We start from the raw sequence: 114,995 nt of genomic DNA on the forward strand, positions 1-114,995 counted from the left end.
CCGGTTCCCTACGCACCACCTGAGGATCTTGGCTTGATCTCGACGCCAAGGTTCCGCTTCCGGGCCCTTTTGCCTTTAGGGGCGCGAGGAACTGCGCGACCAGCCACAACGGACCCGCACCCGCAAAACAACGCAGAACCCTACGGCGCCTTCGCGGTCAACGCGTCCACCAAAGCCGGCGTCACCTGCTCAACCTGCCAGGCCCGAGCCCCGTACCCGGCAAGCGCAGCCCCCACGGACTCCGCATCCACGTTCTTCGGAGGCTCCCAACAAACCCGCCGAACCGTGTCCGGAGTAATGAGGTTCTCCTGAGGCATGTTCAGCCCCTCAGCCACCGCAGAAACCGCAGCGCGCGCCGCAGACAACCGAGCCGCAGCCTCAGGATCCTTGTCGGCCCAAGCGCGAGGCGGCGGCGGCCCGGTAACCGGCTGACCGGGCTGCGGCAGCGCGGAGTCGGGAAGGGCCTTGGCCCGATCGACGGCCGCCTGCCACTGCTCCAGCTGCCGCCGCCCCATCCGATGCCCGAACCCGTTCAACGCGGCAAGCGCCTGCACATCCAGCGGCAGCGCCAGCGCGGCCTCGACGATCGCCGCATCCGACAACACCTTCCCCGGCGACACATCCCGCCGCTGCGCGATCCGGTCCCGCGTCTGCCACAGCTCCCGCACGACACCGAGCTGCCGACGCCGCCGTACCTTGTGCATCCCGGACGTACGACGCCACGGATCCTTGCGGGGCTCGGCCGGCGGTGCCGCCGCGATCGCGTCGAACTCCTGGCGGGCCCAGTCCAGCTTGCCCTGCCGGTCCAGCTCCTTCTCCAGGGCGTCCCGCAGGTCGACGAGGAGTTCCACGTCCAGGGCCGCGTACCGCAGCCAGGGTTCGGGGAGCGGCCGGGTGGACCAGTCGACGGCGGAGTGTCCCTTCTCCAGGACGAAACCGAGGACGTTCTCGACCATCGCGCCCAGACCGACCCGCGGGAATCCGGCGAGCCGCCCGGCCAGCTCGGTGTCGAACAGCCGCGTCGGCACCATGCCTATCTCGCGCAGACAGGGCAGGTCCTGAGTGGCGGCGTGCAGCACCCACTCGACGCCGGAGATGGCCTCACCCAGGCCCGAGAGGTCGGGGCAGGCGACGGGATCGATCAGTGCGGAGCCCGCGCCCTCACGGCGCAGCTGCACCAGATAGGCCCGCTGGCCGTAGCGGTAGCCGGACGCGCGCTCGGCGTCGACGGCGACGGGGCCCGTGCCCGCGGCGAAGGCGGCGATCACTTCGGCGAGGGCGTCCTCGTCGGCGATAACGGGCGGAATGCCCTCGCGGGGTTCGAGCAAAGGGATCGGCGCCGGTTCGACGTCGTCCGGAGGGGCGCCTCCGGTGGTTCGCAGTGAGCTGTCTGCTGCGGTTTCTTGGGCGTCGGTCACCTGTCAAGGGTATCCGTGTATGGACAACGCCCGCCGACGGAACGTTCCGTCGACGGGCGTCTGGGGGTCGTAAACCAGTCAGGTAAGTGAAAGATCCGGTTCACGGCTCGGAGGGGAGGCGGGGAGGGGGAGTGGGGACGTGGTTCCGGGACGGGTCAGTGGATGATTCCGGTGCGCAGGGCCACCGCGACCATGCCGGCGCGGTCGCCCGTGCCGAGTTTGCGGGCGATGCGGGCGAGGTGGCTCTTGACGGTCAGTGCGGACAGGCCCATGGAGACGCCGATCGCCTTGTTCGACTGGCCCTCCGCGACCAGGCGCAGGACCTCGACCTCACGGCCGGACAGTTCGCGGTAGCCACCCGGGTGGCTCGGGGAACCCGGGGGGCGGCGGTGCATACGGGCGGCGGCGGAGCCGATGGGGGCGGCGCCGGGTCGGGTGGGGAGCCCGACGTTGGTGCGGGTGCCGGTGACGACGTAGCCCTTGACGCCGCCCGCGAGGGCGTTGCGCACGGCACCGATGTCGTCGGCGGCGGACAGGGCCAGTCCGTTGGGCCAGCCTGCGGCTCTGGTCTCGGAGAGCAGGGTGAGTCCGGAGCCGTCGGGAAGGTGGACGTCTGCCACACAGATGTCGCGGGGGTTGCCGATGCGGGGACGAGCCTCCGCGACGGACGAGGCCTCGATGACGTCGCGCACACCGAGCGCCCACAGGTGGCGGGTGACGGTGGAGCGGACGCGCGGGTCGGCCACGACCACCATGGCGGTCGGCTTGTTCGGGCGGTAGGCGACCAGGCTTGCGGGCTGCTCGAGGAGAACGGACACCAGGCCTCCTGGGGTGTGGGACGACTTTCAAGGTCACAGTCGTCTTCGGCAGCAAACCCGCGGTCCTTTAGAGAAAGATCACGATTTAGTGAGTAGCAATCAGTGCAATTCGGACACGCTGTCGATCGTTCGGTGAACGAAACGGCTCGTTCGAGGGGCCACTCCTGATTGAAAGTGGCCGTATCGACAAAGACACCGCAAGCGACGGGTAAGACCTCGGTGTGCCTCGGGTAAGGCTCAGCGTGACTGCGGTCCCCGGCGCTGCGGCAGCGTGACGATGGACGCGTCGCCCGGACCCGCCGGCGGCAGGCCCGCGACCTGGGCCAGCAGATCGCACCAGGAGGCCAGATGCGCCGCCGTGTCCGGGACACCGCCGAGCCCCTCGCGCGGCGTCCACGAGGCACGGATCTCGATCTGGGAGGCGGACGGGCGCTCGGACAGCCCGCCGAAGTAGTGGGAGCTGGCCCGCGTCACGGTGCCGCTCGGCTCGCCGTACGTCAGTCCGCGCGCCTGGAGCGCGCCGGTCAGCCATGACCAGCACACGTCGGGCAGCAGCGGGTCCGCCGCCATCTCCGGCTCCAGCTCGGCGCGCACCAGCGTCACCAGCCGGAACGTGCCGTGCCAGGCGTCGTGCCCGGCCGGGTCGTGCAGCAGTACCAGGCGGCCGTCGGCCAGATCCTGGTCGCCGTCGACGACCGCGGCCTCCAGCGCGTACGCGTACGGGGCGAGCCGCTGTGGCGCGGGCGTCGGATCGATCTCGATCTGCGGCCGCAGCCGACTGTTCCGCAGGGCCTGGACCGCGGCCTGGAAAGCCGGCGGAGCCGTACCGCCCCCATCCCGGTCCCCCTCCTTGGAGTCGTCCATTCCGTCAGCGCCGTCCGACAGTCGTCCCTGAGCCGCAGCCATGCGGGAAGATTAAGGGGAACGGAGGCATCGTGCGGGACTAGACACCCGCTCTTCCGTTCAGCACACCGTGTAATCGCCTTCTGCCGCCGTGCGAGACTTGCCCCGTGAGTGCCAACCAGAGCCCCGTGGGCCAGCAGCAGACCGCCACTTACGACTCCGCCTTCATGAAGGCGGCCAGGCGCGAGCCCGTACCGCACACACCGGTGTGGTTCATGCGGCAGGCCGGGCGCTCGCTGCCGGAGTACCACAAGGCGCGTGAGGGCATCGGGATGCTGGACTCCTGCACGCGCCCCGAGCTGGTCGCCGAGATCACCCTCCAGCCGGTGCGCAGGCACGGCGTGGACGCGGCGGTCTACTTCAGCGACATCGTCGTCCCGCTCAAGGCCATCGGCATCGACCTCGACATCAAGCCCGGCGTCGGCCCGGTCGTCGAGAAGCCGATCCGCACCCGCGCCGACCTGGACCGGCTCCGCGACCTCACCCCCGAGGACGTCTCCTACGTCACGGAGGCCATCGGCCTGCTGACCGCCGAGCTCGGCTCCACCCCCCTCATCGGCTTCGCCGGCGCCCCGTTCACCCTCGCGAGCTACCTCATCGAGGGCGGCCCGTCCCGCACGTACGAGAACGCCAAGGCGATCATGTACGGCGACCCCGAGCTGTGGGCCGACATCCTCGACCGCCTCGCCGACATCACGGCCGTCTTCCTCAAGGTCCAGATCGAGGCGGGCGCCAGCGCCGTCCAGCTCTTCGACTCCTGGGCAGGGGCTCTCGCCCCCGCCGACTACCGCCGCTCGGTGCTCCCCGCCTCCGCGAAGGTCCTCAAGGCGGTCGAGGGCTACGGCGTCCCCCGCATCCACTTCGGCGTCGGCACCGGCGAACTGCTGCAGCTCATGGGCGAGGCCGGCGCGGACGTCGTCGGCGTCGACTACCGCGTCGCGCTGGACGAGGCCGCCCGCCGGGTCGGCCCCGGCAAGGCGCTCCAGGGCAACCTCGACCCGACCGTCCTGTTCGCCCCCACGGAGGCCGTCGAGGCGAAGACCGACGAGGTCCTCGAAGCGGCGAAGGGCCTTGAGGGCCACATCTTCAACCTCGGGCACGGCGTGATGCCGTCCACCGACCCGGACTCGCTCACCCGGCTCGTCGAGTACGTCCACACCCGGACGGCCCGCTGACAGCGCTCACCACGTGTGCCGGGGCCGTGCCCGCCTGCCGAACAGCAGGCCGCGCGGTTCCGGCGGCGGGGGCGTGCCCGCCTTGAGCGGCCAGGCCAGCAGCATGCCCGCGATGAAGCCGACGACGTGTGCCGCGTACGCCACGGTGCCCGCGTCGGAGACGCCCTCGCCGGACGAGTAGAACGCCTGGAGCACGAACCAGAAGCCCAGCACCAGCCACGCCGGCAGGCGCAGCGGCAGGAAGAACAGGAACGGCACCAGGACCCACACCCGTGCCTTCGTGTACAGCACCAGATAGGCGCCCAGTACACCGGCGATCGCCCCGGAGGCACCGATCAACGGGTCGGTCGAGTCCGCGTTGACCAGCGCGAAGCCGTAGCCCGCCGCGTAACCGCACACTACGTAGAAGAGCGTGTAGCGGATGTGGCCCATGCGGTCCTCGACGTTGTTGCCGAAGATCATCAGGAACAGCATGTTGCCCAGCAGGTGGATCCAGCTGCCGTGCAGGAACATCGCGGTGAAGACGCTCAGTGGGGCCGACTTGTCGTAGGCCGGCGGGGCGACGGCGCAGCCCGCGCCGCCGGGGCCCGCCTGGACGGCGCCGGTCGGTACGAGGTGGGGCATCTGGTGGTGGATCAACTCCCGCGGCACGGCCGCGTAGTGGTCCAGGAACGCCTGCAGATGGCACAGCTGCGCGAGGTCGCTGCCGCCTGCCACGGAACCCGCCATTCCGGGGGTGAACAGGAAGACGAGCACGTTCGCGGCGATGAGCGCATACGTCACCCAAGGGGTGCGGCGCACCGGGTTCACGTCATGGACGGGGATGACCACAAGGGATTAGTGCCCGCGATACGCGCGGCGAACCGGTGAACACCGCCGTCCGCCTGTGCGTATGACTCCTCAACCGCCCGCGGTGCGGGGAAGGCGTGTCGCGGGGACGACGTGAGGAACAGGCGATGAACGACCGAATTACTCCTCAGATGACCGCCACGCCGGACGGCGAGGCCGAGATCTCCCTGGTGGTGCGCCTCCCCTGGGAGGACGTCGCCAGGCTCGGTCAGGAGGCGGGCCGACTTGCCGCGCAGATGCAGCGGCCGGTGACCCTGGACGAGGCGGTGAGCAACAGGCTGCGGTCCAACGCGTTGGGCGCCCACGCGAAGCCTGCGGCCGCGCAGCCCGCTGCGATGATGCCGCCGAGCGCGTCGGTCTCCTCGCTGCCCGCCAGGCCGCCGGCCGAGCAGGCACGGCAGGCCATAGACCGCATCAACGGCACGGCGTAGGAATCGTTCAACGAAGTCCGGCCTGGACCTTGGCGGTCGCCTTGCGTGCCGCCACCAGGACCGGGTCCCACACCGGAGAGAACGGCGGGGCGTAGCCCAGGTCCAGGGCCGTCATCTGTTCCACCGTCATACGGGCCGTGAGGGCGACCGCCGCGATGTCGACACGCTTCGCGGCGCCCTCACGACCGACGATCTGCACGCCCAGGAGACGGCCGGTACGGCGTTCGGCGAGCATCTTCACCGTCATCAGGGACGCCGCCGGGTAGTAGCCCGCGCGGCTGGTCGACTCGATGGTGACCGTCTCGAACCGCAGCCCCGCGCGGTGGGCGTCCTTCTCGCGCAGCCCGGTACGGGCGATCTCCAGGTCGCACACCTTGCTCACGGCCGTACCGACCACCCCCGGGAAGGTGGCGTAACCACCGCCCGCATTGGTGCCGATGACCTGCCCGTGCTTGTTGGCGTGCGTCCCCAGGGCGATGTGCCGCTCCTGCCCGGAGACCAGGTCGAGCACCTCGACGCAGTCGCCCCCGGCCCAGATGTTCTCGTGCCCGCGCACCCGCATCGCCAGGTCGGTGAGCAGTCCGTCGTGTTGCCCGAGCGGCAGCCCGGCAGTTTTCGCGAGGGACGTCTCGGGCCGCACCCCGATCCCCAGGACCACCACGTCCGCCGGATACTCCGCGTCCTCGGTGACCACGGCCCGCACCCGCCCGTCGTCCCCGGTGAGCAGCTCGGTCACCCGGGCGTCGTTGACCATGGTGATGCCCAGGCCCTCCATCGCCTTGTGCACCAGGCGCCCCATGTCCGGGTCGAGCGTGGACATCGGCTCCTTGCCCCGGTTGACGACGGTGACCTCATACCCGCGGTTGACGAACGCCTCCGCCATCTCCACCCCGATGTACCCGGCCCCGACCACCACAGCACGACGCCCACGCGTGCGTGCCAGCGAGTCGAGCAACGCCTGCCCGTCGTCGAGCGTCTGCACCCCGTGCACCCCGGGGGCGTCCACACCGGGCATGTCCGGAGTGATCGGCCGCGCCCCGGTCCCGATCACGAGCTTGTCGTACGACGTCCAGGACTCGGCCCCCGAATCGACGTCACGCGCGCGTACCCGACCGCCCGCGACGTCGAGCTCCACGACCTCGGTCCGCATCCGCAGGTCGATGTCACGCGCCCGGTGTTCCTCGGGAGTGCGGGCGATCAACTCCTCCGGCGCGGAGACGTCACCGCCCACCCAGTACGGGATGCCGCACGCCGAGTACGAGGTGAAGTGGCCGCGTTCGAAGGCCACGATCTCCAGCTCGTCCGGCCCCTTGAGGCGGCGTGCCTGCGACGCCGCGGACATGCCCGCGGCGTCGCCTCCGATGACGACCAGTCGTTCCCGGGTACCCCTCGCACGGCTCATGTCCATGCGAACACGCTACGGGGGCCGATCATTTCAGTCCTGTCCGCCCTGTTCCTCCTCGCGCACCGGCGGGGCCGCCGGCAGCGGGCCCACCGCGGCGGCAGCGGGCACGGTCGCAGCCCGACGCGGCCGTACGAGACGCAGCCACAGGACGACCAGCAGCGCCGCCACCGCCGCGAACGGCAGCACCGCGCCGAGCGCCAGGGCGATCCAGCGCAGCATCGTCACGAAGACGTGCCAGCCGCCCGCCACGGCGTCGACGAAGCCGGGGGTGTCGTCCTTCGCGGCGGGCTTCGCCACCGGGGTCTGCGACAGGGACAGGGTGATGGTGGCCAGGCTGGTGCGGTCCTTCAGGGAGGCCTGTTGGGCGAGCAGCGCCTCCAGGTCGGACTCGCGGGTGCTCAACTCGCCCTCCAGCTCCACCACATCGCTGAGCTTGGTGGCCCGGTCCATCAGCTCACGCACGCGTGCCACGCTGGCCCGCTGCGAGGTGATGCGGCTCTCCACGTCCACGACCTGGTCGGTGACGTCCTGCGCCTTCGCGGTGCGGTCGAGCAGCTTGCCCGCGCCCTCCAGGTCGGCGAGGACCTCGTCGTACTTGTCGGTGGGCACCCGCAGGACGACCCGGGTGCGCTCGTGGCCCTGTCCGTCGCGGGTGGTCGTCTCGTTGCCGACGAACCCGCCCGCGTTCTCGGTGGTGGTGCGGGCCTCGTCCAGGGCCTTCGGTACGTCCTTGACCCGCACGGACAGCGAGGCCGTACGGATGATGCTGCTCGCGGTGAGCTTGGGCACGGACTTGGTGTTCCTGGTGTTGCCGCTGCCGGACGCGCCCTCCTGCTGGGCGGTGTCCGGAGCGACCGCTTTGGCGCCTGCGCCGGAGTCGCTGGCGCTCTTCTCGCTCGCGCCGCCGCTGCAGCCGGCCAGCGCGAGCGCCGAGGCGAGCAGAAGGCCGGCCAGGGCCTGGACAGGGCGTATGGAGTGGTGTGCGCGCATGTCGCGGTACCCCCGATGATCGTCGTGACGACTGACGCAACTCCGACGCCGGGGCCGGGCGGGACGTTGGCGGGAAACGGTTCCGATGCGGTCACGGTCGGGACTCGCACCGGACAACGAGCCGGACACCGGGCCGGAGTCGGAGTGTCAGTGCGGTCTGAGAGGCTGGTGACATGCGCGAAGTGGAGACTCGTACGGGCACAGGGCATGTCGTGGTCATCGGCGCCGGGATCGCGGGGCTGGCCGCCGCACACCGGCTGTTGGACAGAGGCGTGCGGGTGACGGTCGTCGAGGCGTCGGACCGGGTCGGCGGCAAGCTGCTGCCCGGCGAGATCGCGGGCGCCCGCGTGGACCTCGGCGCCGAGTCGATGCTGGCCCGCCGTCCCGAGGCCGTCGCGCTGGCCCGCGAGGTGGGCCTCACCGACCGACTCCAGCCGCCCGCCACGGCCACCGCGTCGATCTGGACCCGGGGTGCCCTGCGCCCCATGCCCAAGGGCCACGTCATGGGCGTCCCCGGCACGGCGTCCGCGCTGTCCGGGGTGCTCTCGCACGAAGGCCTGGCCCGCATCGAGCGCGACGCCGACCTGCCCCGCACGGAGGTCGGCGACGACGTGGCCGTCGGCGAGTACGTGGCGGCACGCCTCGGCCGCGAGGTCGTCGACCGCCTCGTCGAACCCCTTCTGGGCGGGGTCTACGCGGGCGACGCGTACCGCATCTCGATGCGCTCCGCCGTCCCCCAGCTCTTCCAGGCCGCGAGGACCCATGACTCCCTCACCGAGGCCGTCCGGGGCATCCAGGAGCGCGCCGCCGCCGCACAGCAGACCGGCCCGGTCTTCATGGGCATCGAGGGCGGAGTGGGCCAACTCCCGCTCGCCGTCGCGGAGTCGGTGCGCGCGCGGGGCGGCGAGATCCTCACCGGGACACCGGTGACGGAGCTGCGCCGGAGCGGGGCGTCGGGCTGGCGGATCGTCGCCGGAGACCGCGTGCTCGACGCCGACGGGGTGATCGTCGCCGTACCCGCACCGGTTGCCGCCGAGCTGCTACGCCCCGAAGCGCCCGGCGCCGCAGCCGAGTTGACCGCCGTCGAGTACGCGTCGATGGCCCTGGTCACCCTCGCCTACCGCCGAGCCGACATCGAACTCCCCGAAGGCAGCGGCTTCTTGGTGCCCCCCGTCGACGGCCGTACCATCAAGGCGTCCACCTTCGCCTCCCAGAAATGGGGCTGGGTCGCCGACGAGAACCCGGACCTGCTGGTCCTGCGCACATCCGTCGGCCGGTACGGCGAGACGACGATCCTGGAGCGCGAGGACACCGGCCTGGTCGACGTCTCCCGACACGACCTGCGCGAGGCCACCGGCCTCGACGCCACACCTCTTGAGACCCGCGTCACCCGCTGGACCGACGGCCTGCCCCAGTACCCGGTCGGCCACCACGCGCGCGTGGCCCGCGTCCGCGAACACGTCGGCAAGCTGCCAGGACTCGCCGTGTGCGGTGCGGCCTACGATGGCGTCGGCATCCCGGCGACCATCGCGAGCGCCTACGCGGCCGTCGACCGCCTGACCGGCGACCCGGTGCCGAGCGCGTCCGGCGGAGCGGGAGAATAGCCCCATGAGCGACGACGCCCCCACCACCGAGCCCGGCCGTATCCCGAACAAGGGCAAGCTGGCCAAGGACCTCAACGAGGTCATCCGCTACACCCTGTGGTCCGTCTTCAAGCTGAAGGATGTGCTGCCCGAGGACCGCGCCGGATACGCCGACGAGGTCCAGGAGCTGTTCGACCAGCTCGCCGCGAAGGACGTGACCGTCCGCGGCACGTACGACGTGTCCGGCCTGCGTGCCGACGCCGACCTCATGATCTGGTGGCACGCCGAGACCGCCGACCAGCTCCAGGAGGCGTACAACCTCTTCCGCCGCACGAAGCTGGGCCGCGCCCTGGAGCCGGTCTGGTCGAACATGGCGCTTCACCGCCCCGCCGAGTTCAACCGCTCGCACATCCCGGCCTTCCTGGCCGACGAGACCCCGCGCAACTACATCAGCGTGTACCCGTTCGTGCGCTCCTACGACTGGTACCTGCTCCCGGACGAGGACCGCCGCCGCATGCTCGCCGACCACGGCAAGATGGCCCGCGGCTACGCGGACGTCCGCGCCAACACGGTCGCCTCCTTCTCCCTCGGCGACTACGAATGGCTCCTGGCCTTCGAGGCCGACGAGCTGTACCGCATCGTCGACCTCATGCGCCACCTCCGAGCCTCCGAGGCCCGCATGCACGTCCGAGAAGAGGTCCCCTTCTATACGGGCCGCCGCAAGGACATCGGCGACTTGGTAGCAGGCCTGGCGTAAGCGCCCCAAAGGGGCGCGGGGAACTGCGCGACCAGCCCCCACCGGCTCGCAGATTACTTACTACCTGACCGCGCAGGACTCGGCTTCGGCTCCTGGTGCGGCGCGCAAGCCGCGCGCCGCTCAGGCAACCGCCCTTCCAACAAGTAGTCGTCCAGGTACCCGTTGACGCACTTGTTGGATCCACCGGCGATCCCATGAGTCCCGGCATCCCGCTCAGTCACCAACACCGAGTCCGACAACCGCCGTTGCAACTCAAGCGCCCCGTCATACGGTGTAGCCGCATCCCGCTCGGCGGCAAGGATGAGCACCGGCGGCAACTCACCCGGCCCGGTCCGCACATCGAGGGGCTGCTGACGCGGCTCGGGCCAATACGCGCACGGCAGATTCATCCACACGTTGTCCCACGTCTCGAACGGCGCCACCCGCGCCAGCCGCGTGTTGTCCCGGTCCCACACACTCCACTCGGTAGGCCAGGGCGCGTCATTGCACTCGACGGCCGTGTAGACCGCATTGCCGTTCTCCGCCTCGGCAGCCGCCTCCGGCGTCGACGCGGCCTGCAAGATCAGCGGCTTCGGGTCGCCCTTCAGATACGACGACAGCGCGGCGGCACGGTGCGGCCAGTAGTCGTCGTAGTACCCGGCCGACAGGAACGCGCCCTGCAACTGCGCCGGCCCCACCTTGCCGCCCGCGGGCTTCTCGGCGAGCCGCGCCTCGGCCTTCCGGTAGCTGAGCAGCACCTTCTCGGCCGTGTCTCCGAGCCCGTACACGTCGTCGTGCTTGGCGACCCACTCCCGGAAGTCCGCCCAGCGGCTCTCGAACGCGGCCGACTGGTCGAGGTTGTTGCGGTACCAGATCTGCTCGGGGTCCGGGTTCACCGCCGAGTCGAACACCATCCGCCGTACGTGCGAGGGGAACAGCGTCGCGTACAGCGCCCCGAAGTACGTCCCGTAGGACGCGCCCATGAACGTCAGTTTGTCCTCGCCGAGTGCCGCGCGCAGGACGTCCAGGTCGCGGGCGTTGTTGAGGGAGGTGTAGTACCGGAGCTTGCTGCCGGAGCGCTTGGCGCAGCCGCGCGCGTAGGCCTTGGCCTGCGCGACGCGCTCCTTCTTGTACGACTCCGAGGGGTACGTCGGCGACTGCGAGGGCCCCTTGAAGAAGCGCTTGGGGTCGACGCAGGACAGCGGTGCCGACTTGTCGACCCCGCGCGGGGCGTAGCCGACGAGGTCGTACGCCGACGCGATGCGCTTCCACTCGGGGAGCATGCCGATCAGCGGGAAGTAGAGGCCGGAGGCGCCCGGGCCGCCCGGGTTGTAGACCAGGGAGCCCTGGCGGGGGACTCTGCGCTTGCTGTTGTGCGGGTCCTTGTGGGTGGCGCGGGCGCGGCTGACGGTCAGTTTGATCTGCTTGCCGTCGGCGTGCGCGTAGTCGAGCGGGACGGAGACCGTGCCGCACTCCATGGTGCCGGGCAGGTCCTGCGCGTCGGGGCACGTCCCGAAGTCGATGCCCCGCGCGCGGGCATGCGCCGCGGCCAGCGCGGTGCCGGTCGACTCGACGGCGCCCGAGGCACCGGTGGCAGGCGCGGCGGCGAGGGTGGTCAGGAGCAAGGACCCGGCGGCCGAGTACAGGGCGGCGGCTCGCATGGTGGGGTATCCCTTCGGAGCACGGCAGCAACAAAAGGGATGTTTCGTTCGGTCGTTGGCGAAGGCAAGCACCATCGGGCCGGTGTCGGCCCCAATGACCCCTGTGCGCCCCCTGGAGCGCTTTCACGCTGTGGTCAGCGGCGCCACACGTCGAACTGCTCCCGGTGCGCGAAGGCCGCCCGCAGATCGGGTTCGCCGACCGCGCGGATACCGCGCACGGCGACGGAGGTGAGATACGTCCGGTCGTCGGCGCCGCCGCCCGCGTGCCGGGCCAAGGCGCCGAGCAGCTGCTGTCCGGCCGGGGAGGCCCAGCGCGAGTACGGGTGCACCTCGACCCGGGCGATCGCCAGACAGCTCAGCGTGACGGCGAGCGGCAGCGCGAACCACAGCGCGACCAGCCCGCGCGGCATTTCCGCCCCCGGCGTCAACAGCGCGGTCGCGCCCAGTACGAGCACGACGAGCGCGGCGGCCCGCACCTGTCGGACGCCGGCCGCAACCGTCGTACTGCTTCCGTCCGGTACGGCGAGACCCGCGTCGACGAGCCGGTCCGCGACGTCGCGGACCGCGTCCGTGGCGGCCGCGGTGGCCCGCACCGGGGCGATCCGGGACTGCCCCTCGGGCCCGATGGCCCCTATCACCGACCGCTCGATGGCGTCCCGGCCGCGCGGGTCGACGACGGTCGCCCAGCCGGTGTGGGCGAGCAGCAGCCGGTGCTGCCGCGCCATGGAGACGAGGGTGAGATCGGCGACCCGCGCGGGACCGCCGGACAGGAACGCCGCCTCGTAGAGCGTCAGATCGTGTCCTTTGCCCGCGTCGTCCGCGTCGACGGCCGCCGCTCTGACGGCGGCCAGGCACAGCCGTGTGCAGGCCGTGCCCGCGACGGCCCAGGCCAGGAGCAGGAGAAGGACCCAGAACATGCCAAATTTCTATGCCAAAGGCCCAGTGCGACGCCATGCCTTGTTCACAATCCGGACGGAGCGTTGTCTGTATGTGACGTTCCGGTTGTCCGGAAACCAACCACGGCCGAAACCCGCTCTACGGCTGCGTCGACGGCGGTGGACTGGAGGCGGCCGGCGGGAGCCCGAAGGTGGGGGAGACCGACGGGGCCAGCGGGACCACCTGGCCGGGATCGACGCCGGGGACCGGGGAGTTGGTGGCAGCGGGTGCGCTCGTCGCGGCCATGTCCCGGGCCAGCTCGGCGAAATCGACGTACCCGGTGGCCTCCAGGACCTTGATGTGGTCCAGGACCGTCGTGTTCGCGTCGTCGGCGAGGGCGCGGACCAGGGAGTTCTGAGTGGTCGCGCGGACCTGGGCGACCACCGTGAACACCTTGCCGTGCGCGAGGCGCAGGATGTTGGCGAACTTGCGGTCGAAGTCCACGCCCTGCGCCGCGTTCAGGGTGGCGAGCCACTGCTGTTGCTGCGCGTTGGGCTGGTTCGGCAGCGGCAGCCCGAGCTTGGCGGCGACGTCGCGCACCCGCTCGTCCAGGAACGTGTGGCCGTCGATGAGATGCTGCCCCGCCGTCCGTACGGCCGCGGTGGTGCCCTTCTCCTCGGCCTGTTGACCGGCCGGCAGCTCCCACAGCCCCGCCAGCCGGACCCTGGTGACGAAGTCCCGGTCCAGGGCGGACAACGGCCCGTACTGCGTCGCCACGGTCTGGTCGCTGAGCACGCTCGCGCCGGTCGTCCCGGACCGGTCGGCGTAGGACCAGACCGGGAAGATCATGGCGGCCAGGGTCGCGGTCAGGCCCATGACGATGACGCCGGTGCCACTGAAAATGCCTCGGCCCTTTACGGGGGGTCGCGGTCGCATGGGATGCCTCCTGTTACGGCACCGCACGTGAGTGCGCTTCTCGTGCGGAACCGCAATATTACTGTGGAGTCACTGTCAGCTTCCAAGGCCCCTCGTCAGCCATACCGCACCCCGTCAACGGCGCAGCAACACCCGCCTCGTGGCGCGGGCGAGCCGGACCGCGGGTCGCGTCGACCGGGGGATCGGCCCGGAACGCTCCAGCCACCACTCCCGCAACTCCCGCCGCACCTCGGCGTCCTCGGGCCCGCCCGCGAGCAGCAACTGCCCGGCGAAGTCCAGCGCGTCACGCCGGTAGCCGCCGGTCATCGGGTGCGTGTGGGCGTAGGCGAGGAATGCCGACCGGTACCCGTCCCCGAGAATCTCCGGCAGCTCGGGAGCCACCTTCGCCACGACGTCGGCCCGTTTCACGCCGAGCGCCCGCGCCTGCACCCCGAGCCGTACGCGGTCGAACCCGTCGGGGACGGGAGTGCCGGCGACCAGGGCGGAGAGCAGGGCGGTCTGCGCGAGGGCGAGGCGCTGGCGGGCAGGGTCGGAGGCCTGCGGCGCGGCGGCCGGGGCCGTGACGCGTGCCGGCTGCTCACCGCCCGTGGCTCGCACCCGCCCCTTCACCAGCGCCCCGCGGATCGCCCTCAACTCCCGCTCCAGCTCGGCCGGTTCGGGGAAGTTGTCGTCGCGCTCCAGCAGTACACCGGGCGGGGAGACGCGGGACGCCAGGTCGGTCAGGATGGCGAGGACCGGGGCCGGGACGGGGTGGGCGTGGGTGTCGTGCCAGACGCCGTCGCGTTCGACGCCGCCCGCGACATGGACGTACGCGATGGCCTCGACGGGGAGTTCGGCGAGGGCCTTGGCCGGGTCCTCGCCGCGGTTGACGTGGTTGGTGTGCAGGTTGGCGACGTCGATGAGGAGGCGTACGCCGGTGCGGTCGGCCAGTTCGTACAGGAACTGGCCCTCGGTCATCTCCTCGCCCGGCCAGGCCAGCAGCGCCGCGATGTTCTCGACGGCGAGGGGTACGGGCAGCGCGTCTTGGGCGATGCGGATGTTCTCGCAGAGCACGTCGAGGGCGTCCCGGGTGCGCGGTACGGGCAGCAGGTGGCCGGCTTCGAGGAGCGGGGAGGCGGTCAGCGGGCCGCCCGCGCGGACGAACGCGATGTGCTCGGTGACCAGGGGCGAGCCCAGCGCCTCGGCCCGTTCGGCGAGTGCCGTGAGCCTGCCCTCGTCCGGGCGGTCCGCGCCGCCGAGGCCGAGGGAGACGCCGTGCGGGATCACGGTCACGCCGCGCTCGCGCAGCCGTAGCAGCGAGTCGGGGAGGTGGCCGGGGCAGACGTTCTCGGCCACGGCCTCGACCCAGTCGATGCCCGGCATGCGTTCCACGGCGTCCGCGATCTCCGGCCGCCATCCGATGCCCGTCCCCAGTCGCTCCATCGTCCGTCCCCGTCCTCCAGTGAATCCATCAACTCCACAAGGCCGCTGTTCCGGCGTGACGGGGGTATCGCCCCCGCGCCGTGCCCCGAACCGCGTCCGGGGCACCTTCAGAGCAATATTTGAGGTTCGGGGGCGGGGCCCGGTCGGCTACCCCAGCACGCCATTCGAGTCGACCGGATCCGGTCGGCCGGTGTTGACCGTGCCGGGCGCCGCCGGGGACGGCCGCGAGGTGGCGCCGATGTTTCCGCTCGCCTCGGCGGCCGGTGCCGAGGGCGCCACCTGGCCGGGCACCGGAGCGGCGGGACCGGTCGGGCTGGCGGTCGAGGCGTTCGCGATCCCGTTGGCGATGGCGTCGAAGTCGACCCGGCCGGTCTTCTCCAGCACCGTGATGTGGTCGAGCACGGTCTGGTTGGCGTCCGAGGCCAGCTGCCGTACGAGCGTGTTGCGGGTGGTGTTCCGTACGGCGCCGATGGCCGGGAAGATCTTGCCGTGCGCGGCTCGCAGCAGGTTGGCGAACTTGTACTCGTACTCCGCGCCGGTCGCCGCGCTCATCTCCCGCAGCCAGCCCTGCTGTTGCTCGTTCGGCACGTTCGGCAGCGCGACGTTGAGCTGGGCCGCGATGATCCGCACCCGCTTGTCCAGGTCGGTGTGGCCGACGATGAGGTGGTCGCCGGCCTCCTTGATCGCCTGGCTGGGTGCCCGCTCGATCGCCTGCTGGCCCGCCGGCAGCTCCCACAGCCCGGCCAGCCGCACCCGCACGATCAGATCCCGGTCGGCGGCCGTCAGCGGCCCCCACTGGGTGTTGACGGTGCCCGCCGCCACGTTCGCCTGACCGGTGCCCGCGCGGTCGCCGTACGACCACACGGGAAAGGCGAGCGCGCCGGTGGTGGCGACGATGGCGGCGATGAGCACAGCCGTACCGTTGATACGACGCAAGGGAGCCTCCCGGGGAAACCAACTGGTCGTTGGAGAAGTTGACGCTTGGCCAGTGCCAGGAGGTACGCGCGGGCAGGTCGCCTTGTTCAAAGGGAGGGCAGCTTTGCTCAAAGGGCAGGCAAAGGAGGCGAGTTCAGTGGCTCTTCGTGGGCCAGTGCTCCGGCGTCCGGCCGAGCAGCCGTAGCGTCTCGTCGAGCGGGTCGGCTCCCGGCGGTATGTCGAGCGGCGGGGCGAAGGCGAATCCCGGTCCGCGGCCGGCCGGGTCGGTGGGCACCAACTGGGCCACCACCAGAGCGATGTCCAGGACGTCCTTCGGTAGGTCGAGCTTCACGCCGAGTGTGGCGCCGACGTCCCAGGCGTGGACGACGTAGTCGATGAAGTGGAAGCCGATCGCCGTCCGGCCCGGGAAGCTCGCGCCCAGCTCCGGCAGGGCGAACTCCCGCTCGGTGGCGCCGGGTTCGGCGAACGCGGCGAGGACGGCCGTGGCCGCCGCGCGGTGCGTCCGGGCCGGGTCGCTCAAGTCCTCCGGCTCCTGCCAGTACGCCCTGTCCTGACCCGCGCCGCGTGCGGCGGCCGCGAACCCGTGGTGCTGCGCGGCCATGTGCGCGACGAGCCGCCGCAGGTCCCATCCCGCGCAGGGGGTGTCCCGCTCCCAGTCCTCGTCCTGCGCCGACTCCACTACACGCAAGGCCTCGTACACGGCGATCCGGTCGAGTTCGACGATGTCCGTTCCGGTGGCTGTCATGTGCTTGAGCCTAAAAGTGTGCGAACGGTCGTGCTACTTGTTTTTCGGCCGAAGTGGTGGGGAGGTGGAAGTGCGGTGCGGATCAGTGGAGTTGAGGGACTTGGGGGACTGTCGAAGGGTCCGTGGCCGCATCCCGCAGCCGTGCCGCGATGCCGATCCGGGCCCGTCGGTACGCGCTCTCCTCGTCGTGCAGTACGGCGATCGCGTTGGACGTCTCCATCAACGCGACGAGTTCGAAGGCGAGTTGGGGTATGTCGGTGTCGGTGCGCAGCTCGCCCGCGTCCCGGGCATCGGCGATCGTCCGCTCCACCAGGGCCGTCCAGTCCCGCTGCGCGCCGACCATCGCGTCGTGCACCGGCCCGGACCGGGCGTCGAACTCGGCGATGACCCCGTAGAAGAAACAGCCGCCCGGGAAGACCCGCCCCCGCGAGTACTCCAGCCACAGATCGCACAGCCGCCACAACCGGCCCACCCCGGCCGGGACTTCGGCGGCCGGCCTGATCACCCGCTCGGTGTAGATGCGGGCGGCCTCGCGCACGGTGGCCAGTTGCAGCTCCTGCTTGGAGCCGAAGAGCGCGAACACTCCGCTCTTGCTGAGCTGCAGTTCCGTGGCCAGGCGGCCGACGGAGAGTGCCTCAAGGCCCTCGACGGAGGCGATGTCGACGGTGCGGCGCAGGATCAGCCGGCGGGTGCGGTTGCCCCGCTCGACCCGGCCGTCGAGTCGTGTCATCGGTGGTTCCTCGTCGCTGCGCTGGATCTCATGGTGGTCCAGCCTAAGCAACATGGGGGAAACGGGCCTTTCCTAGGATGCGGCGGGTGCACCTGACCGTCCTGGACGCCCCCACCGAGTGGAGCCGCTTCGCCGAGGGTTCCATCGAGCGCCGCATGCTGCTCGCGCTCGGCGACCGACTCGGCACGCCGCTGCGCCCGAAGCCGCTCATGCTGCCCGACGGCAGCCGTGTCGAGGTCGAGGGGATCGACGCGGAGTGCCGGGTGCTCGTCCAGCTGGTCGGCAACCAGGGTGCGTACAAGCCCGCCTACCGGAACAAGGTCATGGCGGACATGTTCAAACTGCTCTGGCTGCGGGAGTCCGTGCCGACCGCCGAGCGCGCGGTACTGCTGGTCACCGAGCTGATCGTGCAGGCCCTCGGCGGCTGGGTGGCGCGCGCCGCGGCCGACCTCGGGATCGAGATCCACGTGTTCGACGGCACTGCGGTCGCTCCGCTGCCCCCTCCGTCGCGGCCAGACGTAAAACGCGCGTAACAGACAACTGCGGTGTCCCGAAACACAATCTTCCTACGGTCGGGGGCACCTAAGCGGATTTCCGCGTGGCAGTCAGTCGCACTCGCTACGCACGCTCTCCGACTTCCAGGATCGGGCACTTGTGCCCGCGACATGGATGGGAGCGTGAAGGTGACTGGTACGCCAGCACTCGAACTGCGGTCGGTACGACGGGTCTACGGGTTCGGATCGGCCGCGACCACGGCCCTCGACGACGTCCACCTGACGGTGCCGTCGGGCCGTTTCGTCAGTCTCATCGGCCCCAGCGGCTGCGGGAAGTCGACGCTGCTGCGTCTTGTCGCGGGGCTCGAACAGCCTGACCTCGGTGAGGTCTTGGTGCACGGGGTGACACCGGCGGACGCCTGCGCGGCCAAGATGATCGGGCTCGTGCCGCAGAGCCCCGCGCTGCTGCCCTGGCTGTCCGTCCTACGGAACGTCACGCTGCCGCAGAAGATCAACCGGGGGGCGGGGAAGCGTCGTGAACGCATCGCCGACTTCGCCGAGCGGCAGGCCGCGGCCGTCCCCGACATGAAGGAACTTCTCGTCAAGGCCGGTCTCGGCGACGCCCTGCACAAGCTGCCGGCCCAGTTGTCCGGCGGCATGCGCCAACGCGCCGCGATCGTGCGGGCGTTCGGCCTGCAACCCGACGTGCTGGTCATGGACGAACCCTTCTCGGCGCTCGACGAGTTCACCCGCGAGAGCCTTCAGGACCAACTCCTCGACCTGTGGGAGGAGTTGCGGACGACGGTCCTGTTCGTCACCCACTCCGTGTCCGAGGCCGTACGGCTCTCCGACACCGTCGTCGTCATGGCGCCGAACCCCGGCCGGATCGTCGAGAGCATCGACGTCGACCTGCCCCGGCCGCGCGGTGAACGGCTCTTCGGGGAACGGCGGTTCCACGAGTACGAGGACCTGGTGAGAGAGCGGCTGCGGCGCGCCTGGCACAGCGAAGCCGCGTGAGTGGGGGCGTGAGGGACATGACCGTAGCCGACGAACGCGCTGCTGCTCCGGCGGCCGAGACGATGCAACCGCCTGCCGAACCGTCCCGCTTCAGCCTGAAGCACCCCAGGTCCCGGATCGCGTGGGTCCGGCCGGCCGTATGGTCGCCCCTTGTCGTGATGCTGGCGCTTCTCGCCGGGCTCTGGCACTGGGGGGCCGAACAACTTCCCTATCTGCTACCGCCGTTGTCCGACGTCGGCAGTTCGCTCTCCGGTAATTTCGGCTACTACGTTCACAACGCCCTTGTCACTCTTGGTGAGGCCACGGCTGGGCTGGGGATGGGGTTCGTCGGGGCGTTCGTCCTCGCGGTGCTGACCAGTGAACTTCCGTTGGTTCGGCGGGCGGTGATGCCGATCGCGGTTGTCCTCAATGTCACCCCGTTGGTTGCTATTGCGCCGGCCCTTGTTGTGGCCTTCGGGTTCGGGCCCATGCCCAAGCTGATCATCACTGGGCTGATCTGTTTCTTTCCGATTCTCATCAATACGGCCACGGGGTTGCGGTCGGTGCCGCAGCAGGTGTTGCAGGTGTACCGGACGATGGATGCGAGCCGGGTCGAGTTGTTGTGGCATGTGCGTGTTCCCAATGCCCTGCCGTATCTCTTTGCTGCGCTGCGCATCGTCTTTCCGCTGTCGATCATCGGGGCGGTGGTTGCAGAGATGTCGGCGTCCGGGTCTACGGGGGGACTGGGGACCGCGATCAGTGTGGCCTCCTCGATGAATCAACTTCCCGTTGTGTACGCCTCGATATTCGTCCTTGCGGTGATGGGCGTGCTGTTGTTGCTCGCGGTGACCGTGGTCGAGCGTCGCGTGCTGCATTGGCATGACAGCACGCACGACTGACTGACAGCAGAGTGGTGAACTGCGGGCCGGTGGGGGCTGGTCGCGCAGTTCCCCGCGCCCCTATAGGGGCGCGGCACGTACCGGATACACACCAACTCGCCGGCGACATCGCCAGTTTGGAGTCACCCATGCCTCACTCTCGCCTCACCAGATCCGCCCTCGTCGCCGCCGTGTTGGTGCTCGGAGTCGCCGGATGTGGGTCCGGGGCGGACGACAGCACGTCCGCCGGTTCGGCCGGGTCCGCGATATCCGCGAAGCGTTGTGCCGAGAACAAGGCCGCCGGGAAGATCACGTATCTCTCCGGGTACCAGTTCCAGTCCTCCGTCTCGATCCTTGAATACATCGCCGCTGCCAAGTTGGGGTATTTCAAGGACCTTTGCCTCACCGTCGATCTCAAGCCCGGTTCCGGTGACACCGCGCAGAACACCAAGCTGCTCGCCGGTGGGCAGGCGACCGTGTCCGCGATATCCGAGCAGGACCTCATCCAGGCGCAGGCCAACGGGATCGACATCAAGGGCATTTCCTCGTACTCGAACGCCGGGCTCGACATCCTGATGACCAACAAGGACATCACCGACCTGACCCAGCTCGACGGCAAGGTCGTGGGCCACAAGGGCTACGTTCCCGCCGCCGTCGAGGCGATGCTGGTCAAGGCCGGCGTCAAGTGGGACTCGCTCAAGCTGGTCAAGGAGGGCTACGACCCCTCCGTACTGCCGCGCAAGCAGGGCGGCCTCGAAGCGCTCACCGGGTTCATCTCGAACGAGCCCAACCAGCTCAAGGCGGCAGGCAAGGACGTCACCGTGTGGAAGCCGGTCGACTACAAGATCCCGAGCTCGATCGGTGCGATGGCGGTCAACCCGGCGTTCGCCAAGGCGCATCCGCACGCTGTCGAGGACATCCTGCGGGCTGCCCTGCACGCGTACGAGTACTGCTCCGCCAGCGAGGCGCACATCACCGAATGCGTGGGCTACGCGGGCAAGTTGTCCGGCCCGACCTACGACAAGAAGCTCAACGCGACCATCTGGAAGACCGAGACGCAGGTCGTCAAGGACAACCCGACGCCCGGACAGCCGCTGGGTGGTATCGACGTCGACAACGTCACCCAACTCGTCGCCATGCTGCACCAGTTCAAGATCGTGCCGAGCACCGTGACCGCCGCCAAGGCCGAGAGTTGGTTCGACACCTCGTTCGTCAAGGACATCTACAGCGGCGACAAGCTCGTCTGGCCCGCGCCGTAGCGATCGTAGAGCCGCGAAAAGCCCCTGAAAGAGCCGCAGAAAGGTCCGTGACGTGTCCGCGAAAGAGTACGGAATCTTCCTTCCCATCGGGAACGGCGGCTGGATGCTGTCGACCACCGCGCCGCATCCCGAGGCGACCTACGCGTACAACAAGCGTGCCGCCCTGCACGCGGAGAGCATCGGTCTCGACTTCGTGATGTCGATGGCCAAGTGGCGTGGTTTCGGCGGGAGTACGGACCACTGGGGCCGCTCGCTCGAGTCCATGACGATGATGTCGGCGCTCGCCGAGGCGACCAGCACGGTCAAGATCTGGGCGACCCTGCACGCCAACATCCACAACCCCGCCGTCGCGGCGAAGATGCTCACCACCCTGCAGGACATCTCCGGAGGGCGCGCGGGGATGAACATCGTGAACGGCTCCTACGCGGGGGAGTTCGAGCAATTCGGGGACTGGGACCCGGAGTTGAGCCACGAGGACCGTTACCGGATGACGGAGCTGTGGACGGAGGCGGTCACCCGGCTGTGGACCGAGGACTCGGTCACCATGCGCACCCCGTACTTCGATCTCGTCGACTGCGAGTCCCGCCCGCATCCGGCGACCCGGCCGACCGTCATCAGCGCGGGGCGGTCCGAGGACGCGCGCCGGTTCCAGGCCCGGTACGCCGACGGGGCCTTCCTCGCCGCCGACAGCCTCGACGACATGCGGTCCCTCTCCGCCGACGTCCACTCCCGGGCGAAGGCCAACGGGCGTGTGTGCAAGACGTATTCGATGCTCACCGTCGTCCAGGACGACACCGACGAGCTGGCCGTCAAGAAGGTGAAGGAGTGGGGCGTGGGCGTCGACCGCGAGGCGCTCGCCCATATGCGGCACACCTGGGGAGTGCCCGAGGACCAGGCCCGCGCGTGGGCCGCCGGCGCCGACGGGGAGGCGGCCTTCCAGACGCCGTACGTCGCCGGATCGGCCCGCACGGTTACCGAGCACATCGAGTACATCGTGCGGGAGGCCGACCTCGACGGACTCATGCTGATCTTCCCGGAGTACGACGAGGACATGCTGCTGTTCGGCGAGACCGTGCTGCCTGCGCTGCGCGCCCGCGACGAGGTGGCGGCCTGATGTCCGACCTGCGCGACAGACAACTCGCCCGGCTCGCACGGCCTGAGAGCAGGCCTGCGCTCGTCGTGGTCGACGTACAGCGGGACTTCGCCGATCCGGACCGGCTGGAGGGGTACGGACTGACGGAGGCCGCGCTCGCCGCACTCGACCGGACGGTCACCCGTATCGCCGACCTCGTCGATGCCGCCCGCGCCGCCGAAGTACCGGTCGTCTGGGTCGAGTTGTGCAGCGACCCGGCGCGACCGTGGCGGTCGAGCAACTGGCTGCGCGAGGGCGACTACGACGCGCCCATGAGCCCGGACGAGCCGTGCCGCATCGGGACGCCCGGTGCCGAGTGGTACCGAATGCAGCCCGCCGAAGGGGAGTTGCGGGTGGTCAAGCGCGGCTACAGCGGCTTCCTCGGCACCGATCTCGACGCGCGGCTGCGCGCCGCCGGCTGCGACTGGCTCACCGTCGTGGGCCTGACGAGTGAGTGCTGCGTGTACGCGACCGCCCAGGACGCCGTCCAACTCGACTGGCCCGTCGTCGTACCGCAGGACACGACGGCCGCCTATGAGCACCACGTCAACGCCGCCGCCCTGTTCCAACTGGGCCTCAACGTCGCCGTGTTGAGCGACGCCGACGAGGTCGTCGGGCTCTGGAAGAAGGTCGCGCCATGACCGGCATGCACATCGGCTACGACCTCTCCTTCACCCACACCGAAGGCGCCTGGGCCCGCCAAGGCTCTTGGATCGGGCGGGACTTCCCGGACGTCCGCATGTTCATGGAACTGGCGCAGACCGCCGAACGCGCGGGCGTCGGCCTGCTGTTCTTCGGCGACGGCAGCGGCATCCCCAGCACCTGGCGGGGCAGCATCGCACCGGCCGTCGAGTGGGGCATCCAGTGGCCGCGCCACGACATGTCACCGGTGATCGCCGCGATGTCCACGGTCACGGAGAAGGTCGGGTTCGGGCTGACGTACTCCTCGACGTTCATGCATCCCTTCTACGTCGCCCGGCTGTTGAACTCGCTCGACCATGTGACCGGCGGCCGTATCGCTTTCAACGTGGTCGCCTCGACGCGGGGCGCGGACGCGGCCAACTACGGGTTCGCCGCGTTGATGGACCATGATCTCCGCTACGAGCGGATGGAGGAGTTCATCGACGTCTGCCGGGCGTTGTGGGACTCCGTCGCGCCGGACGCCATCGTCCGCGACCGGAGCACGGGCCGGTTCGCCGACCCCGCGAAGGTGCACGCCATCGACCACGAGGGACGCTTCTTCACCGTCAAGGGTCCGCTCGCGTCCGTACCCGGTCCGCAGTACCACCCGCCCATCATCCAGGCGGGCAACTCGCCCCGGGGCATCGCCGCTTCGGCCCGGTTCGCCGATCTCGTCTTCGGCTTCGGCGGCAACCTCGCCGGCCAGCAGCGCCACCGCAAACTGCTCGACGAGGCGCTCCTCGCCGAGGGGCGGGACCCGGAGCACGTGGGCATCCTCTGGGCGACCCAAGTGATCGTCGGCCGTACGAAGGCCGAGGCGCTCGCGCGCTGCGACGCGGTGCACGAGTTCTGGAACGAGGAGGCCGTCGCCACCTACCTCTCGCACAACGCCGGTTACGACTTCTCGACGCTTCCCGCCTCCTTCCGACTGGGCGAACTGCGCGACGAGTTGGCGGCGGCCAACGCGAGTCCCGCGGGTCTTGTCGGCTCGCTCGTCACGGAGTTCGGCGCGGACCACACCATGAGCCGCAGCGAGTTCTTCGCGCACGGGCGGGGGCGGGCGACGGGCCTGGACCACAGCCTCGTCGGCGAACCGGCCGCCGTGGCCGACGCGTTGGAGGAGAACTTCGCCGCGACCGGATCACGCGGCGGCTTCATGTTCTCCAGCCCACTGGCCATGCCCTCGGGCTTCGCCGCGATCAGCGAACTGCTCCTGCCCGAACTGCGCCGCCGGGGTGCGCTCGCACCCCCGTACGCGGGCTCAACTCTGCGCGAGAACCTGGCAGTCTGAGATGACTGCAGCGGGTGCGGGTGTACGGCGCGACTGGCTCGCCCTCTGCAGTCTGTGCACGGGGTTCTTCATGCTGCTGCTCGACAGCACGATCACCTCGGTCGCGCTGCCCTCGCTGATCAGCGGACTGCACGCAGACGAGACTGCCGCGATGTGGGTCAACAGCGGTTATCTCATCGCGTATGCGGTGCCGTTGGTCGTCGCGGGACGGCTCGGGGATCGGTACGGTCATCGGCGCGTGCACCTCGTAGGGCTGGCGGCCTTCACGCTCGGGTCGCTGCTCTGCGCAACTGCCCCCAGCATCACGGCACTTGTCGGGTGGCGGGTCGTGCAGGGCATCGGTGCCGCGCTGATGACCCCGCAGTGCCTGACCCTCATCAAGGCACTGTTCCGGCCGCCGCGTCTCGCCGTCGCGCTCGGGGTCTGGGGCGCGGTCGGGGGAGCGGCGGTGGCCGTCGGTCCGTTGCTCGGCGGGTTTCTCGTCGCTGCCGGAGGCTGGCCCGCCGTGTTCTGGGTCAACGTTCCGGTCGGTGTCGCCGCGATGGTGGCCGTGGCCGTGTTCGTACCGGTGCTGCCTCGGCAGGAGGCGCGTATCCCGGTGTGGGCGATCTGCGCGAACGCGAGCGGGGTCGGTGCGCTGGTGATCGGCATCCAGGGGACGGACGGCACGCGGGCGGAAGTGCTGGGCGTGCCACGGTGGTTGCTCGTCGGTGTGGGTGTGCTGGTCGTGGTGGCTGTGGTGTGGCTTCAGCGCCGGGACGGTCAACGCGCCCTTGTGCCGGTCGAGTTGTTGCGCAGCCGGGGGTTCGTCGTCGCGGCCTGGGCCGGTGCCGCCGCGGCCTTCTGCTCGGGGTCGGCGATGATTCCGCTGATGCTGTACCTCCAGCGGGAGCGCGGGCTCGACGCGGGGGCGGCTGCCCTCACCCTCGTACCGATGGGCGTGGTCTGCCTGTTGGGGGCGCCGGTGTCGGCCCGGCTCAACAACGGGATCGGGTCCCGCGCGGTCGCCGTCATCGGTTCCGGCGCGCTCGTCCTGTCCATCGGGGCGTCGGCGGTGCTCGTCGCGACGGACGCCCCGATCGCCGCGCTGACCGTCACTTTCGCGGTGTATGGGGTCGCCAACTCCTTTGTCTGGTCGCCTCTTTCCATCGCTGCGGTGACCTCGGTCGGCCCGGACGAGGTCGGGGCGGCGTCCGGAACCTTCAACGCCATGAAGCAACTCGGCGCCGTGCTGGGCAGCGCGGTGTGCGCCGTTCTGCTGGCGGGCCACGGCTACGCGGTCACGCTCGGCGGGCTCGCGGCGGTCGGGGTGCTCTGCCTTCTCGCGTGCGCGCTTCTCCGAACCGAGCCTTCCGGAAGCGGACGCCCTGTCGTGTCCGCCGCGCCACAACTACCCACAGGAGTCACCTGATGAAGCCCGAGGAGGCCTCATGAGGCCCTATGCGGACGGGGGTTGCACGACGATGACGGCAATGGAAGGCCTGGAGGATCTGGCGGGCATCATCTCGGATCCCGGGGAGATCACGAGGGCGTTCTCCGGGTTCCCGGCGGGGGTCGCGGCCCTCTCCGCGCGCGTCCACGGCGAGCCGACCGTGATGATCGTCTCGTCGTTCGCGGTCGGGGTCTCCCACGACCCGCCCATGGTCTCCTTCGCCGTACAGCACACCTCGACGACCTGGCCGGTGCTGTCCCGCGCGGCGACCATCGGCATCTCCGTCCTCGGCGAGGCCCACGGCGACAAGGCCCGTCAACTCGCCTCCCGCAGCAAGGCGGGCCGGTTCGCCGACCTTCGTACGGTGGAGGCGGAGTCCGGCGCGATCTTCCTCGAGGGCGCACCGGTGTGGCTAGAGTGCACCGTCGAGCACAGTTATCCGGCCGGCGACCACGACATCATCGTGCTGCGAGTGCTGGCCATGAGGTCGGACGACGAGCGGAGTCCGCTGGTGTGGCATCGGCGGACGCTCAAGATGCTGGAGAGCTGAGCGCTCGGCCGGTGGAGCGGCGGTTCTGCCGGAGCCGTTCGGGAAGCGGTCTGCGGTAGTCGGGGAGAAGGCGCTGGGCGAGGAACGCGGACTTCAGGAAGACGCGGACGGCGCGTTCACGGCGAGGGCCGATCCAGCCGATCCGGTGGAGTCGGCAGACCCGCTCGCCGGCGAGATACCGGGTCAGGTCCCGGCCGAACGACCGTAAGGGGGCCGGGAACCAGCGCTCCGCGAAGTACTCCATCATCGCGGTCGCCACACGATGCCCGGACTCCGTCTCCTCATACGGTCGCGAGTCAAACTTCAGGGCGAACTCGGTCATCGCGTCCCAGTCCTCGGGGAACGCCTCGTCGGCCAGCGGACCGGACTCGCGCTCCAGGAGACGGAAGAGGGTCCGCGCCCAGTGATGCCAGGCGGTCTTCATGTGCTCACCGGTACCGGGCAGACCCAGCGAGGTCTGCAGCCGGTCGGCGGACGTGGCCAGCAGGACCAGGGGATAGACGAAGTCGTCGACGTCGTCGAAGTTGCCGGGCAGGTCGGGAGTTCTGCGGGCGATGGCCAAGTGGATGCGGTTCAGCCGCTCCGCCGCCGCGCGGCCCGCCTCGCTCGACAGTCCGTCCACCATCCAGGCCGTCAGGAACGCGTTGCCGTCCTCGAAACGCCGCTGTGGCCTTGTCTCCAGCTTCCCGGTGTGGGCCAGGGTGGCGGATCCGAAGCTCGGCTGCATCATGCGCATGGTGCCCGGATAGACCATCATCGCCAGCGCGAACTCGGGGACACGGTGGCCGACGTAGAGCGAGATCATCCGCTCCCAGTCGGTGTCCGGGTCCATCCGGGCCAGTTCGCGGTCGACCCACTTGTACCCACGGCGCACTGTCGGTTCCCCCTCGCATCCCCCTCGCGGACTTTCAGAGGGGGGACGCTCTGGCGGGGGCCGCCCGATGCCGTGAACCGTCGTGATCTGCGTCACGCGACCTGTATCGGTGCGTGATCAGTGTCGCTCTGCGATTGATGACGGTCCGCGATCTGTGTCGGTCCGGCCGTGGGGCCTGGATCTCCACCCGGGGGTGGAGCTTTTGAATCAGCCCGTGGGTGGTGGTGATCCGCTCCGGTCAGGGCGCAGCCTTGTGCCATGGGCTCACTTCATTCCGCACTCGTCGCTCTCACCGGCGGCTGTGTACTGGTCTTCGTCGTGGCCTGGATCGCGGGCGCCGTCTACTTCGGCGTGAAGAGCGAGGCCGGGCTGCGCGGCTGGGTGCACGGCCTGCGCCGCACTCTGCCCCGCCGGGTTCTGCTGATCGCGGGCGCCTACGCGTTCTCCCTGCTGATCAGACACACTCCGGACTCCTTCTGGCACCACCTCCAGTACTGGCAGCCCGAGCTCGCGCTCCTGGGCGCCCTGCTCGCCTTGGCCTCCACCGCTCTGCTGCTCTGGGCGCGGTGGGTCCTGGGCGTCATGTGGGCCAGCATCCCGATGGTCCACGACCACCACGAACTGCGCACCGAGGGCCCCTACCGAATAGTGCGGCACCCCATCTACACCGGCCTCCTCGGCCTGGTCCTCGGCGGGATGCTGGCCTGCGGATTCGGCGTCTGGATCGTCCTCCTGGCCGTCGCCGTGCCCTGGCTGCTGCGCCGGGTCCACATAGAGGACGGCATGATGGCCGACCGGTTCGGTGCGTCCTACGAGGCGTACCGCGCCCGCGTCCCGGCGGTGATCCCATGGACCCGGCCGAGTCGGTCGTACGGTCATCGCCGACGTCAATCTCCGCTCCGGGGGCGGTAGTTGCTCGGGTCATCTGTCGGATTCCTGTCATCCCGCACGTCGCGTCGTGAGCGCCGCCGGAAAGGTGCGTGTGACGCACGCCACATAGTCGAAGTGCATAGCGGGGCAGGAGCCACTGTCTTTGTAGTAGGTGCGGGGGCGTGTCCGTGGCCGTGCGGGGCGTACCGGGGGCGATGACGCTGCGCCGCCCCGCGCGGTCGCGGTACACGCCGGTGTCGCCGGCTGGGAGGCAGGGGGTCGACTCTGATGGAGCAGTTGCGGGCCGATGAGTTCGACCGGTTCGTGGCGGCTCGGTGGTCGGCGTTGCTTCATCTGGCGAGGCTGCTCACCGGCGGAGACCGGCACCGGGCGGAGGATCTGCTGCAGGAGGCGCTGGTCAAGCTGTGGTTCGCGTGGCCGAAGGTGGCCGAGCAGGCGCCCGAGGCCTATGTGCGCAGGGTCCTGGTCCGTGCCGCGGCTCGCTCGGCACGGCGTCGCTGGTGGGGCGAGCACCCCGTCGACCAGCTGCCCGACCCGCCCAAGGTGGGAGACGAGACCGCGGCCGTGGACGAACGGACCCGGTTGGAGGCCATGTTGGCGCTGTTGCCGGCGCGGCAGCGGGCCGCGGTGGTGCTGCGCTACTACCAGGACCTGCCCGAGCAGGACGTCGCGAAGGTGCTGGGCTGCCCGGTGGGTACCGCCCGTTCGCTCACAACCCGGGGCGTCGCACGGTTGCGGCGGCTGCTGGCCGAGGCAGTCGAGTCGGTGGAGTGAAGAAGGAGCCATGGACCACTTCGAGCAGGGGCTGGCACGCATGATGCGAGACAGCCATGAATACGCACCCTACGAGGAGCGGCACCGAGTCCGCCTGCGAGCCGGTGTCCGTGCCCGGCAGCGGGTCCGGACGGTCTGGATGGCCACCGGATCCGTGCTGACCATCGCCGGACTCGCGGTCGGACTGACCCTCCTGGCGAGCCTGTTCGCTCAGGGTGGGCCCAACGGTCCTCAGCCTCGCCCCGTCACCTCCGCCGAGAAGGTCACGGGGCCGTCGACGGCCCGCCCCGCCTCCACTGTCAAGGGGGCGCCGATGCCGACACTGACCTCAACCGCCACCCAGGCAGCGACCACTTGGCCAGGTTCAACGGGTTCCGGTCAGTGACGGCTGACTGAGCCGGCGTGACCACCACCGCCCGCCCGTCGGCTGACCCCCGCGTGTCCTGCTCTCCACGAATGGAAAGCCCACCACGTGATTCATGAGAACACGCCCGCGTTGACCGACGACCCCCAGCAGGAGGCGAAGTCCCAGACGGTCTCCTGGGAGCGGCGGCTGCGTCGCTTCGGGTACGTCGAGCCGCCGCGCACGTCCGTACGGGACCGCCTGGTCGTGCCGTTTCCCGAGCCCGACGCGCGGCTGTGGCGCATGCTCGGGCTGTCCCCGGTGACAGCGGGCCGGATGGCGCGCTGGTCGGGATGGGGCGGGCCGCTGCTGGTGACGCTCGTCGCCGGGCTGTCGCGCTTCTGGCGTCTGGGCAGCCCGCGGGCCGTCGTGTTCGACGAGACGTACTACGGCAAAGACGCCTGGGCCTTGCTGCGGCTCGGCTACGAGAGCACGTGGCCGGACAGCAAGATCGCCGACCCGCAGATCCTGGCCGACCCTCAGGTGATCCCGCTCTCCGACACCGGAGCCTTCGTCGCGCACCCGCCGACGGGAAAGTGGGTGATCGCCCTCGGCGAGTGGATGTTCGGCCTCACCCCCTTCGGCTGGCGCTTCATGACGGCCGTTCTCGGCACGCTGTCGGTGCTGATGCTGTGCCGCACAGGACGCCGCCTCTTCCGTTCCACCGCGCTGGGCTGCCTGGCCGGCGCGCTGATGGCGGTGGACGGTCTGCACTACGTGATGAGCCGCACCGCTCTGCTCGACCTCGTCGTCATGTTCTTCGTACTGGCGGCGTTCGGCTGCCTGCTCATCGACCGGGACAGTGCGCGGGCCCGGCTCGCGGCAGCCCTGCCGGTCCAGGGGGACGGCCGCATACGCCCGGACGGACACACCGGCGACCGGGCAGGGACGGGAGCGCGGCCCTGGCGGCTCGCCGCCGGCTTCTTCCTGGGCCTGGCGGCCTCCACCAAATGGAACGGCCTGTACTTCCTCGCCTTCTTCGTGATCCTGACCCTGCTGTGGGACGTCGGCTCCCGCCGCGTCGCCGGGGCGCGTCGCCCCTACCGGGCGGTGCTGCGCAAGGACCTCGGCTGGTCGGTGATGTCCCTCGTGCCGGTCGCCGCCGTGACGTACTTGGCGACCTGGACCGGCTGGTTCGTGTCCGACAACGGCTACGGACGGCACTGGGCGGACGGCCGCGGCGGCACCTGGTCGTGGATACCGGCCCCGCTGCGCAGCCTGTGGCACTACGAGTACGGCGTCTACCAGTTCAACGTGGGGCTGCACACTCCCCACAAGTACCAGTCGAATCCATGGAGTTGGCTGGTCCTGGGCCGTCCGGTGCTGTTCCGCTACGAGTCACCGAAACCCGGGACGCACGGCTGCCGCACGACGGCCGGCTGCTCGGAGACGATCCTGGCCCTGGGCACACCGCTCCTGTGGTGGACGGCATGTTGCGCCCTCGTGTATCTGCTCCACCGATGGGCGCTGCGCCGCGACTGGCGCGCCGGTGCCGTCCTGTGTGCGGTGGCCGCCGGTTATCTGCCCTGGTTCCTGTACCAGGACCGCACGATCTTCTCCTTCTACGCGGTTGTCTTCGTGCCGTACCTGTGCCTGGCAGTGGCGATGACGCTGGGAGCCCTGCTGGGTCCGCCGGGCGCGACTCGCCGGCGCCGCACACGAGGTGCGGTGGCCGCAGGTGTGCTGGTCCTGCTCATCGCCTGGAACTTCATCTACTTCTTCCCGGTCTACACCGGGCAGACGATCCCGTACGCCGACTGGCACGCCAGGATGTGGCTCGACACGTGGGTCTGAGACCGGGCACGACCGGGGTGCCGAAGCAGCATCCGGTCACGTACACCGTGGACGCGCGAGAGAGCTGACACGGTGGTGTCCCTCGACCGCGACGGTCAGTCCGGGCGCGATCTCCGTGAAGCCCGCGTCGCGGACCAACGGCCGGTCGGTGCTAGTGAGTTCGGCCCACTGGGCGGGGGCGGCGGTGCGGACGGAGAGCGGGAAGCCCGCCTGCCGCCAGGCGGTGCGGTCCTCGTCCGACAGTTCCCACCAGGCCAGTTGGGCGCCGTGGCCGGTCTGCGCCATCGTCTTGCCGGCGGACATGTCGAGGTCGGGGTTCAGCCAGAGCACCGGTGCCGTCGGGTCCGCGTCGGCCGGCGGTTCGGGGTCGTCGAGGTCGGTGCCGGAGACCTGGAGCCGGGCCAGATCCTTGGGCCAGCCGTCGAGCGGGACGGGCGGAAAGACCCGTACCTCCGCCGACTTCCCGGTCACCGTGATGCCCGGCAGCGCCTCGGCCCGCCGCCACTCGGCCCCGCGCGCCCGCCGGACCACCTTCCGGATCCGCGCGTCCTGCCAGTCCCGCATGGCCTGCGCCCACTCCCCGTCCCCGACGGCCCGCTCGTCGCTCAGGATCGTCAGCACGGCCCGGGCGGCCGTCTCCAGCGCGTCGGTACGGGCCGGGGGAGCGTCGCGCTCGATCCGGACGACCAGGGGCAGCACGAACTGCGGGGCCTCGTCGCGCGCGGTGCGCTCGTTGCGGAAGGGGTCGACATCGTCGCCGGGAACGGTGGAATCACTGGTCACGTCCTCCAGTCTGCCAGGCGCAAGATCGACCCTCCCGGCGTGGGGAGGACAGGACCGGGAGGACGGCGCGGGCAACGTGAACTACAGCTACGGCTACGGCTAGAGGTGTCGGCCGCCGCTCACCCCGAACAGGCGGTGCGCTGTGCCTCCTGCCACTCGCAGACGGGGCACAGCGTGATCCCCTTGTACGACTCCGGGTACTCCGTCGGCTCCCGGCACAGCACACACTCCGCGTACGCCGGCGCCGGCTCTTCGTCGCTCATGCGACCAGCGTACGAGGAGTGCGTGGACGTCAGCGGTGCCGGTCCTCAGCGGTGCCGGTCCGCCGCCCCGATCAGCTCGGAGACCTTCACGAACCGGTACCCCTTCTTCCGCAGCTCGGGCACGATCATGCGGACGGCCTTCTCGGTGGCCGGGGCGGCGCTGCGCGTGCAGTGCATGACGACGACCGAGCCGGGCCGCACACCCTCCAGTACCTGCTGCGCCACGGCGTCCGAGTCCGTCGCGAACGCGTCGCCGCTCACCACGTCCCACTGCACCGCCGTGACACCGACCGCGCTCAGCGTCTTCAGCGCCTGCCGGTCGTAACAGCCGCCGGGGAAGCGGAAGTACGGCATCGCGTTCGGCACGCCCGCCTTCTTGAACGCGGTGTACGCCCGCTCCACATCCGCCTTCATCCGGTCCGGGGCCACGGTCGGCAGGCCGTAGCAGTCGCCGGTGAAGGCGTAGTGGCTGTACGAGTGGTTGGCGATCTCAAACTGCGGGTCCCGTCCGATGGCGCGGGCCTCGGCCGGGTACTCGTCGGCCCACCGGCCCGTCATGAACACGGTCGCCGGCACCTTCAGCGCCCGCAGCGTGGCGATGAGCTGCGGATTGTCGAAGTGCTCGCCCGCCGCCGCGCGCGGCCCCTGATCGGCGGTCATATCGGCGTCGAAGGTCAGCGCGACGGTCTTGCCGTCGACCCGGGGACCGTTCTTGAAGACGGGGGTCAGTCCGGCCGGGCCGGGCGCGAGGGTGGGCGGCCGCGAGGGAGCGGCGGAGGGCGCGGTGGGCGCCGGACGGGTGGAGTGGGGCGCCGAGGGGGCCCCGCAGGCGGTGAGCGCGGCGCCGAGTGCACAGGCGGCGGCGACTCGTCGTACTCGATTGGTCACCGTAGGAACATAAGATAATAAAAGGTGCTCATCGGTCATCGACACGGGTGGGTGGCCGTGGCCGGTCAGCCCGAACTCAGCAGCCGCTCCCGGCACTCCTCCACATCGAAGTCCCCCTTCGGGTACTGCGGATCCAGCGCTGTCAGGTGTTCCAGGAGGAGGCGGCTGATGGCCCAGTTGCGGTACCACTTGCGGTCGGCGGGGACCAGGTACCAGGGGGCCCCCGGGGTGGAGCAGCGGGCGAGGGCGATCTCGTACGCCTCCTGGTACGCGGGCCACAGCGCGCGTTCCGCGATGTCGCCGGGGTTGAACTTCCAGTGCTTGTCGGGGTTGTCGAGGCGTTCGAGCAGGCGGCGGCGTTGTTGCTCGTAGGAGATGTGGAGGAAGCACTTGACGACGGTCACGCCGTCGTCGGTCAGGGACTTCTCGAAGCGGTTGATCTGGGTGTAGCGGTCGTTGATCTCGCGGTGCGGGGCGAGTTCGCGGACGCGGGCGATGAGGACGTCCTCGTAGTGGGAGCGGTCGAAGATGCCGATCTCGCCGGGGTGGGGGAGGGCACGTCTGATGCGCCAGAGGAAGTCGTGCTTGCGCTCTTCCGGCGTGGGTGCCTTGAAGGCGCTGATCCGGCAGCCGGAGGGGTTGAACAGGCCGATGACGTGCTTGACCGTGCCGCCCTTGCCGCTGGTGTCCATGCCCTGGAGGACCAGGAGCAGGCGGCGCCCGTCGCCCGCCGTGCTCGCCGCCCACAGGCGTTCCTGCAGATCGGCCAGGTGTTCGCCCATCCGGGCGGTGTCCTTGAGTCCTGCGGCCTTGTCGGCGGGGCCGCCGGGGGTGCCTGCGGCGTCGTAGGAGGAGAGGTCGACCGGCCGGTCGGCGGGGACGCGCAGCAGCTCGGTGAGGCTCTTCTTCCCGTTCTCGCGCTTCGCGCCCTTCTTGGCCATGGGACACCCCTTCGGTCGGCTCCCTCGATCCTGCGGCGCGGGGGCGGGCCCCGCCAGTCAGCGCCCGTAACGGCCGGTCAGCGTGCCCGAGGCGAGGGTGTGGCCGGTCAGGGCGCGTCGTACGTCGTCGGGTGAGGCGTCGCCGGCGAGGGTGAGCTTCCGGTCGCTGGCGTAGACCGAGAGGACGTAGCGGTGGGGCGCGGCTCCCTTGGGCGGGCACGGGCCGCCGTAGCCGCTCTTCTTGAAGCTGTTGCGGCCCTCGGTCGCGCCGAGTGGTGCCGTTCCGGCCGTCAGGCGGGTGTCCCGCGCGGGCACTCCCCACATCAGCCAGTGCGTGAACGTGCCGTGCGGAGCGTTCGGGTCCTCCAGGACTACGACCAGTTCGGCCGCGTCGGCCGGGACGCCGACGAAGGCCAGGGGCGGGGACACGTCCGAGCCGTCGCACGTGTATTGGCGCGGGATGGTGCCGTTCTCGGTGAACGCCGCACTCGTGACCGCGATCCGCTGCGAGGCGCTCGGCGTGGGCACGGACGGGCCGCCTCCGTCGCCTCCGCATCCGGCGACGCTCCCCAGCGCGGCGGCCACCGCGACGATCACGATCCTCGGGCGCATGCCGCCACGCTACTGCTCCACGGCGGGCGGCGGAGGGGGCTGGGGTGGCCCCGGCTGTGCCCGTTCCAGGAAGCGCAGCAACTCGACCGGGAAGGGGAGTACCAGTGTCGAGTTCTTCTCGGCTGCCACTGCAACTACCGTTTGCAGCAGGCGTAGTTGGAGAGCGGCCGGTTGTTCGGACATCTGCGCGGCGGCCTCGGCGAGTTTCTTGGAGGCCTGCAACTCGGCGTCCGCGTTGATGATCCGGGCCCGGCGTTCGCGGTCGGCCTCTGCCTGGCGGGCCATGGAGCGTTTCATCGTCTCGGGGAGGGAAACGTCCTTGATCTCGACACGGTCGATCTGCACGCCCCAGCCGATGGACGGACTGTCGATCATCAACTCCAGGCCCTGGTTGAGCTTTTCGCGGTTGGAGAGCAGGTCGTCCAGGTCGCTCTTGCCGATGATCGAGCGCAGCGAGGTCTGTGCCATCTGCGAGACGGCGAAGCGGTAGTCCTCGACCTTGATGATCGCGTCGGTCGCGTCGACGACCTTGAAGTAGACGACGGCGTCCACTCGGACGGTGACGTTGTCGCGGGTGATGCCCTCCTGCGCGGGAATGGGCATCGTCACGATCTGCATGTTGACCTTGCGGAGCTTGTCCACGAAGGGGACGACCATGGTGAAGCCGGGTGCCCGCACCTCGCCGGCCACCCGCCCGAGGCGGAAGACGACCCCGCGCTCGTACTGCTTGACGACCCTGGCCGCCGCCGCGATGTAGACCACGCACGCGGAACCCGTCGCCGCGCCCGCCACCAGCAGTTCCTGGAGCATCCTGACCCCCTAGCGGAGAGGTCTTTTGTCTGCTCCTGCAAGGGTATGCCCGGCGCCTGCCCCGGGGCCACGATCGCCCCGGAGCGGGCACCGGCCTTCTCTATGCGGCCGTGACCTTCACCGGCTCGGTACCGGCCGCGCTGTGCCGCTCGGCCCAGTTCTCCAGTGCCGTACGGCAGGCGTGGTCCAGGTGGTGCAGGCCGGAGAGGTGCAGTTCGACCGGCCGGTCCTGGGGGAGTGCCTCCAGGCTGTCGAGGATCTTCGGCAGCCGCAGGAAGGTCGCGTTGCCCGACAGATACGCCTGGACGGGGCCGGCGCCCTTGTCGACGACCTCCAGTTTGATGTGCGAGGCCTCCCACGCCGTCTTCGCGACGGCCAGCGCGAGGCCGATGAGGACGCCCTCGAACATGCTGACCGCGACGATCGACAGCGCAGTGACGACCAGGATCAGCGCCTCGCCCCGGTGCTCGCGCCACAGCGACACGATCTCCCGGACGGGGATCAGCTTGGCGCCGGCGTGCACGAGGATGCCCGCCAGGGCCGGGATCGGGATGTACGCGAGGACGTCCGGCAGCAGGGCCGCGAACAGCAGCAGCCATACGCCGTGCAGCACCCGGGACGCCTTCGTCCGCGCGCCCGCCTGCACGTTCGCCGCGCTGCGCACGATCACCGCGGTCATCGGCAGCGCGCCGAGCAGCCCGCACAGCGCGTTGCCCGCGCCCTGCGCCACCAGTTCCTTGTCGTACTCGGTGCGCGGCCCCTTGTGCAGCCGGTCCACGGCCGCCGCGCTGAACAGCGACTCCGCGGACGCGATCAGCGTGAACGCCACGATCGTGCCCAGCACGCCCACCTGCGCCAGCTCACCGAACGCGCTCAGCGGCGGCGGCTGGAGCGAGCCGAGCAGCCCCTGCACCTCGACGGTCGCGACCGGCAGCCCGAGGACGAGTGCGGCGAGGGTCGCGAGTCCTACGGCGGCGAGCGGACCCGGCACCGTGCGGACCTTGGCGGGCAGGCGCTTCCACAGGACCAGTACGGCGATGGTGGCGGCGCCGAGCGCGAGCGAGGCCAGCGCCTTCGTGTTCCCGGCGGCGTCGACGAGCGTGCCGGGCAGCTCGGCTATCTTGTCGAGCCCCGAGGCGGGGGCCTTCGCCCCCGCCACCGAGTACAACTGCCCCGCGATCAGCACCAGTCCGATACCGGCCAGCATGCCCTCGACGACCGAGACCGAGATGGCCCGGAAGTAGCGCCCCAACTTCAGGACGCCCATGAGGATTTGAAGCACTCCGGTCGTGAGCACGATGACGCCGAGGGCGGGCAGTCCGTACTCCCGCACCGCCTCGAAGACCAGCACGGTCAGACCGGCGGCGGGACCGGACACCTGGAGGCTGCTGCCCCGCATGAATCCGGTGACGATCCCGCCCACGATGCCGGTGACCAGGCCGAGTTCGGCCGGCACACCGGAGGCGACGGCCACGCCCACGCACAGCGGGAGCGCGACCAGGAAGACGACGAGCGAGGCGGCGAAGTCCTGCCGCAGGTGAGGGTATTTGGTCAACATCGGCGCGCTCACAGGGCCTTGAAGGCGTCGGTGGCCGGGTCGTGCACCTGGACGGCGCCGGTGTGGACCTCGTAGAACCAGGCGTGCAGGGACAGTTGACGGTCCTTCAGCTTCTTCTCGACGTACGGGTACGAGCGCAGCCTCAGCAGCTGCGTCAGGACGTGGCTCTGCACGCCTTCGGACACGGCCGGGTCGTCGACCGTCCCCTCCGGCTTCGGGGTCGCGTGCGTGAGCCAGTCGCGCACGGCCGGTACGGCGGTCAGGTCGTCGCCGCGCACCAGGGCGCCGACGGCGCCGCAGTGCGAGTGGCCGCAGACCACGATGTCGGAGACGCCGAGGACTTCGACGGCGTATTCGATGGTGCACGCCTCGCTGGTGGGGTGTTGGGAGGCGTACGGCGGGACGATGTTGCCCGCGGTGCGCAGTTCGAAGAGCTGGCCGGGGCGGGCGCCCGTGATCAGGGCCGGGACGACCCTGGAGTCGGAGCAGGTGATGAACAGGACCTGCGGGGACTGGCCTTCGGCGAGTTTGGCGAACTCCTCAGGGCGTTGTCCGAACGTACGGGCGTTGTCGATGAGGGGCTGCATGGCGTGTGGACTCCTCCTGGCGCGCCCTCTGGGCGCGTCGGGCTTGCATGACAGTGTGCGTGGGGGAACTGACTGCCTGCTTCGCTCTCAGCAGCGGAAGACCTGAAGTGCCGCCGGAGAGTGTGCTGTTGAGGATCTCGCTGTGCGGTGGTGCGCCGCGCCGGGTGCCACCGGTGTGTGCGCGCCCGCCGGGTCCTGCGTCAGCGGGGGGCGCTCGGGCGTCTCGGGCCCGCAGTCGGCGGTGCGGCAACGGTCGCGCAGGCGCAGCGGGACGGTGGGGGTTCCGGAGGCGCCGCAGTCGCGGAAGGTGATGGTCTCGGTGTGCGGGGCCTTGCCGCTGAGCTTGAGAACGGGCTGTGCTTTGGCCTCCGCATGACGGGCTGTGTGCGCGGATGCGAAGGATGCCGTGGGTGCGAAGAACTGGAGGGCGAGCAGGACGGCGGTGAGGAGCGTCACGACGGTCCGAGCCGTCTTACCTCGGAACATACGCCCCCCTTCAGCCAGTTCATGTTTCTCGTACAGACCAAGGCCAGGTCAACGGCTGGTCAAGAAGAACGGTAGCCCAGTGAAGTTGTTTGCAGGGTTAACGGAGCGTTTCCGATGGAAGAGAGCGTGAAAAGCGTGCTTGGGCTGGCGTGAACTATGCGGTTTCGACGAGGCCCTTGGCGTCCCGGGCCAGCGCGGTGAGGCGGGAGATCGCGCGGAAGTACTTCTTGCGGTAGCCGCCGTTCAGCATCTCCTCGCTGAACAGCTGGTCGAAGGGCAACCCCGAGGCCAGGACGGGCACTTCACGGTCGTAGAGCCGGTCCGCGAGGACGACGAGCCGCAGTGCGGTCGACTGGTCGGGTATCGGCTGGACGTCGGTGAGGCAGACGGCCTTGAGGTCGTCGGTCAGGGCGCCGTAGCGGCTGGGGTGGACCTTGGCGAGGTGGGCGAGGAGGTGCGGGAAGTCGTCGAGGGAGGCGCCGGCGGTGGCGTACGCCGCCTTCGTCACCTGCTCGTCGGAGAACGGGGCCGGGGCTTCCGGCAGCCCGCGGTGGCGGTAGTCGTCGCCGTCGATGCGCAGCGAGCGGAAGTGCGCGGACAGGCCCTGGATCTCGCGCAGGAAGTCGACGGACGCGAACCGGCCCTCGCCGAGCTTGCCCGGCAGCGTGTTGGAGGTGGCGGCGAGTGCCACGCCCGCGTCGACCAGCTTGCCGAGCAGGGTCGACACCAGGACGGTGTCGCCCGGGTCGTCCAGCTCGAACTCGTCTATGCACAGCAGGCGGTGGCCCGACAGCGTCTGGACCGTCTTCTGGAAGCCGAGCGCGCCGACCAGGTTCGTCAGCTCGACGAAGGTGCCGAAGGCCTTGAGCGCGGGCTCGGCAGGGGTCGCGTGCCAGAGAGAGGCCAGGAGGTGGGTCTTGCCGACGCCGTAGCCGCCGTCGAGGTAGACGCCTCGGGGGCCCGCCGGGGTCTTGGGTGCCCTGCCCTTGCCGAAGCCGAGGAAGCCGCGCTTGGCGGTGCCGGCGGCGTGCGCCCCGCCGAGTCCGGCGGCGAAGGTCTCCAGGACGCCGACCGCCTCGGTCTGGCTCGGCTGGTTCGGGTCCGGGATGTACGTGGCGAAGCGCACGGAATCGAAGCGCGGCGGCGGCACCATCTCGGCGACCAGCCGGTCCGCGGGGACGTACGGCTCACGGGCGCACAGGGACAGCGGGGCCGCGTCTGCTATCGGGCTGATCCCGGAGGCGGCGGAGGAGGATGACACGGTTCATCAGTCTAGAGGGCGTGCCAGACTGCACGACATGCGACGCCTGTTCCCTGTGACCGACGAAACAGCAGCCCAGGCCTCGAACGGGGTCCCCGATGCGCGTGTGACCGACTGGGAGTGGGGGCTTCCGGAGCTGGCGGAGGCATACGCCTACCCCGCCGCCGACGGCCCCTGGCTGCGCGCCAACATGGTGTCCACGCTCGACGGGGCCGGTCAGCACGAGGGTCGTTCGCAGCCCATCTCCGGGCCCACGGACATGCGGATCTTCGGCACCCTGCGCGCACTGGCCGATGTGGTGGTGGTCGGTGCGGAAACGGTACGCCAGGAGGGTTATCGGCCCGCACGCGCGCGTGAGGAGTTCGCTGCGGCGCGGGCGGCGGCGGGACAGGGGCCTGCCCCCGTGATTGCGGTCGTCACCGCGAGCCTCGACCTGGACTTCTCGCTTCCGTTGTTCGTCTCGCCCCTGGTGCCGACGCTGGTCCTGACGGGCGCGCAGGCGCCCGCGGACCGGATCGCGGCGGCCGAGAAGGCGGGCGCCCGGGTGGTGGTCGCCGGTGACGGCGCCGGAGTGGACCCCGCGCGGGCCGTACAGGCGCTCGCCGCACTGGGGCACACCCGATTGCTGACCGAGGGCGGGCCGCGGCTGCTCGGGCAGTTCGTGGCCGCCGGGGTGCTCGACGAGCTGTGCCTGACCGTCTCGCCGATGCTCGTGGCGGGGGACGCGCAGCGGATCGCGGGCGGGCCGTCGGTTAAGGTTCCTCAGCGCTTCGAACTGGTGTCCCTGCTGGAAGAGGCCGGGTTCCTGTTCGGTCGCTACCGTCGCTCCTGAGAACGGGCGGAATGATCCGTTCCGTTTGGCTTTCGACGGGCACACTAAATCCGGCAGTACCCGTGCGATCACGGGGCAGGATGGTTTCCGCAGGGCCTTGACGGCCCACGGAGGAGAGAGGGCCTGCGGGTCCTCGAAGGAGAAGGGGCGCCTGGTGTTCACAAGCGTACTGATGATCGAGAAGGCCCTTACGTCCGCCGACGTGGAGTTCGTCACCACCTTGCACGGTGACGAGACCGTCTCCTTCCACGTGTTGCTCCAGCCCCGCGGCGACCAGGCTGACCGCCTGCTGCGGGCCATCGACGACGTCGCCCTCGGCGAACTCGACGAGGCGGCACACGAGCGGGAGACCCCCGAGGGCAAGGACGCGGCGGCACTCGGCGCGCAGGCGCTGTCGGTGTCCCTGGACGCCCTGCACGCGGCGGGCAGCGAGGCGGAGGGCCGGCTGATCGAGGACCACCCGCTGGACGCGCTCAAGACCCTGGTCGACGAGATCGGCGCGGACGAGGTGATCGTGCTGACCGACCCCCACTACGTGGAGGAGTTCTTCCACCGGGACTGGGCGTCGCGGGCGCGTCACAAGGTCGGCGTACCGGTGCTGAAGCTGTTCTCGCACAGCAAGGAGTAGCGGGCGGGGAGCGGCGGGCGGGTGTCCGTGATTGTCGGTGGCACCGAATAGGCTGGCCGCCGAACGTCCGCCGTATCCGTACGGAACCAGCACGCACAGGGAGACACACATGGCACCCGGCCTTCCCACCGCCATGGACCGACCGCACTTCATCGGCATCGGCGGGGCCGGGATGTCGGGGATCGCCAAGATCCTCGCGCAGCGCGGGGCGAAGGTGGCGGGCAGCGACGCCAAGGACTCCGCGACCGCCGACGCCCTGCGCGCCCTGGGTGCCACCGTGCACATCGGGCACGCGGCGGAGCACCTCGCCGACGACGCCACCTGTGTGGTCGTGTCGTCGGCGATCCGCAAGGACAACCCCGAGCTGGCCCGCGCGGCCGAGCTGGGCATCCCGGTCGTCCACCGTTCGGACGCCCTGGCCCGACTGATGGACGGGCTGCGTCCGATCGCCGTCGCCGGCACGCACGGCAAGACGACCACGACGTCGATGCTCGCGGTGTCGCTCACCGAGCTGGGCCTGAAGCCCTCGTACGCGATCGGCGGCGACCTGGACGCCCCGGGTTCGAACGCGCTGCACGGCGACGGCGAGATCTTCGTCGCCGAGGCGGACGAATCCGACCGCAGCTTCCACAAGTACGCGCCCGAGGTCGCGATCGTCCTCAACGTGGAGCTCGACCACCACGCCAACTACGCGTCCATGGAAGAGATCTACGAGTCCTTCGAGGCCTTCGCGGACCGGATCGTGCCGGGCGGCACGCTGGTGATCTCGGCGGACCACGAGGGCGCGCGGGAGCTGACGCGCCGGGTGTCGTCCGGTTCGGGCTCGGTGAAGACGGTGACGTACGGAGAGGCGGAGGACGCCGACGTACGCATCCTGTCCGTCGTCGCGCAGGGTCTGAAGAGCGAGGTGACGGTGGTCCTGGGCGGTGCGGAACTCACCTTCACCGTCTCGGTCCCCGGCCGCCACTACGCGAGCAACGCGGTCGCGGCCCTCGCCGCCGGCGTCGCGCTCGGCATCCCGGCGGCGGAGCTCGCGCCCGCGCTGGCCGCGTACACCGGCGTGAAGCGGCGCCTCCAGCTCAAGGGCGAGGCGGCCGGCGTCCAGGTGATCGACTCCTACGCCCACCACCCCACGGAGATGACGGCGGACCTGGAGGCGATGCGCGCGGCGGCCTCCTCGTCGCGGCTGCTGGTGGTCTTCCAACCCCACCTGTTCTCCCGCACCCAGGAACTCGGCAAGGAGATGGGCCTGGCCCTGGCCCTCGCGGACGCCTCGCTGGTCCTGGACATCTACCCGGCCCGCGAGGACCCGATCCCCGGCGTCACCAGCGACCTGATCATCAAGGCCGCGCGCGCGGCGGGCGCCGACGTGACCCCCGTACACGACAAGGCGGACGTGCCCGAGGCCGTAGCGGGAATGGCGAAGCCCGGTGATCTCGTTCTCACCATGGGAGCGGGCGATGTGACAGACCTCGGCCCGCGAATCCTGGACCGTCTCGCGAAGTAAGGGGCTGAGCTGCATGGCGTACGACGTCGAAAAGCCGGACGAGGAATGGCGCACGGAGCTGAACCCGGCCGAGTACGCGGTACTGCGGCAGGCCGGCACCGAGCCGGCCTTCGTCGGCGAGTACACCGACACCAAGACGAAGGGCGTCTACTCCTGCCGGGCCTGCGGCGCCGAACTCTTCACCTCCACGGAGAAGTTCGAGTCCCACTGCGGCTGGCCGTCCTTCTACGACCCGAAGGACACCGACGCGGTCGAACTGATCCAGGACCGCTCGCACGGCATGGTCCGCACCGAGGTGCGGTGTGCTCGGTGCGGGTCGCATCTCGGCCACGTCTTCGAGGGCGAGGGCTATGCGACGCCGACCGATCAGCGGTACTGCATCAACAGCATTTCGCTGCGGCTGACGCCTGACGAGGCCTGAGCCGGTCCGCGGCGGGAGCCGCGGACCATGCGACACGGGCTGCGCTGCCGCCACCTGCCGGTGATGACAGCGCACCTGATGGGCGGCCTGGGAGATCTGTCTCCGTCAGGCTTGGTCAGCCGAGGGCCTGTTTGTTTGTACGTCCAGCCGCCGGAGCCGATGACAGTGGCGGGTGAGCCGATCGCGCTCCTGTCCCGGCCCGAGCAGGTTCACGCCCACGTTGTGCGGGCCGAGGGCTGGCGGCCCGGCGGCGAGTTCGTCACCCACACCCGCAGGACGCGCCGCGGGCCCATCCATGAGCACACCGCAGCCGCCGGCACCGGCCGATCCGGACAAAACGCCCTTGTTGAAAGGGGCGGGACGGTGTCGGACATGGACGGGGCGTGGAATCCATGACGGAACAGGAGACCCGTCGGCTGCGACGGGCACGCTTCGAAGGGCTGGCGCAGGTGGTGACGGCGCCCCTGCACCGGTATCTGTTGCGACGCACGGCCCCTGGCATGGTCGAGGACGTCCTGTCCGAGACGATGCTCGTGCTGTGGCGTCGTATCGACCATGTCCCCGGGCTCAGAGACGGGTCCCTGCCCGATGGCGATGACGTGCTCCCTTGGTGTTACCGGGTTGCGCGGGGCTGCCTGGCCAATGTGCCGCAGGTGGCGGTGCCCGTGGTCACCGATCACAGCGACCTGCATGCCGCACTGGCCGCACTCGGGGAATTGGACCGCGAGGTGATTCGGCTGTGGGCGTGGGAGGAACTGGCCCCACGGCAGATCGCCGAGGCGACCGGAATGACGGCCAACGCGGTGAGCGTGCGCTTGCACCGGGCGAAAAAGAAAATCGCCGAACAACTCCAGTCGGGGCGAAAGAAGGCCGAACTCGCCGGACACAAGATGAGTGAAGGAAGGAGCGGTCAGTGAATGACAACGAGTTGCTGACCCTACTGAGGGATGCGGACCCCGCATTGACCTCACGAGCTCCGCTGCCGGACACCAATCGTCTTGTGGAGGCTGCCATGAAGAACAACTCCGTAACGTCGTCGGAAAACACCGACTTCGACACCACGACTCCCGCCGTGAACATCTCCGTAGGAAGGGGGCGTCAGCGTTTCTTCGGGATCGCGGCGGCTGCCGCGCTGCTCCTGGGCGGTGGTATCACCGCGGGAATCACGGCGAATTCCGGAAACGGCCACTCGACCGCAGTCGTCAAGGAGCTCACCCTTACCGGGAGCAACCGAAAGTGCCAGGCACCCGTTCCCGACCAGCTGAGGGGTTATCCGACGTTTTTCTACGGAACGGTCACCTCGGTGAAGGGGCCGCTGATCACCCTCCACGTCGACCATTGGCTGCACGGCGGCGGCAGTCGCACGATCCTGGTGAGCAACGACCCTGACTTCCCGGAGAACCTGACCTTCACGGTCGGCCAGCATTACATGGTGGCCGCCGAAAGCGACGGTTCCATTCCTTCGTGCGGTGCGAACTGGGTTTCGGACGAGACCTGGTCGCAGTTCACCGACGCGCCCGTCAAGTAGCGTCACGGCTTCGGCCACCCGGTCCCGAGCACCACGACGAATTCATCTCGCCGCGGTGCTCGGGACCACCCTCATCCGGCGGTGTAGCCGGTGATCTCGCCCATCCACTTGATCAGGTCGCCCGGATCCTCGTTGGCGCCGTGGCCGCCGTCCCAGTACATCTTCAGGTTGACGTCGTCGCCGAGGTTCTGCGTCTTGAGGGCGAGGTTGGTGATCGCGGTCAGGGAGTGCGTCGTGTCACTGGTGCCGATCCGCAGCCACCAGTGCTTCGCCCGCCGGGGGTTGCGCTCCTCCAGGTAGGTCATCGGGTTGGTCAGCCTGACCTTGTGCGGGATGTCGCGGTCGACCGTGGCGGTCTTGTCACCGGTCGCGTACCGCAGGCCGAAGGTGGTGAAGTGCCGGGAGACGTGGGTCTCGTCGCCGAAGTAGCCCGGCTCCGGCTCCGACAAGGCCTTGTCGTCGAAGGCGGGCACGGGACGGGACCGGGCGATGTGCGCGATGTATCCGTCCCAGGAGAAGGTCGCCTTGTCGCCGGACCACGTGATGAACGGGTTGGCGGCCAGATAGGCCGTCCGGTCGGCCGCGGAGAGCGCCCGCAGATGGCTGGTCGCGGCCGGCTGTACGTAGTTCTCCAGCAGGTACCGGTCGTAGTTGGCGGCCGTCACCCGGCCGAACCGGCCCACGCCGTGCAGGCCGAGCGAGGCCTGGTACTCCGCGAACTGTGCGGTCAGTTGCCTCGAGGCCGTCTGGTCGACCAGCTCGCCGTTCAGCTCGGCCGAGCCGTACATCCACTCGTAGGCCTTGTCGGCGTTGCCGAGGTCGATGATCGGGCAGAAGACGGCGGAGGCGAACACCGCGTCGCTCGCCTCGGCCGCGCCGATCTCCCGGAGGTAGGAGTCGAACACCGGGCTGCCCACCGAGGCGCCCATCATCGAGGAGAAGTTGCCGCCGGCGCTGCCGCCGTTGGTGATGATCTTGTCGGGGTTGCCGGGCAGCACCCCCTTGTTCTTGTGGACGTACCGCAGGGCCGCCTTCAGGTCGACGAGGGCTGCGGGAGCCTTGCCGTAGTACTTGCCGTCCTTGACGTTCTCCCTTCCGCGCGCGCCCGAGGTGACCACGACGTAGCCGGCCGCGAGGGCCAGTGCCGAGTTGTCTCCCTGGTCGCCCGCTCCCGGCGGCAGCGGGGGCCTGGTCGTGGGCGACGCGGTCGGGGTGGCGCTGGGGTCGGACGATGAACTGTCGCTCGGGGACGGGCTCGCACCCGGGAAGCCGCCGCCGGTATTGGTGCCGCCGGGCGTGCCGGAGAGGAAACCGCCGAGCGGGATGGAGAAGAAGATCGGTGCGTGGGAGGCGTCGACGGCCCGCCCGTCGATCTCGACCGGCTGCTGGACGTTGAGGCACTGGTAGGTCGGGTCCACGGGGTTGGCGACGTAGACGATGTTCTCCCAGAACCGGTAGGTGACGCTCTTCTCGGCACCGTCGGCCGTCGTGATCGTCTTGGTCGCCGTGGTGTAGGAGTCCTTGGGGAAGGTCAGGGTGCCTCCGGTCGAGGCCGCCGCGTTCTGTGCTCCGCCGTAGTTCAGGACGGCGGTCGCTCCCGCGGCGGTGGCTGCCATGCCGGAAAGGAATATTCGGCGCTTCACATCAACATCCTTGTCGGGGTGCGGGTTTGTGTGACCAAATGGGGGAAGTGATGGATTCAAACTTCCTTCGGAAAGCCATTTCCCGCGTCCCCTGAATGCCGTCTCTCGCGCGTACGGTGACCGCCGTACTGTGCCTCGCGGTATACGGGGGTCGGGGTAGGTTGAACCATCGATGGCGCGATACGGCGGGGATGGTGAGTGTGCTGGACGGAATACGTGGCCGGGTGCTCGGCAATCCGTTGCTCGTCGACGGATTGCTCGCCCTGCTGTGGGCCGCCCTCATTGTCCCGGCGTTCTTCAGGATGGGCGTCTCGGTGTGGCCCGCCACTCTCTTCACGCTGTTGTCGGCGGCACCGCTGGCGGTGAGGCGGAGTATGCCGGCGGTCGCGCTCGCGGGGACGACAGTCGGCTACCTCGTCGCGCTGCTGTGGATGATGGAGCCGGGCCCGGGAATCGTGTGCTGTCTGGTAGCCCTGTATTCCGAGGCCGTGTCCGCCCCGCGCACCCGCGCCCTGATCACCGGCGCGATCGCCGGAACCCTGATCCAGGTCTTCACTCTGATCGTGACCGGGGTGCGCGTCTTCGATCCGGCCAACCTCATGCTGATCGCGTGGCTCGGTGCGGCCGTCGCCGTCGGTGACGCCACCAGGAACCGCCGCGCCTACATCCAGGCCATCCAGGATCGCGCCCTGCGAGCCGAGCGGACCCGGGAGGCGGAGGCGTCACGGCGGGTGGTCGAGGAGCGCCTGCGGCTCGCCCGCGACCTGCACGACATCGTCGCGCACAGCATCACGGTGATCAACTTCCAGGCCGGAGCGGCTGCCCACCTGCTGCGCCGGGAGCCCGAGGCGGCAGAGGCGGCCATCGAGCACGTCATCACGGCGAGCGGCAGCACGCTCGCGGAACTCGGCACCATGCTGACCGTCCTGCGTCAGCCCGACGGTGAGACACCGCTGCCGGAGCCCATGCCCACCCTGGACCGCCTCGACGATCTCCTCGACGGCTTCCGTGCCGCCGGCCTTGCGGTCGACATACAGCGCGGCGACAGGAGCTTCGGCCTGAGTCCGGCCGTCAGCATGGCCGGCTACCGCATCGTCCAGGAGTCGCTGACGAACGCCTTCAAGTACGCCACGCCCCGCACCGCGACGGTCCGGCTGTCCTTCGCCGCGCACCGGCTCCGGGTCTCGGTGGTCAACCCGGTGACCCGCACCGAGGATCGGCGGCATTCCCAATGGGGCACGGGGCGTGGCCTGTTGGGTCTGCGTGAGCGGGCCGCGTCCGTCGGTGGTCGGCTCGACATCGTGGAGGGCCGCGAGGAGTTCAGCGTGGACGCGTTCCTTCCCGCCCTTCCCGCGAAACCCTGAACTCCGGTTCCGGCTAGCGTCCGGCGGCTGCCGGACGGACGCGGACGAGCCCTGTCTGATAGGCGACCACCACGAGCTGGGCCCGGTCCCGGGCGCCGAGTTTGGCCATCGCCCGATGCACATGGGTGCGGACGGTCTGACGGGAGATGACCAGGTACTCGGCGATCGCCTGATTGGACATTCCCTCGGCCACCAGCGCCACGATCTCCCGCTCCCGGTCGGTGAGTTCGGCCAGTTCGCCGAAGAGGGCCGTCGGCGGTCCGTCGGGCAGGGAGAGGTATCTCGTGATCAGGGTCTGGGTGGCCTTGGGCGACAGCAGCGCCTCGCCGCGCGCCGCGACCCGGATGGCCTCCGGCAACTCCGCGGGACGCATCCCCTTCCCCAGAAAGCCGCACGCCCCGGCCCGCAGAGCCTGCAGGACGTACTCGTCCACCTCGTAGGTGGTGAGGATCACGATGCGGACGCCGTCCAGGGCCGGATCCGAGGCGATCTCCCGCGTGGCCGCGAGACCGTCCAGCTCCGGCATACGGATGTCCATCAGCACGATGTCCGGAGTGGTGCGGCGGACGACCTCGATGGCCTCGCGACCGGTCTCCGCCTCTCCCACCACCTCCAGGTCGTCGGCAGAGTCGATCAGAATGCGGAACCCGCCCCGCAACAGAGCTTGATCGTCGGCGATGACGACCCGGATCGTGGCGTCCTTCATACCGCCACCCTACGGCAAAACGGAGATTGCATCTCCGTTACGGCGGCCGTGATCCGGAGGACCGTCGGCCCGGCTCAGCCGGCCGGACGCCCGTCGCCGTCCGGTGCGGCCGCCGACGTGGACGCGTCCGCCCGAGCCGCCCGCTTCGCCGCCTGGATCTGCTCGTAGACGTGCGTGCGCAGTTCGGTGAAGCGAGGGGAGACCCGGGTGTGCAGCTGGTCCCGTTCGTCGGGCAGGTCGATGTGCAGCTCGTCCTGTACGACCGTCGGTGAGGCGGAGAGGACGATGACCCGCTCGCCGAGGTAGACCGCCTCGTCGATGTCGTGGGTGACGAACAGGACGGTGATCCCGCGCTCCTGCCACAGGACCCGTACCAGGTCCTCCAGGTCGGCGCGGGTCTGCGCGTCGACGGCCGCGAACGGCTCGTCCATCAGCAGGACTTGAGGCTCGTAGGCCAACGCCCGTGCGATCGCCACCCGTTGCTGCATACCCCCGGACAACTGCCAGGGATACGCGTCAGCCGCGTCCGGCAGCCCCACCGACCGCAGGGCGTCAGTGACGAGCTCCCGGCGTTTCGCCTTCGGCAACCCCTTCTCCTTCAGGGGGAGTTCGACGTTGGCGGCGACTCTCATCCAGGGGAAGAGGCTGCGACCGTACTCCTGGAAGACGATCGCCATTCCGGGCGGCGGGCCGGTCACCGGTACGCCGTCGAGGAGCACCTCTCCGGAGGTCGGGGTGAGCAGTCCGCCCATGCACTTCAGCAGGGTCGTCTTGCCGCAGCCCGACGGGCCCACCAGGCAGACGAGTTCACCGGCCTTCACCGTGAAGGTGAGGTCGCGGACCGCCTCCACCTGCCGGCCGGACCCCTGGTAGGTCTTCCGCAGGCCACGTATGTCGAGCATGGTTCGCCCTTTCGCGATGTTCATTCACGACCGCCGGGTGGACGCGCGCAGGCCGTGGTACCAGCCGAGCACCCGGCGCTCGGCGAAGTGGAAGGCGACGGAGAGCAGGAAGCCGAGCAGGCCCAGGAGCAGGATTCCGGTCCACATGTCGGGGATGGCGAAGCTGCGTTGGAACTGGACGACGGTGAAGCCGATGCCGTTGTTCGCCGCGAACATCTCGCTGATGACCATGAGGATGATTCCGATGGAGAGCGCCTGGCGCAGGCCGGCGACGATCTGCGGACTCGCCGAGGGCAGCACCAGGTGGCGCAGCCGCCCGACACCGCGGAGGTGATACGAACGCGCCGTCTCCAGCATCACCGAGTCGACCGCGCGCACGCCCTCCACCGTGTTGAGGAGGACCGGCCAGACACAGCCGCTCGCGATCACCACGATCTTCATCGTGTCGCCGATGCCCGCGAACAGCATGATCACCGGTACCAGCACCGGCGGTGGCACGGCCCGCAGGAACTCCAGCACGGGCTCGCAGAAGGCCCGCACTCCGCGATATGAACCGATGAGGGTGCCCAGGCCGACGCCCACGAGGCCCGCGAGCGCGTAGCCGCCGGCCAGGCGCAGCACGCTGGGCACCACGTCCGAGCGCAGGCGCTCGCCGGTCCACACCGAGGGGAAGGTGCGGAGGATCGTGCGCAGCGGCGGCCAGAACGGGTCGGTGCTCCCGTCCGACGCGGCCCACCACAGCCCCAGCAGCACCGCGGGCAGCCCCACCGCGAACAGCACCTGCCGTGTCAGCGCCTTCACAGTACGGTCTCCCCGCGTACGGACTGATGCCAGGCCAGGGCCCGTCGCTCCACCGCGCGGGCCCCCAGGTTGATCAGGAGACCCAGGACCCCGGTCACCGTGATCAGCGCGTACATGTGGGGTACGGCCTGCGACGCCTGGGCGACCGCGATCAGCGAGCCGATTCCCGGTGCGCCGATGACCAGTTCGGCCGTGATGGCCAGCACCAGGGCCACCGCCGCCGCGAGCCGGATCCCGGTCATGACGTAGGGCAGGGCGGTCGGCCACATCACGTGCCGGACGCGCGCCCAGGTCCCGAGACCGTACGACCGTGCCGTCTCGTCGGCGACGGGGTCGACGTCCTGGACGCCGTACAGCACCTGGACGAGCACCTGCCAGAACGACGCGTACACCACCAGCAGCAGCACCGAGCGCAGTTCGGTGCCGTACAGCAGCACCGCCAGGGGGATCAGTGCCACGGACGGGATGGGGCGGAGGAACTCGATGGTCGACGACGTCGCTTGGCGCAGGAACGGTACGGCCGTGATGAGCAGGCCGCAGAGGATGCCCGCGCCCGACGCGATCGCCAGGCCGATCACCCAGCCGGTCAGGGTGTCGCCGAGCGCCGACCAGAAGGCGCCGTCGCCGAGTTCGTCGCCCAGCGCGCCCGCGATCCTGCTCGGCGGCGGGAAGTAGTCCGCGCTGACCAGGCCCAGTCGCGGTACGGCCTCGCCGAGGGCGAGGAAGGTGGCGAGCCCCGCCGCGCCGAGGAGTGTGTTCGCGTTCCTCACGGCAGCAACTTGTCCAGGTCGGGGGCGGTCTTGAACAGCCCGTCCTGCTCGCCGAGTTTCTCCAGGGTCTCCACCGAGGACCGGCTGATGTCCCGCGGCCACTTCGGCAGCGTCACCTTCGACAGGACGGAGGCCGGGATCTGGGTGTAGGTCGCGACGATGTCGCGGACCTCGTCGGGGTGGCTGTTCGCGTAGGTCAGCGCCTCGGCCGTGGCCTGCTGGAATTTCGTCACCACAGCGGGGTTCTTCGCCGCGTACGCCTGCGAGGTGAAGTACATGGCGACGGTCAGATCCTTGGCGACGTCCACATACGGTGACGCGATCTCCACGCCTCCCGCGTTCAGGATGGTGGTCAGCGCGGGCTCGACCGCCATCGCGGCGTCCACCTGTCCCTTCTCCAGGGCGGCGGGCATCTGGTCGAAGGCCAGCTCCACGAACTTCACCTTCGACGGGTCCCCGCCGGCCTTGCGCACGGACTCGCGGACCGAGGTCTCGAGGATGTTCTTCAGCGTGTTGACGGCGACCGTCTTGCCCTCGAGGTCCTTCGCGGACTTGAGGGAACTGCCCTTCTTGACGACGAGCGCGCCGTAGTCCTTTCCGTTCACGCCAGTGGTCGCCACCCCGTTGGAAACCGCCTTCACCTGTACGCCGTTGCTCTGCGCGATCATCAGCGACGTCGTGTTGCTGAATCCGAACTGGAACTGGCCGCTGACCACGCCAGGGACGATGGCCGAGCCGCCCTGCGCCGTGGTCATCGAGACGTCGAGACCGTATTTCTTGTAGATCCCCTGTTTCTGGCCGAGATAGATGGGAGCCACGTCGACGATCGGAATGACCCCGACCTTGACTTTGGTGGTACCGCCGCTCTCCGATGCGGAGTCGCCGGAATTCCCGGACGATCCGCAGGCGGTTACCGCGAGCAGAAGTGAGGCGGCGGCGATGCCGACGAATAGGCGTTGCATGGTCTGTCCTTCAATGGGATGTGGCAGGGCGAAAGACGAAGGTTCATGAAATGGCGTCGGGTCCGACGTGCCAAAGGTGTCGTCCGCGGCCCACCCGCACATCCCCCGGGCACCGTCACTGGGCCGTACGGCAGCCGCCGTACGACGGGCGAGGGGTACGTTCACGGCCGTACCGGGCCAAGACCCGGGAGTTCAAGGGCCAGGCGTCAACTTCCGTACCGGTCGGGCCAGTTCTGGACCATCAACAGGTCCCGTCGTGGTGTTGTCCGATCGCCACGGGTCAGTCCCGAAGAGATTCTCCGCGAGTGAGGGCCGCGTGCGTACGGTCCCGACACCGAGGCGGGTCGGCAGCGCCGGTCCGCCGCAGTCAACGGAAGACAAGGGGAGGCATCGTGGCCGGTGTGGAAGTGTCGCTGAAGGAGATGATGGCCGGCATCGAGGGGGCGTTGGGGGCCGCCGTCGTCGACTACACCAGCGGGATGGCGCTGGGCACCCTGGGCGGCAGCAAGACCCTGGACCTGACGGTCGCCGCGGCCGGGAACACGGATGTGATCCGGGCCAAGGTGCGCACCATGGAGCAACTGGGCCTCAAGGGCCAGATCGAGGACATCCTGATCACGCTGGACAGCCAGTACCACCTGATCCGTCTGATCACGGGTCGAAACGGCAACGGCATGTTCCTGTACCTCGTGCTCGACAAGGCCCGCTCGAACCTGGCGATGGCCCGCCACCAGCTCAAACGCGTGGAGGGGGCGATCGAGATCTAGTCCGGCCCGCCATGCGGGGACCACGCCTGCCCCTGATGTGAAGACTTCTTCAACTCATCACATCAGCATGGTCACAATGTGCGGTCGTGCGGGGCCCGGGGCGTGAAGGATCGGCTTCCGAGGGCGGCTCGCGGTGTGGGACCGCCCTCGGAAGCCGTCACATCCCGCGAGCCGCACTCCCACCCACCCGGCAAGGAGCGAGCGTCCATGCAGGTCCCCCTCTACCAGGTCAAGGCGGACTTCTTCCGCATGCTCGGGCACCCCGTACGCATCAGAGTGCTGGAGCTCCTCCAGCACGGGCCGGTGTCCGTACGGGACCTGCTCGCCGACATCGAGATCGAACCCTCCAACCTGTCGCAGCAACTGGCCGTCCTGCGCCGGTCCGGCATCGTCGTCTCCATCCGGGAAGGCTCGACCGTCCGCTACGCGCTCGCCGGCGGCGACGTCGCCGAACTCCTGCGCGCCGCGCGCCGCATCCTCACCGAACTTCTCACCGGACAGAACGAGATCCTCGCCGAGCTGCAACAGGCGGACGCCCCCGAGCAGCAACCGCTGCCCGCACGTCGGTGACGTCCGGGGAAAGGTTCCACGCGACCACCCGACCTTCAGCCGGGATGCCGGACACTGATCGGCTTTGCGAACCCGTTGCGAACCCAAAAGGTTCCGGGGGACCCCGCATCCGTACTCATGTGTGTGCGGTTGCGAACCACCGGACAGGAGACACGGTGCTCGTTTCACGGAGAACGGCGGGAACTCTCTTCGTGGGTGGTGCGCTCAGCGTCACCCTCGGATCGGTCCTGTACCCCGCGATGCTCGGAGTCCAGAAGGTCGACAATGCGCCCGAGCGGGTCATCGCCACCCCGGCGAGCGGACCGCTGACAGAGGCCGACCGGGATTTCGTGGTCAAGGTGCGCTCGGCCGGATTATGGGAGTACCCGGTCGGTCAGCTGGCGTTGAGGAAGGCCACGACGAAGGCCGTCAAAGTCGCAGGGGAGCACCTGATCGACGGGGATGCCTCCCTGGACGCCGCCTGCCGTGCGGCCGGCGGCAAGTTGGGTATCACCCTGCCCAACCAGCCGTCGCCACAACAGCAGGGCTTCGTGGCCAGGTTGAAGGCGGACAGGGGCAAGCAGTTCGACACCGACATGGCCACCCTCCTGCGCGCGACGGACGGCCAGTTCCTCTCCACGATCGCGAGCGTCCGCACCACCACGAGGAACTCGCTGGTCCGTGCCCTGGCCGACCGGGTCAACGACATCGTCCTGGACCACCTCGCGGTCCTGGAGAAGACCGGTCTGGTCGACTTCGACCAGGTTCTCCCCCAGGAAACCGCCCCGTCCAAGCTCCCGGCCCAGGAACTGACCCCGCCGCCCCCCGTCGCGACACAGCCGCAGGTCGTTCTCACCCCGTCGGCGGGGTGAGGCTCCGCGTCAGCAGGTCGGTACGTCCAGCCAGGCCGGGCCCTTGATGTAGATGTTGGTCATCCAGGAACCGTCCGTCAGCTTGGACCAGGCGTCGTTGGTGTAGCCCTCGGCCGTGACCTCCTGGGCGTGTGCCTGGCAGACGACGTTGACCGTGGTGGGCTGGGCGAAGTAGTCGACCACGCCGGCGTTGACGTTCGGCTGGCTGTGGGTGCGGACGCCGGTGCCCCAGGTCTGGAAGGGCTTGCTGCCTCCCGAGGGCGGCGGGGTGCTGCTGCCGCCGCAGTCCGGGATGCCGGGCAGCGAGGCCGGGCCCTTGATGTAGATGTTGGTCATCCACGAGCCGTCGGCCAGCTTGGACCAGATGTCGTTGGTGTAGCCCTCGGCGGTGACGGTCTCGGCGTGCTCCTGGCACTGGACGGACACCTGGGTCGGGCCGGCGAAGGTGTCCACCACGGCACCGCGCGTGCTCGGCGTGGCGTGGGTGCGGACGCCGGTGCCCCAGGTCTCGAAGACCGTACCGCCGTTCGCGGGTGGGGGAGTTGGCGTGCCCGACCCGTTGATCCGGATCGCGCCCGCGTAGTCGCCGCCGGTGCGGACGGAGGCGACCCGGATGTGGGTGCCGGACTCGTACGCCTCGACCATCTGCCCGTTGCCCAGGTACATGGCGACATGGTGGATGTGCCCGCTGCCCCAGAACATCAGGTCGCCCGGCAGCAGCGGGGCGGTGCCCTGCGCGGCGGAGAAGCGCGCCGAGGCCTGCGAGCTGTGGAACTGGTCGTTCGCCGTGCCGTTGAGTAGGTCCTTGCCAGTGGCCTGGTAGTAGGCGTAGCGCGTCAGGCCGGAGCAGTCGAAGCCCTTGCGCTCGTTGTCGTGGAGGCTGTCGGGGTCCGAGCCGTCGTAGTAGCCGTAGCTGGCGCCCGGCGTGGCCGCGTGGCCACCGCCCCAGCTGTACCAGACGCCGATCTGCGAACAGGCGGCGTTCACCGCGGCCTGCGCGGTGGCCGAGGCGCCCGGTGCCAGGACACCGCAGGTGGCGTCCTGCGCGGCCGCGTGGGCCGGGGCGGAGAAGAACGCGGACAGGGCGAGGACCGAGGCCCCCAGGAGCGCGCCGCTGGTCCTGCGGCGCGTGCTGCTGGTGTTCAAGGAAGTCTTCCTTCGCATATTGGTATGGGTGGCGTCGCCGGGCGGGCCGGGACGGCGGTGTGGACGTGCGTGCCGCTCCCCACCCCCGTGGGGGAGCGGCACGGGCTAGTTGCCGAGCGCGTCGCGCATCTTGGCCAGGCCGCGCATCCGGTTGCGCTGGACCGTTCCGCGGTGGGCGCCGAGCCGTTCACCCGCGGTGTCGTGACTGAGGCCCTCCAGGTCCACGAGGATCACCGCCGCGGCCTCCTTCTCGGAGAGCACGCCCAGCAGCGACAGCGTGGTCTGGGACGCCTCGTAGGAGGCCAGCCCGCCGTCCCAGCCCGATTCGGGCAGCCGGTCGGTGGACTGCTCGCGCCGGGAGGGGTGCTGCCACGCGTCGCGCAGCAGGTTCAGGGCGACGGTGCAGGTGTAGGCGTACGGGTGCTGCTGCCGCGTCAGGTTCTGGGCGCGGGCGCGTCGGGACAGCCGTAGATAGGTCTCCTGGAGAAGGTCGTCGGCGTCGTGCGGGTTGCCGGTCAGGGCCAGCAGCCGCCGGCGCAGGCGTGGCATGTCGGCGGCGAAGGACGCGTCGAAGTCCTTCGGACTCATCCGGTCGCCGTCCTCGTGCCGCGGTGGCGGGACGGCGCAGGTTCCGGTCTCCATGCTGTTTCCCCCTCGGTGTCGGGTGTCCCGGTCGGTGGCTGGTCAGGCCGTCGGTCCGGGGTGCTGGAGGCTGGGGTCTTTTCTAACCAGTCAAAGTCCGATACGGCGGTTAGATTTGCTCCCGGCTTCCAGCACCCCCGGCCGTCGGGCCGGGTGGGGTGGCGGGGCCGTAGCGGGCGGCCGGTGCCCGGCGCAGCAGCGCCCAGTACCGGTCGCCGTACGACCAATGCCACCATTCGGTCGGGTAGTTGACGAAGCCGGTCGCGTCGAGGGCCCAGCCCATGAGGGCCCGGTTGGCGCGGGCCTCGGCGCTGATGTTGGGCGCCTCGGTGCGGCAGGCGCCCTCGCTCTCCTCGGGGGTCGCGTTGACCTCCGTGCCCAGCGGGAGTTCCCGGCCGTCCTGGTCGCACAGGGTGAGGTCGACGGCACCGCCGCTGACGTGCGGTGCGACCTCTGGCGGGGAGATGTACGCGCTCGCCAGCTCGCGGATCCGTTCCGGCGACGCGTTCGGGTGGGTCCGGCGCATGGTCTGCGCGTACTGCTCGAAGTACCGGCGCTGCAGTTCGGGCGGCCGGTACCCCTCCACCACCAGGAACCGGACCCCGGCCGGCAGCAGCCGCTGGGCTCGCACCAGCCGCCGTAGCGCACCGGCCCTGAGGTGGGCGTAGTCGCCGGCGTCGTCGGCCTGCCGGTGGTCGATCGACAGGTTGCCCGTGCCGCGCAGGTCGACCAGCGGTTCGCCGCAGTCGTCCTCCGCGACCGCGGCGACCCGGGCGTCCGAGAGCGTGATGATCTCTGTCACGTGCATCAGCATCGCGGGCCCCGCTGCAAGTGCTCTGCAAGTTGCCTGTAGGCGGCCCACCAGGGCTTCTGCAGCCGTACGGCCTACTCGGCGCCCGCTGCCGGCTCCTGTGCCTCGCGGCAGTCCAACTCCCGGAAGACGCCGAGTGCTTCGGCCCTGGCCGCCCGCGCCGCCGACGCGTCGCCGTGTGCCTCCCGTACGTCGGCCAGGTCCCGGAGCGTGCGTGCCCGCCACAGCGGCAGCCGCAGGGTCTCCCATGTCGACAGGGCCCGCTCCAGCGGCTCCCGCGCGCCGTCCGGATCGCCGACGGCCAGATGCCACTCGCCCAGCGTGCGCAGGACGAGCGCCTCGCCGAAGCGGTCCTGGCGCTCGCGGGCCACGGGCAGGCACCGGCCGAGCCGCGCCCGTGCCTCCTCGATGCGGCCGAGCCTCAACTCCGTCTTGGCCAGGGACTGTTCGGTGTACATCACCCCGAAGGTGTCCCGCGTACCCGCGAAGATCCGCAGGGCCTCGTGCAGTTGTCGCTCGGCGTCCTTGAGCGCGCCCTCGGCCCGGTCGCACAGGGCCAGCGACCGCAGGGTCAGCGCCTCGCCGTGCCGGTCGCCCTCCGCGCGGTACAGGTCCAGTGCCCGCGCGAGAGCCTCCCGGGCCTGCGCGTCGCGCCCCTGTTCCCGGTGCACGTATCCGATGCCGTACAGCACCCGGGCCCGGGCGCCCCGCCCGGCGGACTCCCCGTACCGATCGAGCGCCGCGTTCAACAGCTCCAACGCCTCGGCGTAGCCCGCCTGTTCGCGGCGGGCCGTCCCCATCCCGGCGAGTGCGAGCGCCGCGCCCTCGGGCACGTCGCCGCGCGCCTCGAACAGGCGCAGGGCGTTACCGAAGTAGGTGTACGACTCCTCGAACTCGTCCTGTTCGTAGCGCAGTTGGCCCAGTCCGGCGAGCAGCCACGCCTCGCCCTCGACGTCTCCGCCGCGGTGTACGGCGGCCATGGCCGCGGCGTGCGAGCGGGACCAGGCGTCGAACTGGTTGTACAGGGCGGCCGAGCTCGCGATCAGCGCTCCCGCGAGGTCGCGGGCGGCGCGGACCATGCCGTGGTCGGCGCAGTACTCAACTGCCGCGAGCAGACAGGCCTGTTCGGCGGCGAACCAGGACGTGGGCCGCTCCAGCAGCTCCTCCTCGGTCTCCGCGTCGAGGGGTCGTACGGCGGCCGGTTCGGGGAAGCGCCGGGCGGCTCCGCCCGGGCCGAGGGCGGCCGCCTTCTCGGCAAGACCCAGCCAGGAGGCCACCAGCCGCAGCACGGCCGCCGTACGCTCCTCGGGGCTCTCCTCGGACAGACAGCGCTCGCGGGCGTGTTCGCGGGCCAGGTCATGGATGCGGTACCGGCTGCGTCCCGTCTCGTCGACGCCGATCACGTCGATGAAGTGGCAGTCCACCAGCCGCTCCACCGCCTCCTCGGCCTCCTCCGTGCCGATGTCCAGCAGCGGGGCGGCGATCCAGGCCGCGAAGTCCGGCAGATCGAGCAGGGCCAGCCGGCGCAGCGCCCGGCGCTCCGGCAACTCCAGGTCGGCGTAGCCGAGTTCGAGGCTGGTGCGCAACTCCAGGTCGCCGGCGCGCAGTTCGCTCAGCCGGCGGCGTTCGTCGCGCAGTCGGTCGGCGAGCCGACCGGGCGCCCAGTGCGGGCGGGCCGCCAGCCGGGCGCCCGCGATGCGCACCGCCAACGGCAGCCGTCCGCACAGCGAGACGATCTCCGCGGCCCGCTCCGGCTCGGCGCTCGTGCGGTCCGGTCCCGCGACGCGGTGCAGGAGTTCGAGCGCCTCCGCCTGCCCGGGCACGGCCAGGTCCAGGTGGGCTGAGCCCTCCAGCGCCACCAGCCGGCGCCGGCTCGTGACGAGGACGGCGCAGCCCGGGCCGGGGGGCAGCAGGGGTCGTACATGCGCCTCGCCTGCCGCGTTGTCCAGGATCAGCAGGACGCGCCGGTGTCCGATGTGGGTGCGGTACAGCCCGGTCAGCTCGTCGACCGAGGTCGGCAGGGTCTCGGGGTCGGCGCCCATGGCGCGCAGGAGGCGGGCAAGGGCGTCGGCGGGTTGCAGCGGCGCGGTGTCGGCCGCCCGCAGGTCCACGAACAGGCGGCCGTCCGGGAAGAGTTCGGCCGTACGGTGGCCGACATGCACGGCGAGCGCGGTCTTGCCCGTGCCGGACCGGCCGGAGATCACCCCGATCGGCGGAGCGGTACGGCCCGCCTCGTCGACCCCGCCCACCAGCGAGGCGGCCCAGGCGATCTGCTCGGAGCGGCCCACGAAGTCGGCGATGTCCGGCGGGAGATGGGACGGTGCGGGCCATGCCCGGGAGTCGGCTGGCGGCGGCTTCGGGGGCCCCGCGGGTTCCCGCGCGGTCCGGTGCGGGCGCGGGGTGCCCGACACCTGGGTGTCGTTGGTCAGTACCGCCTGGTGCAGGGCCTGCAACTCCGGGCCGGGATCGATGCCCAGCTCCTCGCGCAGGATCGCGCGGCCCTCCCGGTACGTGCGCAGGGCGTCGGAGACGCGGCCGGTGCGGACCAGCGCGGTCATCAGCTGGCCGCGCGGCCGTTCCCGCAGGGGGTGGGCGGCGACGTGCGCGAGCAGCGGGGCGATCGTCCGGTCCGCGCGGTCCAGATCGAGCTGCAGTCCGAAGGACTCCTCCTGGGCGACGAGCCGCAGTTCGGCCAGCCGGGCCGCCTCGATCCGGGCGAACGACTGGCCCAGTCCTTCCAGCGCTTCCTGGCCGCGCCACAGCGCCAGCGCCTCGGGGAGCAGGTCGGCGGCCTCCTCGAGGCGGCCCGCCGCGGCAGCGGCCCGGCCGGAGGCGAGCAGGTTCTCGAACCGGCGGGCGTCGATCTGGGACGGTTCGAGGTCGGCGACGTAGCCCGGCGGTCGCGTCCGGACCACGGTGTCCTGCGTGACCTGGGCCAGTGCCCGGCGTACGGCGGAGACATGGGTGGCCACCAGGGCGCCCGCGGTGGCCGGCGCCTCCTCGTCCCAGACGCAGTCCACGAGCCGGTCGGTGGAGAGCACCTCGCCGAGATGGACGACCAGTGCCGACAAGACCGCGAGGGGTCTGACGCCGCCGAGCGGGGCCCTTCGGTCGCCGGCCCACACCTCCACCGGACCGAGCAGCCGCACTTCGAACATCGTTCCCCGATCGCCGCACCACCCGCCCGATGGAGCACGGCAAAGATAACGGCGAACATGCCCACGACATAGCGAAGGCACAGCAACGGCCGGACCGCCGTGACCGGATTCGGTCGATGCGGCGGACCGGTGTCCCTCACCTGCGATGTCAGGGCAGGTGACGCCTGTTGTGTGCGCCTCGGTCTGCGGTCGGCGCTCCTCCCTCCTCTCGCCGGTTGGCCGGTTTCCGCCGGTCGGCGAGGTCGGTTCGCGAGGTCGGTTCGCGTGCAGGAGGACGGTTCGCCGGCCGCCCTCGTATGACCGCCGGAGAGAGAAAAAACCTTGTGGTTCGGGGGCATACGGACGGGGCCTGTGGGGCGTCAACGGCTCGAAAGCATCACGTCCATTCGTCCATTCGTCCGTTCGACCAGAGCCCCTGGGAGCCGCCCTATGCACCGCTGGACCTTGGCCCTGCTCATCGCCGGTCTGCTGGCGACGACGGCCACCGGATGCGCGGGCACCACGACGACCCCCGGGGCGGCCGGGAGCAGCCCGCCCCGGGCCGTGGGCAGCACGGCGGAGACGCTACGGCTCGCCGAGCAGCTCCTCATCAAGGAGTGCATGGAGAAGGAGGGGCACAAGTACTGGGTCGAGCCGCCGAGGCCGGACGACGTCTCGATCCGCTTCCCCTACGTCGTGGACGACCCGGCATGGGCCGGAGCCCACGGCTACGGCACCGATCTGCGGCGGCAGCGCGAGGCCGAGGTCCGGAGCGATCCCAACCAGCGGTACTTCCACTCCGTGCCGGCCAAGGCCAGGGCCGTGCTGGTGAGCGACCTCAACGGGGCGCAGCCGCAGGGACTTTCGGCCCGGCTCCCGAACGGCATGCGGGTCTCCCACAGCGACCAGGGCTGCCAGGCCACCGCCGAACGGCAGTTGTACGGGGATCTCCAGGCCTGGTTCCGGGCCACCCGGGTCACCGACAGCCTGGCCGGCACGCGCGTCGGCCTCGTGACGGACGACAAGCGCTACAAGGCGGCCGTCAAGCCGTGGGCGCGCTGCATGCGCGAGCGGACGTTCCCCTACGCGGACCCCGCCCGGGCCCGTGCCGCGGCCACCCTGCCGGAGACTCCGTGGCCGCACGCCAAGGAGGTACGGCTGGCTTCGGCGGAGGCGGCCTGTGCCGTCTCCAGTGGCCTGTCGTCCGTGGCCAAGTCCCTGGACTCCGAGTACCGGGACCGGCTTCGGCGAAGCCACCCCCGGGAGACGGCCGATCTCACGCGCCTCAAGCGCGAGGCGCTGCCCCGGGCCCGCGCGATCGTCGCACGCGGCGACTGAGCGCGGCTCGCCACCTCACCGATCCCACCGACCACCACGGCCGTCGAGCCGTGGCCGCATCACCCACACCCACACCCACATCCACACTCACACCGAAAACGAGGGAAATCATGTCCGTCAAGCGTCTTCTCACCGTCGCGGCCTCGGCCGCCGCCGTTGCCGCGCTCTTCTCCCCGGTCTCCAGCGCCAGCGCGCTGGACGCGGGCTCCCAGGCGACCGCGACCGCGCGGCTCGCCTCCGGGGACGGCTACCTCCACGTCTACACCCAGCCCTACGGTGGCGGTCGGGAGTGCAAGTGGTCCGGCAACTCCGACAACTGGGGCAGCTGCCGCAACCTGACCTCCGACATCTGGAACAACGGCTACGCGGGCGGCCTCGACGCCGTCGACCTGTACACCGCCCCGAACGCAGGCGGCGCGCACGCCTGCATCAGCCAGGGCGACCGCTGGTACGACACCACGACCGGCGACTACCGCTTCACCTACGGCGCGGGGCTCTCGCAGTTCGGCAAGAGCGTCAACAACAACATCTCCTCGCACCGCTGGGTGGACTACTGCAGCCAGGGCTGACGACCCGAGGGGCTCGCCCCGGTACGCCCGCGCACAGGTGTACCGGGGCGACCCGCTGAGTACCACTGCCGACGTCCGGCGAAGCCCGACGACGCTCCGCCGCGAGGCAACCCCTCGCCGTGAGGTTCCCGCGGACTTTATGCTCGTTCGCGGTCGAGCGTCCCGAGAGCCGGGTGTGCCGGCCGCACATGTCGTCGCAGTCGGCACGGGGGACCTCGGTGCGTACACGTTTTGCCGTACTCGGACCGGTCAGGGCCTGGCGCGGCGACGCGGAACTGGCGCTGGGACCGCCCAAGCAGCGCGCTCTGCTCGCGCTGCTGCTGACCGAGGCGGGGCATCCGGTCGCCGTCCACGAGATCGTCGACGCCCTGTGGGGGCAGGACCCGCCGGACAGCGCCGTCAACGTCATCCAGCGGCACGTCGGGACACTGCGGCGGCTGCTCGAACCCGATCTCCCGGCCGGGGGCCGGTCACGGTGGCTGGTGCGCGGCTCGGGCGGTTACCGCCTCGAAGTGGACCCCGACAGTCTCGACCTGCTGCGCTTCCGGGCCCTGCGGCAGCGGGCGGAGCAGGCCGTGCGGGACGGCGAACCTCCCACCGCCACAGGGCTGTTGATCGAGGCGCTGGCCCTGTGGCGGGGGCCGGCGGCCTCCGGGATCGCGGCCGAGGTGCGGTCCCACCCGGCCTTCGCCGCCCTCGACGACGAGCACCTGGCCGCCGTCAAGGAGGCGGCCGAACTCGCTCTGGAAGCCGGACCGGGCCTGGGCGCACGGGTGTTGGTGACGCTCCGGCAGGCCGCGGCCCAACACCCCCTGGACGAAGGGCTGCAGGCCAGACTGATCCTCGTGCTCGCGGCAACGGGCCATCAGGCCGAGGCCCTTGACGTCCACCGGACCGTACGCACCCGCCTAGCCGACGAGTTGGGCGTACAGCCGGGCCCCGAACTGCAGGCCGCCCTGCAGCGGGTGCTCGGGCACACCCATGCCCAGCGCGGAAGCGCAAGGCCTGTCGAGGGTGCGGAGGAGACCGCCGAAACCGGGGAGGAACGACCGGGCGCCGTCGCCACCATCCGTCCCGCCCAACTCCCGGTGGATCTGCCCGCGTTCACCGGCCGCCGCAGTGAACTCGCCCATGTCCAGGAGCTGTTGCCCGGGTCCGACGTGTCGACACCGACGGTGGTGATCAGCGCCATCGGCGGCATGGCCGGCGTCGGCAAGACGACCCTGGCGGTGCACTGGGCGCACAGCGTCGCCGACCGGTTCCCCGACGGGCAGCTCTACGTCAATCTGCGCGGCTTCCATCCCAGCGGTTCGATCATGAGCGCGGCCGAGGCCATCAGGTCGTTCCTCGACGCGTTCGGCGTCCCCGGACAGCGCATCCCGGCGGGTCTCGACGCGCAGGCCGCGCTGTACCGCAGCCTCCTCGCCGACCGGCGCGTCCTCATCGTGCTCGACAACGCCCGGGACACCGAGCACGTCCGCCCCCTGCTGCCCGGCGCCCCCGGCTGCCTGGTCGTCGTCACCAGCCGCAACCAGCTCTACGGCCTGGTGGCCGGCGAGGGCGCGCACTCGCTGACGCTGGACGTGCTCACCGAGGCGGAGGCACGCGAGTTCCTGTCCCGCCGGCTGGGCGCCGAACGGATCGCGAACGAACCCGACGCCGTCGCGGAGATCATCACCCTGTGCGGCCGCCTCCCCCTCGCGCTGGCCGTCGTCAGTGCCCGCGCGGTCGTGAACCCGGCCTTTCCGCTCGCCTCCATCGCCGCCGAACTCTCCGACAGCGAGGACAGTCTCGACGCGTTCGCCGGAGAGGCCCCCGCCGCGGACGCCCGCAGCGCGTTCTCCTGGTCGTACCAACTCCTCAGCCCCGCCGCCGCCCGGGTGTTCCGCCTGTTCGCCCTGCACCCGGGACCCGACTGCTCGCTCGCCGCCGTCGCCAGCCTCGCCGGGCAGCGGGTCGGCCAAGTCCGGCCGGTCATGGCCGAGTTGGCCCGGGCACACCTCATCTCCGAGCCCCTGCCGGGCCGTTACGGCTGTCACGAACTGCTGCGCGCCTACGCCGCCGAGCTGGCCCGGGCACAGGACACCGCGCAGGAACTGGACCTGGCCCGGCGCCGCATGCTCGACCACTACCTGCACACCGCGCACGCGGCCGACAGTCTTCTGATGCCCACCCGGGACCGCATCCGACTGCGGCCGCACACCGCCGGGGTGACCGTCCCGCGGCTGACCGACCAGGCGGCCGCGGTCGACTGGCTGGAGACCAACCGCTCCGTCGTGCTCGCCGCGATCGAGCAGGACGCCCGGCTCGGCGGCGGCGAGCACAGCTGGCAGTTGGCCTCGGTCCTGGAACTGCACCTGGACCGGGGCGGCCGCTGGCCCGAGCAACTCGACGCGCAGACAACGGCAGTCGAGGCGGCCCAGCGTCTGGGCGACATACCCGGCCAGGCATTCGCCCACCTCGCGCTGGGGTTCGTCAGCGGTCGCCTGGAGCGGCAGGACGAGGCCGACGCCCACCTCGCGCGCGCCCTGGAGCTGTTCGGCGAGCTCGGCGACCGGGCCGGCCGGAGCAGGACCCACCGCAGGTTCGCCTTCGTGGCCAACGGGCGTGGACGGCACGAAGAGGCCCTCGACCACTACACCGAGGCGAGCGCCCTCTGCCGCGCGGCCGGGCGGCGCGACGGCGAGGCGGGCATCGCCAACGAGGTCGGCTGGACGTACATCCTGATGGGCAAGTACGAGGACGCCCTCACCGAGTGCGGCCTGGCGGTCTCGGTCCACCGGGAGACGGGCGACCGCAACGGCGAGGCCGCCGCCCTGGACAGCCTCGGCTACGCCTACCACCATCTGCACGACCACGACCGGGCGTTGGAGTGCTACGAGCAGGCGCTGCGGCTGTACCGCGAGATCCGGGACCGCTACCTGGAGGCCGACACCCTGGCGCACATCGGCGACACCCACCGCGCGGCCCAGCAGGACACGCGGGCCGCGCTCGCCTGGCGTGAGGCACTCGGCATCCTCGACGAGATCGGCCACCCGGACGCCGAGCACGTCCGCCGCAGGCTGACGGAGCTCACTGAACCCGATCGGTCCCGGCGCCAGTAAATCGTCAGCGTTCTGAAAGCGGGCCTTGCCTACGCTCCCCGCTCCGCTCCACCCGGAGCCGGAGGCGCGTACGGCATTCCCCTTCAGGACTGGAACATGACCCCCACCACTTCCGCGGACCTCCCCACGGCCGCGCACCGGAACCAGCTGCTGCACACCCTGATGTCCGACCACGCGAAGGCACTGCTCGCCTACGCCGACAAGCTGCTGAACGACCGTCACACGGCGGAGGACATCGTCCAGGAGACCCTCATCCGCGCCTGGCCGCACGCGGAACGCCTCTACAGCACCGAGGGCTCGGTACGCGGCTGGCTCCTCACCGTGACCCGCAACCTCGTCGTCGACCGGATGCGCAGCGCCGTCGCCCGCCACGAGACCATCGGCGCCGAGGACCGGGACGTGCCCCTGCCCGACCACTCCGGCGCCGTACTGGCCTCGGTGGAGGCGACCGGCCTGCTGCGGCGGCTGTCCCACGAGCACCGGGAGGTCCTGCTGCACACGTATCTGTGCGGCCGGACCGTGCAGGAGACGGCGCGCATCCTCGGCATACCGGCGGGCACCGTCAAGTCCCGCCGGCACTACGCCCTGAACATCCTGCGCACCGAGGCCGGCAGGGGAGTCACGCCGGGACGGTGAGCCGTACATCGAGCACCGGGATGTCGACATGGCCGTCGGCGTCGGTGTGCCAGCGCCAGTGCGCGCCGTTCGCCTCGCCGTAGACCAGGCCGGTCCAGCCGGCGCCGCCCGGGCCGCACAGGGCGGCCAGTTCGGCGGCCTCCCGCGCGCCCGGAGTTCCGGCCACCACGACCAGTCCCCGCACCGTCCGACGCGACGCGCCGGCCCGCACCGTCCCCCGCCCCGCGACGGGCGCCACCGGAGCGGGGGCGTCGACCCGGGGAAGCTCCCGCAGCTCCGTCGGCACGGTGAGCGGCAGGGCGCTGTCCGCCCCGCGCAGCACGGTCACCGGAGTGTCCGGCCGGGTGCGCGCGATCTCCGCCAGCAGGTTCTGTACGACGTCCCGGGCCACGGCCTGGTCACCGCTCACGGTGAGGACGCCGTCCAGCCGGCTGAGATCCACGAACACGGGCTCGCCGTCGGCGTCCGTGCCCGCCCGGACCAGGCAGGCCGCGGCGATCGAGTCCTGTGCGGACTGCGAGGCCGGGCCGCTGTCGTTGCCGGGGGTCAGCCAGCCGGCGGCGGCCGCGGCGGGGCGGCGCCAGCGGGTGCTGTCGATGTTCGTCCACGGCGCGTCGACCGTGTCGGAGGCCGTCAGCCACACCGTCACACCGGAGCCGTCGACGCGCAGGGCGTGCACCGGCCGTTCGGGCTGCTGCCTGCCGGGCCCGAACTCGCCGAGGGCGCCGTAGGCGCGGCGTACCGACTCCGCGTCGGTCGCGAACCGGCGGCCTGTCGCCCGGCGCAGCGCCAGTCGACGGCTGCGCCGCATCGGCTCGCCCAGCCTCCACACGGCACGCCGTACGGCGCCGTACGCGGTGCGCACCTTCCGCCTGCCCACGATGCCCGCGGTGATCAGGGCGAGCAGGATCGCGCCGAGCACCGCGACGGCGGCGGCCAGCGGGAACGTGAACGCCGCGGACTGCCCGGTGCTCGGCGCGGCCGACTGCTGTCCCGAACTCGGGGCGGCGGAGGCGGAGTTCTGGCTCCCGGTGTCCCGGGCCAGCTGGACGTCGGGCCCCGAGGCGTCCTGCGGCAGCCGCAGGATCCAGCCGGGGTGCAACTGGTCGTCCGCGCTGTTCAGCGCCCCGCCGTCCTTCTGCGCCTGACCGCGGTTGACCGCGAGGATCTCGCCGGCCCGCGAGGCGTCGCCCAGGGTGGACGTGGCGATCGACTGCAGGGTGGCGAGCTGCCCGCCCGTCTGCGCCGGGTCCGGGACCACGAACACCTTGATCAGGTCGTCGGCAGCGGGTGCCGCGCTCGCGGCGGCGGCACCGCCGAGCGCCATGAGACACGCCGCCAGCAGTGCCGCCAGGGTGTGCAGGAGCGTCCGTGGCAGGCGGTGCGCCCTGTCGGTCGCCGGCCTGTGCTCGGGCCTCGTGCCCGTGCCGTTGCTCATCGTGTCCACCCATGCCCTCCGAGGTTCCGTTGCACCGACTACACGGAGCGGCCCGGGGAGAACGTTCGATGTGAAGTCGCCGGAAGCTTTTTGGACTTGGCGAGAGCGCGCGACGCCAACACGCTCGAACCTTTCGGAAGTTGGCGAGCACGCGCGACGCGAACTCGCTTGAACCTTTCACGACACCGACCCCGTGTACCTGGCGACCACACGTCACAGGCAGCGCACCGGGGGATCGCAATGGCACGTCGGCACTCCAGGCCCGAGGACTTCCAGCTCGTCGGCATGGACTCGGACCCGACACCCGGCGACCCCGACCTGATCCAGGGCGTGATGAAGCGCTACCGCGACATCGGCGACGCCGCGGAGAAGGCGCTGAACGTCCTGAAGAAGGACGGCACGATCTCGCAGGGCCGCGGTTCGGCGATGGACGCGCTGAAGAACAAGATCGGCGACGATCTCCCGGACAAGCTGAGCAAGACCGTGACGTCCTACCACGACGCCGCCCAGGCCTACAGCGACTACATGCCGCGGCTGCGCGAGGCCCAGGACACCTTCGATCGGGCCGTGGACCAGGCGCAGTCCGCCGCACCGCAGGCGAACCAGACGCCCAAGGAACTCGGCGCGAATCCGACCGACGCGGAGAAGTCGGCGGCGCGCAGCACCCAGGACGCCATCGACGCCGGCAAGGCCCAACTGGGCGCGGCCAGAAGCCTGGCCGAACAGGCCAGAACGCTGCGGGAGAGTGCGCAGCGACAGTGTGCCGACGTGCTGGACCGGGCCGCGCAGGAGGCGATTCCGGAGCGGAACATCTTCCAGAAGATCGCCGACTTCTTCAAGGACTTCCCGTTCGTCCAGATCCTGCTCGCCGCCCTCGTCGCCGTCGTGGCCGTGTTCTTCCCGGTCGTCGGCGCGCTGCTCGGCGGGGCGCTGTTCGTGTTCAACCAAGTCGTCGCCAGCCAGACCGGGGGTATCAAAGCCGGCGACTTCATCCTCGGTCTGATCGGGATCGTCCCCGGCGGCGCCCTGCTGAAGCTGGGCGGCAAGGCCGTCCAGGCGATCGCCCCGGCCGCCGTGGCCGCCGTGAAGAGCTCCGGGTTCATCACCAAGACCGCCGGGACGATCACCAAGGTCGGTGAGTCCCTCACCAACAGCAAGATCGTCAGCGGTGTCCTCGCCAACCCGATCGGCAAGGTCGCCACGGAGGTCACCGGCAAGTTCCTGACCAACTCGGCGCTGGAAGCGGCCGGGAAGGCGGCCAACGGCGACCAGATCACCGCCGCGGGCGTGTTCGCCGGAGCCGCCGCCGGTGCCGTGGCCGGCGTCGCCTTCAAGGGCGGCATCGGCGCGATCGGCAAGCGGCGCGGGAACCCCGTCGTGGAGGAGGGCAAGGGCGGCCGGTTCGGCGATACTTCAGAACCCGCCGCCGCGGACACCGTGGGCAAGCGGGCGTCCGACCAGCTCGGCAACTTCGTCGAGGAAGGCGCGACCCTCGGCACGAAGATCGGAGTCGGCGTCGCCCAGGGCGGCGACCTCAACGAGGTGGCGGCCGGTGAGATCGCCAACTCCGCGTCGAAGCTGGCCGTCGGACCGGTCGGCACGGCGGGCCTCGGCCGCGCGGTCGACAGCCTCACCGACAAGATCCCGATCAAGGGCCAGGTCAGGCCGGCACCCGCGGTGCCGAACGCGCCCGCACCCCCGCCTCCGCCGCCGGCACCCGTCGTACCCCCGAGGCCTCCGGTCGCGGTCGAGCCCGCGAATGTGCCGCTGCCGGATTCACCGACCCGCCCGGTGCCCCCGCCGCTGGCGCCGACGCGTCCGGCACCGGTGGACCCCGCGAATGTCCCGTTGCCGGACTCGCCCACCCGCCCGGCACCGGCGACCCCGGTGGACCCCGCCAACGTGCCGCTGCCGCCCTCGCCCACCACCACGGGACGGCCCGCCGTCCCGCCGATCAACACCTCCGACGCGCAGGCGAACGGCGATACCGGCTCCGCGTCACCGTCGTCCGACGGCTTCGTCACCGCACCGACGAGCCCCACGGACACCGGCAACGGCAGCTAGCTGTTCGCACACCCAGACCTCCATCCCCGAAGGGATGGACCGCACCACCAACAACCAGCAAGGAGTACTCCCATGCCCAACTACGCCGTCAACTCGGACACCACCGCGTCCACTTCGCAGGCGCTCCTCAACGACTTCTCCCAGCTCCAGGACAAGCTCAACGAGGTCAAGGGCAAGATCTCCACCCTGCTCGCCGACGGCTACAGCACGCCGGCCGCCCAGCAGAAGTTCTCGCCGTTCTTCGACGAGTTCGCCAAGGGCTTCGACCAGGTCAACCAGGGTCTGCAGGGCATCGGCCAGTACGTGAAGGCGGTCGGCGAGGCCTTCGACCAGACCGACAACCAGCTCGGCTCCAACCTCGGCTGATCCACCGGCCCGGCCCGTCGCCACGGCGGGCGGTGCTGTACCTCCACACCAGAAGGATGATGAGCAGTGCGATTGACCGTCAGCGTTCGTGATCCGCAGGTCGAGGGGGTGTCCACCACCGTCGCCGTGGAAACCGAACCCTCCGCGCAGGCGGGCCGGTTGGCAGCCGAGCTGGCACGCGCCGTCGGGTATGCGGGGGTGGCGGCGGGGGAGCCGCCCCTCTACATCGGCCCGACGCCCGTCGAACCGCACACCACCCTTCAGGCGGCCGGTGTGCGGGACGGCATGGACCTCGGACTCGGCGCTCCCGTGCCCCGGGAGCCCGAGCCCGAGGGCCGCACCGAGGTCCGCGTGGTCTCGGGACCGGGCGCCGGAACCGTCTTCCGGCTCGTCCCGGGCGACTACGACATCGGCAGCGGCCCGGTGTGCCGCGTCCGCCTCGCCGAGGGCACGCCGGCCCTCGCGGCCCGGGTCCGGGTCCGGCTCGACGGCAGCGCCCAACTCCTCCTCACCGACGGGGCGTTGCTCGACGGCAAGCCCGCACCGGCGCCGTCCCCGTGGCGGGAGGGCAGCCAACTGGCCGTCGGCGACATCCTGTTGGAGCTGACCTCGCAGCAGACGGCCCGCGCTCCGCTGACCCCGGCGCAGGACGGTCTCGGCCTGGAGTTCAACCGGCCGCCGAGGTTCCTGCCGCCCGCCGCGGGCGCCAAGTTCCGGCTGCCGACCCCGCCGGTCAAGCCCGACAAGCGGCCCATCCCGCTGCTGCCGATCCTGCTGGTGCCCGCGGCCAGCGCCGTGGTCGCCATCTTCGTCACGCACCGCTGGTCCTTCGTCTTCATCGCGCTGCTCTCCCCGATCGCCGCCCTCATCACCCAGTTCGGCGGCCGCAAGCAGGCGATGCTCAAGTACCTCGAGAAGAAAGAGGAGTACGAGCAGACGCTGGCCCGGCTCCGCGCCGACATCGACGCCGCCGTCCTCGGGGAACAGCACAACCTTCGCCTCTCCCTGCCCGATCCGGCCACCCTGCTCCAGATGGCGGTCCAGCCCTCGGAGCGGCTGTGGGAACGCCGGTGGCAGGACCCCGACTTCCTCTCCGTACGCGTCGGCACCGCCGATCTGCCCTCGTCCATCAGCGTCGACGACCCGGACCAGGACGAGCACCGGCGCTCCACCGTGCCGACGCTGAACCAGGTGCCCGTCAACGTGGCGCTGCGCAGGGCCGGAGTCGCGGGTGTCGCCGGACCGGGCGCGACCCGGCTGGCCGGCTGGCTGGCCGCCCAGGCCGCCGCCCTGCACAGCCCCACCGACCTGCGCCTCGTCGTCCTCGCCGGACCGGACGGTGAACGCGACTGGTCCTGGATCCGCTGGCTGCCCCACACCCAGGCGCAGGGCGAGGACGCCTACGCCCTGATCGGCTCCACCGCCGAGTCCCTGGCCCGGCGCATCGGCGAACTCGGCCAGCTCGTGGCCTCCCGTGTCGCGGCCGGATCCGACCTCATCCGGGGTGGAGCGAACGGCTACCCCGACATCCTCGTCGTCCTCGAACAGGCGCGCCGCGCACGCTCGTTGCCCGGCGTGATCGCCCTGCTGCGCGACGGCCCCTCCGTGGGCGTCCACACCATCTGTATCGACCGCGAGGAGCGACTCCTCCCCGAGGAGTGCGGCGCCGTCGTCGTCACCGAGGCGGGCGCCTCCACCTCCCGGGTGCGCACCGGCTCCGGCGCCGCGCTGGAGAACGTCCGCAGCGACTCGCCCGAGTCCGACTGGTACGAGCACTTCGCCCGCGCCCTGGCCCCCCTGCGCGGCGTCGGCGACAGCGACGAGAGCGCACTCCCGGGCGCCGTACGCCTGTTGGACCTGCTGAAGGTCGAACCGCCCACCGCCGAGGCCGTGGTGGCCGGCTGGTCGCTCGGCGGCCGTAGCACCCGGGCCGTCCTCGGGATCGGCTACGACGGTGAGTTCGCCGTCGACCTGGTGCGCGACGGCCCGCACGCGCTGATCGCCGGTACCACCGGGTCCGGCAAGTCCGAGCTGCTGCAGACCCTGGTCGCCACCCTCGCGGTGGTCAACCGGCCCGACGAGATGACCTTCGTGCTCGTCGACTACAAGGGCGGCAGCGCCTTCGCCGAATGCGCCGACCTGCCGCACACCGTCGGCCTGGTTACCGACCTCGACACCCGGCTCGTGGAACGGGCGTTGGTCTCCCTCGGTGCCGAACTGCGGCGCAGGGAGACCCAGTTGGCGCAGGCGGGCGCCAAGGACATCGAGGACTACCTCGACAAGCGCTCGCGCGGCGGCAACGTACTGCCTCCGCTGCCCCGACTCCTCCTGGTCGTCGACGAGTTCGCGTCCATGGTGCGCGAACTGCCCGACTTCATCTCGGGGTTGGTCAACATCGCCCAGCGCGGCCGGTCCCTCGGCATCCACATGGTGCTCGCCACCCAGCGCCCCGGCGGCGCGGTCACCCCGGACATCCGCGCCAACACCAACCTGCGCATCGCGCTGCGCACCACCGACACCTCCGAGAGCCGGGACATCATCGACGCGCCCGACTCCGGTGAGATCTCGCCGACCAACCCCGGCCGCGCCTACGCCCGGCTCGGCCCGTCGGCCCTGCTGCCCTTCCAGTCCGGCCGCGTGGGTGGTCGTAGGCCCGGTGGTCAGCCCGCCGAGGGAACCGAAGTGATCGTCCGCGCCGAGCCGGTGACCTGGCAGAACCTCGGCGGCCCGCTGCCGAGCGCCCGCTCCCGCGGTGGCTCCTCGGCGGCGCAGACCGAGGCCGTCACCGACCTCGCCGTGCTCACCGGAGCCATCGCCCAGGCGGCCCGGCTCGCGGACGTACCGCGCCAGCCGAGCCCCTGGCTGCCGCCCCTGCCCGCCCTGCTCCCCTGGACGGCACCGCCCTCGCCCAAGCCCACCGCCGAACGCGAGGCGGCCCTGCCCGCCGTCGAGTACGGCATGGTCGACCTGCCCGCACAGCAGACCCGTACCGCGCTGGTCCTCGACCTCGACCGGGCCGGCCATCTGCACATCGTCGGCTCGCCCCGCAGCGGCCGCTCCCAGACCCTGCGCACCCTGGCCGCCGCTCTCAGCCAGGCCCACGGCGCCGACGACGTCCACCTGTACGGCATCGACTGCGGCAACGGCGCGCTCAACGCCCTGACCGCGCTGCCGCACTGCGGCGCGGTCGTCGACCGCAACCAGATCGAGCGGTTGGGCCGGCTGCTGGACCGGCTGGGTGCCGAACTCACCGTGCGGCAGAGCGTGTTGGGCGCGCGTGGCACGGCCGACCTGTCCGAACTGCGCGGGAGCCAGTCCCCCGAGGAGCGGCTCGCCCACATCGTGCTGATGGTCGACCGGTTCGAGGTCTTCGAGCGCGAGTTCGCCTCGTACGACAACGGCAGCTACATGGAACGCATGATCCGCCTGCTGCGCGACGGAGCGGGCGTCGGTATCCACGTCGTCCTGGCCGGCGACCGGGTGCTCGGCAGCAGCCGGTTCTCCGGCACCACCGAGGACAAGATCGTCCTCAGGCTCAACGACCGCCAGGACTACTCCAGCGTCGGCATCCCCACCAAGTCCGCGCCGACCGACCCGGCGCCCGGGCGCGGCATCCGCACCCAGGACCTGAGCGAGGTGCAACTCGCGGTGCTGGGCGAGGACTTGTCCGGCACCGCCCAGGCCGACATCCTGCTGGCCCTGGGCCGGGAACTGACCGAGCGCGAGTCCTCGGTCCCCGCCGATCGTCGCCCGATCCGCCTCGACGTGCTTCCCGACCGGGTCACGTACGAGGAGGCCATCGCCCTGCACACCCAGGCCGGGCCGATGCGCCCGCTGGTGGCCGTGGGCGGTGACGTCCTCACCTCGCTCGGCCCCGACCTGACGGACGTACCGACCTTCGTCATCGCGGGACCGCCGCGCACCGGACGCAGCACCGCCCTGCTCGGCGCGGCGGAATCACTGCTCGCGGCGGGCGCCGGCCTCATCGTGCTGGCGCCCCGGCGCTCGCCGCTGCGGCAACTGCTGGGACGGCCCGGTGTGGCCGCGCTCATCACCGACGCCGAGGTGACGGTCGACGAGTTCCGGCAGACCCTGGGCAGCGTGCCCGAGGAGTACGGCGTGATCGTCGTGGACGACGCCGAACTGTTCATGGGCGCCGAGATCGACTCCGACCTCGCGCTGCTCGCACGCGGCGGCGCGGGCACCGGCTGGGGCGTCCTCGCCGCCGGCAACGCGGAGTCACTGGCACTGAGCCTGGCCGGCTGGATGGGCCAGGTGAAGCGCAACCGCACCGGCATGCTGCTCTCCCCGCAGGGCCTGAGCGACGGCGAGGTCATCGGCGTGAAGCTGACCCGGGGCGTCGTCGGCCAGGCCCCGCAACCGGGCCGGGGCCTGCTGCACCTGGGCGACGGCACGCTGCGCGCGGTCCAGGTACCGCTGCTCGAAGCGGAACTCTAAAAGCGGGAGGTGCACCCCCAAGTCCCCCCTTGGAGTGCACCTCCTTCCCGCCCGCAGCCCAGGACCTGCACGGCGGGACAGCGAAGGGCGGCCGGACCCAAAAGGTCCGGCCGCCCTTCTGCGTGGCGTACGACGTGGGGCTCAGGCGGCGACGCCCTCGCTCCCCGCGGCCTCGGCGCCGTCCGGGGAGACCTGGACACCGTCGTCCGTCACGAAGCGGAAGGTGCAGGTGATGGCGTCGAAAAGGTCGTACACCTCGTTCTTCAGCGGCAGGTTGGGACTCGCGAGGGTCACCACGAGGAAGTCCTCCGTGCTGCCCGGCACCGGCATCATGGTGTGCATCGTCAGCAGCTTGACGTCGATGTCCCCGGTCAGCCGGGTCACCTCGGTGCCGGTGACGCGGGCCACCGTGCCCACATGGGGGACCTTCGCCGACGTGATGACCCGGTCCTTGGGCGCCACTCCGCTCGCCGAGGAGACACCGAGCCGCGCGGACAGCACGGGGAGGGTGAGCTCCTCACCCGTGGGCGTGCTGACGGCGAAGACCATGCCGTACGCCATGAAGAGGCCCTCGGTGTACATCGTCGCCGTGCCCGAGGCCAGCAGCGCACCGTAGCGGCGGGCCGCCCGCGTCACCTCCCGGCCCTGCCGGAACATGTCGTTGATCCGGGCCTTCTCGCGGGGGTCGTCGGTCGAGGCCAGGGCCTGCGCGCGGGTCCTGGCCAGCTCCTCGCCGCTCAGGTCGACCTGCTCCCAGGAGTCCGGGATGTCCAGCAGAAAACGCTGTGCGGTGCTCACTTGCCGCTCCCGCTGTCGAGGTTCGACACCGCGTCCAGGTCGGTCTTCTCGAAGGAGTCCAGGATGCTGCCGATGGCGTCCTTGATGCCCACCACCTGCTTCTGCAACTGGCCCTTGCCGTCGTCCCACTTGTTCTCGAAGTTCTGGGCGGAGCCGCGGGAGAGCTCGGGCCCGAACGCCGCGTCGAAGTCGAACGTGTTGTGTCCGATGTCGATGAAGTCGTGCACGAAACCCAACATGTCCTGGGCTTCTTTGAGTTCACTCCCGGGGATGTTGACGTCCGACGCCACTGCGGGCTCCCGTTTCTGTGAGGTGGGGATTCGTCTCTGGTCCGTCTCAGGTCCGGCTCTGTTCCGTCTCTGTGGGGGACACGAGGTCCGAGGCCCGAAACGTTCACCGCCGTTGAACCTTTGCCGCCGGCTGTCTCGTGTTGTCCACATGACCCCGCTCCTGACCCGCCCGCTGTCCTCAAAGAGCACCGCGCGCCGTGCCGTTGTCGCATCCCTCCTCGCCCTGACCGGTGTGGCGAGCCTCTCGGCCTGTGGCAAGACGATCTCCATCGGCGACAGTTCGGCGCCCGCAGCCTCGTCGCCCGCCTCGGCATCTCCCTCGGCCACGACGTCGACGTCGGGTCAGGGAGGGGGCAACTCGGCGCTGCAGGTGGTCGATTCGACGGCGAAGGACGCCGGCCTCACCGGCACCGGCGGGACCGTGGTCGGAGCGGTGGTGCAGGAAGCGCCGCCCAAGTGGGTGCAGTTGTCGGCGGTGACCTCGACGTCGCTCTCCTCGCCGCATCTGATCAACATCAACCAGGCGGCGCTGTACCGCTTCGACAAGGACACCGCGTCCCCGTCCCAGTCGAACTGCAACGACGACTGCGCGGTGAAGTGGCCGCCCGTGACCATCGAGGAGGGCGGCAACGTCTATCTCGCGGGCGTGAACCCGAAGGAGGTCGGAGCCATCCGCCGCCAGGACGGTCAGGTCCAGATCACCGTCGGTGGCTGGCCCGTCTACCGCTTCTCCGGCGACAGCAAGCCGGGTGACCTCAACGGCCAGGGCGTCGGCGGCACTTGGTTCGCGGTGGGCCCGACCGGCGACAAGGCGACGAGCTGAACCCGCCTGTCGGACCCACCGGTTGGACCTACGAGCCGGTCGTCCCGAAGGTGATCCTGTAGTAGCAGGCCCCTTTGCACGGCATCGTCGCCCCGTCGTCGAAGGCGTACGAATAGGCATAGGGGGCCGCCCGCTTGAAGACCTGGGTGTAGTCGACCGGCCACTTCGACGGGACGCAGTTCTCGCGGCCCGCCCAGGCACCCCGGCAGCAGTACGTGTCGCCGCCGAACGCCGCGCAGGGCGGCTTGCAGCCGACGACCTGGCCGCCCGAGGTGGCCTGCATCGCGGTGGGGCAGTCGACGTCCGAGGTGCAGACGCCCTTGTAGCAGCCGGTGGAGCTGACCGGGTCGGTGGTCGTGGTGTGCGAGATGTTGATCCACATCGGCAGGTTGGAACCGTCGACCATGCTCACGTCGTAGAAGTCCATCCCCGCGTACGCGTCGAACGTGAACTCACCCAGTGTGGTGGGCGGGTTGGCGCCGGTGCACACGCTGGTGCAGTCGCCGGTCGCGCAATGACCGGCGGCCGTCGAGGTGCAGCCCGTGCGGCCCCAGATCCGGCCGCCCCAGTTGTTCGCCACGGTCACCGACAGGCTCTGGCCCGGGGCGAGTTGGCGTCCCGACGGGTAGACGGACGTGTTGGTGACGACCGCCCACACCGTCTTCGGGGTGCGGTTGACGACCGTGATCAGGCGTTTGCCGGCGGGGGCGGCCGAGGGCTGGTCCGGTGCCGGTTGGTTCGCCTTGGCGGTCGGTTTGGGTGTGCTCTTCTTCGACGCGCCGGCCTTGGGGGAGGGGGAAGCCGAAGGCGACGGGGAGGCCGAGGCGCTGTTGCTCACCGAGGGGGAGGGCGTGGCGCTGCGGGACACGGCCGGGCGCGCGGCCGTGTCCTGGTGGGCCGTCGTGCGCGTGCCGCCCGTTCCGGACGGCGTCCACACGCTGTAGGCGATCAGCACGGTGGCGGCCGTCGCGACGGCGGCTGCCGCGACGTACCACCAGCGTCGGCGGTGTCCTCGCGGGCTCGCGCCGTGTCTTCTGCGTCCTCGTGCCATCGTCCTCGCGCCTTCCTGATGCTCTTCGGATGCGGTCCAGATGCGGTCCTGCCTATCGGTGACCTTCTCGGGAGCGGCTCGACAACATAAATTCGGACGCGACCGGCTGATTTCTTTTGTTGTCCTGTTTTCTGTAGTCCTTGCGCGCGTCGGCGGTCTCCGAACCAGAGAGATGCCACGGCCGGACCACACGCGGAGGAACGAACCCAGATGACCGAGAAGCCCAGGAGCGGACCCGACGCGGGCGTGGTGACGGCCGCGTGCGCGGGCGACCGGCAGGCCCTGGACCACCTGCTGACGCAGTGCCTGCCGCTGGTCTACAACATCGTCGGCCGGGCCCTGAACGGTCACGCCGACGTCGATGACGTCGTACAGGAGACGCTGTTGCGCATGGTCCGGGGGCTGCCGAAGCTGCGGGACCCGTCCGCTTTCCGGTCCTGGCTGGTGGCGATCACGATCCGGCAGGTGCGGGACCGCGAACAGGCGCGGGCGGCGGACCGTGGCCGCAGGGCGCATCTGGAGGACGCGGAGGCGATCACCGACCCCGCGCTCGACTTCGCCGGACTGACCATCCTGCGGCTGGGGCTGACCGAGCAGCGCCGTGAGGTCGTCGAGGCCACGCGCTGGCTCGACCCGGACGACCAGGAACTGCTCTCGCTGTGGTGGCTGGAGGAGACCGGCGAACTCGAACGCGCCGATCTCGCCGGTGCGTTGGGGCTCTCCGACCGGCACGCCTCGGTACGGGTGCAGCGCATGAAGAAGCAGATGGAGGTCTCGCGGGTCGTGGTGCGGGCGCTGGTGGCCGCGCCGCGCTGCGCGGAACTGGACGAGACGGCCTCGACCTGGGACGGCACGCCAAGTGCCTTGTGGCGCAAGCGGTTTGCCCGGCACATACGCGGGTGCGGGGTGTGCCAGGGGCTGGACGAGGGACTGCTCCCGATGGACCGGCTGCTCAGCGGGCTGCCGCTGGTGGCGGTGCCGGCCCGGTTCGACGTGTCCCGGGTGCTGGACGCCGTATCAACTACGGCTCCCTCAGGGCATGGTGGCGCGCGGCGGCGGCACGGACGAGGGCGCCGGTCCGGCCGTATCGGCGGCAAGCAGGTCGTGGGTGGTTCGGCGGCGGTCGCCGTCGCCGTGGTGGCCGCGCTGGTCGCGCCCCGGCTGACGGGCGGTTCCTCTCCTACGACGGCCGTGGCATCGCCGTCTCCCACCCCGGTGGTCAGTGTCACGCCGAGCCCCACGCCCTCGGCCACTCCCAGCGCGTCCCCTTCACCTTCACCGAAGGCCAAGCCGAGCCCCTCTCCCGCGAAGCACACCGCAGCCGCCCCCGCGCACATCGCCTCCGGCGCCAAGAAGGGCGTCGGGGTGTGGTCGTTCGGCGGGGTGAGCCAGGCGCTCGCGGCGAGCGGGGCGAGCTGGTACTACACCTGGTCCGCTCAGCATTCGGGCATCACGACTCCCTCGTCGGGGTCGTTCGTTCCCATGATCTGGGGCGCGAAGTCCGTCACCGACTCCTCGCTCGCGCAGGCCCGGCAGTACGGCCCGTATCTGCTGGGGTTCAACGAACCGGACATGGCGCAGCAGTCGAACATGACGGTCGAGCAGGCGTTGGAGCTGTGGCCCAAGCTCATGGCGGCGGGCAAGGTCCTGGGCAGCCCGGCGGTCGCGTACGGCGGGGACACGGCGGGTGGCTGGCTGGACCGGTTCATGTCCGGAGCCCGGGCGAAGGGCTATCGCGTCGACTTCATCACCCTGCACTGGTACGGCGGCGACTTCCGCACCCCGCAGGCCGTGCAGCAGCTGAAGTCGTATCTGGCCGCCGTGTACGCGCGCTACCACAAGCCGATCTGGCTCACCGAGTACGCGCTGATCGACTTCTCCCAGGGGACCCGCTTCCCGTCCGCGCAACAGCAGGCGGACTTCGTCACCGCGTCCACCAAGGCGCTGGACGGCCTGTCCTATGTGCAGCGTTACGCGTGGTTCGGGCTGGGCGCGGACCCGGCGAAGCCGAGCAGTGGGCTGTTCACGAACGGTACGACGACCACCGCGGCAGGGCGGGCCTTCCAGGCGGCGGGCTGACGCGCACAGGAGGGGCGCCCGGCCGCACGGGACGGGCGCCCACCTCGGCTGTCGCGGTCAGGGGCTCACGCCCCAGGTGACGCGGTACCCGCACTCTCCCGAGCAGGTGAGCACGCTGGTCGCGTCGTCGTTGACGTAGGAGTAGGCGAAGGGTTCGGCCTTCTTGAACACGGCCGCCGAATCGACGGGCCAGGACGAGGGGACGCACTGGGGGCGTGCCGCGTAGGCGCCCGTGCAGCAGGTCTGGTCCGTCTTGAACACGAGGCAGGCGCTCAGACACGCCACGACCCGGCCGCCCCGGACGCGTTGCAGCTTGGTGGGGCAGGTCGCGTTGGCGTCCCGGGTGCATCCCGCGGCGGAGCATCCGTTGGCGTCGAGCTTGTCGCGGGACGAGCCGCCGTAACTGTTGATCCACATCGGCAGGTTGTTGCCCTCGACCAGGCTGACGTCGTAGAAGTCCATGCCGTTCCAGGCGTTCAGGTTGAACTCGGCGAGCGTGGAAGGGAATTCGCCCCAGGTCGACCCGCACTGGAAACGGCCGCAGCCCCCGCTGAGGCAGTCGCCGTTGCCGGCCGCGTCGAAGGAGCAGCCGGTGCGTGCCCACAGCCGGACGTCCCAGTGGTCGGGGATGGAGAAGCTCAGGCTGGCCCCGGGCCGCAGCACCCAACCCGTCGCCTCCACAGGGTGTTTGGGGTCCGCCGCGATCGCGGGCCAGATCGTCTGATCGAGGCGGTTGACGAGGGTGATGGTGCGCTTGCCTGCGGTCGCGGCCTTCGGCTGGGCGGCCGCGCGGGACGGCGAGGCGCCGGCCTTGGGCGACTTCCGTGCGTCAGGAGAGGGCGAGGGCTTCGCGCGCGGCGATGACGTCGTCGTCGCCGATGACGACGGTCCGGGGAGCGACGGGGTGCCGGCGGTCGCCGTACCGTGCGGGGACGACGGGCCCGCGACGGTACGGCCCTGCGACGACGGCCCTGACTGTGCTCGGGCCATGAACACGCCGGTCACCACGGCGAGGCAGGTGAACAGCACCCCTGCCGCCACGCCGAACCGTCTGCGTCCCGCGCGTCCCGGGTGGGGCGCGCGGCGGTGGCCCGCCCCGGATCGTGCGCGCCCTTGTCGGCGGATGGACAACCGGCAACGAGGCATCTCTCCACACTCCTGTCCGTTCCCATGTCTCCGCCGCGCGCCAGTCCGGCCGGCGGAGTCTTCCGTAGAGGAGACCGGCGCCCTTCGTGCCGGACAACGGAAACGCGGACGGCAATACGGACTTCGCCGCTGTGCCCCGTGGCGCTCATGTTCTGTTCGGACGCCGCTGTGGTCCAAGTGCCTGCAGTGCCGCTCCTCCTAGGCTCCGGCGGGAGTGGGTCGGCCCGGGCGGTTCCGGGTGCGGTGCGGCCCTGTGCACACGAAGGACGAGAGATCCGTGAACCAAGAGAGCTCCAGCTGCGCGGTCGCCGACTCCCGTGTCCGTACGGCCTGTTCGGCCGGTGCGGGCGTGGACGTCCTGAGCGAGGCGATCGGCAGTGTGCGGACCGGGCGGGCCGAGGCCTGCCGGGTGCGGAGGTCGGGCTCCTGGGGCGTACGGTTCCCGGCCTTCACGGGCAGCGGGTTCCATGTCCTCCTGCGCGGCGGCGCCTGGCTGATCACGGCCACCGGCCGGCCCCGTGCGCTCGCGGCCGGCGATGTCGTCCTCACCCCGTCCGGCGCGGAGTTCGGGCTCAGCCACGCGCCGGGCGCGCTCGGGGAGTTGCCCCCGGCGGACGGGACCGCAAGCGAGGCCCTGCGCGGTCCCGATCCGGGCGACGCGGAGTTCCTCGCCGGCGCGTACCGACTCGACCACGGCCAAGTGCACCCCTATCTGCGGGCGTTGCCCGAGGTGCTCGTCGTATCGCCGGGCCATGACCTGCAACTGCGGTTGCTGACCGACCTGTTGGCGGCGGACGTGTCCGACACCCGTCCGGGCGGCGGAGCAACCCGCCCCGCGTTACTGGACCTTCTGCTGACCCATGCCCTGCGCCGGTGGCTGGAGCAGAACCGCGACTCCGACCGGCCGGAGATCTGCGATCCCGTGATCTCCGTGGCCTTGCGCGAGATCCATACGAGCCTGCACAAGCCGTGGACCGTGCGGCAACTCGGCGCGAGCGTGGGGATGTCACGGACGGCGTTCACCAAACGGTTCACCACGCTCGTCGGCACACCGCCCATGACCTATCTGACCGGTCGGCGGCTCAGCCACGGAGCGCGGCTGCTGAGGGAGACCAGGTCGCCGCTGGCGACGATCGCCCGACAGGTCGGCTACTCCACGGAGTTCGCGTTCGGGGCCGCCTTCCGTCGGGAGTACGGGATCTCGCCCGGCCGGTTCCGCGACCTGGAGTCCCGCCGGCCTCGCGGGGGCACAGGGCACCGCAAGTGAGCAGCGGTGGCCATAAGTCGATCAGAAGTTGGCAACCCGGGCGTGAGTATTCGCCCGCACATCGCGTTTGTTCCCCCGTACATTGCGGCAGCGGGGCCGAAGATCATCTGATCGGCCCGGAAGTCCGGATACCCGCGACCCTGTTCAGAAATTGCTCTGGAGACATACCGATGAAGATCGCCAGACGTCTCATCCTCAGCACCGCGGCCCTCACCGCGGTGACCGCCGGCACGCTCGTGAGCGCGACCGTCGGCCAGGCCGCCACCCCGCAGCCGCCCCTCCGCCTCGGCGTCACCGTGCCCGACGCGCTGAAGGTCCCCGACGGCAACAAGCTCACCGGCGTCTTCTCCGCCGCCGGCGTCCAGACCTACACCTGCACCAACGCCGCCTGGACGCTGCTGGAGCCGGCCGCGACCCTGTGGGCCAAGAACGACCGTTCCAAGCGCTCCGTCGCCCTGCACTCCCGCGGCCCCGTGTGGGTGTCCACGGTGGACGGCAGCGCCGTCAACGGCTCCGCGATCGCCAACTCGCCCAAGACCGGCACCATCCCCGAACTGCTGCTGAAGTCCACCGCCACGCGCGGTACCGGCGTCTTCGCCGACGTCTCCTACATCCAGCGCCTCAACACGCACGGCGGTGTCGCCCCGGCCGGCGCCTGCACGGGCACCGACCAGGTGAGCGTCCAGTACTCCGCCACCTACGCGTTCTACAAGCCCGCCAAGTAACACGGCAGGCAGCGCCGAGGCAGTGGCCGCCCGGGTGATCCGGGGGCCGCTGCCGCGCTGCTTCCCGGGCAGGAGCACCCGCGACCCGAAGGAAACGTGAGAGAGCCCGTGACATCCGGAGACGGCGAGCACCAGGCGGCGACGCACGCGCAGCGCGGTCCGCAGCGGCTGATCGCCGGGCGGTACCAGCTGCACGACGTCCTCGGCCGAGGCGGCATGGGCACCGTGTGGCGTGCCCACGACCAGCTGCTGGACCGCCCGGTCGCCGCCAAGGAACTGCACATCCTCACCCACGGCGACGAGGAGCACCGCATCCGCGTGCGCCGCGCGATCCGTGAGGCCCGCGCGGTCGCCCGTGTGCCGCACCCCCATGTGGTCGGCGTCCATGACCTGGTCGAGTACGAGGACCGGCTGTGGATCGTCATGGAACTCGTCCAGGGCCCCTCGCTCGCTCAGAGCATCGCCGGGACCGGACTCCTCACACCGCAGCACGCCGCCGCCCTCGGGCTGCAACTCCTCGACGCCCTGGAGGCCGTGCACGCGGCCGGCACTCTGCACCGCGACGTCAAACCCGCCAACGTCCTGCTGCGCCCCGACGGCAGCGCCGTCCTCACCGACTTCGGCATCGCGGCCCTGGACGACGGCGAGTTCCTGACGACCACCGGTGAACTGGTCGGCTCCCTCGAGTTCATGGCGCCCGAGCGGGTGATGGGCTGGGAGGTCGGCCCCGCCTCCGACCTGTGGTCGCTGGGCGCGACCCTGGCCACCGTCTGCGGCGGACAGTCCCCGTTCCGCAGACCGGCCCGGCCCGCGACCCTGCACGCGGTGGCCTACGAGGCACCCGTCCTGACCGAGCGGCTCGGCCCGCTGCGCCCGGTCGTCGAGGCGCTGCTGCGCAAGTCCCCGGACGACCGCCTCTCGTCGGCGAGCGCGCGGTCCGCGCTACGGCGCGTCGCAGCAGCGGAGTCGGACGCCGGGCCACTGCCGTCGGCGACCGTGCGCGTGTTCTTCTCTCCGGCCGGGTCGCACGAAGCGGACACGATGACGAGCGGCCGTGAGCTGTTCACCCCGACCGAGCGGCACACCACGTCGCTCAACTCCCGGCCCCGGCCGCCCCGTTCATCCCGTGGACGACGGCTGATGTGGGCACTGGCCGGAACGGCCGTACTGGCGGCGGGCGTTGTGGGCGGACTCTTCCTCACCGGCACGCTGCCGCTCAAGGCGGGCCCGAAGACGACGACCACCCGGCAGGTCGTCCAGTCGGCGACCGGCTGGCAGCCGGTGACCGGAGTGACCGTCCGGCGCGGCGACCAGGTCACCGTGCGGTACGTGTCAGGGCAGTGGACCGCCGACTACCGGAACATGCCCATGGCCGGGCCCGCCGGATACGACGCCGCCACCAACAAGTTGCTGGACGGTGCCAAGGACTGCAAGGTCGACGCCAAGGCCCCCTTCGCCACCCTGCTCGCCCAGCTCAAGGGCCAAAAGGCCTTCCCCGTCTACTCGGTGGGCCAGAAACTCACCTTCCGCGCGACCGGTAACGGGACCCTCCAACTGGGCATGAACGACCTCGCCGGGTCCTGCTCCGCCGACAACAAGGGCACGATGACGGTACGGGTGAGCGTCACGCACTGATTCCCCGCCGAGCCGTTTTGCCCTTCCCTCCGAAGTGGAGGAAGGTCGGCGCACGGTACGCGGCGCATGCGGGGGGATCGGATGGCGAGAGGCGCGAGCAGCGGGATGTTGTCGGTGGACTCCACCGTCCCGGGCGGCGCACCGCGCGGATTCGACGGCTTCCGACATGGCTGGGAGGGACGCTTCGGCGACGCCTTCCGGCTGCCGACGCTGAGCCCCGGCACGATCGGCGACTGGCGGGTCAGGGGACGCTTCACCAGGGTGCGCGACGTGGCCGCCATGGAGGTCCACTGCGCATCGGCCACGCACAGCGCGGACCGTCCGGGCGGTGACGAGGACCAGGTGCGGATGTACGTGGTGCGGACCGGCGCGTGGCGGCTGGGAGGTCCGCGCGGCCGGGGCGAACGCACCGTACCGGCAGGGCAGTTCCTACTCCGGCACGTCGGGCGCCAGTACGCTTTCGAGGCGGCGCCGCACACCTCCGCGCAGTTTCTCGTCCTGCCCTCCGCCGCGCTCGTCCCGCTGCTCGGCAACCGGGGCGTCACCGGGTCGGCGGACTCGGCGGAGATGCGGTTGCTGACGGCCCACACGAACATGGTCCACGCGACCGTCGCCGACCTCGGCCCGGCAGGGCTGCGCGCCGCCCACAGCACGCTGATCGAGCTGGCCAAGGCGGTGGCGTTACGTCAGTTCGACGACGTGGAGCCCCAGTTGGCCCCCGCCCTCACCCAGGCCGCGAAAGACCTCGCGGACAGCCACCTCACCGACCCCGAACTCTCCCCAGTGCTGCTGGCGCGTCAACTCAACGTCTCCGTACGCACATTGCAGCGGGCCTTCGCGACGACGGGGGAGTCGGTCACCGCCCACATCCGCCACCGACGCCTGGAAGAGGCCCGCCTCGCGCTCACCGCCCCGTACGGCCGCCTGAGCGTCTCCGAACTCGCCGCCCACTGGCAGTTCGCCGACAGCAGCCACTTCATCCGCGCCTTCAAGAAGCGCTACGGCCTGACACCCGCCGCGTACGCCCGCTCAACTCCCCGGTGACGGCTCCTGTTCGGCCCTGATCCGGCCGTGCACCTCCCAGTCCCACACCGTCTCTCGTACCTCGTCCAGGGCCCGGGCCAGATGCCGGCGGTAGGTGCTGAACGCCAGGTTCAGCTTCCGTGCCACGGCGTCCTGCGTGGACGTCGAGTGGTACGTCAGCGTCAGCACGTCGTGCAGATGCCGGGTCCGGGGATGCGCGTTCAGCCGCTGCACGGCCTTGCCGACCAGTTCGCGCAGCGCGGTCTCCGGGTCGCCCTCGCTGAGTTCCTCCACCAGCCGACTGCGCAGCAGCGGGTTGTCGGCGAGCCCGCCGGGGTCGAGCCAGCCGCGCAGCGCCTCCCGCACCGCCGCGTCCGACTCCTCCCGACTCAGCGACGTGAGCCGGGACTTCGGCTTCCCGGCCGCCACCGCCGGCGCCCCGCTGAGCAGGCGCGCGTCTATGCCCTCGGCCCACTCGTCCACCCGCGCCGCCCGCCAGTCGTGGCAGAACAGCCCGTATCCGCGCTCGGCGTGGACGGCCTGGCGGGGCGGCTGGAACATGCCCATGTACGTCATCAGCGGCGCCCAGAACTTCGGTTCGGCGCTGACGAAACAGGACCAGGCGCAGTGCTTGGCGCGCAGCAGCTCGAAGACGATCCGCATGCGCACCAGGTCCCACGACCGCGAGGGGCGGTGGTGGTTCTCCTCGTGCACCATGAAGCGCGCCACACCGAGGTGTTCACCCTGGCGCGGGGGAGTCATCGCGGAGACCAGCTCCCACGCCTCCGCCGTCACCGGGTCGGCCGCCCGCGTCTCGTCGTCCAGCCCGTCGACCCTCAACCAGGCCATGAATCCCAGCAGTTGACCCGTGCCGCAGCGCCGGTGGACGTGGAACGCCTCGGGCTGACGCCTCAACCAGTGGGCGACGGCACGGGCGTTGTCCTCGCCCTCGACCCTGCGGGCCAGCTCGATCAGCGCGGGGGCGTCCTCGGGCCGCATCGGTTCCTCGTGGACGGCGCCTTCGTCGCGGTCGCCCTGGAACTCCCGCAGCCACTGGGCTCTGGACACGATGTGGTTGAACTCGCGGGCGGCCCGCAGGGCTTCCTTCTCCGAGGCGTCGCGGACCCGCTCCACGAGGTGACGGCGCACGGTGCGGTGCATGGCCTTGTACCGCTCCGGATCACGCCAGCGGAAGTCGCTGTCGAGGGCGTCCCGGACCACGTCGTACGGGCACACCCCGAAGGGCCCCGACTTCATGAACGACAACTGCCGTAACCAGGCGAACAGTTCGGTGGCGTCCTCGTCCGGCAGCACCACCCGCAACAACTCCTCCGTGGTGTCCACGACATGGCCGCTCACCTCCAGCGCCCGCCTGTGCGCGGACGAGGGCGGCTTGCCGACGATGTGTGTCAGCAGCCGGTCGACGACCGTACGCAGCGGCGCCCAGAACATCTCCTCCGTCGAGGAGTTGCCGTGGGTCGCGGCCTCGGCGGCCAGGCGCAGGGCGAGCGGATGGCCCGCGGCGAACCGGAGCAGCGCCGAGTGCCGCGAGGGGTCGACGCCTCGTGAGCCGAGCAGGGCTGCCGAGTCCGCGGGCCCCAACTCCCGTAGCGGCACGACCTGGAGGACCTCGCTCCACGCCAGGTCGGCCTTCCAGAGCGGGTCGGGGGCGAGCCGGCCGGCGACGACGACCAGGGCACCGGACGGCAGCCGGGGCAGGAAGCGGTCGCGTATCCACTCCTCGATGTCCCGGTAGCGCTCGAAGTCGTCGACCAGCAGGACAGCGTTGTCCTGCGTGAAGACCTCGGCGGTCGCCGCCTCGAAGGCGGACGGCGAGAGACCGACCGTACGGGCGCTGACGCCGACCACCGGCCGACCCGCCTCGCGTGCCTCCGCGCCGAAACGCTGCAGCAGCGCGCTCTTGCCCATGCCTCCCGGTCCGTGCAGCACGATGACCGTCGGGGTACCGGGTTCTCCGGCCAACGCCCGCCGGAAGAGGGCGAGTTCCTCCTGCCGGCCGACGAAGTACTGCAACCGGGCGGAAGCCAGTCTGTCGGCCAGGACGGCGGAGTCTTCCTTCGCCATGCCGTTCCCTTCCCCGCAGTCGACCTCTTCGGGCCGCTGCGAAACCTACCGGCTCGGGCCGGACGATGCGGCCCCCGTCGACTCAACCAGACCGCCGTATCCCACCGGCCGGTTGCGTACGCCCGCGTATGGATCGGGATCAGCGGAGCATGCGCCGACAGCCGAACACGTCCCGCGTCGCCGTAAACCTGGGACAGGTCCGTCCGGGGAAACACGGCGGGACCCGCTTCTTTGTCCTATTCGTGCTCGTTGAGGAACGCGGAAGGGTCCGTAGCCCTCCTTCTGTGTGAAGGAACGAGCACAGGCAAGGAACCGGGGACTGAGTGGCATGGGTTTGACCAGCGAGACAACCGTTGATGTGGTGGCGGCCGTGGCTGTCGTCTGCGTGGCGCTGCTGGTCTGGGTATGGCCACGGCTCGCCCAGCGCAAGGTGCGGCACGTACTCGGGCGGCTGGCGGCCATCGGAGTGACACAGGTCACGATCATCGCCGCCTTCGCGTGCTGGCTCAACTCGTCGTACCAGTTCTTCGGATCGTGGGACGAGCTCTTCGGCAACACCGACACCGCGCCCGTGGGCGTGACCCAGGCGGCCGACCACAACGGCGGCGCGACCGGCGTCTCCGTGAAGGGCGCGCTGGTGCAGCCCGCCTCCGACGAGCAGCTGAACCGGGTCAGCGGACTGCCCACCGGCAATCCCGCGGTGAACGGCAAGGTGGAGTCGGTGAAGGTCATCGGCCGCCGCACCGGCGTGGTCGACCCGGCGTTCGTCTACCTGCCGCCGCAGTACTTCCAGAAGGCGTACGCCAGGCAGCGCTTCCCCGTGGTCGTCGCGCTCAGCGGCTACCCGGGCAGCATCTTCAACCTCGCGCAGTACCTGCGGGTGTCGCAGACCGCCGGGCAGCTGCAGAGGAGCGGGCAGATGCAGCCGACCATCATGGTGATGATCCGGCCGACGATCGCCCCGCCGCGCGACACCGAGTGCGTGAACGTCCCCGGCGGACCGCAGACCGAGACCTTCCTCGCCAAGGACCTTCCGCAGGCCCTCAAGTCCGCCTACCGGGTCGGGCACGACGCCAGCGCGTGGGGTGTCATGGGGTACTCGTCCGGCGGCAGTTGCGCCCTGCAGCTGACGATGCGCAACCCGCACGTGTACACGACGGCCGCCGCGCTCTCGCCCGACTACCGGGTCAAGGACGACCCCACCACCGGCAACCTCTTCGGCAGCGGACTGGGCCGGGTCAACCGGGTCAACGGGCACGACCTGATGTGGCGGCTGAAGCACCTGCCCGCACCCCAGGTCTCCGTCCTGGTCGCCGAGAGCAAGCACGGCGAGCGGGGCTATCCGCAGACCCTCGCCTTCATCAAGGCCGTCAAGGCGCCCATGCGCGTCGCGTCGATCCTGCCCGAGTCCGGCAGCCACAACTTCCCCACCTGGGTACGGGAGATGCCCGCCGCCCTGAAGTGGATGAACCAGCAACTCACCTTCCCCCAGGACGTCGTGCCCCGGCACCTCCCCAAGAAGAAGAGCCACAGCACCGTGCGCGCCGAGGGCACCGAGCCCAAGCCGACCACGGGCACCCGCAAGTGACATCCCGTCAGGGACGCGCGTAGTCGGTCGAGGGCACGGTGGCATAGTGGCTCATCACCTTGATCGTCGACTCGGCGTCGAGTTCCTGACCGCCGGCGATCATGTCCCGCAGATCGCGGAAGTACTGCACGTACAGGTCGGGCGTGAAGGTGTTGATCATCACCGCGGGTTCGTCGCCCGGGTTGGCGAAGGTGTGCGGGGCGCCGGGCGGGATCATCGCGAGGGTGCCCGCGGGGGCGACGTGCGTGGTCTCGCCGATGGTGAAGTGCACGGTGCCGGAGACGACGTAGAAGCCCTCGTCGTGCTGGGCGTGCCGGTGCTGCGGCGGGCCCTCGGTGTGCGGGGCGAGGGTGATCTCGCCGATGCCCAGACGGTGGCCGGTGGTGCTGCCGTCCTCCAGGATGCGCATGGTGGCCGGGCCCAGGCGGATCGTCTCGCCGTCGTCCGGGCCGACCACGGAAACCTCGTTCATCGCCGACTCCCTCATCTGTTGCTGCTGTCTGTTGTCCGCGCTGTCTGTTGTCCGCCCTCAGGACAGTAGGCGGGAGGCTCTCGTTATGCAAGTGAACTCTCACGATGAGAGCTTGTCGTGATAAAGTCCGGAGGACCGACGGCAACGACGAGCAGATACGGGGATGTGACGCACCGATGGCGACAGCACAGACGGACACGGGCCGCAGCAACCAGAAGAAGCGCACCCGTACGGCGATCGTCGACGCGGCCCGTGCGCTGATCGGCGCGGGCAGCGAGGTGACCATGCCCGCGATCGCCCGCGCCGCCCTGGTCTCCGAGGCCACCGCCTACCGCTACTTCCCCGACCTGCCGTCACTGATCGGCGAGGCCCTGGCCGGCGTCTGGCCCGACCCCGTCGACGCGCTCCGCCCGGTCGCCGACTCCCGCGATCCCGTCGAACGGGTCGCCTTCGCCTGCGAGTTCCTGCTCCGCGGCATACTCGCCCGCCAGGGCGGGGTGCGCGCGATGATGGCCGCGACCATCGTCCGCCCCGACACGGAGAGCATGAGACCCGGCATCCGTTTCGGCCTCATCGACCACGCCCTCGCCCCCCTCGCGGACACCCTCGGGGCGGCGGACCCGGACGCGTTCACCCAGCTCAAGAGGAGCCTCGCGGTGGTCGTCGGCGCGGACGCCCTCTTCACCCTCACCGACCAGCTGGGACTGACCCCCGACGAGGCCGTCGCCAGCGCCGTACGCACGGCGACGACGCTGACGGAGGCGGCGGTGCGGGTGGTGGCGGAGGGTTAGGGGCGGGGCAGGCGCCCGTCGAGGAGCCTGGCCCCTGCCTCTCAACTGTGCGGTGCTGCTACGGCAGTTGGGTCACAGCACCTTCCGATGGACCAGCGCCGACAGCATCAACGCCCCCGGCAGCAACGGCAGCCACACCGTCAGGACGCGGTAGCCGATGACACTCGCCGTGGCCAGGTCCATGGGGGCGCCGAACGCGACCATCGTGAAGACCGTCGCCGCGTCCACGGGACCGATTCCGCCGGGTGCGGGAACGGCTCCGACGGCGGTGCTGGCGGCGAGGAACGCGAGAACCACCTGGGCCCAGGACAGCGGGAGGCCGAGCGAGGCGCCGACCGAGAAGATCACGGTCGCCTGGAGCACCGGGGCGGCGGCCGCCCCGCCCCACAGGGCGAGGATGCGGCTGGGCATGGTGTGCAGCTGTCGTACGTCGGTCAGGGCGGTGCGGACACAGCGGAGGGCCGGGCGGCGCAGGGGAGGCACCACCGTCAGGAGTACGGCGGCCGTGCCGAATGCGATCCCCAGGCCGCCGAAGGCGAGGATCAACGACCAGCCCTGCGGGACGAGTTGGCCCGAGCGCAGGATCTCGGGGAAGGAGATCAGGAAGACGAGGAGGACGAGCGTCTTCGCGATCGGCCTGACCAGGGAGTACAGGGCGAGCGACGCGGTGGCGCGGGCGAGGGGGATGCCGCGGCCCTGGAGGAAGCGCAGCGTCACGGCGTGGGCGCCGATGCTGGCCGGAAGCGCGTGGTTGGCCGCGCCGGCCGCGAACTGCGAGGCGATCAGCAGGCCGGTCGGCAACCGGTCCGGCACGGCACCCTGGCGGACGAGGGCGGCGGTGCCCCAGCCGAGGCAGGTGAAGAAGAACGCGGCGAGCAGCCACCAGGGATCGGCGGAGGCGAGCCGCGTCGTGCCGTCGTACATGGCACGCCAGTCGACCGCCGCCCACACCGCGATCAGCAGCAGGGGCAGCAGCGTCAGCACCCTGGTGACGAGGCGCGCCGCGGACGGGAGGCGGAAGGGGACGGGGGTGGGTGCGGGTACGGGTACGGGGACAGGAGGAGTGGGATCGGGGCCGGCGGTGGAGGCGGGGAGCGGCCCGGGGATGTCTTCGAGCGGAAGCAGGGACACGAGGCGAAACGTTCCCATCCGGTATGACGTCGTGGTGTCCGGAAGCGGAAGGCGCGCGGGCGGGTGGGCGACGCGGACGGCGTGAACGACGTGAATGGCGTGAATCGCGCGGGTGGGTGTGCCATCCGCTCCTCCGTGGCATACCCGGGGCCGCCCGAGATCATTGCCTGAATCAACAATCCATCGGTTTGTTGACTTCCGGCTGATCGAGCCATTTGAATTCCATTATGACCCATGCCGAGCGCCCGTCCGCCGCCGCCACCGCCCTTCCCCTCGACCTCGACGAGGCGGCCCACCGCTGTCTGGTCGCCGGGTTCGACGGCGCGACGACCGTGCCGGACCCGCTCAAGCGGCTCATCGACCGCGGCCTCGGCGGGGTCATCCTGTTCACCCGCAACGTCCGGGACGCCGAGCAGGTACGCCGGCTCACCGACGAACTCCGCGCCCTCCGCCCGGACCTGCTCGTGGCGATCGACAACGAGGGCGGCGGCATAGGGCATTTGGTGAGCGCCGGCGCCCCGGACGTCCCCGGCTCCTACGCCCTCGGCGTCGTCGACGACCCCGCCCTGACCGCCCGGTGCGCCGACGCGCTCGCCGGCCACCTCACCACCCTCGGCATCACCGCCTCCTACGCCCCCGTCGCCGACCTCCAGCACCAGCCGCGCAACCCGATCGTGCGCACCCGCTCCTTCGGCGCCGACCCCGCCCTGGCCGCCCGCCACCTGCGCGCCTGGATCACCGCCACCGAGGCACGCGGCGTCGCCTCCTGCGCCAAGCACTTCCCGGGCCACGGCGGCACGATCACCGACAGCCACCACGGCATCGCCGTCGACCCGCGGCCGTACGACGAACTCCTCGTCGATCTCGAACCGTTCCGCGCGTCCATCGCCGCGGGCGTGCCGATGCTGATGAGCGCCCATGTCGTCTTCCCTGCCCTGGACGCCAACCGCCCCGCCACCCTGAGCCGCCGCATCCTCGGCGACCTGCTCCGCCTCGAACTGGGCTTCGACGGCGTCCTCGTGAGCGACGCGCTGGAGATGAAGGCGATCGCCGACGCGTACGGCGAAGCGGCCGGCGCCCGCATCGCCCTCGCCGCCGGAGCGGACCAAGTCATCGTCGCCGTACCGGACTTGGAGGTCACCCTGGCCTGCCGGGACGCCGTGCTCGACGCGCTGCACTCGCAGGTGCTGTCGGAGGAACGGGTGCGGGAGGCGGCCGGACGGGTGCGCCGGCTCGCCGAGAGGTACGCGAACCCGCGCCGGACCGTGGCCGGTTGGGACGCCGACGCCGGACTGGAGGCGGCCCGCCGCGCCGTACGCACCCGGCCCCTGCCGCAACCGGTGCGCGGCGCCCACGTCGTCGACCTGTTCCCGGCCCCGCACCCCGCCCTCAACTGGGGCGGCGAGGACCTCCTCACCGAACTCCGCGCACTCGACCCCACCGCCACCGGCACCGCACTCAACGCGGAACCGACCGACCCCGCCGCCCTCGTCGACACGATCCTGCGCGAGGACGCCCCGCTGGTCGTCGCCACCTCCGACGCCGGCCTGCACCCCTGGCAGGCCCGACTGCGCGACACGCTGGCGGCCCGGCGCCCCGATGCCGTACTGGTCGACACCGGGCTGCCGGAGAGCGGCGCCCTCTGCTCCTACGGGCGGGGCAGGGTCAACCTGCGGGCCGTCGCCGAGGTGCTGACGGGCGCATGACCGTCATGGCAGCTGTACGACTTCCTTGATGCCCCGCGCCGCCAAGTACGCCTGGTCATCGGCCCGTTCGGCGAGGACCACCGCCGGGCGGAGGCCCTGGGTGCGCAACCGCATCCACTCCTCGAAGTACGCGCCCCCAGGGCCGGACACCGACCGGGTGGCCGGCGTGCAGTCCAACACCAGTGCCGTGTCGCGGAGTTGGACGGTGTGCGGCTCGGCGATCGCCTCGGCGAAGGCTTCGGCGATCGGCTTCGGACGGCCCGCCGAGTCGAACAGGCCCAGCGTGTACTCGAGTTCGGGGTAGTCGGCGAGCGCGCGGTCCACGTCGTGCGAGCACCACCAGGTCACGCCCCACAGCCCCTCGCACTCCGCCGCGTTCCGCACGGTCGCGCGCGCGAACTCCGGGGCGTCGGCCGCCGGGATGTGCGGCTCGGGCGCGCCGGTCTCCTGGACCCAGACGGGTCGGGCCGGGTCGGTGGCGTAGGCCTTCGCCAACTCCGTTCCGTACTCGGCGAGATGCAGCACCTGCGGGGAGCGCGGGCCGTAACGGCGGGCGCAGTCGCCGGAGAACACCCACGGGTGGACGGTGGTCAGATCGCCCTTGCGGGCCGAGGCCTCCGGGGTGAACGGGTGCTCGTCGCCGTACCAGGCGGCGTCGTACGCGGAGTGCGTGACCAGCCGGTCCGGCGGCAGGTGCTCGCGCGCGGCGGCCAGCAGCGTGTCGAGATAGTGGTCGACCTCGTCGGCCGTCACCGGGTTGTGCTCCACCAAGTTGTTGAGCTCGTTGCCGAGTTGGAGGCCGATCAGGTTCGGGCGGTCGGCGAGGGCGCTGCCCAGGGTGCGCAGCAACTCGGCCTGGGCCGTGATCGCTTCCGGGTCGGTGAACACATTGCGGTGGTGCCAGCTGCGGGTCCACTCCGGGTAGAAGTCGAAGCTCGACAGATGACCCTGGACACCGTCCACGAGGACGTCGAGGCCCGCCTCGCCCGCCAGGTCGACCAGGTGCACCAGCTGGTCCACGGCGGTCCTGCGGATCAGCGTGCGGTTGGGCTGGAGCAGCGGCCAGAGATGGAAGATCCGGACGTGGTCCAGGCCGAGCCCGGCTATCTGGGCCAGATCCTCGCGGGCGTGCGCCGGGTCGAAGTCGTGCCAGGAGTGGAACCAACCGCGGCGCGGCGTGTAGTTGACGCCGAAGCGGAGCGTAGGAATGGGATCCTCCCCAGGTTCGGTCTTGTCTCTTGCCCTGCTCGCTCTTGTTCTGGGCGAATGTATCAACCACCATAGTCAGTGATGAGCAATGATTTGAACCAGGAATTCGTCGGCGATCTGGTCGTCGGCCTCGATGCCGGCGGCACCCGCACCCGTGCCGTCCTCGCCGCCGCCGAGGACGGGCGCTCCCTCGGCGAGGGCGCCGCCGGACCCGGCAACGCCCTGACCGTCCCGGTGCCGCGCCTCACCGACCATCTGGCAGAGGCCCTCGCGCTGACGGTGCCCGAGTGGGCACGCGCCCGTGTGGTCGCCGTGGCCGGCGGCTTCGCGGGCGCCACGGCGGCCTCCACCGAGGAGCCGGGACACGTCAACGCCCGCACCGCCCTCACAGCCGCGCTCAATCGCCTGGGCATCCCGGCCGACCGGATCCGCGTGTGCAGCGACATCGAGGCGGCCTTCGCCTCTGCCCCCGGCACCCCGGCCGACGGCCTCGCCCTGGTCGCCGGCACCGGCGCGGTCGCCCTGCGCATCACCGACCGCCGCTCCACGGCCACCGTGGACGGCGACGGCTGGCTCCTCGGCGACGACGGCAGCGGCTTCTGGATCGGGCGGAGCGCGGTACGGGCGGCACTGCGCATGGCGGACGGGCGGGGAGCCGAGACGGCGCTGGCCGGATCGGTCGGCCAGGCGCTGGGAGTGCCGGACGAGGTACTACCGGGCAACGGCGACTGGTCCCGCGCCCACCGCGAGGCCTACCGCATGCACGTACTCCCCGCCGTGATGGCCGAACTCCCCATCCGTCTCGCCCGGTTCGCCCCGCTGGTGGTCGAGGCCGCCGGCGAAAAGGACACCGTGGCGCAACAGATCCTCGACGAGGCGGCAGACCAACTGACCGACACGGTACGGGCGTTGAAACCTGGCCCCGGCGAGCGGATCGTCGCCACCGGTGGCCTGCTCGGGCCCGAAGGTCCGCTGACGAACCCCCTCACCGCCCGCCTCCACACCCTCGGCCTGACCCTCGACTGGGTACCCGACGGCTGCCGCGGCGCCGTCGCCCTCGCCCGGCTCGCCCACGACGGTGACACCCGATGACCGACACCACCACCCCCCTCTATCGCGACCCCAACACCCCTGTGGACACCCGGGTTTCCGATCTCCTCGCCCGGATGACCCTGCGCGAGAAGGTCGGCCAGCTCAACCAGCGGATGTACGGCTGGGACGCCTACCGCCGCACTCCCGAGGGCTACGAACTCACCGACGCCCTCCGCGCCGAGACCGACCGCTTCGCCGGACTCGGCGCGCTCTACGGCCTGTTCCGCGCCGACGCCTGGTCCGGCGTCGACCACACCAACGGACCCGGCGCCCAAGACAGCGCCGCCCTGGCCGAGTTGGTGCAACGCCATGTGATCGAGAGCAGTCGGCTCGGCATCCCGGCACTGTTCGTCGAGGAGGTGCCGCACGGCCACATGGCACTGGACGGCACGGTCCTCCCGGTCAACCTGGCCGTCGGCGCCACGTGGGATCGCGAGCTGTACGAGCGCGCCGCCGCCCATGCCGCCGCCGAACTCCGCGCCCGTGGCGGCCATGTGGCCCTCGTCTCCGCCCTGGACATCGCCCGTGACCCGCGCTGGGGCCGCACGGAGGAGTGCTTCGGCGAGGACCCGTACCTCGCCGCCCGCCTCACCGAGGCACTCGTCAGAGGTATGCAGGGCGATACGAGCGCCGGGTTCGCCCCCGACAAGGCCCCCGTCGTCCTCAAGCACTTCGCCGGACAGGGCGCCACCGTCGGCGGCCGCAACTCGGCCGAGTCCGAACTCGGCCTCCGTGAACTCCACGAGATCCACCTCCCCGCCGCCCGCGCCGGAGTCCGTGCCGGGGCCGCCGCCCTCATGTCCGCGTACAACGAGGTCGACGGTCTGCCCTGCTCCGGCAACCGCGCCCTGCTCACCCAACTCCTGCGCGAGGAGTGGGGTTTCGAAGGCCTGGTCATGGCCGACGGCCTCGCCGTGGACCGACTGGCCCGCATCACCGGCGACAAGATCTCGGCGGGCGCCCTCGCGCTCAACGCCGGTGTCGACCTCAGCCTCTGGGACGAGGGCTTCACCCACCTGGAGGAGGCGGTCGAGCGGGGCCTGGTGGCCGAGGAGACCATCGACACCGCCGTGGCCCGCGTGCTCCGCCTGAAGTTCCTCCTCGGCCTCTTCGAACGGCCCTACAGCACAGGCGAGTTCCCTTCCCCGCAACAGGGCAGAGAGCTGAGCACGGCCCTCGCCCGAGCCGCGGTCACCCTCCTCCGTAACGACGGCGATGTCCTGCCGATCCCGTCGACCGTCTCCCGCATCGCGGTCATCGGCCCCCAATCCGCCACCGCCGCACACCAGTTGGGCGACTACACGGCACCCCAGCTATTCGGTGTCAGCGTCCTCGAAGGCCTACGGCAACTCGCCCCGCCCGGCACCGACATCCGCCACGCCCACGGCTGTGCCCTCACCGGCGACGACCTCTCCGGCATCCCCGAGGCGGTCGCCGCGGCAGCCGCCTCCGACCTGGCCGTCCTGGTGCTGGGCGGCAGCAGCGCCCGTACCCCCGACACGGACTTCGACGCCAACGGGGCGGCACGGAACGCCGTTTCGGAGATGACCTGCGGCGAGGGAGCCGACCTCGCGGGCCTGAGCCTCGGCCGCGCCCAGCACGCACTCCTCGACGCCGTCACCGCGACCGGCACACCCACAGCGGTCGTCCTGATCCAGGGCCGCCCGCATGTCGTCCCCGAACGAGCGGGCGCCCTGCTCACCGCCTGGTACCCCGGCCCGTGGGGCGGCGAGGCCATCGCCGAGATACTGCTCGGCCGAGCGGAACCGACCGGCCGCCTGCCCGTCTCCATGCCCCGCTCGGTCGCCCAACTCCCCGTCCACTACAACCACAAGGACATCGAGTACGGCGGTTACGTGGATGCCGACGCAGAGCCGCGCTACTCCTTCGGGCACGGGTTGTCGTACACGAGCTTCGCGTACGGTCCGCCTCACGTGTCAGGGGACACCGTCGAGGTCGAAGTCACCAACACTGGGAAGCGGCCCGGGCGTTCGGTCGTCCAGCTGTACATCCGTCGGCTGATCACGCCGGTCTGGCCGCGCACGCTCGAACTGCACGCCTTCCAGGGCGTCGAGTTGGCGCCGGGCGAGAGCCGTAGGGTCGAGATCCCCTTCGGCACCGACCAGTTCGATCAGGTCGGTGCCGTGGAGATCCGTGTCGCTCAGTCCGCCAGGGCGGCGCTCGCCGTCGAACCCCTCGTCGTACGCCTCAGAGCTTGACGGCTCCCGCCGACACGCCCTTGTAGAACCAGCGTTGGGTGATGACGAACAGCACAAGGACCGGGATCACGGAGATCACCGAACCGGCCATCACCACGCGCTGGTCGTAGCCGAACGACGAACTCTGCAGCCGGGAGAGGCCCAGTGTCAGCGTCATGTGGTCCTCGGAGCGCAGCACGATGAGCGGCCAGAGGAAGTCGTCCCAGGCGCTGATGAAGGTGTTGATGGTGACCACCAGGATCGCGCCCCACGCGGACGGGAGATAGAGGTAGCGGAAGCGTTGCCACTCGCTCGCGCCGTCCAGCATCCCCGAGTCCTCGATCTCGCGCGGTACGGCCAGGAACGCGCCGCGCATCAGCAGGACGTTGATCGCGCCGACGAAGCCGGGCAGCCACACGCCGACCACGTTGTCGACCAGGCCGAGGTCGCGGATGCTCAGGAACAGCGACACCATGATCGACTCGAAGGGGAACATCATGGAGGCGACGAGGAGGATCCAGACCGCCCTGCGGCCCTTCCAGGCGGGCTTGGAGAGCATGTAGCCGGCGGTGGTGGAGAACAACAACTGGCTGCCGACCGACAGGAGTACGACGATCAGGCTGTTCTTGATGTACGTCGCGACCGGGACCTGGCTGAAGACCTCGCGGTAGGCGCGCAGGGTCGGGTGGTGCGGCAGCAGGGAGGCGTTCGCGCCGAAGACGTCCTCGCCGGTGCCCTTGAGCGAGGCCAGGAACTGCCAGATCAGTGGGCCGACGGTGAGGCCCAGGACCAGGAGCAACAGCAGGTAGCGGACGAGGAGTTCGCGGGGGCGGCCGTAGTCCCGCCAATGCGGTGTCAGACGCCGGGACTTGGGGTGCACTGCGGTCGTCATGACTCGTCCTCCTTCGTCAGGCGCTGCGCCAGCAGGGTCAGGCCCAGGGTCAGGACGAACAGCGCCACGCTCACCGCCGAGCCGTAACCGGCGTTTCCGGTGATGGGGTCCAGGCCGACGTCCCGGATGTAGAAGGGCAGCGTGCGGTCGGCGCCGCCGGGGCCTCCGGTGGAGCTGCCGAGCATGTAGATCTCGGTGAACACGCGCAGCGAGCCGATGCCGGTGAGGGTGCCGACCAGCATCATCGCCTGCCGTACGCCGGGCACGGTGATGTGCCAGAAGCGGCGGGCGGCACCGGCGCCGTCCATGGACGCGGCCTCGTGGAGTTCCTTTGGAACGTTCCCGAGGGCGGCCAGATAGAAGACCATGTACCAGCCCAGGCCCTTCCACAGGGTCAGGCCCATCGCGGAGAGCAGGATCAGCCACGAGTCGGACAGGAACGGGATGGCCGACCGGATCAAGTGGGCCTTCTCCAGCCAGGTGTTGACCAGTCCGTCGTCCGCCAGCAGCCACTGCCAGCTCAGTCCGACGACCACGCTGGAGGCGAGCACCGGCGTGTAGAAGGCCGAGCGGAAGAAGCCGATGCCGGGGAGGTTCTTCTCCACCAGGACGGCCAGCAGGAGCGGCAGCAGCACCATCAGGGGGACGACGATCACCGCGTACAGGACGCTGTTGCGGGTCGCCAGCCAGAAGTCCGAATCGTCCAGCATCCGGGTGTAGTTGGAGAGCCCGACGAAGTTCGCGGCACCGCCGAGCGGCTTGGCGTTCGTGAAGGACAGCAGCACGGTGTTGAGGAAGGGGAACACGCCGAACACGGCCGCGCAGACGATCGCTGGAGCGGTCCAAAGCCAGGGCAGCCACCAACGGCGGTACAGCGCCGCTCCGTTGGCGCCGGGAGCGGGACCAGGGAGCACGGCCCGGGCGAGTCGGCGTATGCGGGCCGTGCCCGGTGCGGAGACGACAGCCTCCGCACCGGGCACGGTCACCGGCTTCGCGGTCTGCGTCGCCACCATCAACCAGCCTGCTTCAGCAGCTCGTTGGCCTTCGCCTGGGCGTCCTTGACGGCCTGTGCCGGGCTCTTCTTGCCCTGCATGGCCAACTGCACCTGGGACACGATCGCGTTCTGCACGGCCGGCGAGAGGTTCGTCTGGTAGGCCGTGGTCGTCTTGAGCTGGTCGGCGACCAGCTTGCGGGCCTGCGCGAACTGGTCCGTGCCGCTGACCTTCTGGAAGAACGGGTCGTTGAGCGAGGTGGTGGTCGTCGGGAAGATCACCACGTCCGGGTCCTTGCACCAGGCCGTCTGGTTCTCGGCGTTGGTGAGGTACTCCGCGAACGCCAGGGCGACGGGGGCGTGTTTGCTGGTCGCGGCGACCGAGATGTACTGCGGGGCGCCGGTGGTGTGGCCGAGCGCGTCGAAGGGCTGCTGCCCTACCGCCGTCTTGGCGTAGATCGAGGGGCTGTTCTGCTTCACGAACCGCACATAGCTCGGATTCGTCGAGCCGTAGGCGACCTTGCCCTGCGTGTACGGCGTGGACGGGTCGTTGCTGGAGGACAGCGAGTCCTTCGGCATCGCGCCCTCCTTGTACAGCTTCGCCATCCACGCGACCCACTGGGTGGTGCGCGGATCGTCGGCGAACACGGCCGACTTGCCGTCGCTGGAGAGGGTCTTGATGTTCATCTGGTCGAAGTCCGCCGGGATGCGCCAGATCGGGTTGGCCATCGTCGCGAAGTACTTGCCCTTGGCCGACTTGGCGATCTTCTCGTAGTCGGCGAACAGCCCGAAGACGGTCGTCGGCGGCTTCGCCGGGTCGATGCCGGCCTTCTTCAACAGGTCGGTGTTGTACGTCAGGACGATGCCGCCGGTGTACCAGGGGAGCACGGTGTGCAGCGCGGAGCCCGAGGCGTCCTTGAAGGTGCTGGACTTCCAGAAGGCGGGGACGAACGGCTTGGCGGCCGAGGGGTCCTTGACTCCCAGGTTGAGCAGATAGCCCGCCTTCGTGAGGGCCGTCGCCGTCTCGGAGTTGAGGTTGATCACGTCCGGCAGGGTGCAGGCCTGGGCGTCGGCGACGTTGCGCTGGGTGAAGGTGCTGTCGCCCGGATCGTCGATCCACTTGACCGAGGTCCCGGGGTGAGCCTTCTCGAAGGACTTGATGACCCCGTTGAAGAAACTCCCGAAGTCCTTCTTCAAGTTGGTGGTCTGGAAGGTGATCTTGCCCTTCACCTCGCCGGTGAGCTTCCCGGACCCCACGTTGCCCTTGTCGACGGTGCAGCCGCCCGCCGTGGAGTCGCTGTCGCCCGAACCGCCGGACAGCCCGCAGCCGGCGGCCGTCAGGGTCAGGACGATGATCCCCACCATCGATCCGGTCAGTCTTCCTGTGCGCATCGCTGCCCTCCTGAGCACCAGCCAACAGCTGGTTCAATTAACCAACTTCGACGCCGATTGATGAAAAGGTGGACCAGAATTCATCGGAGGTCAATGGTTCTCGTGTTGCTTTTAGGTTCCGGGCGAGATCAGTGCCGGTGTTCGTGGTCCGGGTGCGCCGGATCGCCGGGGTGCTCGTGGCCGGCGGCATACACGACTCCGGCCTTGGCCTGGTCCAACCAGCCGAAGAACGCCCGCCGCCCCGCGGCCCTTCGCAACTCACGTGCGACACCCGCGTGGGCCTGCATGTACGGCACAAAGTCATCCGATGTCACCCCGCCGAACGGGTCGACACCGCGCCGCAGCGCCTCCGCCGTGAGGAAGCGGTCCCGGTTGCGGTCGTAGTAGTCCCGTACGGCGGCCTCCGCGACCTCCTGCTCGCCCTCCAGCTCGGCCAGCAGCAGCCGCGCGGCCGGGGAGTGCGCGAGCGCGGCCGCGACGATGCTGCCGAGATCCGCGACGTCGGTCTCGGCGACGGCGAGCACCCGATCGGGCGCCACCTCCGCCGGAGGCTTCAACCCCCGCTCCGCACACGCCCGTTGGGCCAGCTCGTCGATGACCACCACCTGGGTCGCCCACCGCCGCCGCTGCCGCTCGGCCCGGGCGAGCGCTTCAGGCCGGGTGCTCTCCCGGTCCCGCGCCGGTACGGCCGCAAGCAGCGCGTCCACCCGCCTCTTTGGAACGGTCCTGCCGCGCACCACGGCCGCGTGCTCCGTCACGGCGTCACCTCCAGCTCGACGGCCTCCGTGTAGGCGACACAGCCGTGCCAGGCGACCTTCGCGAGCAGCCAGTACGACCCGGGCGGCACCGCCGAACCGTCCACCTCGATGACGCATTCCTGCTCCGCGCCCCCGGCCACCGTGAACCCCTGGCAGCCGGGTGTGACTCCGGGCCAGGTGCCCCACGAGGAGACGGCCCAGAGGGTGCCGTGGACCGGTCCACGGGTGGTGTTGCGGAGGTGCACGGGTACCCGGACCCGCTCGCCGTCGCGCACGCTGATCCGCTCAACGCCCAGAGTGGACAGCAGTGTTGGCCCGTACTGCCCGTCGGCAACATCCAGCGCCACGGTGTCCTCGTACGTCTGCCCGCCGTACGACAGCCGAGCCGCGAGCCAGTGCCGGCCGGGTTCAGGATCCGGCGGTGGTGTCACGGTCACCTCGGCCAGCGTGAACCCGCCCGGGCCCAACGCGTACGGCAGTTCGGCGGGTTCGGCGGTCCAGCCGGGCGGGACTTCGAAGGTCACCGTGCCCGACACCGGCGCGTCGGTGAGTTCCGAGCCGACCCGGACGGTCGCGGTGACCGGGCCGGAGACGGTGAGCGTCCCGGGGGAGAGGTACACGGACACGGGGATGTTCCCGCGTGGAGCGGGGCCGGAGTTGTGGAGCCAGTAGCGGGTGTGGACGGGCTGCGCGGGCTCATGTGCCGCGATTCCAGGCCCGGTTGAGGTCTCGGCAGCGGTGGTCGCCAGCACCGTCGCGACCTCGAAACCGGTCAGGTCGACGGCGAGCCCGCCGTCCCGTTCCGGTGCCAACTGCTCACCGGGCGCCTCCAGTACGTCCGCCCGGGCACCCTCGGTCCAGTCGTACGGGCCGCGTATCCGGGCCCGCACCGGTCGCCCGTTCACCTCGTGCATCCGTACGACGACTCCACGCCCCGGGTCGACCGGTACCGCGCTGCCCCGGGCGAGCGGGGAGCCGAGCGGTTTGAGGGCGTCGAGCGCGACCTCGCCGGCGGGCTCGAGCCCCAGCAGCGCGAACTTCCGTGGCAGGAGGCCCTGTTGGCCGGAGGTGCGCACGCGTGCCGTGAAGGGGTGGTTGAACTCGTGTCCGGCCTGCGGCAGTCGGGCCTCGCGCCAGTCACCGGCACCCGCGACCACGGCGTACTCGAACTCGTGGGTCCAGCGCTGGAGTTGGAAGGCGGAGCCGTCGGGTGCCGTGCGGCGGGGCGGGTCGACCCAGATACCGGAGGGCCAGCCGGTGCAGGAGCGCATGAGGGACATGTAGAGGTCGCCGGAGGAGGTGACGACACAGCCGGGCGTGCCCCGGTTGAGGACGGCGAAGCTGCGGCCGTCCCAGGCGTCGCCCGGCGGCAGGGCCTCGCAACCGCCCGCCGCCGTGGCCGTGATGACCGCGTCGTCCAGGTCGGCGATCAGCGCGTCGACCGCCTTGGCGTCGTCCTCGGGACGGGCGCCCGCCACCACGAGCAGCGGCAGCCGTTCGAGGTCGCGCAGGTCGGCTCCGGGCACCCACTCCTCGCGCAGCCCGGCACGCGGCGCGACCCACACCGCAGCCACACCTTGCTCGGCCAGTTGTCGGCGTACCTCGCGTCCGGCGGCCGGGTCCCAGCCGAGGGCCTCCGCGACCACGGAGTTGCGCTCGGGAGCGCCCACGGCGATCCGGAAGTCCGGGAGATTGGAGTCGACTTCGAGGTCGCCGTAGCGCGGGCCGCCGGCGATCGTCGAGGTGGCGGTGACCCCGGCGCGGACGAGGGCCGCCGCGAGCGGGGCACCGAGTTCACCGGCCTCGTCCCAGTCGGCGTAGACGAGTTCGGCGACGCCGATCGACCGGTGGCCGAGCAACTGCCCCGACTCGTCCCGCACGGCGACCCGCGCGGTGGAGCCGAGCCCGAACCATGTGTTCGCCGGGTTGTCGAGCGTCCACGGGAACTGCTCGCTGTCCACCTCCACGAACCCGAACCCGCGCCCGATCACCGCGTCCGCCACCTCGTGCACGGGCAGTCCGCCGGTCACGTCGGACGGCCAGCGCACCCGGATCAGCCGGTCGGCGCCGTCGTAGCCGTCGATCGTGGTGGTCAGGTCGAGGCGCGGTACCCCGGTCCACAGGGTCAGCCGCTGGGTGTACCGGAACAGCCCGAGGTCGGCGGTGACGGTGATCCGTGAACCGGCGGGGGAGTGCTCGACATCGATGTCGGCGGTGACGTCACGGCTGCGTGCGGCGGTTGTTCCGGTGGGCGTGAGGTGCCAGGGCCCCTCGCCGAAGCGCGGGTGCCTGGCGTACTCCTCCTGTACGACGAGTTCGTTGCCGATGTCTCCGGAGCGCAGCAACTCCCGTCCACCGTCGGCCAGTTCGCGCAGGCTGCTGACGCCACCGCCGCGCGCGGGGTCGACCGTCACCTCGTAGAACTCGTTGCGGATCGTGAGGCCTTGGCCGTGCGCCCACTCGGGTACCGAACCCTCGGTGAGCGGGAGGGTCTTGAGACCCATGCCGGGTACGTCCGGTACGACGACGCGGAGTTGGTCGCCCTCGCGTACGGCGGGCAGGGGCAGGCCGGTGTCGTCGAGGGGGACCAGGCCCGGGTCGGCGACGGTCAGTACGTCCCGGCGCTCCCAGGTCGCCGCGTTGAACACGACCAAGTCGTCTGTGGAGCCCGGCAGTTGGGCGACCTTCCCGGCGATGGCCTCCGTGGCGTCGGCGTGCACCGCCTCCGCCAGGTCGTACAGTTCGCGCCAGCCGGTCATCAGGTCGATGTACACCTGGTCCGACTCGGAGCCGGTGATGGCGTCGTGGTGGGCGCCGTAGATCAGCTGCCGCCAGGCCTTGTCCAACGCGGCGTCCGGGTAGGGGTGTTGGGTGACGAGCGAGGCGAGGGTCGCCCAGGCCTCGGCGTCGGCGAGGAGGGTCTCGCCGTAGCGCTGGGCCTGCTTGGTGTCGATGTAGGAGACGTCCTTGCCGGTGTAGATCGGGTTCATGTCCCGGGTCTGCGGGGACGCCTTGCGGCCCTCCTCGGCCAACTCGGCGCGGACGGCGGCGAAGAAGTCCCTGGGGATCGCGCTGACGAAGCGCGGCCAGACGTAACGGGCGTTCCAGTCGCGGTGGATGTCCATCACCCAGCGGCACGGCGGCGCGTAGTCGCCGCCGACCGGCAGCAGTACGTTCCGGGTGAGCGCGACCTTCTTGAGTCCCCGGAAGAGCTTGAGGGCCGCCGCTTCGGCCTCGGGGAGCGTGGGCGCGTTGTCGATCGCCCAGCCGGCACCGTAGTGGTTGACCATGTAGGCCGTGAGCAGCCCGCGCCCGGACGGCGCTATCCAGCTGAACTCGGCCGGGAACTGCATGCGTTGGGGGTCGCGCGGCTCCTCGCCGAAGACCGAGAGCGTCGGCCCCCACTGGTGGAACGGGCCGCGCGCCCACGAACTGGAGGACACTCCCGCGTCCGCCATCAGCCCGGGGAACTGCGGATCGTGCCCGAACGCGTCGAGCTGCCAGGCGGTTTCGGGCGAGGCGCCCAGGATGCCGCGTTGGAAGCCGTCTCCGTAGAGGGCGTTGCGTACGGTGGCCTCGGCGCCGGTGAGGTTGGTGTTGGGCTCGTTGTACGTGCCGCCCATGATCTCGACCCGGCCTGTGCGGATTAGCTCGCGCAGGAAGGCGCGTTCCTCGGGGAAGGCGTCCCAGTAGGGCTTGAGGTAGTCGACCTCGGCCAGCACGAAGGTGTACGCCGGGTCGCGGCGGGCCAGGTCGCAGTGGGCGCGGACGAGGCTCATGCCGGACTGGCCGCGGGAGTCGAAGGTGCGGGCGGGGAGGCCGGTGGAGGCGGGGTCGTCGGCGACGTCCCAGGTCTCGGTGTAGGCGCCCTGGGTGTTCCACCAGACGGGGTCGTAGTGGAAGTGGCTGACCATGAACATGGTCCAGCCGGGTTCGGCGGCCGTGAACTCGGCGGTGAGGGTGGTCAGTTGGTCGCCGTCGGCCGCCGTCACCTCGATCGCGCACCGCTCGCCGGGCGCGAGGTCGCAGGTCACGGGTATCTCGGCGCGCGCGGTGCCGTCCTCGCCCACGGTGGTCTCTGCGGTGCCGTGCACGCCGGGGCCCTCGACCGTGAGGCGGACCGGTCGGCCGGGGACATGGGCGAGTTCGGCGGTCACCACCTGGAGCGGATGCTCGGCGGTGCCGACGAAGAGCTCGGTCGACAGGGCAGCGGTCACGCGCATGGGTCTCCTACCAGAGGCTCGGCGGAGCGCCCATCCTGACATCGCGAAGATGATTCAAACAACCATCCACGCGTAACTTCGGTGGTTCATCCATGCAGACTCGGCCGAGATCACGGCCGGGTCTCGGCTCGGATCACCGACCCCTGCGGGCCTTCACCGTGTGCTCCCCGGCGATGTGGTCGGTGAGGGCCAGCGAGGCGCTCGCGCGCTGGTAGGAGAGCTGCGCGATGCGGACGTAGAGGCAGTCGATGAGGACCAGGACCGAGTGGCGGGCGCCGATGATGCCGGTGGGGAAACTGGTCGCCGAGGACGAGGAGATGAGCCGGATGTCGGCGGCGCGGGCGAGCGGGGAGCGCGGGTCGGAGGTCAGCGCGATGGTGGTGGCGCCGCGCTCCTTGGCGAGTTCGAAGGGCTCGATGGTCTCGCGGGTCGAACCCGAGTGGGAGATGCCGATGGCGACGTCCGCCGGGGTGAGCAGGGCGGCGGAGGTGGCGGCCGCGTGCACCTCGGTCCAGCCGCGCACCGCGCAGCCGATGCGGAACAGCCGGGTCTCGGTCTCCTGGGCGACCGCGCCGCTGCCGCCGATGCCGTAGACGTCGATCCGTCGGGCGCGGGCGGCGGCCGTGGCCGCGCGCTCCACCGCGTCGAGGTCGATCCGGTCGATGGTCTGCTGCACCGCGCGGAGGTCGGCACTGCCCACGACCTGCACGACTCGCTCCAGATCGTCGTCCGGGGAGATGTCCGGGCCGATCTCGGCGGTACCCCAGTCGGAGACCTCGCCGCGCCCGCGCTCCTGGGCCAGCTCGATCAGCAGATGCTGGTACGAGTCGAGGCCGACCGCCCGGCAGAACCGGGTCACCGTGGCCTGTGAAGTGCCGGTGCGGCGGCCCAGCTCGGCGGCCGAACAGTGGGTGACGGCGGCCGGATCCTCCAGGATCAGCTCGCCGACCTTCCTCAGTGAGCCGGCCAGTCGGGGCAGCTCGGTGCGGATGAGGGTGGTGACGTCTGTCGGGGGCATGTGCAGAAGGTATCAGCCACCCCAGAGGCCATCGATTGAATACCAGGACCGCGTGTGATTTATTGATTCATTGATCGTGAAAGAACAGGTGGTTTGATCCACCGGTGGGGAGTATCGCGTGTCCGCCGAGTCCGTAAGCGCCGAGACCTTCGCGCGCGAGAGCCTGGCCGTCCTCCAGCACATCACCGAGTCCAGCCGCGAGACCGTGTCCCGCGCCGCCGAACTGATCGCGGACTGCGTCCGCACGGACGGCGTCATCCAGGCCTTCGGCACCGGCCACTCCCAGGCCATGGTCCTCGAACTCGCCGGCCGCGCCGGGGGTCTGGTGCCCACCAACCGCCTGAGCATCGCCGACCTCGTCCTCTACGGCGGCGACGCCCCGAGCGTCCTCGACGACCCGCTGCTGGAGCGCCAGGCCGGGGTCGCCGACCGTCTCTACGACCTCGCCGCGCCCCGCCCCCAGGATCTCTTCGTCATCGTCTCCAACTCCGGTGTCAACAAGGTGATCGTGGAGATGGCCCTGCGGGTGAAGGAGCGCGGCCACCGCCTGCTGGCCATCACCTCGCTCGCCCACACCCGCGCCGTCCCCGCCGGCCACCCCAGCGGCAAGAAGCTCGCCGACCTCGCCGACGTCGTCCTCGACAACGCGGCCCCACGCGGCGACGCCCTCCTCGAACTCCCCACCGGCGGCGCCGTATGCGCCCTGTCCACGCTCACCGGCGCGATGCTCGTACAACTGTCGGTCGCGGAGGCGGCGGCCCGGTTGCTCGCTTCGGGTGAGCGCCCGCCGGTGTACGTCTCGGCCAATGTGCCGGGCGGCTTCGAGGGCAACCTGGAGTTGGAGAAGCGGTACGAGGGGCGAATTCGGCGTACGGCGAGCTGAGTTCGGACCTCACGGACGAGCGGCCGGAGCCCCCGGAACCGGGCCGCGGCCGCTCGTCGTCGTCTGGTCCGCCGGGATCGACGAGAGTCGGACGAGAAATGATGGAATCACCGAGTGATGCTAGACGCGGTGAATGCATCATTCAATGGCCGCTGGCAGGGGGGCACGTCCTCGTGCGCCGGCTCAGTCCCGCCGTGCCACCAGCCGGTACGCGTTCGACACCCCCAGCCGATGCGACAGCCCCTTCACCACGAACCGGTCCAGCAGCGTGCCCAGGATCAGTGCCGGAATCCCCGCGATCAGCACCGCCGCGCGGAGCGTACGGGCCAGACCGGACGGGGGCTTCGGCAGCCAGGGCAGGTTGTCGCGAGGTGCGGCCGTGTCCAGGGCCAGCCAGGTGCCGGCGAGGAGGTCGACGGGGTCGTGGGGCTCCGCGTGCTGTTCCGCCACGACCGTGAAGCCGAGGTCCGTGAGCCGGGTGCGCAGGTTGTCGACCGGGATGAAGTGCAGGTGCTGCGGCTGGAGCCACGGCAGCCACCAGCGGCCCAGCAGACGGGAGTAGCGGCTGTCGGGGTCCGGGACCTCGATCAGGAGGTGGCCGCCGGGGCGCACGGCCTGGTGTGCGGCGGTCAGTTCGCGCTCGGGCTCGGTGCTGTGCTCCAGGTAGTGGAACATGCTGACCACGTCGTAGTGGCCGGAGAGGCCGGGTGCCAGTTCGGGGAAGCTGCCCCGATAGCCGCGCTCCACCCGCCCCGCCTGCTCGGCGAGTTCGGCGCCGTCCGTGAAGTCGAGGCCGTCGAAGGTGGTGTCGGGGTAGACCGTGCGGGCCGACTCGCAGAAGTGGCCGTGGCCGGTGCCGACGTCCAGCCAGTTCTTGGGAGTCGGTGAGTGCGGGAGCAGTGACTGCGCGCGCTGCTCGTACATCTTGGTGCGGGCCGCGAACGTGTTGCCCAACTGCTTCTCGCCCAGGCCGTCGTAGAAGTCCCGGTAGTAGAACTCCAGCCCCGCCGGGCTCAGTCGGGGATTCTGGAACGTGTGCCGGCAGTCCTCGCAGCGGTCCAGGACGAACGTGCCCGGCTTGTGCTGGATCAGGTCCTTCGTGCGCAACCGGGTCTTGAGCCGCGGCGAGTCGCACCAGGGGCACGTCTCGCGCCGGGGTTCGAAGAAGCGGTCCAGGCCGTCGGCCAAGTCGGCCTGGTAGATGGGGCGCAGGGCCGCCACCTGGTCGTTGCGGCTCGGGGGCTTGGGGTCGTCCTCGGTGCTCACGGGGTCTCCTTCGGGGACGCGCCGGCAGCCAGCCGCTCCAGGTGCGTCGCCGCCGCGCCGGTGCCTCCGGCCGCGCGGAACGCCGTTCGGATGCGGCCGGCCGCGGCGCGGTGGTCGGGTTCGTGGAGTACGGCGTCCAGCGCCGCGCCCAGCTTGGGGGCGGTGACCCGGCCGAACCGGACGCGGATGCCGGCGCCCGCGCCGGTGACCTGCCCGGCGATCACCGGCTGGTCGTCGCGGATGGGCGCCACGACGAGGGGGACGCCGTGCCACAGCGCCTCGCACACCGTGTTGTGTCCGGCGTGCGAGACGACCGCGTCCGCCCTTTCGAGGAGCGGGAGTTGGGGGATCGAGGGCAGGACGAGGAGGTCCTTGTCCTGCTCGTCCGGTGTGCCCAGCGCGCCGCCCGGGTCCGCAATTACCGCCTGTACGCGGTCCGTTCGGGCTCGCAGTGCCGTCACGCACTCGGTGAGGAAACGGGCACCCACATCGGTGTTGGCGGTGCCGAGGCTGACCAGGACCAGGGAGCGGGACGGGTCCAGCCAGTCCCAGGGAAAGTCCGGCGCGGCCGGGCGGGGCGCGATCGACGGGCCGACCCAGCGGATCTGCTCGCCCTGCCGCGCCTCGGGGCCGACGAGTTCCGGGGTGCTGAACGCGAGGACGAGGTGGGGGGAGAAGCGGGGGTCGGCGGTGCCCGACGGGTCGCCGATCCCGGCGCGGAGTCCGGCCAGCAACTCGTCCAGCCACAGGGCGACTTTGGGCATGCCCGCCAGTACGTTCGTGAACTCGGCCGAGGTCGTCGCCGAGGTCGCCCATGGCACGCCGAGGCGTTCCGCCACCAGGCCACCGGCCAGGGCCTGTTGATCGGCGACGACCGCGTCCGGCCCGAACTCCTCGACGGCAGCCGCGACTCCGGGCGCCATCTGCTCGGCGAGCGGGGCGAGGAATGCCTCCCACAGGAACTTCAGCGCCTCGGGCCCGCGGATGTCGGGCGGGCGTATGCCCTCGCCCTCACCCGGGACCGGTCCAGCGCAGGGGAACACGCGCGCAGACTCTCCCGCGAGCCGCCGTACGAGAGCGGGATCGGCGCAGACCCACGCCAACTCGTGTCCCCGTGAGGCCAGTTCGGCTGCCACGCCCACCGCCGGGTTGATGTGGCCGACCAACGGCGGGACGACGAACAGGAAACGACTCACCGGGCCGCCACCTCGGCGGCACCCGTGGTGCTCTGGATCAGGGAGAGGATGTGGCCGCCGATCGTGCCCGCCGCCTCGACCAGTACGGAGTGCTCGTGACCGGGGATCACGACGGTCCGGCAGTCGGGGAGCACGGACTCCAGCCAGGGTGCGAGCAGGGCGAGGTCCGAGTCGCCGCCGTAGATGCCGAGCACCGGGCAGTGCACCGCGCGGATCTGATCCTCCGTCAACACCCCGCTCGCCGGGATGTCTTGGGAGAGGCTGGTCTCCCGGGCCAGGCGGGCGGCGCCCTTCGCGAGGCGGGCGGTGTTGTGGCCGCGGTTCGCGCTGATCCAGGCGAGCGCGTCGTCCTCGTTGTGCGCCAGCTCGTGCAGCACACGGCTCAGGATGCCGCCGAGTTTTGGCGCCCAGGCCGCGGTCGCCGGTTCCGACTCGATGAGGGAGACACTGGCGGCGCGCTCGGGGTGGCGGGCCGCGTAGCCGAACGCGACTGTCCCGCCATAGGAGTTGCCGACCAGATGGACCGGGCCGGTCACCTCCAGCCGGTCGAGCAGCGCCTCCAGGTCGTCGATGTTGTCGTCGAGGGTGTAGCCGGTGGCCGGGCGCCCACTGCGGCCGTGGCCGCGCAGGTCGTACATCACGACGTCGATGCCGGCCAGCGCGAACGGCGGGGCGATGGTGAAGTAGTAGCTGGCCAGGCTGTCGGTGAGCAGGCCGTGCACCAACACCGCCGTCGCGACGGGGCGGACGCCCTCGGGTGGGCTCATCCTCTGTACGTGCAACCGGAGTTGACCGGTGTCGACCATCGCCATGGCTCAGCCCGCCTCGGCTGCCTTGAGGCTCTGCACGACGTACTCCACGAGCCGGCCGACGGTGAGTTCGATGATCTCGTCGAACTCCATCCCGGCCAGGAACTCGGCGAAGTTGACCTTCGTGCCGTAGTGCTCCTGGAGCAGACCGGCCAGGGTCACCAGGTCGATGCTCTCCAGCTCCAGATCGCGGTTGAAGGTCGTCGTCATGGTGATCTCGACGTCGTCGACGCCGTACTCGTCCTCCAGGAGCGCGGTCAGCATGCCGGTGAGGTCGGCGAGGACTGTGTCCTCGGTGGTGGGGGTCATCGGTCGTACTCCTCTTCGTGCGCGGGTCCCGTCGTCCAGGCCACGACGTAGGTCCTGTCCGGCAGATTGGGGGGATTGCCGGCCGGCTCGTAGTGCACCGTGTAGGCGCGTTCCAGGCGTCCCGACACCAACAGCCGTGATCCGGGCACCACTTGGAAGACCGTGAAGTCGCGCGGCCGTCCCCGGAAGCCGGTGCCCTCCGCCTTGGCGACCGCTTCCTTCGCCGCCCAGAAGCGGGCGAACCACAGCGCCTCGGACTCGCCGGTGGTCTCCGACTGGGCGCGCAGGAGGGCCAGTTCCTCGTTTCCCAGGGCGGTGGTGAGGGTGGTCGCGGGGCGTTCCACGACCTCCTCGATGTCGATCCCGGGGCCGGGACCTGGAGAGTGCGGCCGGACGATCGCGACCGCCGCCTCGGCGCGATGGGCCAGCGAGACGTCCAGCGGGGGCAGGGTCCTGCCGTGCAGGCCGGTGACGTACGGGCGGCCCGACTCGTCGTTGTGGACCCGGATCTCCGCCGGGTAGACGGGCCCCTCGCCGTGGCTCCACAGCCACTGCCGTACCGCGTCCTTCACCGCGATCCGGCCCAGCAGCCACTGTCGGCGACCGCGCGGCGGATGCTCGGCGTACTGCGAACGCTCCGCGCTGCTCAGGGAGTTGCGCATGATGAGGTCGCGGGAGGCGAGGTCGGGCCAGCGCTCGTTCAGCAGGGTCCGGCCGCCGGGGCGGGCTTCGGAGAGGGTGTTGCGCTCCGGGAAGCGCTCGACCGGCCTGGTCTGCGGGTCGTTGTCGAAGCGCCGGTCCTGCCAGCCGGTCAGCTCCGCCCACACCTCGCCGTCGACCGTGAGCTGTACGTCGGCCTCGAGCGCGGTGTCGGTGAGCGAGGTGATCCGCACCAGGCACTCCACCTCGGTGCCGGGGCGCGGATGGGGGCCGTGGAAACGCATCTCGCGCATGCCGACCGGGAAGACGACGGTGCGTTCGGTGCGGGTCGCCATGATCCAGTAGCCGAGGATCTGGCCGACGTTGTCGAGCAGGGCACCGGGCGCGGGGGGTGTGGTGATCGTGCCGCGTACGTGGTGGTCGCCGATCGCGGTGAGTTCGGTGACTCCCTGGAACGCCGGGCCGTGGAACATCCAGCGCTCGTCGTAGAGATGGGACGCGGTGTGGTCGGGGGTGCGCTCGGTGCGGGGGCTGTCTCTTATACACATCTCCGAGCCCACGAGACAGGCAGAAATCTCGTATGCCGTCGCCCGCATGCCGGGTGCGGCCCGTTCCGCCGCCTCGATGATGTGCTGGACGATCGTGGTGGCGGGGACCACCGGCCAACGGTCCGCCACATCCGGCCAGTTGGGGCGCTGCGGGAAGAAGCAGTGGTCCATGAGGTAGGGCATGGAGTCGGGAGAGACGTGGACCGTGGTCTGCCATTCCCGTGCGGGCGCGGGGAGTTGGGGCTGCGGTACCGGGGCGGGCGCCCGGGGCGCGAATGCCGCCGGTGCGCTACGGCGGCTGCCCGCGGTGATGAGTTGGGCGGCTGTGTCGGCGGTCTCGCGCATCAGGGCGTGCAACTCGGCGGCGGCCGGGAAGCGTTCGGTGAGCGCGTCCAAAGGGGATGCTGTGGTGCTCGGGAGCGGTGCGCGCAGCTCCGCCCGCAGCTTCACCAGGCTCGGGCCGTCTAGCGACACGAGTGCTCCGTCCATGTCGAGCCGTACGGGCGGCCGTACGCGCCGTAGCGAACGCGTCTCCTGCTCGGGGTCCAGCACGGCCGGGTCGACGGTTCCGCCCGCCGCCCACAACGCCACGGCCACGCGCCGGAGTTGGGCCAGGCCGGAGCGGTGGGGCGAGTTGGCGGCCACCACCAGGTGGTCGCGGCCGCTCAGGGTCGCGTCGATGAGGGAGCCGAGCTGGCCGGTGCCGACCTGCACGAACGCGCGGTGCCCTGCGGCGTACATGGCCTCGACGAGCTGGCGGAAGCGGACGGGTTCCAGGAGGTGACGGATGAAGAGTGCGCGTACCGCCTTCTCGTCCGAGGGGTACGGCGAGGCGGTCGTCCCCGACCAGAGGGGGACCGTCGGCGGGTGCAGGCGGAAGCGGTTCGTGGCCTCCTCGATCGGGGCGAGGTAGGGCTTCAACATCGGTGTGTGGAAGCCGGATTGGAACGGCAGCACCTGGCTGAGGACACCCTGCGCGCGGAAGGACCGTACGAACTCGTCCACGGCCTTGTCCGGCCCGCACACCATCGACTGACCCGGCGCGTTGTCGTGCGAGAGGACGATTCCCGCGTCCGCCCAGTCGGTGGCGAGCGCCGACAGCACGCGCTCGGCCGGGGCCCCGATCGCACCGAAGGCGAGGCCGGGGACCGTCACCGAGTCGGGGTCGAACGACTCCATGAAGTCGCTCACCTCGTCCGCCGAGTACACCCCGGCGGCCGTCATCGCCGTCCACTCGCCGACACTGTGCCCGGCGACCGCGTCCGGGACGATGCCCATCCGGCGCAGCGCGGCGTCCAACAGCCGCCCCACGCCGACGACATCGAACCCGTGACGGCCGACATCCCCCACCTGAGCGGGAGTTGCGGACCTGTTCTCGCGCAGTCCGAAGTGCGCGGCGACATCCTCGACCCGGGGCGCGAAGTCGCCCTCCAGGCCCGGGAAGACGAACGCCAGCTTGCCGACTCCGGCCCCGATCAACGGGCTCGGCGTGAACCACACATCGCTACGGCCCTGCCACGCCCGCCCCTTGGCGACCGCCCGCCGAGCCAGCGCCAGCCGCTTGGCGTCCGGGGCGACGATGCCGAGCCGGGAGCGCCCGGACACGGGATGCGCGGGGGCCGCGGCCAGTACGGCGGAGTCGTCGGCGTCCAGCAGCGCGGCGAGGGCCTCGGGGCTGTCGGCGGCGAGGGTCAGCACGCGCTCCGGTTCGTCCACGGAGGCGGTGCGCGCGGAGGCGTTGGTGCGTTCCGGTCCGCCAGTGACCGCCGCCGTCGACCGTGATCCGCGCGCGCCCGGCGCCTCCTCCAGCACGACATGCGCGTTGATGCCGCCGAACCCGAACGCGTTGACCGCGGCCCGCCGCACCGGCTGTTCGGCAGTGGTCTCCCAGGGCGCCGCCTTCTCCAGCGGACGGAACCGGGTCGCCGCGAGCGCCGGATGCGGGTCGTCGCAGTGCAGCGTCGGCAGCAGCATGCCGTGGTGGACGGCGAGGGCGGCCTTGACCAGACCGGCGACGCCGGCGGCCGGCATCGTGTGGCCGATCATCGACTTCACCGAGCCGATGACCGCACGGCCGTGGGAGGTGCCCGTGTCCCCGAACACCTCGGCCAGCGTGGCGAGTTCGGCCGCGTCACCGGCGGGGGTCGCCGTGCCGTGCGCCTCGAGGAGACCGATGGACTCGGGCAGCGCGGGATCAAGTCCCGCCGCCTGCCAGGCCTGTCGTACGGCATGGGTCTGGCCGGTCGAGTCGGGGTTGACGAGACTCGCGGCGCGGCCGTCGCTGGACACGCCCGTGCCGCGGATGACGGCGTAGATCCGGTCGCCGTCGCGTTCGGCGTCGGCGAGGCGCTTGAGGACGACGACTCCGGTGCCCTCGCCGATCAGGATGCCGTCGGCGTCGCGATGGAAGGGGCGGATGCGCTGGCTCGGGGAGAGCGCGCGCAGCTGGGAGAACACGCTCCACAGCGTGATGTCGTGACAGTGGTGGACACCGCCCGCGAGCATCAAGTCGCAGCGCCCGGCGGCCAGTTCGGTCACCGCCTGGTCCACGGCGATCAGCGAGGAGGCGCAGGCCGCGTCCACGGTGTACGCCGGGCCGCGCAGGTCGAGGCGGTTGGCGACGCGGGACGCCGCGAGGTTGGGGACCAGGCCGATGACCGACTCGGGACTGTCGGGGCCGAGCCGTTCGGTGAACGCCGTGCGGATCCGGTCGAGTTGGCCGGGGTCCAGATCGGGCAGCAACTCGCCCAGGGTACGGACGAGTTGGCCCGCCGTACGGACCCGCTGGTCGAGCCGGACCAGACCCGGGGTGAGATAGCCGCCCCGGCCGAGCACGACGCCGACGCGCTGCCGGTCGGGCAGGCGGGACTCGCCGCCCGCGTCGGCGAGGGCGGCGGCGGCCACGTGGAGGGCGATGAGCTGGTCGGGTTCGGTGCCGTGCACCGAGTTCGGCATGATGCCGAACCGGGTGACCTCGACCTCGGCCAGCTCGTCGACGAAACCGCCGCGCCGGCAATACACCTGGTCGGCCACGGCCGGACCGCTCGCGGAGTCGGGCCGGTAGTAGTCCGCGTCCCAACGCCCGTCCGGCACCTCACTGATGGCGTCCGTGCCGCCCAGCAGATTCCGCCAGTACGCGTCGAGGTCGGCGGCACCGGGCAGCAGCACCGACATTCCCACGATGGCGACCGGCACTTGACGGTCCGTCATGGCTACCAGCCCGAAGCGGTGTAGACGACGGCTCCGGCCGACTCGTCGCCCCAGGCGAGCTCGCGCAGCAGAGCCGAGGTGCCCTCCTCGGGGTCGATCAGACTGATACCGCGCCGGGCGTACTCGCGTCCCAACTCCGGTGTGACCATGCCGTGGTGACCACCGGTGGGCGCCCACGGTCCCCAGTGCACGGTGAGCGCACGGTGCCCGGTACGGGCGGACCAGGCGGAACCCAGGCTCTGCAGGGCGTCGTTGGCGGCGGCGTAGTCGACCTGGCCACGGTTGCCGAGGACTGCGGAGATGCTGCCGAACAGCACCGCGAACGCGGGCCCGTTCGGCAACTCCTCCAGGGCGGACAGCAGGGTTTCGGCGCCGTGGATCTTCGTGCCGTAGACCCGCTGGAAGGACTCGGTGGTCTTCTCGGCGATCAGCCGGTCCTCGATGACGCCGGCGGCGTAGACGACACCGTCGAGGCGGCCGTGCTCGGCGTGGATCTCCTTGACCGCCTGGAGTGCCGC

Annotated in this window: 101 protein-coding genes (1 of these 101 only partly in view); 46 read left to right on the top strand and 55 right to left on the bottom strand. The window is 70.7% G+C overall.

The window, feature by feature from the left end; translation table 11 throughout:
• Nucleotides 1–140: 140 nt before the first annotated feature.
• The 3 genes from OO70_RS31070 to OO70_RS31080 all read right to left on the bottom strand — a co-directional run bounded on the left by OO70_RS31070 (nt 141) and on the right by OO70_RS31080 (nt 3,142).
• Nucleotides 141–1,418, bottom strand: coding sequence for a ribonuclease D (locus tag OO70_RS31070; protein ID WP_078651624.1), 1,278 nt, complete (start codon nt 1,416–1,418; stop codon nt 141–143).
• Between the two features lie 155 nt (nt 1,419–1,573).
• Nucleotides 1,574–2,236, bottom strand: a complete 663-nt coding sequence (locus OO70_RS31075; protein WP_030605794.1) for a response regulator transcription factor — start codon at nt 2,234–2,236, stop codon at nt 1,574–1,576.
• Between the two features lie 237 nt (nt 2,237–2,473).
• Nucleotides 2,474–3,142 (bottom strand): DUF3000 domain-containing protein, encoded by a 669-nt coding sequence (locus OO70_RS31080; RefSeq protein ID WP_078623169.1) that lies wholly within the window; start codon nt 3,140–3,142, stop codon nt 2,474–2,476.
• Between the two features lie 104 nt (nt 3,143–3,246).
• Between OO70_RS31080 and hemE the strand changes: the two genes are divergently transcribed.
• Nucleotides 3,247–4,314 (top strand): uroporphyrinogen decarboxylase, encoded by a 1,068-nt coding sequence (gene hemE, locus OO70_RS31085; RefSeq protein ID WP_043678354.1) that lies wholly within the window; start codon nt 3,247–3,249, stop codon nt 4,312–4,314.
• 6 nt (nt 4,315–4,320) lie between these two features.
• On the opposite strand, the gene OO70_RS31090 is transcribed toward hemE, so the two are convergent.
• On the bottom strand, nt 4,321–5,145 hold the full coding sequence (locus tag OO70_RS31090; protein ID WP_043678357.1) for a rhomboid family intramembrane serine protease: 825 nt from the start codon (nt 5,143–5,145) through the stop codon (nt 4,321–4,323).
• Nucleotides 5,146–5,270: 125 nt separating this feature from the next.
• On the opposite strand from OO70_RS31090, the gene OO70_RS31095 reads away from it, so the two are divergent.
• Nucleotides 5,271–5,594: a hypothetical protein gene (locus tag OO70_RS31095; RefSeq protein WP_043678358.1), complete on the top strand. Its 324-nt coding sequence runs from the start codon at nt 5,271–5,273 to the stop codon at nt 5,592–5,594.
• Between the two features lie 7 nt (nt 5,595–5,601).
• Here OO70_RS31095 and OO70_RS31100 read toward each other — a convergent pair whose 3' ends face one another.
• Together OO70_RS31100 and OO70_RS31105 are read right to left on the bottom strand one after the other, a co-directional pair.
• Complete coding sequence (locus OO70_RS31100; protein WP_043678360.1) at nt 5,602–7,002, bottom strand: FAD-dependent oxidoreductase; 1,401 nt, start codon at nt 7,000–7,002, stop codon at nt 5,602–5,604.
• A gap of 27 nt (nt 7,003–7,029) precedes the next feature.
• The gene (locus OO70_RS31105) at nt 7,030–7,989 is read right to left on the bottom strand and encodes a DUF4349 domain-containing protein (protein WP_043678361.1); all 960 of its coding nucleotides are present in this window, start codon (nt 7,987–7,989) and stop codon (nt 7,030–7,032) included.
• Nucleotides 7,990–8,162: 173 nt separating this feature from the next.
• Here OO70_RS31105 and hemG point away from each other — a divergent pair, with 173 nt between their 5' ends.
• Complete coding sequence (gene hemG, locus OO70_RS31110) at nt 8,163–9,593, top strand: protoporphyrinogen oxidase (protein WP_043678364.1); 1,431 nt, start codon at nt 8,163–8,165, stop codon at nt 9,591–9,593.
• Nucleotides 9,594–9,597: 4 nt separating this feature from the next.
• Entirely contained in the window at nt 9,598–10,329 is a 732-nt protein-coding gene (hemQ, locus tag OO70_RS31115; RefSeq protein WP_043678366.1) for a hydrogen peroxide-dependent heme synthase, read from the top strand.
• A gap of 53 nt (nt 10,330–10,382) precedes the next feature.
• Here the strand turns inward: hemQ and OO70_RS31120 are convergent, their stop codons facing one another.
• From OO70_RS31120 to OO70_RS31150, 7 genes are all read right to left on the bottom strand, one after another.
• On the bottom strand, nt 10,383–11,969 hold the full coding sequence (locus OO70_RS31120; RefSeq protein ID WP_043678368.1) for an alpha/beta hydrolase: 1,587 nt from the start codon (nt 11,967–11,969) through the stop codon (nt 10,383–10,385).
• A 134-nt stretch (nt 11,970–12,103) separates the two neighbouring features.
• Entirely contained in the window at nt 12,104–12,886 is a 783-nt protein-coding gene (locus tag OO70_RS31125; protein WP_043678370.1) for a TIGR04222 domain-containing membrane protein, read from the bottom strand.
• Nucleotides 12,887–13,004: 118 nt separating this feature from the next.
• Nucleotides 13,005–13,781: a DUF4142 domain-containing protein gene (locus OO70_RS31130; protein ID WP_043678372.1), complete on the bottom strand. Its 777-nt coding sequence runs from the start codon at nt 13,779–13,781 to the stop codon at nt 13,005–13,007.
• Nucleotides 13,782–13,895: 114 nt separating this feature from the next.
• On the bottom strand, nt 13,896–15,203 hold the full coding sequence (locus OO70_RS31135) for a DUF692 domain-containing protein (protein WP_043678374.1): 1,308 nt from the start codon (nt 15,201–15,203) through the stop codon (nt 13,896–13,898).
• Between the two features lie 147 nt (nt 15,204–15,350).
• On the bottom strand, nt 15,351–16,139 hold the full coding sequence (locus OO70_RS31140; protein WP_043678377.1) for a DUF4142 domain-containing protein: 789 nt from the start codon (nt 16,137–16,139) through the stop codon (nt 15,351–15,353).
• Nucleotides 16,140–16,272: 133 nt separating this feature from the next.
• Nucleotides 16,273–16,884 (bottom strand): TIGR03086 family metal-binding protein, encoded by a 612-nt coding sequence (locus tag OO70_RS31145; protein WP_051741763.1) that lies wholly within the window; start codon nt 16,882–16,884, stop codon nt 16,273–16,275.
• 82 nt (nt 16,885–16,966) lie between these two features.
• Nucleotides 16,967–17,614, bottom strand: a complete 648-nt coding sequence (locus OO70_RS31150) for a TetR/AcrR family transcriptional regulator (RefSeq protein WP_043678380.1) — start codon at nt 17,612–17,614, stop codon at nt 16,967–16,969.
• A 77-nt stretch (nt 17,615–17,691) separates the two neighbouring features.
• Between OO70_RS31150 and OO70_RS31155 the strand changes: the two genes are divergently transcribed.
• The 9 genes from OO70_RS31155 to OO70_RS31195 all read left to right on the top strand — a co-directional run bounded on the left by OO70_RS31155 (nt 17,692) and on the right by OO70_RS31195 (nt 26,327).
• Nucleotides 17,692–18,147 carry a hypothetical protein gene (locus OO70_RS31155; protein ID WP_043678384.1) on the top strand — a complete coding sequence of 152 codons (456 nt, stop codon included), beginning with the start codon at nt 17,692–17,694 and terminating at the stop codon, nt 18,145–18,147.
• Nucleotides 18,148–18,297: 150 nt separating this feature from the next.
• Nucleotides 18,298–19,125, top strand: coding sequence for an ABC transporter ATP-binding protein (locus OO70_RS31160; protein WP_234336982.1), 828 nt, complete (start codon nt 18,298–18,300; stop codon nt 19,123–19,125).
• Between the two features lie 17 nt (nt 19,126–19,142).
• On the top strand, nt 19,143–20,003 hold the full coding sequence (locus tag OO70_RS31165; protein WP_043678617.1) for an ABC transporter permease: 861 nt from the start codon (nt 19,143–19,145) through the stop codon (nt 20,001–20,003).
• 128 nt (nt 20,004–20,131) lie between these two features.
• Nucleotides 20,132–21,241: an ABC transporter substrate-binding protein gene (locus tag OO70_RS31170; RefSeq protein ID WP_043678388.1), complete on the top strand. Its 1,110-nt coding sequence runs from the start codon at nt 20,132–20,134 to the stop codon at nt 21,239–21,241.
• Between the two features lie 52 nt (nt 21,242–21,293).
• On the top strand, nt 21,294–22,355 hold the full coding sequence (locus OO70_RS31175) for an LLM class flavin-dependent oxidoreductase (RefSeq protein WP_043678390.1): 1,062 nt from the start codon (nt 21,294–21,296) through the stop codon (nt 22,353–22,355).
• Nucleotides 22,355–23,014 (top strand): cysteine hydrolase family protein, encoded by a 660-nt coding sequence (locus OO70_RS31180; RefSeq protein WP_043678392.1) that lies wholly within the window; start codon nt 22,355–22,357, stop codon nt 23,012–23,014. Before OO70_RS31175 ends, OO70_RS31180 begins: the two co-directional genes overlap by 1 nt.
• Nucleotides 23,011–24,345, top strand: a complete 1,335-nt coding sequence (locus OO70_RS31185; RefSeq protein WP_043678395.1) for an NtaA/DmoA family FMN-dependent monooxygenase — start codon at nt 23,011–23,013, stop codon at nt 24,343–24,345. Before OO70_RS31180 ends, OO70_RS31185 begins: the two co-directional genes overlap by 4 nt.
• Before the next feature lies 1 nt (nt 24,346).
• The gene (locus OO70_RS31190; protein WP_043678397.1) at nt 24,347–25,756 is read left to right on the top strand and encodes an MFS transporter; all 1,410 of its coding nucleotides are present in this window, start codon (nt 24,347–24,349) and stop codon (nt 25,754–25,756) included.
• 19 nt (nt 25,757–25,775) lie between these two features.
• The gene (locus OO70_RS31195; RefSeq protein ID WP_234336983.1) at nt 25,776–26,327 is read left to right on the top strand and encodes a flavin reductase family protein; all 552 of its coding nucleotides are present in this window, start codon (nt 25,776–25,778) and stop codon (nt 26,325–26,327) included.
• Here OO70_RS31195 and OO70_RS31200 read toward each other — a convergent pair.
• Nucleotides 26,308–27,201, bottom strand: coding sequence for an oxygenase MpaB family protein (locus OO70_RS31200; RefSeq protein ID WP_043678402.1), 894 nt, complete (start codon nt 27,199–27,201; stop codon nt 26,308–26,310). The genes OO70_RS31195 and OO70_RS31200 overlap by 20 nt on opposite strands.
• Nucleotides 27,202–27,459: 258 nt before the next feature.
• Here OO70_RS31200 and OO70_RS31205 point away from each other — a divergent pair, with 258 nt between their 5' ends.
• The 4 genes from OO70_RS31205 (at nt 27,460) to OO70_RS31220 (ending at nt 31,063) form a co-directional block, all read left to right on the top strand.
• Complete coding sequence (locus OO70_RS31205) at nt 27,460–28,113, top strand: methyltransferase family protein (protein WP_051741766.1); 654 nt, start codon at nt 27,460–27,462, stop codon at nt 28,111–28,113.
• Nucleotides 28,114–28,359: 246 nt separating this feature from the next.
• Nucleotides 28,360–28,866, top strand: coding sequence for a SigE family RNA polymerase sigma factor (locus OO70_RS31210; protein WP_043678404.1), 507 nt, complete (start codon nt 28,360–28,362; stop codon nt 28,864–28,866).
• 10 nt (nt 28,867–28,876) lie between these two features.
• Entirely contained in the window at nt 28,877–29,251 is a 375-nt protein-coding gene (locus tag OO70_RS51370; RefSeq protein ID WP_051741769.1) for a hypothetical protein, read from the top strand.
• A 294-nt stretch (nt 29,252–29,545) separates the two neighbouring features.
• Nucleotides 29,546–31,063: a dolichyl-phosphate-mannose--protein mannosyltransferase gene (locus tag OO70_RS31220; protein WP_043678623.1), complete on the top strand. Its 1,518-nt coding sequence runs from the start codon at nt 29,546–29,548 to the stop codon at nt 31,061–31,063.
• A 36-nt stretch (nt 31,064–31,099) separates the two neighbouring features.
• On the opposite strand, the gene OO70_RS31225 is transcribed toward OO70_RS31220, so the two are convergent.
• From OO70_RS31225 to zapE, 10 genes are all read right to left on the bottom strand, one after another.
• On the bottom strand, nt 31,100–31,846 hold the full coding sequence (locus tag OO70_RS31225; RefSeq protein WP_043678406.1) for a peptidyl-tRNA hydrolase: 747 nt from the start codon (nt 31,844–31,846) through the stop codon (nt 31,100–31,102).
• Between the two features lie 119 nt (nt 31,847–31,965).
• Entirely contained in the window at nt 31,966–32,109 is a 144-nt protein-coding gene (locus OO70_RS55485) for a hypothetical protein (protein ID WP_199827441.1), read from the bottom strand.
• A gap of 45 nt (nt 32,110–32,154) precedes the next feature.
• Complete coding sequence (locus OO70_RS31230) at nt 32,155–32,997, bottom strand: polysaccharide deacetylase family protein (RefSeq protein WP_043678409.1); 843 nt, start codon at nt 32,995–32,997, stop codon at nt 32,155–32,157.
• Nucleotides 32,998–33,062: 65 nt separating this feature from the next.
• Nucleotides 33,063–33,938 carry a PPK2 family polyphosphate kinase gene (locus OO70_RS31235; RefSeq protein ID WP_043678411.1) on the bottom strand — a complete coding sequence of 292 codons (876 nt, stop codon included), beginning with the start codon at nt 33,936–33,938 and terminating at the stop codon, nt 33,063–33,065.
• A 57-nt stretch (nt 33,939–33,995) separates the two neighbouring features.
• A complete protein-coding gene (locus OO70_RS31240) occupies nt 33,996–34,550 on the bottom strand; it encodes a YbhB/YbcL family Raf kinase inhibitor-like protein (RefSeq protein WP_043678413.1) in 555 nt (184 codons plus the stop codon).
• 9 nt (nt 34,551–34,559) lie between these two features.
• Nucleotides 34,560–35,360 carry a slipin family protein gene (locus tag OO70_RS31245; RefSeq protein ID WP_043678415.1) on the bottom strand — a complete coding sequence of 267 codons (801 nt, stop codon included), beginning with the start codon at nt 35,358–35,360 and terminating at the stop codon, nt 34,560–34,562.
• A gap of 100 nt (nt 35,361–35,460) precedes the next feature.
• Complete coding sequence (locus OO70_RS31250; protein ID WP_043678417.1) at nt 35,461–36,918, bottom strand: SulP family inorganic anion transporter; 1,458 nt, start codon at nt 36,916–36,918, stop codon at nt 35,461–35,463.
• A gap of 8 nt (nt 36,919–36,926) precedes the next feature.
• A complete protein-coding gene (locus OO70_RS31255) occupies nt 36,927–37,505 on the bottom strand; it encodes a carbonic anhydrase (RefSeq protein WP_043678419.1) in 579 nt (192 codons plus the stop codon).
• A gap of 87 nt (nt 37,506–37,592) precedes the next feature.
• Nucleotides 37,593–37,991, bottom strand: coding sequence for a hypothetical protein (locus tag OO70_RS31260; protein ID WP_043678422.1), 399 nt, complete (start codon nt 37,989–37,991; stop codon nt 37,593–37,595).
• 154 nt (nt 37,992–38,145) lie between these two features.
• Nucleotides 38,146–39,252 (bottom strand): cell division protein ZapE, encoded by a 1,107-nt coding sequence (gene zapE / locus OO70_RS31265; RefSeq protein ID WP_043678424.1) that lies wholly within the window; start codon nt 39,250–39,252, stop codon nt 38,146–38,148.
• Between the two features lie 37 nt (nt 39,253–39,289).
• On the opposite strand from zapE, the gene OO70_RS31270 reads away from it, so the two are divergent.
• The 6 genes from OO70_RS31270 (at nt 39,290) to OO70_RS31295 (ending at nt 44,168) form a co-directional block, all read left to right on the top strand.
• Nucleotides 39,290–40,084 (top strand): pyrimidine reductase family protein, encoded by a 795-nt coding sequence (locus OO70_RS31270; protein WP_043678427.1) that lies wholly within the window; start codon nt 39,290–39,292, stop codon nt 40,082–40,084.
• Between the two features lie 154 nt (nt 40,085–40,238).
• Nucleotides 40,239–40,712, top strand: coding sequence for an indole-3-glycerol phosphate synthase (locus OO70_RS31275; RefSeq protein WP_199827442.1), 474 nt, complete (start codon nt 40,239–40,241; stop codon nt 40,710–40,712).
• Between the two features lie 109 nt (nt 40,713–40,821).
• Nucleotides 40,822–42,219: a UDP-N-acetylmuramate--L-alanine ligase gene (murC, locus tag OO70_RS31280; protein ID WP_043678430.1), complete on the top strand. Its 1,398-nt coding sequence runs from the start codon at nt 40,822–40,824 to the stop codon at nt 42,217–42,219.
• Between the two features lie 13 nt (nt 42,220–42,232).
• A complete protein-coding gene (msrB, locus tag OO70_RS31285) occupies nt 42,233–42,640 on the top strand; it encodes a peptide-methionine (R)-S-oxide reductase MsrB (RefSeq protein ID WP_043678432.1) in 408 nt (135 codons plus the stop codon).
• 383 nt (nt 42,641–43,023) lie between these two features.
• On the top strand, nt 43,024–43,557 hold the full coding sequence (locus tag OO70_RS31290; protein WP_043678435.1) for an RNA polymerase sigma factor: 534 nt from the start codon (nt 43,024–43,026) through the stop codon (nt 43,555–43,557).
• The gene (locus OO70_RS31295) at nt 43,554–44,168 is read left to right on the top strand and encodes a hypothetical protein (RefSeq protein ID WP_043678438.1); all 615 of its coding nucleotides are present in this window, start codon (nt 43,554–43,556) and stop codon (nt 44,166–44,168) included. Before OO70_RS31290 ends, OO70_RS31295 begins: the two co-directional genes overlap by 4 nt.
• Nucleotides 44,169–44,239: 71 nt before the next feature.
• On the opposite strand, the gene OO70_RS31300 is transcribed toward OO70_RS31295, so the two are convergent.
• Nucleotides 44,240–45,784 (bottom strand): subtype B tannase, encoded by a 1,545-nt coding sequence (locus tag OO70_RS31300; protein WP_043678441.1) that lies wholly within the window; start codon nt 45,782–45,784, stop codon nt 44,240–44,242.
• A 227-nt stretch (nt 45,785–46,011) separates the two neighbouring features.
• Here OO70_RS31300 and OO70_RS31305 point away from each other — a divergent pair, with 227 nt between their 5' ends.
• Complete coding sequence (locus tag OO70_RS31305) at nt 46,012–47,175, top strand: sensor histidine kinase (RefSeq protein ID WP_158711536.1); 1,164 nt, start codon at nt 46,012–46,014, stop codon at nt 47,173–47,175.
• A 13-nt stretch (nt 47,176–47,188) separates the two neighbouring features.
• On the opposite strand, the gene OO70_RS31310 is transcribed toward OO70_RS31305, so the two are convergent.
• From OO70_RS31310 to OO70_RS31330, 5 genes are all read right to left on the bottom strand, one after another.
• Entirely contained in the window at nt 47,189–47,881 is a 693-nt protein-coding gene (locus OO70_RS31310) for a response regulator (protein WP_043678443.1), read from the bottom strand.
• Between the two features lie 74 nt (nt 47,882–47,955).
• Nucleotides 47,956–48,783 (bottom strand): ABC transporter ATP-binding protein, encoded by an 828-nt coding sequence (locus tag OO70_RS31315; protein WP_043678445.1) that lies wholly within the window; start codon nt 48,781–48,783, stop codon nt 47,956–47,958.
• 24 nt (nt 48,784–48,807) lie between these two features.
• On the bottom strand, nt 48,808–49,584 hold the full coding sequence (locus OO70_RS31320) for an ABC transporter permease (RefSeq protein WP_043678447.1): 777 nt from the start codon (nt 49,582–49,584) through the stop codon (nt 48,808–48,810).
• Nucleotides 49,581–50,354, bottom strand: coding sequence for an ABC transporter permease (locus OO70_RS31325; RefSeq protein ID WP_043678449.1), 774 nt, complete (start codon nt 50,352–50,354; stop codon nt 49,581–49,583). Before OO70_RS31325 ends, OO70_RS31320 begins: the two co-directional genes overlap by 4 nt.
• On the bottom strand, nt 50,351–51,316 hold the full coding sequence (locus tag OO70_RS31330; RefSeq protein ID WP_043678451.1) for an ABC transporter substrate-binding protein: 966 nt from the start codon (nt 51,314–51,316) through the stop codon (nt 50,351–50,353). Before OO70_RS31330 ends, OO70_RS31325 begins: the two co-directional genes overlap by 4 nt.
• Nucleotides 51,317–51,708: 392 nt before the next feature.
• Between OO70_RS31330 and OO70_RS31335 the strand changes: the two genes are divergently transcribed.
• The 3 genes from OO70_RS31335 (at nt 51,709) to OO70_RS31345 (ending at nt 53,504) form a co-directional block, all read left to right on the top strand.
• A complete protein-coding gene (locus OO70_RS31335) occupies nt 51,709–52,083 on the top strand; it encodes a hypothetical protein (RefSeq protein WP_043678454.1) in 375 nt (124 codons plus the stop codon).
• Nucleotides 52,084–52,290: 207 nt separating this feature from the next.
• Nucleotides 52,291–52,653, top strand: a complete 363-nt coding sequence (locus tag OO70_RS31340; protein ID WP_043678456.1) for an ArsR/SmtB family transcription factor — start codon at nt 52,291–52,293, stop codon at nt 52,651–52,653.
• A 191-nt stretch (nt 52,654–52,844) separates the two neighbouring features.
• Nucleotides 52,845–53,504: a DUF4142 domain-containing protein gene (locus OO70_RS31345; RefSeq protein WP_043678457.1), complete on the top strand. Its 660-nt coding sequence runs from the start codon at nt 52,845–52,847 to the stop codon at nt 53,502–53,504.
• 9 nt (nt 53,505–53,513) lie between these two features.
• Here the strand turns inward: OO70_RS31345 and OO70_RS31350 are convergent, their stop codons facing one another.
• The 4 genes from OO70_RS31350 to OO70_RS31365 all read right to left on the bottom strand — a co-directional run bounded on the left by OO70_RS31350 (nt 53,514) and on the right by OO70_RS31365 (nt 59,261).
• On the bottom strand, nt 53,514–54,650 hold the full coding sequence (locus OO70_RS31350; protein ID WP_043678459.1) for a C40 family peptidase: 1,137 nt from the start codon (nt 54,648–54,650) through the stop codon (nt 53,514–53,516).
• Nucleotides 54,651–54,755: 105 nt separating this feature from the next.
• Nucleotides 54,756–55,292 (bottom strand): RNA polymerase sigma factor, encoded by a 537-nt coding sequence (locus tag OO70_RS31355; protein WP_043678461.1) that lies wholly within the window; start codon nt 55,290–55,292, stop codon nt 54,756–54,758.
• A 109-nt stretch (nt 55,293–55,401) separates the two neighbouring features.
• Nucleotides 55,402–56,094 carry a M15 family metallopeptidase gene (locus tag OO70_RS31360; protein ID WP_043678629.1) on the bottom strand — a complete coding sequence of 231 codons (693 nt, stop codon included), beginning with the start codon at nt 56,092–56,094 and terminating at the stop codon, nt 55,402–55,404.
• Between the two features lie 83 nt (nt 56,095–56,177).
• Nucleotides 56,178–59,261 carry an AfsR/SARP family transcriptional regulator gene (locus OO70_RS31365; protein WP_043678463.1) on the bottom strand — a complete coding sequence of 1,028 codons (3,084 nt, stop codon included), beginning with the start codon at nt 59,259–59,261 and terminating at the stop codon, nt 56,178–56,180.
• Nucleotides 59,262–59,690: 429 nt separating this feature from the next.
• On the opposite strand from OO70_RS31365, the gene OO70_RS31370 reads away from it, so the two are divergent.
• From OO70_RS31370 to OO70_RS52840, 4 genes are all read left to right on the top strand, one after another.
• Nucleotides 59,691–60,578, top strand: a complete 888-nt coding sequence (locus OO70_RS31370) for a hypothetical protein (RefSeq protein WP_043678465.1) — start codon at nt 59,691–59,693, stop codon at nt 60,576–60,578.
• A gap of 110 nt (nt 60,579–60,688) precedes the next feature.
• Complete coding sequence (locus OO70_RS31375) at nt 60,689–61,147, top strand: hypothetical protein (protein WP_043678466.1); 459 nt, start codon at nt 60,689–60,691, stop codon at nt 61,145–61,147.
• A gap of 218 nt (nt 61,148–61,365) precedes the next feature.
• Nucleotides 61,366–64,251 (top strand): AfsR/SARP family transcriptional regulator, encoded by a 2,886-nt coding sequence (locus OO70_RS31380; protein WP_043678630.1) that lies wholly within the window; start codon nt 61,366–61,368, stop codon nt 64,249–64,251.
• Between the two features lie 96 nt (nt 64,252–64,347).
• Complete coding sequence (locus tag OO70_RS52840) at nt 64,348–64,887, top strand: sigma-70 family RNA polymerase sigma factor (protein ID WP_078651627.1); 540 nt, start codon at nt 64,348–64,350, stop codon at nt 64,885–64,887.
• On the opposite strand, the gene OO70_RS31390 is transcribed toward OO70_RS52840, so the two are convergent.
• Nucleotides 64,871–66,325, bottom strand: coding sequence for a hypothetical protein (locus OO70_RS31390; RefSeq protein WP_158711537.1), 1,455 nt, complete (start codon nt 66,323–66,325; stop codon nt 64,871–64,873). The two genes, OO70_RS52840 and OO70_RS31390, sit on opposite strands and share 17 nt — an antisense overlap.
• A 240-nt stretch (nt 66,326–66,565) precedes the next feature.
• Here OO70_RS31390 and OO70_RS31395 point away from each other — a divergent pair, with 240 nt between their 5' ends.
• The 3 genes from OO70_RS31395 to OO70_RS31405 all read left to right on the top strand — a co-directional run bounded on the left by OO70_RS31395 (nt 66,566) and on the right by OO70_RS31405 (nt 73,213).
• Entirely contained in the window at nt 66,566–68,389 is a 1,824-nt protein-coding gene (locus tag OO70_RS31395) for a putative T7SS-secreted protein (RefSeq protein WP_043678469.1), read from the top strand.
• A gap of 72 nt (nt 68,390–68,461) precedes the next feature.
• Complete coding sequence (locus OO70_RS31400; RefSeq protein WP_019063359.1) at nt 68,462–68,755, top strand: WXG100 family type VII secretion target; 294 nt, start codon at nt 68,462–68,464, stop codon at nt 68,753–68,755.
• Between the two features lie 66 nt (nt 68,756–68,821).
• Nucleotides 68,822–73,213: an FtsK/SpoIIIE domain-containing protein gene (locus OO70_RS31405; RefSeq protein WP_234336984.1), complete on the top strand. Its 4,392-nt coding sequence runs from the start codon at nt 68,822–68,824 to the stop codon at nt 73,211–73,213.
• 141 nt (nt 73,214–73,354) lie between these two features.
• On the opposite strand, the gene OO70_RS31410 is transcribed toward OO70_RS31405, so the two are convergent.
• Complete coding sequence (locus OO70_RS31410; protein WP_043678474.1) at nt 73,355–74,011, bottom strand: hypothetical protein; 657 nt, start codon at nt 74,009–74,011, stop codon at nt 73,355–73,357.
• The gene (locus tag OO70_RS31415) at nt 74,008–74,301 is read right to left on the bottom strand and encodes a hypothetical protein (protein ID WP_043678476.1); all 294 of its coding nucleotides are present in this window, start codon (nt 74,299–74,301) and stop codon (nt 74,008–74,010) included. Before OO70_RS31415 ends, OO70_RS31410 begins: the two co-directional genes overlap by 4 nt.
• Before the next feature lie 148 nt (nt 74,302–74,449).
• Between OO70_RS31415 and OO70_RS31420 the strand changes: the two genes are divergently transcribed.
• On the top strand, nt 74,450–75,124 hold the full coding sequence (locus OO70_RS31420; RefSeq protein ID WP_043678478.1) for a hypothetical protein: 675 nt from the start codon (nt 74,450–74,452) through the stop codon (nt 75,122–75,124).
• Between the two features lie 28 nt (nt 75,125–75,152).
• Here the strand turns inward: OO70_RS31420 and OO70_RS31425 are convergent, their stop codons facing one another.
• Nucleotides 75,153–76,175, bottom strand: coding sequence for a thaumatin family protein (locus OO70_RS31425; protein WP_234336987.1), 1,023 nt, complete (start codon nt 76,173–76,175; stop codon nt 75,153–75,155).
• A 210-nt stretch (nt 76,176–76,385) separates the two neighbouring features.
• Here OO70_RS31425 and OO70_RS31430 point away from each other — a divergent pair, with 210 nt between their 5' ends.
• A complete protein-coding gene (locus OO70_RS31430) occupies nt 76,386–78,254 on the top strand; it encodes a sigma-70 family RNA polymerase sigma factor (protein ID WP_043678482.1) in 1,869 nt (622 codons plus the stop codon).
• Nucleotides 78,255–78,311: 57 nt separating this feature from the next.
• On the opposite strand, the gene OO70_RS31435 is transcribed toward OO70_RS31430, so the two are convergent.
• The gene (locus tag OO70_RS31435; protein WP_158711538.1) at nt 78,312–79,295 is read right to left on the bottom strand and encodes a thaumatin family protein; all 984 of its coding nucleotides are present in this window, start codon (nt 79,293–79,295) and stop codon (nt 78,312–78,314) included.
• A 382-nt stretch (nt 79,296–79,677) separates the two neighbouring features.
• On the opposite strand from OO70_RS31435, the gene OO70_RS31440 reads away from it, so the two are divergent.
• From OO70_RS31440 to OO70_RS56225, 4 genes are all read left to right on the top strand, one after another.
• The gene (locus OO70_RS31440) at nt 79,678–80,667 is read left to right on the top strand and encodes an AraC family transcriptional regulator (protein ID WP_234336989.1); all 990 of its coding nucleotides are present in this window, start codon (nt 79,678–79,680) and stop codon (nt 80,665–80,667) included.
• Between the two features lie 170 nt (nt 80,668–80,837).
• On the top strand, nt 80,838–81,392 hold the full coding sequence (locus tag OO70_RS31445; protein WP_043678484.1) for a DUF3455 domain-containing protein: 555 nt from the start codon (nt 80,838–80,840) through the stop codon (nt 81,390–81,392).
• Nucleotides 81,393–81,500: 108 nt separating this feature from the next.
• Complete coding sequence (locus OO70_RS51375; protein WP_051741777.1) at nt 81,501–83,027, top strand: serine/threonine-protein kinase; 1,527 nt, start codon at nt 81,501–81,503, stop codon at nt 83,025–83,027.
• Between the two features lie 105 nt (nt 83,028–83,132).
• Nucleotides 83,133–84,071: a helix-turn-helix domain-containing protein gene (locus OO70_RS56225; RefSeq protein ID WP_063749752.1), complete on the top strand. Its 939-nt coding sequence runs from the start codon at nt 83,133–83,135 to the stop codon at nt 84,069–84,071.
• Here the strand turns inward: OO70_RS56225 and OO70_RS31460 are convergent.
• Nucleotides 84,057–86,135 (bottom strand): AAA family ATPase, encoded by a 2,079-nt coding sequence (locus tag OO70_RS31460; RefSeq protein WP_043678488.1) that lies wholly within the window; start codon nt 86,133–86,135, stop codon nt 84,057–84,059. The genes OO70_RS56225 and OO70_RS31460 overlap by 15 nt on opposite strands.
• 328 nt (nt 86,136–86,463) lie before the next feature.
• Here OO70_RS31460 and OO70_RS31465 point away from each other — a divergent pair, with 328 nt between their 5' ends.
• A complete protein-coding gene (locus OO70_RS31465) occupies nt 86,464–87,723 on the top strand; it encodes an alpha/beta hydrolase (RefSeq protein ID WP_043678490.1) in 1,260 nt (419 codons plus the stop codon).
• Between the two features lie 7 nt (nt 87,724–87,730).
• Here the strand turns inward: OO70_RS31465 and OO70_RS31470 are convergent, their stop codons facing one another.
• Nucleotides 87,731–88,195, bottom strand: coding sequence for a cupin domain-containing protein (locus tag OO70_RS31470; protein ID WP_043678493.1), 465 nt, complete (start codon nt 88,193–88,195; stop codon nt 87,731–87,733).
• A 176-nt stretch (nt 88,196–88,371) separates the two neighbouring features.
• Between OO70_RS31470 and OO70_RS31475 the strand changes: the two genes are divergently transcribed.
• On the top strand, nt 88,372–88,986 hold the full coding sequence (locus OO70_RS31475; RefSeq protein ID WP_043678495.1) for a TetR/AcrR family transcriptional regulator: 615 nt from the start codon (nt 88,372–88,374) through the stop codon (nt 88,984–88,986).
• Nucleotides 88,987–89,058: 72 nt separating this feature from the next.
• Here OO70_RS31475 and OO70_RS31480 read toward each other — a convergent pair whose 3' ends face one another.
• Nucleotides 89,059–90,117 (bottom strand): lysylphosphatidylglycerol synthase transmembrane domain-containing protein, encoded by a 1,059-nt coding sequence (locus tag OO70_RS31480; RefSeq protein WP_043678497.1) that lies wholly within the window; start codon nt 90,115–90,117, stop codon nt 89,059–89,061.
• Nucleotides 90,118–90,344: 227 nt separating this feature from the next.
• Between OO70_RS31480 and OO70_RS31485 the strand changes: the two genes are divergently transcribed.
• On the top strand, nt 90,345–91,823 hold the full coding sequence (locus tag OO70_RS31485; RefSeq protein WP_043678500.1) for a glycoside hydrolase family 3 N-terminal domain-containing protein: 1,479 nt from the start codon (nt 90,345–90,347) through the stop codon (nt 91,821–91,823).
• Between the two features lie 3 nt (nt 91,824–91,826).
• Here OO70_RS31485 and OO70_RS31490 read toward each other — a convergent pair whose 3' ends face one another.
• Nucleotides 91,827–93,095 carry a glycoside hydrolase 5 family protein gene (locus OO70_RS31490; RefSeq protein ID WP_043678639.1) on the bottom strand — a complete coding sequence of 423 codons (1,269 nt, stop codon included), beginning with the start codon at nt 93,093–93,095 and terminating at the stop codon, nt 91,827–91,829.
• 18 nt (nt 93,096–93,113) lie between these two features.
• Between OO70_RS31490 and OO70_RS31495 the strand changes: the two genes are divergently transcribed.
• Nucleotides 93,114–94,124 carry an N-acetylglucosamine kinase gene (locus tag OO70_RS31495; RefSeq protein ID WP_051741780.1) on the top strand — a complete coding sequence of 337 codons (1,011 nt, stop codon included), beginning with the start codon at nt 93,114–93,116 and terminating at the stop codon, nt 94,122–94,124.
• The gene (locus OO70_RS31500) at nt 94,121–96,343 is read left to right on the top strand and encodes a glycoside hydrolase family 3 N-terminal domain-containing protein (RefSeq protein ID WP_106971790.1); all 2,223 of its coding nucleotides are present in this window, start codon (nt 94,121–94,123) and stop codon (nt 96,341–96,343) included. The genes OO70_RS31495 and OO70_RS31500 overlap by 4 nt, the downstream gene beginning before the upstream one ends.
• Here OO70_RS31500 and OO70_RS31505 read toward each other — a convergent pair.
• From OO70_RS31505 to OO70_RS31530, 6 genes are all read right to left on the bottom strand, one after another.
• Nucleotides 96,333–97,214 (bottom strand): carbohydrate ABC transporter permease, encoded by an 882-nt coding sequence (locus OO70_RS31505; protein ID WP_043678502.1) that lies wholly within the window; start codon nt 97,212–97,214, stop codon nt 96,333–96,335. The two genes, OO70_RS31500 and OO70_RS31505, sit on opposite strands and share 11 nt — an antisense overlap.
• A complete protein-coding gene (locus OO70_RS31510; protein WP_043678505.1) occupies nt 97,211–98,227 on the bottom strand; it encodes a carbohydrate ABC transporter permease in 1,017 nt (338 codons plus the stop codon). Before OO70_RS31510 ends, OO70_RS31505 begins: the two co-directional genes overlap by 4 nt.
• Complete coding sequence (locus OO70_RS31515) at nt 98,227–99,597, bottom strand: extracellular solute-binding protein (RefSeq protein ID WP_043678506.1); 1,371 nt, start codon at nt 99,595–99,597, stop codon at nt 98,227–98,229. Before OO70_RS31515 ends, OO70_RS31510 begins: the two co-directional genes overlap by 1 nt.
• Nucleotides 99,598–99,725: 128 nt before the next feature.
• Nucleotides 99,726–100,355: a hypothetical protein gene (locus OO70_RS31520; RefSeq protein ID WP_043678508.1), complete on the bottom strand. Its 630-nt coding sequence runs from the start codon at nt 100,353–100,355 to the stop codon at nt 99,726–99,728.
• Nucleotides 100,352–104,578 carry a glycoside hydrolase family 38 N-terminal domain-containing protein gene (locus OO70_RS31525; RefSeq protein ID WP_043678509.1) on the bottom strand — a complete coding sequence of 1,409 codons (4,227 nt, stop codon included), beginning with the start codon at nt 104,576–104,578 and terminating at the stop codon, nt 100,352–100,354. Before OO70_RS31525 ends, OO70_RS31520 begins: the two co-directional genes overlap by 4 nt.
• A 133-nt stretch (nt 104,579–104,711) precedes the next feature.
• Entirely contained in the window at nt 104,712–105,596 is an 885-nt protein-coding gene (locus OO70_RS31530) for a MurR/RpiR family transcriptional regulator (RefSeq protein ID WP_043678512.1), read from the bottom strand.
• Nucleotides 105,597–105,714: 118 nt separating this feature from the next.
• Here OO70_RS31530 and OO70_RS31535 point away from each other — a divergent pair, with 118 nt between their 5' ends.
• Nucleotides 105,715–106,479 (top strand): sugar isomerase domain-containing protein, encoded by a 765-nt coding sequence (locus tag OO70_RS31535; protein WP_043678515.1) that lies wholly within the window; start codon nt 105,715–105,717, stop codon nt 106,477–106,479.
• Nucleotides 106,480–106,662: 183 nt separating this feature from the next.
• On the opposite strand, the gene OO70_RS31540 is transcribed toward OO70_RS31535, so the two are convergent.
• The 6 genes in view from OO70_RS31540 to OO70_RS31565 are tightly spaced (at most 3 nt apart) and all read right to left on the bottom strand, a layout consistent with a single transcriptional unit that may run on beyond the window.
• On the bottom strand, nt 106,663–107,745 hold the full coding sequence (locus OO70_RS31540) for a class I SAM-dependent methyltransferase (protein WP_199827444.1): 1,083 nt from the start codon (nt 107,743–107,745) through the stop codon (nt 106,663–106,665).
• Complete coding sequence (locus tag OO70_RS31545; protein WP_043678517.1) at nt 107,742–108,941, bottom strand: glycosyltransferase; 1,200 nt, start codon at nt 108,939–108,941, stop codon at nt 107,742–107,744. Before OO70_RS31545 ends, OO70_RS31540 begins: the two co-directional genes overlap by 4 nt.
• Nucleotides 108,938–109,753 (bottom strand): alpha/beta fold hydrolase, encoded by an 816-nt coding sequence (locus tag OO70_RS31550; RefSeq protein ID WP_051741782.1) that lies wholly within the window; start codon nt 109,751–109,753, stop codon nt 108,938–108,940. The genes OO70_RS31545 and OO70_RS31550 overlap by 4 nt, the downstream gene beginning before the upstream one ends.
• Before the next feature lie 3 nt (nt 109,754–109,756).
• On the bottom strand, nt 109,757–110,059 hold the full coding sequence (locus OO70_RS31555; RefSeq protein WP_019071397.1) for an acyl carrier protein: 303 nt from the start codon (nt 110,057–110,059) through the stop codon (nt 109,757–109,759).
• Nucleotides 110,056–114,477 (bottom strand): type I polyketide synthase, encoded by a 4,422-nt coding sequence (locus OO70_RS31560; protein WP_043678521.1) that lies wholly within the window; start codon nt 114,475–114,477, stop codon nt 110,056–110,058. The genes OO70_RS31555 and OO70_RS31560 overlap by 4 nt, the downstream gene beginning before the upstream one ends.
• A gap of 2 nt (nt 114,478–114,479) precedes the next feature.
• Nucleotides 114,480–114,995: the end of a type I polyketide synthase gene (locus tag OO70_RS31565; protein WP_043678523.1), read on the bottom strand. The gene runs 6,363 nt beyond the window's last position; 516 of the gene's 6,879 nt are visible here — the last part of the coding sequence; its start codon lies beyond the right edge, outside the window; it ends in the stop codon at nt 114,480–114,482.

Source organism: Streptomyces xylophagus, from assembly GCF_000716435.1.
Classification (GTDB): domain Bacteria; phylum Actinomycetota; class Actinomycetes; order Streptomycetales; family Streptomycetaceae; genus Streptomyces; species Streptomyces xylophagus.

What these genes read in the sequence shown, in the direction of transcription:
- OO70_RS31460 (WP_043678488.1), bottom strand. Translation starts at nt 86,135, where the DNA reads ATGGCGAAGGAAGACTCCGCCGTCCTGGCCGACAGACTGGCTTCCGCC.
- hemG (WP_043678364.1), top strand. Translation starts at nt 8,163, where the DNA reads ATGCGCGAAGTGGAGACTCGTACGGGCACAGGGCATGTCGTGGTCATC.
- OO70_RS31250 (WP_043678417.1), bottom strand. Translation starts at nt 36,918, where the DNA reads ATGTTGACCAAATACCCTCACCTGCGGCAGGACTTCGCCGCCTCGCTC.
- OO70_RS31530 (WP_043678512.1), bottom strand. Translation starts at nt 105,596, where the DNA reads ATGCCCCCGACAGACGTCACCACCCTCATCCGCACCGAGCTGCCCCGA.
- OO70_RS31400 (WP_019063359.1), top strand. Translation starts at nt 68,462, where the DNA reads ATGCCCAACTACGCCGTCAACTCGGACACCACCGCGTCCACTTCGCAG.
- OO70_RS31190 (WP_043678397.1), top strand. Translation starts at nt 24,347, where the DNA reads ATGACTGCAGCGGGTGCGGGTGTACGGCGCGACTGGCTCGCCCTCTGC.
- OO70_RS31390 (WP_158711537.1), bottom strand. Translation starts at nt 66,325, where the DNA reads ATGAGCAACGGCACGGGCACGAGGCCCGAGCACAGGCCGGCGACCGAC.
- OO70_RS31080 (WP_078623169.1), bottom strand. Translation starts at nt 3,142, where the DNA reads ATGGCTGCGGCTCAGGGACGACTGTCGGACGGCGCTGACGGAATGGAC.
- OO70_RS31505 (WP_043678502.1), bottom strand. Translation starts at nt 97,214, where the DNA reads ATGACGACCGCAGTGCACCCCAAGTCCCGGCGTCTGACACCGCATTGG.
- OO70_RS31130 (WP_043678372.1), bottom strand. Translation starts at nt 13,781, where the DNA reads ATGCGACCGCGACCCCCCGTAAAGGGCCGAGGCATTTTCAGTGGCACC.
- OO70_RS31475 (WP_043678495.1), top strand. Translation starts at nt 88,372, where the DNA reads ATGGCGACAGCACAGACGGACACGGGCCGCAGCAACCAGAAGAAGCGC.
- OO70_RS31150 (WP_043678380.1), bottom strand. Translation starts at nt 17,614, where the DNA reads ATGACACGACTCGACGGCCGGGTCGAGCGGGGCAACCGCACCCGCCGG.
- OO70_RS31260 (WP_043678422.1), bottom strand. Translation starts at nt 37,991, where the DNA reads ATGTTCCGAGGTAAGACGGCTCGGACCGTCGTGACGCTCCTCACCGCC.
- OO70_RS31365 (WP_043678463.1), bottom strand. Translation starts at nt 59,261, where the DNA reads ATGTTCGAAGTGCGGCTGCTCGGTCCGGTGGAGGTGTGGGCCGGCGAC.
- OO70_RS31095 (WP_043678358.1), top strand. Translation starts at nt 5,271, where the DNA reads ATGAACGACCGAATTACTCCTCAGATGACCGCCACGCCGGACGGCGAG.
- OO70_RS31165 (WP_043678617.1), top strand. Translation starts at nt 19,143, where the DNA reads ATGACCGTAGCCGACGAACGCGCTGCTGCTCCGGCGGCCGAGACGATG.
- OO70_RS31245 (WP_043678415.1), bottom strand. Translation starts at nt 35,360, where the DNA reads ATGCTCCAGGAACTGCTGGTGGCGGGCGCGGCGACGGGTTCCGCGTGC.
- OO70_RS31155 (WP_043678384.1), top strand. Translation starts at nt 17,692, where the DNA reads ATGCGGCGGGTGCACCTGACCGTCCTGGACGCCCCCACCGAGTGGAGC.
- OO70_RS31395 (WP_043678469.1), top strand. Translation starts at nt 66,566, where the DNA reads ATGGCACGTCGGCACTCCAGGCCCGAGGACTTCCAGCTCGTCGGCATG.
- OO70_RS31510 (WP_043678505.1), bottom strand. Translation starts at nt 98,227, where the DNA reads ATGGTGGCGACGCAGACCGCGAAGCCGGTGACCGTGCCCGGTGCGGAG.
- OO70_RS31500 (WP_106971790.1), top strand. Translation starts at nt 94,121, where the DNA reads ATGACCGACACCACCACCCCCCTCTATCGCGACCCCAACACCCCTGTG.
- OO70_RS31310 (WP_043678443.1), bottom strand. Translation starts at nt 47,881, where the DNA reads ATGAAGGACGCCACGATCCGGGTCGTCATCGCCGACGATCAAGCTCTG.
- OO70_RS31555 (WP_019071397.1), bottom strand. Translation starts at nt 110,059, where the DNA reads ATGACCCCCACCACCGAGGACACAGTCCTCGCCGACCTCACCGGCATG.
- OO70_RS31300 (WP_043678441.1), bottom strand. Translation starts at nt 45,784, where the DNA reads ATGGCAGCCACCGCCGCGGGAGCGACCGCCGTCCTGAACTACGGCGGA.
- OO70_RS31465 (WP_043678490.1), top strand. Translation starts at nt 86,464, where the DNA reads ATGGGTTTGACCAGCGAGACAACCGTTGATGTGGTGGCGGCCGTGGCT.
- OO70_RS31495 (WP_051741780.1), top strand. Translation starts at nt 93,114, where the DNA reads ATGAGCAATGATTTGAACCAGGAATTCGTCGGCGATCTGGTCGTCGGC.
- OO70_RS56225 (WP_063749752.1), top strand. Translation starts at nt 83,133, where the DNA reads ATGTTGTCGGTGGACTCCACCGTCCCGGGCGGCGCACCGCGCGGATTC.
- OO70_RS31205 (WP_051741766.1), top strand. Translation starts at nt 27,460, where the DNA reads ATGGGCTCACTTCATTCCGCACTCGTCGCTCTCACCGGCGGCTGTGTA.
- OO70_RS31560 (WP_043678521.1), bottom strand. Translation starts at nt 114,477, where the DNA reads ATGACGGACCGTCAAGTGCCGGTCGCCATCGTGGGAATGTCGGTGCTG.
- OO70_RS31105 (WP_043678361.1), bottom strand. Translation starts at nt 7,989, where the DNA reads ATGCGCGCACACCACTCCATACGCCCTGTCCAGGCCCTGGCCGGCCTT.
- OO70_RS31135 (WP_043678374.1), bottom strand. Translation starts at nt 15,203, where the DNA reads ATGGAGCGACTGGGGACGGGCATCGGATGGCGGCCGGAGATCGCGGAC.
- OO70_RS31445 (WP_043678484.1), top strand. Translation starts at nt 80,838, where the DNA reads ATGAAGATCGCCAGACGTCTCATCCTCAGCACCGCGGCCCTCACCGCG.
- OO70_RS31100 (WP_043678360.1), bottom strand. Translation starts at nt 7,002, where the DNA reads ATGGACATGAGCCGTGCGAGGGGTACCCGGGAACGACTGGTCGTCATC.
- OO70_RS31120 (WP_043678368.1), bottom strand. Translation starts at nt 11,969, where the DNA reads ATGCGAGCCGCCGCCCTGTACTCGGCCGCCGGGTCCTTGCTCCTGACC.
- OO70_RS55485 (WP_199827441.1), bottom strand. Translation starts at nt 32,109, where the DNA reads ATGAGCGACGAAGAGCCGGCGCCGGCGTACGCGGAGTGTGTGCTGTGC.
- OO70_RS31485 (WP_043678500.1), top strand. Translation starts at nt 90,345, where the DNA reads ATGACCCATGCCGAGCGCCCGTCCGCCGCCGCCACCGCCCTTCCCCTC.
- OO70_RS31470 (WP_043678493.1), bottom strand. Translation starts at nt 88,195, where the DNA reads ATGAACGAGGTTTCCGTGGTCGGCCCGGACGACGGCGAGACGATCCGC.
- OO70_RS31340 (WP_043678456.1), top strand. Translation starts at nt 52,291, where the DNA reads ATGCAGGTCCCCCTCTACCAGGTCAAGGCGGACTTCTTCCGCATGCTC.
- OO70_RS31185 (WP_043678395.1), top strand. Translation starts at nt 23,011, where the DNA reads ATGACCGGCATGCACATCGGCTACGACCTCTCCTTCACCCACACCGAA.
- msrB (WP_043678432.1), top strand. Translation starts at nt 42,233, where the DNA reads ATGGCGTACGACGTCGAAAAGCCGGACGAGGAATGGCGCACGGAGCTG.
- OO70_RS31355 (WP_043678461.1), bottom strand. Translation starts at nt 55,292, where the DNA reads ATGGAGACCGGAACCTGCGCCGTCCCGCCACCGCGGCACGAGGACGGC.
- OO70_RS31270 (WP_043678427.1), top strand. Translation starts at nt 39,290, where the DNA reads ATGCGACGCCTGTTCCCTGTGACCGACGAAACAGCAGCCCAGGCCTCG.
- hemQ (WP_043678366.1), top strand. Translation starts at nt 9,598, where the DNA reads ATGAGCGACGACGCCCCCACCACCGAGCCCGGCCGTATCCCGAACAAG.
- OO70_RS31240 (WP_043678413.1), bottom strand. Translation starts at nt 34,550, where the DNA reads ATGCGCCCGAGGATCGTGATCGTCGCGGTGGCCGCCGCGCTGGGGAGC.
- OO70_RS31195 (WP_234336983.1), top strand. Translation starts at nt 25,776, where the DNA reads ATGAGGCCCTATGCGGACGGGGGTTGCACGACGATGACGGCAATGGAA.
- OO70_RS31170 (WP_043678388.1), top strand. Translation starts at nt 20,132, where the DNA reads ATGCCTCACTCTCGCCTCACCAGATCCGCCCTCGTCGCCGCCGTGTTG.
- OO70_RS52840 (WP_078651627.1), top strand. Translation starts at nt 64,348, where the DNA reads ATGACCCCCACCACTTCCGCGGACCTCCCCACGGCCGCGCACCGGAAC.
- OO70_RS31210 (WP_043678404.1), top strand. Translation starts at nt 28,360, where the DNA reads ATGGAGCAGTTGCGGGCCGATGAGTTCGACCGGTTCGTGGCGGCTCGG.
- OO70_RS31180 (WP_043678392.1), top strand. Translation starts at nt 22,355, where the DNA reads ATGTCCGACCTGCGCGACAGACAACTCGCCCGGCTCGCACGGCCTGAG.
- OO70_RS31145 (WP_051741763.1), bottom strand. Translation starts at nt 16,884, where the DNA reads ATGACAGCCACCGGAACGGACATCGTCGAACTCGACCGGATCGCCGTG.
- OO70_RS31375 (WP_043678466.1), top strand. Translation starts at nt 60,689, where the DNA reads ATGTCCGTCAAGCGTCTTCTCACCGTCGCGGCCTCGGCCGCCGCCGTT.
- OO70_RS31330 (WP_043678451.1), bottom strand. Translation starts at nt 51,316, where the DNA reads ATGCAACGCCTATTCGTCGGCATCGCCGCCGCCTCACTTCTGCTCGCG.
- OO70_RS31125 (WP_043678370.1), bottom strand. Translation starts at nt 12,886, where the DNA reads ATGTTCTGGGTCCTTCTCCTGCTCCTGGCCTGGGCCGTCGCGGGCACG.
- OO70_RS31550 (WP_051741782.1), bottom strand. Translation starts at nt 109,753, where the DNA reads ATGGCGATGGTCGACACCGGTCAACTCCGGTTGCACGTACAGAGGATG.
- OO70_RS31220 (WP_043678623.1), top strand. Translation starts at nt 29,546, where the DNA reads ATGGCGCGCTGGTCGGGATGGGGCGGGCCGCTGCTGGTGACGCTCGTC.
- OO70_RS31420 (WP_043678478.1), top strand. Translation starts at nt 74,450, where the DNA reads ATGACCCCGCTCCTGACCCGCCCGCTGTCCTCAAAGAGCACCGCGCGC.
- OO70_RS31525 (WP_043678509.1), bottom strand. Translation starts at nt 104,578, where the DNA reads ATGCGCGTGACCGCTGCCCTGTCGACCGAGCTCTTCGTCGGCACCGCC.
- OO70_RS31515 (WP_043678506.1), bottom strand. Translation starts at nt 99,597, where the DNA reads ATGCGCACAGGAAGACTGACCGGATCGATGGTGGGGATCATCGTCCTG.
- OO70_RS51370 (WP_051741769.1), top strand. Translation starts at nt 28,877, where the DNA reads ATGGACCACTTCGAGCAGGGGCTGGCACGCATGATGCGAGACAGCCAT.
- OO70_RS31425 (WP_234336987.1), bottom strand. Translation starts at nt 76,175, where the DNA reads ATGGCACGAGGACGCAGAAGACACGGCGCGAGCCCGCGAGGACACCGC.
- OO70_RS31370 (WP_043678465.1), top strand. Translation starts at nt 59,691, where the DNA reads ATGCACCGCTGGACCTTGGCCCTGCTCATCGCCGGTCTGCTGGCGACG.
- OO70_RS31235 (WP_043678411.1), bottom strand. Translation starts at nt 33,938, where the DNA reads ATGGCCAAGAAGGGCGCGAAGCGCGAGAACGGGAAGAAGAGCCTCACC.
- murC (WP_043678430.1), top strand. Translation starts at nt 40,822, where the DNA reads ATGGCACCCGGCCTTCCCACCGCCATGGACCGACCGCACTTCATCGGC.
- OO70_RS31430 (WP_043678482.1), top strand. Translation starts at nt 76,386, where the DNA reads ATGACCGAGAAGCCCAGGAGCGGACCCGACGCGGGCGTGGTGACGGCC.
- OO70_RS31255 (WP_043678419.1), bottom strand. Translation starts at nt 37,505, where the DNA reads ATGCAGCCCCTCATCGACAACGCCCGTACGTTCGGACAACGCCCTGAG.
- OO70_RS31315 (WP_043678445.1), bottom strand. Translation starts at nt 48,783, where the DNA reads ATGCTCGACATACGTGGCCTGCGGAAGACCTACCAGGGGTCCGGCCGG.